Source organism: Flavobacterium aestuarii, from assembly GCF_040049115.1.
Lineage (GTDB): Bacteria > Bacteroidota > Bacteroidia > Flavobacteriales > Flavobacteriaceae > Flavobacterium > Flavobacterium aestuarii.
In genome coordinates this window covers 57672-173014 of record NZ_JBDLZZ010000008.1, presented here as the reverse complement: position 1 = coordinate 173014, position 115343 = coordinate 57672, and the positions used below count along the sequence as shown (strand labels likewise).

Below are 115343 nucleotides of genomic sequence, written 5' to 3'. Positions count from 1 at the left end.
TAATGATCTAACAAACCAAACAAATCCATTAAGACAAAAATCACTTTGTCACCATAATCTACTTTAAGCGGTATTTTAGTTTTAATCTGAAAATATTCTATATAATCTTTCCTGATATTTTCGTTTTTCATCAACATCATATCCGAACATCTTAACCCATTACTAAACATCGAAAACAAAAACATCCTACTTTCTGTAAAATACAAATCACCTTTTTTGATGTCTAATAATTTAACTATATCTAAATCTGTCAAAATCTTTTTTGGCTTTGAACTAACTTTAACTTTATGTTCGTTAAAAGGATTCTTACCTATATGTACATTATTTTTTATTGCATTATTAAAAACAGTAGAATAGTTGTTAAAATAAAATCTAATTGTTGAAGACTGTAAACCCTCGCTACTGAAATAATTATCCATCTCTGTGATAAAATCATTATCTATTTCAGCAAAATCAATATCCGTAATTTTATGTTTGTAGAACAAAAATTTCTTAAACATATTTGAACTACTTTCATAAGTGTTCTGAGTCGAATAGTTATTTTTTAGATTTTTCCGTGTTTGCATATAAGACAGAAACTGAAAATACACTTTATCCACTTTTTTTACAAATGGATTCTCACTCAATTTTTTCTTAATCTTATTATTAATCTCTTCAAAGTCAATTTTCTTATTTGGCCTAAATTGGTTGAAACTCTTATTAAAGTAGTCATCAAATTGTTCTCTAGTTAAACTATAATTTAAACTAATTTTCTTTTTTTCAATAATTTCTCCTCTCCTCTCTACATAGGTTACAAAAAGATATCCTTTTTCATCTCCTTTCTTTTTTTCTGAAAATACAATACTTGACTTCATACTATACTAGTTTTTTATAATAAACAAATATAAGAAGTGGGAAAGAAGTGGGAAAATTTTTTATGAAAATATTTCAAAAAACAAGAAATATTAAAATTTAAATAATTGACTTACAGCAACATAATGAAAACAAATAAATACGTTGTGTTGCATGCGCAAAAATACTTTATATATTCGGAATTGAAAAATGGTATTTTGATTTTTTTTTTGAAGGAGTTTATGAGACGTTAAGTTTCTAAAACCTAAAGGTAAAAAAAGGAAAATAAAAACTCAAGAAATCAGCGGCTTAAACTTTCCAGCTAAAAACAAGAAACACAGTTATCTTAGAAACTCAGCATTTATCAAAAAACTATTCTTTTACAATAATAATAGAAGCTTTAAAACCAGTACCAAGATTCCATTCGCTAGCCGAAATCAGATTTTTTTTATCATCATAAACCTTAAATTCAGCAGTATTGGGACCAGAATCTCCTTGATTTAATGCTTCAAATTCAATCTTATTGAAACCTTTTTTGAGGGTAATTTCAAAACCTTTAAAATTACTATCCAAATATACCTGAGATTGGATAATGACTCCGTTGAGATATACCCGGATCAAATCGCCATCAACATATTGTGCATCTCTATACAATACATTAGCAGCATCGGCTGAAGATTTATAAGTTCCTAAATCTTGATTGCGCCGATAAGCGAGTCCTTCTTGTCGATCAGTTTTTTTATTCAATCGATCTCTCACTTCGTCTCCAGGATTAATAAACTCACTCTCCTTTTGAATCATAGACATTTCGGTCTTTGTCTTAACTTTATAATCATCAACAGGATTTGGAGGCGACTGGATTATATTTGGACTTTTATAAACATTTGGCGGAATAATTACCGGTACGTTGGGATCTGTTGGAGGAATATCTTTTTTTTCGGGTTTAGATTTAGTATTTGCAGGAGGAATACCCTTAAACTTATTACTAAACTCAACCTGAGCATGAGAATAAGTTATAAAACCTATTAGAAAGATAAATAAATAAATTCGTTTCATCATATTAAAAGCAGGTTTTTTGCCTTAAAAATATATTTCAAAAATAAAAAATCAATACTTATAGAATCACAAAACTAACATAATTTATTTTCACAGACTTGTTAAGAAATTCTAAATTCATAAAAAAACAACAGCCTGGCAGCTTTATGATAAGCATTATTAGAAAGATAAATTAAAGATATCTTATCATTTTGTTACAAAAAAACCTAATCGATAACAATAAAGCATGTGCGCTCATACTGATGCTTTTTTTTAATTCTAATTTTTATAAATTCGCACCTTAATCGAAATTCATCAATGATTTGAATAACGCATTAATATGGTAATTAACTAATCTAAAAAACTAAATAATGAAAAGAGAAAACATCTTGACTGGATCACCTTGGGAGGACAAAATGGGATATTGCCGTGCAGTCCGCATTGGGAACATAATCGAAGTATCGGGAACTGTTGCCATAGTTGATGGTGAAAAAGTAAAAGCTGATGACGCTCACGCACAAACTTTAAACATTCTTGAAAGAGTTGAAAAAGTATTAGAGGATCTAAATGTGGGTATGAAAGACGTAATCCGCACCCGAATTTTTACGACTGATGTTTCAACATTTGAAGCAGTAGCTACGGCTCACGCTGCTTTCTTTAAAGACATAAAGCCAACAACAGGGTTTTACGGTATCAATCAATTAGTTGCTCCAGAATATTTAGTCGAAATCGAATTTACTGCAGTTGTATCAGAATAATTCTAAAAAATACTATAAATTGCAATACTTATCAGCTTAAAAAAAGTGTTCCAATTAATGGATTTTCAAAAAATAAAACAAATAATGCTTATCATGCCCAAATGGATCTTCATTTGTTGTCTGATAGGCATTTTTTCTGGATCGGCATCTGCGTTATTTTTAATTTTGTTAGAATATGTTACCCATATCAGGATTCAGAATAGCTGGATTATCTGGCTATTGCCTTTTGGCGGTTTACTTATTGGATATCTCTATTTAATATCAGATCCTAAAATTGCAAAGGGAAACAATCTCCTTTTAGAAGAATATAACAAACCCGAAAAAAGAGTTCCTTTTATGATGGCGCCGTTAGTACTTCTGGGTACATTGATTACCCACCTTTTTGGAGGATCGGCAGGAAGAGAGGGAACGGCAGTACAAATGGGCGGTGCAATTGCCGATGTCTGTTCCTTAATTTTCAAACTCACAGACCCAGACCGGAGAATCCTTATCATTTTAGGAATCAGTGCTGGTTTTGCCTCTGTTTTTGGAACGCCATTGGCTGGGGCAGTTTTTGCCTTAGAAATTGTTTTTTTCAGCAGGATCAATTTCAAAAGTATTTTGTTATCATTTTTAACTGCCTATATTGCTTATTTTACAGTCGAATTCTGGCAGATAAAACACACTCATTATAGTATTCCAGCCGTGCCTGATTTAAATTTCACGGCTTTCTTTTGGATAATTATTGTTAGTGTTTTTTTTGGAATTGCAGCGTTGCTTTTTTCCAGAAGCACTCATTTTTGGGGAAAACTATTTTCAAAAAATATAAAATATCCACCATTACGACCTTTCATTGGCGGTATCATTCTAGCTGTTTCAATATACTTTATTGGTACTGCAAAATATATTGGACTGGGAGTCCCTATGATTGTAGATGCTTTTACTGTTCAAAATGCGCCTTATGATTTTCTTTTAAAAATACTTTTTACTGGTTTTACACTGGGAGCAGGATTTAAGGGAGGCGAAGTTACTCCACTTTTTTTTGTAGGTGCCACTTTGGGAAGTGCTCTTTCTGTTTTTGTTCCTCTGCCAATTGCTTTATTAGCTGGAATGGGATTTGTTGCAGTTTTTTCGGGAGCTACCCATACTCCTATTGCCTGCACTGTAATGGGAATGGAGCTTTTTGGGATTAATTGTGGCATTTATATGGGAATTGCCTGTGTCGTTGCCTATTTTTTCTCAGGTTCAATTGGTATTTATAAGTCTCAGATTGTAAAAGGACCTAAATCCATTTTGTACCAGACAATCAGGAAAAAAGGACTGAAATACCTATAATCTATATTTCTTTATAATTTCTTAAAAGCTTTCAACTTTAAACTTAAAAAATGTAATTTCGCAGACTATGAATATACAAGACATACAAGCGATACAGTTGTTATTATCAACACCAAAAAAGATTGCCATAATTCCGCATAGAGGTCCAGACGGAGACGCCATGGGTTCCACATTAGCATTATACCATTTCCTGCTAAAAAACAGCCACTTTCCAACAGTGATTTCTCCAAATGATTTTCCAGATTTCCTAGCCTGGATGCCAGGTTCGGATACGGTTAAAATATACGAAAAAGACAAAGAAAACTGTACTGAAATCCTTGAGGATTCAGAACTGATTTTTACTCTGGATTTTAATGCTCTCCATAGAACGGGCGAAATGGAGCAGGTTTTAGAAAAACTTACAGCTCCGTTTATTATGATTGATCATCATCAAAAACCCGATGATTATGCCGCCTATACATACTCGGACGTAGCTTTTGGATCTACCTGCGAAATGGTTTACAATTTTATTTCTCTTCTGGATAAAAAACAAGATATAGACAAAACCATTGCCACTTGCATTTATACAGGAATATTGACCGATTCAGGTTCTTTCCGCTTTCCCAAAACAACTGGAACAACTCATAGAATTGTAGCCGAACTAATTGACCTTGGCGTAGAAAACACATTGATTCCTGCCTTGTTATTTGACAACAGCTCTTATAACCGCCTGCAATTATTAGGGCGTGCCTTGCAGAATATGAAAGTTATGATGGATTACAAAACATCATACACTGCATTGACACAAGAAGAATTAAATAGTTTTGATTACATAAAAGGCGATACCGAAGGCATTGTCAATTATGGCTTGAGTATAAAAGGCATTGTATTCACAGCTATTTTTATCGAAAACAAAGAGGAAGGAATTATTAAAATCTCTTTCCGCTCTCAAGGGGATTTCGATGTAAATCAATTTGCCAGAGATTATTTTCATGGTGGCGGACACAGTAATGCTGCTGGAGGAAAATCCGAGGTTTCTATGGAAGAAACTATAAGCAGATTTGAAAATTTAGTGCAAAATTTAAAAATATAACCCCTATGAATTATTTTAAAGTATTACTAATTGTATTTTTCTCCGCTATTTTAGCAACAAGCTGCAAACAGCCTCAGGAAGCGCGAAAACCTGTTTCGCATTCATCAGGAAGTTTTATGAAGCAGTCTATTGCCCGAAATAAAAAAATGATAGCAGGCGAAGAAGACCAAATTAAAGCTGTTATCAAGAGTGATGCTGCCAAAAAATATATCGCTTCTAAAAAAGGATACTGGTATTATTATGAATCCAGAAACCTGACCGACACCCTTACTCCTAAAAAAGGTGACATTGCGCTTTTTGACTATGAAATAAAAGACTTGGATGGCAAAATTATTTATTCGCAGGAAGAATTAGAAAGGCAGATTTATAAAGTAGACAAGCAAGACATCATGATGGGATTGCGGGACGGAATAAAACTAATGCGCAAAAAAGAAAAAGTCCGCTTCCTTTTTACCTCGCATATGGGGTATGGGTATCATGGAGACAATAATAAAATTGGAACCAATCAGCCATTATTCTGTACTGTAACGCTGCATGATTTTATGCCAGAAACAGAATATAACAGGCAAAATCAGCCTGCAATTGCTGTAAAAACTAATACAGCTGCAAAACCTAAAGCCGTTATCAAAGACACACTAACAAATTAAAAAAGAATAAAGAATGAAAAAAACCACCTTATTTACATTACTGCTCTTTATCACCTCTTTAATTTCCTGCAAAAAAGAACACGCTAATTTACCCGATGGCTTATATGCGGATATAGAAACTAACAAAGGAAACATTATAGTAGAATTAGATTATAAAAAATCCCCAGTAACTGTTGCCAATTTTGTCACACTAGCCGAAGGTGAAAATGAATATATTATCAACGACACCTTAAAAGGAAAACCTTTTTACAATGGACTAAAATTTCATAGGGTAATTAAAGACTTTATGATACAGACTGGAGATCCTCTTGGAACTGGATCAGGAGACACTGGCTATAAATTCAAAGATGAATTTTCGGATGCAAGATTTGACAAAGGAGGCATCTTGGCAATGGCTAATAACGGTCCAGGAACTAACAGCAGCCAATTTTTCATCACACATTTAGAGACACCTTGGCTAGATGGCAAACACACTATATTTGGTCATGTTATAAATTATAACCTTGAAGTCGTTAATAAAATAGAACAGGATGATTTTATTAAAAGTGTAACGATTGTCAGAAATGGAGAAGATGCAAAAAAATTTAATGCAATAAAAATTTTTCATGATTATTTCCAAATAGAATCAGAAAGCCAAAGACAGAAAGTAGCCGCCGAAGCTGCAGCAAAAAAGGAATACCTAGCCAAATACAAAGCCGTATGCGATAAGAAATCAGCTGATTTTTCAGCATTGAAAAGCAAATCAACTAAAACTTCCACTGGGCTTCAATATGTAATTACCCACAAAAATAATGGCAAAAAACCTGCTATAGGATCAACTGTTTATATTCATTATGCAGGATTTCTGGAAGATGGCACTTTATTTGACACAAGCCTTGAAGATGTTTCCAAGACTTTTGGAAAATTCGACCCCGCAAGAGCTGCAGCTAATCAATACATACCTATTCCTTTCCAAGCTGGAAGAAAAGATGGATTAATCCCTGGTTTTATCGAAGGAATCGAAAAGATGGCAATTGGAGACAAAGCTGTATTATTTATTCCATCGCATCTTGCCTATGGTGAAGCAGGAGCAGGAGATGTAATTCCACCAAATACGAGCATTATTTTTGAAATTGAATTAATGGATAAAATGCCTAAATAATAAAAATATAGAACACTGATATTCCAACAACCAAAGTTTAAATGCATTCTATAAATACAAAAAAAAGTTTTTTACATTTAAACAATTGATTTTTAAACATTATTATCTAAAGCAAAACACTATCAAAGTAATTATTTAAAACTAATAAACATTCAAAAAAATGAAGTCTAAAATCATATTATTGCTCTTTTTGGGAATAATCAATTTAAATGCGCAAAGCACCAAAAAAAAGGCTGCGCCAAAAAAAACTGTTACAGCTGCAAAACCAGCAGTCGCAGCTGAAGGCATTTTTGCAACTATAGCGACGAATAAAGGAAATATTACAATCCAATTGTTTTATAAAAAAACACCAGTCACTGCAGCAAACTTCATAAGTCTTTCCGAAGGAAAAAACCCATTCGTAACTGTTGAAAGATTAAAAGGGAAACCTTTTTTTGACGGCCTGAAATTCCATAGAGTTATCAATGATTTCATGATTCAGGGCGGCGATCCAGATGGTAATGGCTCTGGCGGGCCAGGTTACTCTTTCAAGGATGAATTTAACGACTCTAAATTTGATAAGGCCGGAATATTAGCTATGGCAAATTCAGGACCAGCAACTAATGGCAGCCAATTTTTTATTACACATAAAGACACACCATGGCTGACAGGAAAACACACTATTTTTGGACAGGTAACTCAAGGCATGAATATTGTAAATTCCATCGTACAAGATGATGTTATTACAAAAATCACCATAACCCGAAAAGGTGAAGCTGCTAAAAACTTTGATGCAGTAAAAGTTTTCTCTGATTATTTTAACAACAAAGCTGAAGATCAAAAAAAGCAGGCAGCAATAGATGCTGAAAACAAAAAAAAGCAAGCCGAATTGGACGCTGCCGCAAAAAAAGCATATCTCGAAAAGTACGCCCCTGTAATTAAAGCAAAAGCAGCCTATTTTGCAGCTGAAAAAGCAAAAGCAGCTGCTACTCCATCTGGATTAGCATATACTGTGATTACAAAAGGAAACGGAATTAAACCTGCTGACGGATCTACGTTCTACTTTCACTATGCTGGTTATTTTGAAGACGGAACGCTTTTTGACAGCAGCTACGAAGAAGTAAGTAAAGCTTATGGAAAATTTGATGCCAATAGAGCCGCTCAAAATGGTTATAAGGCATTTCCATTTACAGCCGGAAAAAAAGACGGCTTAATCCCTGGTTTTTTAGAAGGTATAGGAACCATGTCTTATGGTGAAAAAATCCTTTTATTTATTCCATCTAATCTTGCATATGGCGAACGAGGTGCTGGAGGAGTAATTCCGCCAAATGCCAATTTGATTTTTGAATTGGAAATGTTCGAAAAACAGCAATAATATAAATTGATGTACATCAAAAAGCCACGATAAGATTTATTTATCGTGGCTTTTTTTATTGGAAAATGGTAAATCTATTTTTTAAACTTCCATTCGAATTCGTCTTTATTGTTGATGATTGCTCCAATTTCAAATTTAACAACCTCATCAAATTCGGTTTGAAAGATAATCCAGTTCTCTTCATTAAAGTAATTTTCAAATGTATCAAATTCTTCCTGGGTGAATTTTGAAATTCCTTTTTGAGCTAAATCCTTTTTTACGTCCTTGATCTTTTTTGTAATTATTTTATTTCCAAACAGCTCTAAGTCTGGACTTGAAGCTACTAAATATCCTAACTTAAAATCTTCATCTTTATAAAAAGTCATTCGGATTTTCAGATTATTATAAACCAAAATCAAGTTATCATCTTCGTCATTATAATTTTTTGTGGGTTTGCCATAAATAGCAGTAACATCATTTTGTTTCATTCCGAAAATGAGTTTATCAATTCCGTTCTTCAGATTTATTTTCATGATTTTATTTTATTTCTATGATTGCAAAGGTATCCATTTTTGAATGAATTGCATTTTTTTGCTTCAAACAAAATACAATTAAACGATAAACTGATTTTTTAATTAAAAAGTCTTTAGTACATTATTATTGATAATTTATTATGTTTTTTAAAAAAATAACAGGATTAATAATACAGCTGTATTATTACGGAGATAACTCAGGATTAATTCTTTACAAAAAACTATTTAAAAACAAATAAGCAGAATTTGATTAGCGCAAAATAGGATTAGAGATCCCCGCTTTTTATTTTATTTTCAACATCCTATTAGATAAATTAGTGTATTTTTGAAAAAAAATTCATTATAAATGTCTCAAAAAGGCGCCATCTTTTTATTTGTTTTTCTATTTTTCTGCACCTGGAAAACACAGGCGCAAAATGATGAACATAAAACAATTGATTCATTAAAAACAGCATTAAAACAAGCACAAGACATAACTAAAGAAACGGAAACATTAATAAAGCTTTCTTCTTATTCAGAATATATTGGCCCAGACAATGCCATAAAATATGCAAGACAAGGGCTATCTTATGCAAAAAAGACAAATAATAATGAACAGCTGGGTTTGGCTTATACCAATCTAGGCATTGCTTATGAAATAAAATCTGATTATCCGCATGCTTTAAATAATTTTTATAAAGCTCTGGAAATAAGCGAAAAATCGAACAATCCAAAAGAACTTACCACTTTATATAATAATATTGGCTTAATATATATTGACCTTAAAAATTACAAACAAGGTCTTATTTTTTACAAGAAAGCATTGCAATTAAGCTATAAAACAAATAAAGAAAGAAATATTTCTCTTTTATTGAATAATATAGGTGACGTTTATCTGCAAAAAAAAGAATATACCAAAGCTCTGACATACTTCTACAAAGCCCTTATAATCAACAAAAAAAATGAAGAACCCACAGGTATTGGAATAAACCTGACCAACATTGGCATTTGCTATATCAACATAAAAAACTATGACAAAGGTATTGAAATGCTAAATAAATCGATAAATACCTATAATGACACTACCAATTTATATAACACATTCAACAATTACGAACTTGGCCGCGCCTATTACTTAATGTCCCAAGATGAAAAGTATGCGGCTAATAAAATGGAATATCTTGATAAATCCATGAGCCTGCTTGAGAATGTTTTACAAAATTTTTCAAAATACAATTCCCTGAAAGATATGCAGGACACCTACTACTACTTATCCAAAGGAAATAAAGTAAAAGGGAATTATGAAGTGGCATTAGGATACTTTGAAAAATACGCAAAAATCAAAGACTCTATTTTTTCTGAAGAGAGCGAAAAAAAAATGGCTAATCTTGAATTTCAAAGAGAAATTGATTTAAGAGATAAGCAGATAGAGATTCAGACACTTAGAATATACAGTGACTCCCGAAAAGTATATTTTTTAATTATAATAGCAACAGCAGTAGCAGCATTATTGGGCTTGTTTCTGTTCTTATATATTTCCAAAAGAAAAAACCACGAACTGCTTCGAGAAAAAAACACTATAATCTCAAACATCAACTTACAAAAAGATAAATTTTATTCCATTATAGCCCATGATTTAAGAGGACCTTTTAATGGCTTTCTTGGCCTGACAGAGCTGATGGCTGAAGATATCGATGACATGAGCAATGAAGAAATAAAATTTGCTGCAGCTAACATGAGAAGCTCTGCAAAAAATCTCTTCAACCTTTTGGAAAACCTGCTCGAATGGACACGTATGGAACAAAATTTGGTACCATTTGAGCCAAAACAACTTCCATTAGAAACAACCTTTTTAGACAGTATTGTGACATTTCAACATGTTGCAGAAAAAAAAGAGATCAGCATTCATAACAAAATTCCGAGTGACCTGATGGTGTTTTGTGATAAAAATATGTTTCAAGCGATAATTCGGAATATTGTCTTGAATGCAATAAAATTTACTCCTAAAAAAGGAAAAATACATATTGAAGCATCAGAAAATGAAACCGATATAATTATAACAATCAAAGATTCAGGAATTGGAATGCATCAGGATTTGATTGATGGATTATTTAAAATAGACACAAAAAACAACCGAAACGGAACCGAAAATGAGCCAAGTACTGGTTTAGGGCTCATTCTATGCAAAGAATTTATCGAGAAACACAAAGGTCAAATCTGGGTAGAGAGCGAAGTAGGAAACGGCAGCACTTTCTACATCAGTTTCCCCAAAAAACAAAACATATAAAATCCAACCCTGATTCTACAGTTTTTTACTCAAATTTTCCTTTACCTCATCAAACCATTCGTCTTTCAGAATACTCAATATAATACTATCCCGGCGGATATCACTTTTATACGTTGGCATATTGCTGCGCAAAACACCCTCGACTCTGCATCCAATGCTTTTCATCGCTTCAATACTCCGCTGATTATTATTATCCGCACGGAATTCCACTCGTTCCATACCAAGAGTTTCAAAAGCAAACTGCAGTAAAAGAAATTTGCAGTGCTTGTTAAGACCCGTTCCCCTAAAATCTTTTCCATACCAAGTATAGCCTAACTGCAATGTCTTGAACGGAAAATTAATATCATAAAAACGAGTGCTTCCGGCATATTTACTGGATTTTTTATCGAAAACTGCAAAAGGATATTCGGTTTTATTTTCTCTCCCTTTTATTGCTGATTGGATATAGTTCAGCAGGTTTTCTTTTCCGTCAGCAGGGACTAACGAGTATTTCCAGGTTTCAGGTTCATTGAGGGAAATATCTAAAAAATTATCAACATCTGTTAATTCTAAAGGCCTAAGTAAAACGAAGTCATCTTCAAGAATTGTATTTTGGGGGAATTGTGAAGCAGTCATTATTTTTTGGAGCTAATTTACAAAAACCACAACAGCTTTTCTTTTAAAATTCAAGCAATATAAACGCAAAACCCGAAGTATAAATTTTTATACTTCGGGATACAAATATTTAAATACATAGCTTTAGAAAAACTATTCATTCATTTCATCATAACGTACTGGAACCTGTGGATCATACAGCGGACATTTGAATTCTTCCAAAGTATCAGCCAGAAGATTCATGGTTTTGCCTTCGGTTCCATAGCAATCTATCTGAATGCTCTGCGGAGTGGTTTTAACTTGAAAAGCACCTTTGCCTTTGGTATTTTTCCAGCTGTTTTCATCCACTTTTTCCCAGCTTGAAAATACTGAATTAATTCGATTCAGGATTACCTGAACAGGCAGTATTTCAAGACCTTCTACTTCCTGCTGCTCTGCCAAAGCTTCATAAACCAAATGATGGTTGAGATAGATTCCTTCCTGATATTGCCAAAAAAACAGTTCGTACATTATAAAAAAGTTTAATTGTTTAATTGATGATTTGCTAAACGAATAAACGAATAAACGTTTAAACAACCTCTTAATACTCGAAAGTCCCGTGTTCGCTTGTAATTGTTAATTTCTTAGCGTCAGAAGCTTCTACCCTTCCGACAATCTGAGCATCAACATTGAAAGATTTTGAAATATCGATAATATCCTGTGCAATAGCTTCGGGAACATAAATTTCCATTCTGTGACCGCAGTTGAACACTTGATACATTTCTTTCCAATCGGTTTTTGACTGTTCCTGTATCAATTGAAACAAAGGTGGAACCGGAAATAAATTATCTTTTATAATATGCAGATTTTGTACAAAATGCAAAATTTTTGTCTGAGCTCCCCCACTGCAGTGTACCATTCCATGAACGTCTGCAGCAGTATATTTATCTAAAATTTTCTTGATGATTGGTGCATACGTTCTTGTTGGCGAAAGCACTAACTGACCGGCATCGATTGGTGAATTTTCAACAGCATCTGTCAATTGTACCTGTCCTGAATAGATAAGTTCGCTTGGGACTGCTGCATCATAGCTCTCTGGATATTTAGCTGCCAGATACTTCCCGAAAACATCATGGCGTGCAGAAGTCAAACCGTTACTTCCCATTCCACCGTTATAGCTTTTTTCGTAAGTCGCCTGTCCAAAAGAAGCCAATCCAACGATAACATCACCCGCTTTTATATTGGCGTTATCAATAACTTTGGATCGTTTCATTCTTGCCGTCACGGTAGAATCTACGATTATCGTTCTTACCAAATCACCAACATCAGCAGTTTCACCGCCGGTTGAATGAATGGTTACACCAAAAGAGTCCAATTCTTTTATCAGTTCTTCGGTTCCATTGATTATTGCTGATAAAACCTCGGCCGGAATAACATTTTTATTTCTTCCGATAGTGGAAGATAGCAGAATATTATCGGTAGCGCCTACACACAATAAATCGTCAATATTCATGATTAACGCATCCTGAGCGATACCTTTCCAAACCGAAATATCTCCGGTTTCTTTCCAATACATATAAGCCAATGAGGATTTTGTACCCGCACCATCGGCATGCATAATCAGACAATAGTCCTCGTCCTGAGTTAAATAATCTGGGACGATTTTACAAAATGCCTGTGGAAATAAACCTTTGTCAATATTTTTAATGGCGTTATGCACATCTTCCTTTGATGCCGAAACACCGCGCTGTGCATATCTTTTTGAAGTATCTGAACTCATTTTCTAGTTGTGTATATGTGGCGCAAAGATAATTTTAATGTGACAATTATACAATTAAATTTCAATTGCAATATCAATTGCAATGGCAATGGCAAAAATCAAATTTAAAATCTGAAATTCTAATTCTGTTTTCTGAAATCTGAAATCTTGATTCTTATACTAATTGGCAATAATCTCAATTTCTACACGGCGGTTTGCTTCTCTTTCTGCTTCGTTTTTTTCGGGTAAAGGATAGAGCGGTTTTGTACTGGAAAAACCGACAAAAGTCATTCTGCTTTTTTCAATCCCGTTAAATTCCAAAAATTTGTAAATGGCTTTAGCTCTTTGAGTGCTAAGATCCCGATAATCTTTTTGGACACAGCAGATGTGGCCTTGAATCTGTATTTTAAGATCGGGAACACTTTTCATTACCGTCAGCAGTTCATACATTATCGATCTGGATTGAGGCATTATTGCAAAAGTATCCACAAAAAAATTCAGATTTTCCAGCTTCAGTTTTTCGCCAACATTGGCAACACTTACCTTTTTCATAAAAACGGTATCCACCTTTATATTAATAGTTGATCCATCTGGATTTTCATAGCTATATGTATCTGAGAATTTAATTTTCGGTTTTACTTTCTCAACTGCTGCCTCCTTCTTTTCGGCAAATATTATTTCTTCATTTACAAAATCTTTGGGCAGAATATAATACAGTGTCACTTTTCTGTTTTCAGCTTTAATAAGAGATAAGGAATGTAACTTTCCAAAATTTCTCGTTTTAAAATCCTCCCTGATTTTTACTTTGTTCTTAATGCAATTAAATACATAATCAATCCGTTTTTTTGCCAAGGTATCATTATAACCAACTGATCCTTCCTCGTCACAAAATCCATAAACTCCAACGACCTTTACTTCCTTATTGACTGATAGCCATTGGGTTAATTTCAAAGATTCTGATTTTTGCAATACAAATTTATCACTATCAAAAAAGAAGGAAACCTGCTCTTGGGCCATGGCACAAAAAGACATAAGGCACAATATCAGTGAAGCAAAATATTTCATGATTGGTAATTTATTTTCTCAAATTTACAAAAATAACATTGGTGTGCTTTCCATTTTGGAAATGAAAAAACGCTTACACTTTTCTAGTATTTTACTAAAAAAGAATAAACGTTTTTCTAAACCTTACAGTCTTATTATTTTGTCAAAAGCAATTCACGGTATTTAGTCAAAGTCCATAACTCATTGTCAACTAAAAGTTCCAGCTTATCACAATGATTTCTGATGATTTCAAAATATGGCTTCACATTATTGCAATAGGCTTCAGCCATTGCCTGCGCATCAGTCAAATTGTTGGCTTTTTTTCTTTCTTCGGTCATCTCTTCTACTTTAGAATTGATTCCTTCAATATGCCCAGAGATTTCTTTGATCAAAATAATCTGCTCCCTGGCTATAGATTCAAATTCTGAGCCAAAAATATTTTTCAGCCCTTTTACATTTTCAATTAATGTATTTTGATACTTAATAGCAGTTGGAATTACATGATTTTTAGAAATATCGCCCAATACTCTTCCTTCAATCTGGATTTTTTTAGTGTATTCTTCCAATTCAATTTCATAACGGGCTTCCAATTCTACATGATTCATGATATTCATTTCTCCAAACAGATCCACAGCCTGTTTCGAAGCTCTGGCTTTCAAGGCTTCGGGAGTAGTCTTAAAATTGCTCAAGCCTCTTTTTGTTGCTTCTTTTTGCCAAGCTTCACTGTAACCATCTCCTTCAAAAAGGATTTTTTTGGATTGCTTAATGTATTCTCTCAATACGTTAAAGATAGCATCATCTTTCTTCATATCTTTAGATTCAATCAAGACATCTACAGCCACTTTAAAATCTTTAAGCTGTTTTGCAACAATAGCGTTTAATGTTGTCATTGCATTAGAACAATTTGCAGATGAACCCACAGCCCTGAACTCGAATTTATTTCCTGTAAAAGCAAATGGTGAAGTTCTATTTCTATCTGTATTATCTAAAAGGACATCTGGAATTTTGCCCACAACATTAAGCTTTAAATCTGTTTTTTCCTCAGGAGATAATTTCCCAGTAGAAACACCTTCCAATTCGGCCAAAACTTTTGTCAGCTGTTCTCCGATAAAAACAGAAATAATTGCCGGAGGTGCCTCATTGGCTCCCAATCGATGATCGTTGCTAGCCGTAGCGATAGATGCTCTTAATAAAGCTTCATAATCATTTACCGCTTTTATGGTATTGATAAAAAATGTTAAAAACTGCAGATTAGTCATCGGAGTTTTACTTGGACTCAGCAAGTTTACACCGGTATCTGTAGACAATGACCAGTTATTATGTTTTCCAGAACCATTAACGCCTTTAAATGGTTTTTCATGAAATAATACTTTAAAGTCATGACGTTCTGCAACTTTATGCATTATATCCATCAATAAGCAATTATGATCTACTGCTAGATTAGCCTCTTCAAAAATAGGTGCAAATTCAAATTGATTTGGTGCCACCTCATTATGGCGGGTCTTTACAGGTATTCCCAGCAGCATACATTCCTGCTCTAGATCTCTCATATATGTTAAGGCACGAGTTGGTATCGAACCAAAATAATGATCATCAAGCTGCTGCCCTTTGGCCGAAGTATGGCCTAAGAGCGTTCTGCCAGTCATAATAAGATCGGGACGGGAATTAGCTAATGATTTGTCTATTAAAAAATATTCCTGCTCCCAGCCTAATGTTGCTGTGACTTTTTTCACGTTTTTATCAAAATATTTACAAATTTCAGTAGCAGCTTCATCCATAGCCGATAAAGCTCTCAGCAGCGGAATCTTATTATCCAAAGCTTCGCCTGTATAAGAAATAAAAATAGTTGGAATACACAGAGTTGTACCAAATATAAAAGCTGGAGATGTTGGATCCCAGGCAGTATAACCTCGTGCCTCGAATGTATTCCTGATACCGCCATTTGGAAAACTGGATGCATCTGGTTCCTGCTGTACCAATTGGGCTCCGCCAAATTTTTCTAACGGATCGCTTCCGTCATAAGATGTTTCAAAAAAAGCATCATGCTTCTCTGCCGTTGTGCCTGTAAGCGGCTGAAACCAATGTGTATAATGTGTAACTCCCTTACCCAAAGCCCACTCCTTCATTCCCATGGCAATATAATCTGCCAATTTTCTATCTATTTTGGTTCCATATTGAACCGCTCCCTGTACTGCCTTAAAAGCATCCGAAGTCAAATATTGCTTCATTGCTTTATCATTAAATACATTAGACCCGAAAAGTTCAGATTTTCTTCCTGATTCCTGAAAATCTATTAACTTTCTGTTTGAAGCTTCTTTTAAAGCCTGAAAACGAATTGACGACATATTCTATATCTTAAAAAATTAATATTGTACTGAATTAAAACACATACAAATATAAATTATTCTGCTCAACAAATAATTAAAGCGTTAATGAATAAATGAACTGTTAAATTGAACGGATATTATACAAAAAAAATGCTGAAAAAGCAGTGATTATTTATTTGAGTAATAAAATTCTTAATTAAAATTTAATATCAAAAAAACATACATTACGAATTTAATCATTATACCCCTCTAAAATTATTATTTTTCAAATATACCCCTCCTAAAATGCAGTAATATCAAAAATTAAAAACACTTAAATAAAAACCACCCCCCAATTTTATGACATAACCAAATTATTTTATATTTGCATCTGAAAAAAAACAAAAAAAAATAAATTATATTATTATGGCTAAAATAAAATTAGAGTATATCTGGCTAGACGGATATGAACCGACCCAAAACTTGAGAAGCAAAACTAAAGTTGAAGAACACGAAAACTTCAAAGGTACATTAGAAGAACTTGGAAACTGGTCTTTTGACGGGTCATCTACTAAACAGGCTGAAGGTGGATCTTCTGACTGTCTTCTTGTACCAGTTGCTATTTATCCAGATCCAACTCGTATTAACGGATACTTAGTAATGTCTGAAGTTATGTATGCTGATGGTACTCCACACCCTTCAAACGGAAGAGCTACTATTGACGATGAAGATGATGATTTCTGGTTTGGATTCGAACAGGAGTACTTTATCATGGATACTAAAACGCAGCTTCCTCTTGGATTCCCTGTTGGAGGTTACCCTGCTCCGCAAGGAATGTACTACTGTTCAGTAGGTGGAAAAAATACTCACGGAAGAAAATTAGTTGAAGAGCATGCAGATTTATGTATTGCTGCTGGAATCAACTTTGAAGGAATAAATCAAGAAGTTGCTTGTGGACAATGGGAATTCCAATTGTTTGCTAAAGGAGCTAAAAAAGCGGGAGATGAAATCTGGGTTGCTAGATATTTATTAGACCGTTTGACTGAAAAATATGGTTACTATATTGAGTATCACCCAAAACCACTTGGTGATACAGACTGGAATGGTTCTGGTATGCATGCTAACTTCTCTAACAATGTTCTTAGAACATGTGGTTCTCAAGAAGTTTACGAAAAAATCTGTGAGGCTTTCCGTCCTGTAACTGCTGAGCACATCGCTGTTTACGGAGCTTACAACGATCAGCGTTTGACTGGTAAGCACGAAACTGCTTCTATCCATGATTTCTCTTACGGTGTTTCTGACAGAGGATGTTCAATCCGTATTCCATTAATGACTGTTCAAAAAGGATGGAAAGGATGGCTGGAAGACAGAAGACCAGCTTCTAACGGTGACCCATACAAAATCGCTGCAAGAATTATCAAAACTGTTAAATCGGCTTTGTAATATTACATACATCAAAATGAAAAGTGCCTTCGTAATGGAGGCACTTTTTTTATTAAAACAAATTGCCATAACTTTAACAATTATCAACTGGAGTTTAGCAAATCAAATTTTACATTTGCAATACATTAAAAAAAACTATTATGACAACAGTCTGGATATTATTTATTGCTTTGATTTTTTTCATTCTCGCACTTGATCTGGGTGTTTTTAATAAAACTCCTCATGTTATCAGCACCAAAGAAGCCAGTAAATGGACAGCAATCTGGTTTACCTTATCTATGCTTTTCTCCGGAGTTGTCTATTGGCTTTACACCACCGAGTATGTTTCAAACCCAACTCAATTGAAGCCATCAATTGCAGCAATGAAATTTATTACGGGTTATCTGATAGAATTATCTTTGAGTATCGATAACATTTTTGTGATTGCATTAGTATTTGCTTCTTTCAAAATACCTAAAAAATACCAGCATCGCGTTTTATTCTGGGGAATCTTAGGAGCTGTTGTGTTTAGAGGCCTGATGATTTATTTTGGCGTTTTGATAATTAATAAATTTACATGGGCAACCTACATCTTTGGAGCATTCTTGATATTTACTGCCTTAAAAATGTTATTTACTTCCGACGAAAATGAATTTAATCCAAAGAAATCTATCATTTATAAAATACTTGGAAAAATAATTCCTATAACCCATCATACTGAAAAAGAACATTTTTTTATAAAAACCGAAAAAGGAAATACCGCCACCCCTTTATTTGTAGCATTAATTGTTATCGAAGTTATGGACGTGGTTTTTGCAGTAGATAGCGTTCCAGCCATCTTAGCCATCACTGCCGATCCTTTCTTAGTTTTCAGCTCCAATATTTTTGCTATTTTAGGCCTTCGTTCGTTATATTTTTTCCTTGCCAATATGCTGGAAAAATTCAGCCATCTGGAGTACAGCCTGATTGCTATTTTGAGTTTTGTTGGACTTAAAATGCTGCTTCACGATTATATTGAAGTTCCTGAATGGGCGTCACTTGGATTTATCGCATTGGCTCTTCTTATTGGAGTATTGGTTTCTTTACAAATAAGCAAAAAGGAGGAGACAGCATCAAGGAAAGATAATTCATAAATCTATATTGAAAAACTATTAGACATAAAAAAAGGAAATCGAAAGATTTCCTTTTTTACTTACTAAAAAATTAAAAAAATTGACAATGAAATAATAAGAAATTATTTAATTAAAAATATAAGAAAAAACATTAATATTAATTACTTTTGTTATACAAAAATTCTAAATTAATTATTATGAAAAAAAAATATCTCTATGTAGTTCTTTTATTACTTTCCAATTTATTAGCCGTAGGACAAACAGTTACTCTAACGCCAACAACAGTAAATGGGGCAAGTGTAAGTACTGGACCAATCAATTTGGGCTCTGTTAATAGCTCGACTATCTTATTATCTGCTAAAGTAGCATTAAAAACTGCACCCAGTGATAGCAAGCCTGGCACCATTACTATATATTCTCAAAAAAGTGCCTCATCTTCTCCTATTGCTCCGACGGGAGGTAAAGGCGGAGAGCTACTTTTTTTAGGAACTACATCAGCAGAAAGAACTTTTACAATTTCACTAGAATTTTCAAATTTCGATCCAAGTGGCGGTGTTATTTATGCAGAGTATAAAACGTATTCTGGTACAATATATAAAAGTGATCCTATTTCAGTTATAAGACAAGCTAGCAGTACTGGGGGAGGAATACCCGCTAATGCTCCAAATCCAGCAAACATCGCAAATACTATTTGTTGTAACCAAACAGTAAGACTTGGTGACAAACCAGATCCAATAGTTGGTTCACAATATGCAAATCCATATGAAAATTATAGTTACGGTATTTCCTCTTCATACAGCATCAATAGTAGTCTACCATTTGAAATAGATAAAATTAATAAAACCTTAAATTTCGACTATACAACTGCGCTTAAAAATATTACAATTACAAGAGGTTTAGGTTATAGTTCCACTGTTAACCACACAAATAAAAGTAATACTGTAACAATTACTGTGGTTCCTTCTCCAATACTTTTAAATGAAATTTCAGTGAACGCTTCGGTTGATCCAAATGGATTTTTCGAAATCTCAAACACAAACCCAAAAACTATAACTGGAATAACTAAAACGAGACAGCAACAAGGAGAAGTGAATTTAAATATTTTACAAGATCCTTCACATATTTCACAATCAGGTGACACTTTTACAGCAATTGAAAGATTTGAATGGGAATATATAAAAACTGACGAAAGAGGCTTTATTTACAACGGTAGTTGGACTACAATTGAAAATGAAAACTCCGCCATATTAAATTATTTTTCACCAGAAAATATTCCAAACACGGGAGATAATTTTTTTCTTCTTAGAAGAATTGCAATTTATAAAAATATAAGAAGGGCTAGTAATTTATTAAAAATAATACTCAGAAAAGTTAGTGATAACAATATAATTTGTTGTGATCAAATTCTAGCCGAGGACACAACTTTAAAACAGATTGAAAAAACTTCCATAATCACTGGTTCCACACCATCTATTGATAAATTAAGCCCAGATATCACAGATTTTCAACTTGCAAGTATTACATATCAATGGCAAAGTCAATCAATAACAAATGGTAGACCAAATATATATGGAACTTGGTCAAATATACAGGGAGCAACATCAAAAGATTATCTTCCATTGCCTCTACAATATATTATAGTTACGACCAGATATGGAGAAAGTTTACAGGTTCAAACTACCTATAACTATAGAAGAATTACTACGATAAACTATTATTATACAATTAACAATACGGGTAGTTATAAATTAGGCAACAAAGTATCTTATAGTAATGAAATAAACATAAAATCAGAAATACTATATGCTTCCCCAACATTAATTGTCTATCCAAATCCTGCAACTTCAATCATATATGTTGAAAACAAAAGAACCGATTATATATTAGCCACCTCTAAAATAAACATTGTTAATATTATGGGAACATTAGTAAATTCAAATAATTTTTCAATAATAAATCCAAACTTAATAAGTATTGATGTTTCAAATTTAATAATTGGAACATATTTCATCAACATCCAAACTGATCGACCGAGAATAGGAAGAAATAATCAAATAGGTTTTATAAAAACTAATTAAACAATAAAAAAAATAAGTATAAAAAAAGGAAATCTTTCGATTTCCTTTTTGTGTTTTAAAACTAATTACTAATTTAATCTTATAACTTTACTATCATCAATATTATATTTTTTGATAACAGCATTATAATCTGAAAAATCATTTTTATTTGCTGATTTACTTGTAAAACTTCCTGGCACAATAACAACTCTAAATGTTTGATTATCTAAAAATTCCGGAGTGGTTTCTAAATCATAATTTGCTCTAACATAGATCTTAAAATCTTTTCTACTGAAATCATAATCATAATCTAATTCACGATCATTTTCTAAATATATAGTCCTAGGAATCAATTGCCAAACAGGTGTATTAGCATCAAGTGAGCCAACCAATCTATAAATCAGTACTGTACTAGCATCACTTATAAAAGGATTAAATGTTCCAGAAATATTAAAACCATCATCATTATTGTATCCAAAATCTTTATTAAAAATTTCAAAAACTGCACTAGTAAATCCCGGATCTCCTTTTGGCCCTTGCTCTCCATCATAACCATCAAATCCAGGAGGCCCTTCTGGTCCAGTGCACCCTTGAAAACCAAACATTCCTATAACCGCTAAAAGTGTAATTATTTTTTTCATCTTATTTATATTTTAAAGTTCGATAAAGGTATTTCAAAAATCAAGCCAAAAAATTATTTATTTAGATTTCAGTCAAAATAAATTAAAGCTCAAAGCTACTAAACTAAAAAACTTCAAGAATATTTTATAAAAAATTGAACTTTAATCCACACAAAAAATATGATACATGTACTCTATTGGTTTTTACAAATAACCCCGCTCACGGGGTTGTAGACGCCACGAACGGGGTTAGGAACGCCGTCAATGGCGTTCTGGACGCCATGAATGGGGTTGTACAACCCCGCCGACGGGGTTCCTAACGCCACTGGCGGGGTTAAAGATGCTATTGGCGGGGTTCGGAACCCCGTCATCGGGGTTAAAGTCAACAAATACGGTGGCTATCATTAGTAAAATCTTTCTAGATTTTGCCAATAACCTGAACTCGATTATTAATTATATATAAACATTTCGCTCCTCTGGAGCTGTAGCAAACTTAATACTTGTTGGTTTCTATAAATATTCTGCCACTCTGTGGCTAAACTTTGGTTATTTCTAACAAAATCCAAGCTCCGTAGGAGTGTCATGTTTATAGAAAAACAGATTTTTATAGTATCTGAGCTCCAGAGGAGCGAAATATAGTATTAATCGAGCTCAGGTCAATATGTACAGCTTTATCAATTTGTCACCAAAAAAAAAATACCCTTTTGAAAACCAATCTCCAAAAGGGCATATTTATAATATTTTTAGTTCATCGATTTTAAAATACAGCTAAATCTTAGAAGCTTCCATCTGATTATCCATTTTGCAATTGCAGGAATATTACATATTGCTTACAACTGCTAAAACTATTTTTCTACGGATTAATCAAGACACCATTGCTTTTTAAAACTTTACTAAAAAAAAGTACCTGATAAGGCAATGCATTCTCCCAGTATTCCCAAGTATGTGCGCCTGGTCTTTCGGTATAATCATGCGCCACTTTATTGTATACTAATCTTCTATGCAATTCTCTGTTGGGTTCAATAAGAAAATCATCGACACCACAATCGATAATCAGTGCCAGTTTATTAGCTTTGATTTTATCAATCATTCCCATTACTGCATTTTGATCATATAAATTCTGATTAGTACTTTGATCCCCAAAAACAGGCTGTATTAATTTTAGTATCTGATCATTAGGCTCCCTGCCTAACATTGTTCCCATATCAACCGCTCCGCTCATGCTTCCTGCTGCACAAAACAGCTCCGGGTGTTTAGCCGAAAGATACAAAGCACCGTGACCTCCCATAGAAAGTCCTGCAATGACACGGCCTTTTTTATCATTAATGGTTCTATAGGTTTTATCAATCTTCTGGATTACTTCTGAGGTGATGTAGGTTTCAAACTGACTGCCTTTATTCACAGGGCTGTCTAGATAAAAGCTGAATGTTTCGCCTTCCGGCATTACAATTATAATATTATATTGATCTGCTAAATTCTTAACAGTCGTTTTATTGGGAGTACTGGAAAGCCAATCTGAAAAATGTCCGTAAGCTCCGTGCAAAAGATAAAGTACTGGATAAGCAGCCTTTCCTTTGGTGTATGAGTTGGGCAAAACTACAGCTGCTTTATAAGTTTTATTCATTGCAGCACTAGGAATCTGCAAAGTATCTACCGTTGAGGCGAAAGACGAAATAGTATTGCCTAATAAAAAAGCAATACCTATTACAAGTAATTTTTTCATATTATTTTTTTATGATGTTGAATCGTAAATATACGATTTCCTAAGACAAAAAAATAACTTACATTACTGAAAACATTACTCAATAAGAGATTTTAATTCTTGCCTGTACTGCGAAGCGCTTTTGCCTGTAAAGGCTTTAAAAGATTTATTAAAATGGCTAAAATTGTTAAAACCGCTTTCAAAACATATTTCAGTAATACTTTTGGTATTCTCAGATAAGAGTTTTGAAGCGTGAACCAGACGATAATCGTTTACAAAATTAGTAAAGGTCTTGTTGGTTATTTTTTTAAAATACCTGCAGAAAGAGGGGGTTGTCATACTCACCATGTTTGAAACAGTTTCCAGCTGGATGGGTTCCTGAAAATTATCTTTTACATAATTAAAAACGACATTAATCCTATCATTGTCCTGCACCTGCAATTCTAGGGCAAAACCATCTGCATTTAAAATAGTGTATTCGTTACTTACTCCAAGATCATTCAAGATTCTGATCATTCGCAACAATCGGTCAAAATTAGACCGCCTTTCCATCTCTTCAATAATTGGAGCAATTTTTTTTAAGGTTTCTTTACCAAAAGCGATTCCTCCTTTTGCTTTCTGAAAAAGCTGTTGAATATTTTTGAGTTCTGGCACATTCAAAAACTCGCTTCCTAAAAAATCAGCAGGCATTTGGATAACAATTTCATTTTTATTACCTGTTTTTTCATCGGTAAAACCACAATGAGGCAGATTACTTCCAATTAATACCAGATCTCCATCTGAATAATAAGAGATATGGCTTCCTATCTGTCTTTTTCCTGAGCCCCCGTTTACAAAAACCAATTCAATTTCGGGATGGTAATGCCATAAATCGGATTTACAATTAGCGTTTTCGACATATTTTGTAAAAGTAAAAGAACTTCCAAAAGCTGGCGTAATAATTTCTAGCGTCGGACTTATTTTTTTCATGTGTATCTATTTTGAAAAGTCACTCAAATTTACCACAAAAGAGTTCTATATTACCTAATTTTAACATATATCGTTTTCGTAAAGTTAAAATAGCACACATATTGGAAAATTCCGTTGCGTTGTGCAATCCATTAACCTATTACATTTGTAAAAGAAATTTAAACTAATAATTTAAAAAAACAGAATATATGAAAACGATCTTAAAACTTAGCCTAGCAGTATTAGTTGCAATGACAACAATGAATACGTATGCAATCAATGGTGATATATTATTGAATGTAAAAACTGTTAACGGTAAAGAAATCAGCTTTGCAATAAATCAGCTTCAAAAAGCAAATGTTACGATTACTGATAGATTCCATAACGTAATTTATACAGAAATGGTAACTGGAAAAGCGGGTATTGCAAAAACTTATAGCTTAGAAGAATTTCCAGCTGGTACTTACTTTTTGGAAATAGAAACTAACACTAAAAAAGTAACTCATGAAATTACTGTTACAAGAGAAGCATCAATTTTATCAAGAAGATCAATCCAAGATCAAAATATAGCTGCAAACTAAGCAGATTACCTTTTAGGTCTTACTAATTCAAACAAAAAACAGCTCCATTTCAGAGCTGTTTTTTGTTTTGAAAATATTTCAGAATATTTTAAAACTACATATTCCTTCTATACTGCCCTCCTACTTCAAACAAAGCTTCGGTAATCTGTCCTAGAGAACACACTTTTGCAGCTTCCATTAAATGCTCAAATAAATTATCTCCTTTTATTGCAGCTTCCTGAAGAATATTCAAATGTTCTTTTACCAAATCGGCATGGCATAGATGCAGATTATTGAGCATTGTAATCTGATACTGCTTTTCTTCTTCGGTGGCACGGATTACTTCTGCAGGAATTACCGTTGGAGAACCTTTTGAACTTAAGAATGTGTTTACACCCACAATTGGAAATTCGCCAGTATGTTTCAAGGTTTCATAATACAGGCTTTCCTCTTGAATTTTAGAACGCTGATACATCGTTTCCATGGCACCAAGTACTCCGCCACGCTCTGTAATCCGGTCGAATTCTTTTAAAACCGCTTCTTCGACCAAGTCCGTAAGTTCTTCAATAATGAATGACCCCTGGATTGGATTTTCATTTTTTGCCAGACCCAATTCTTTATTAATAATCAGCTGGATTGCCATTGCTCTTCGCACAGATTCCTCTGTTGGTGTTGTAATTGCTTCATCATAAGCATTGGTATGCAATGAGTTGCAATTGTCATATATCGCATACAAAGCCTGCAAAGTGGTGCGGATATCGTTAAAATCAATTTCCTGTGCATGTAAAGAACGACCCGATGTCTGAATATGGTATTTCAGCATCTGGGCTCTTTCATTGGCACCGTATTTATTTTTCATGGCTTTCGCCCAAATTTTACGAGCTACACGACCTATTACTGCATACTCTGGATCGACACCATTGGAAAAAAAGAACGATAAATTTGGCCCAAAATCGTTAATATCCATGCCACGGCTCAAATAATATTCTACGTAGGTGAATCCGTTGGCAAGAGTAAAAGCCAGCTGAGTGATAGGGTTGGCACCTGCCTCGGCAATATGGTAACCTGAAATAGATACTGAGTAAAAGTTTCTGACATTTTGTGCAATAAAATATTCCTGAACATCACCCATCAGACGCAGTGCAAATTCTGTAGAGAAAATACAGGTATTCTGGGCCTGATCTTCTTTTAAAATATCAGCCTGAACGGTTCCTCTTACTTTTTTAAGCGTTTTGGCTTTAATTTTTTCATAAACCTCCAAAGGCAAAACCTGATCTCCCGTCACTCCCAAAAGAAACAGTCCTAAACCATTGTTTCCTTCAGGTAAATCTCCCTGGTAATGTGGACGCTCAATGCCTTTTGCCTCATAAATTTTATTGATTTTATCTACAGCCTCATCCTCAAGATTATTTTCCTTAATATAATGCTCACACTGCTGATCGATAGCTGCATTCATAAAAAATGCAAGAAGCATCGGTGCTGGCCCATTAATCGTCATACTTACCGATGTCATTGCATGAACTAAATCAAATCCTGAATACAGTTTTTTAGCATCATCCAGACAGCAGATTGAAACTCCCGCATTTCCTATTTTACCATAAATGTCAGGCCGTAAATGCGGATCATTTCCATATAAAGTAACACTGTCAAAAGCAGTAGAAAGCCTCTTGGCTGGCAACCCTGCGCTTACATAGTGAAAACGTTTATTGGTTCTTTCAGGCCCGCCTTCGCCGGCAAACATGCGTGACGGATCTTCGCCTTCCCGCTTAAACGGATATAAACCAGAAGCAAATGGAAATTCTCCAGGTACGTTTTCCTGCAGGCACCAGCGCAGAATATCGCCCCATGCCTTGTACTTAGGCATCGCAACTTTTGGAATCTGAGAATGTGACAGCGACTCGGTATGTGTATCCATTTTTATTTCCTTGTCACGGACTTTAAAAGTATAAACCGGATTTTTATACTGGCTCACTTTTTCGTCCCAATTAAGAATCATTTCCCAATTATAGGGATCGAGATCCATTTTTACTATATCAAATTGGTTCAGCAGAAGATTGATAAAAATTTTATTATCATCATGTTCTTTTAAAGCACTTGGGAGTACCGATTCTTCCTCAATTCCAGCTTTGTTAATCACAGGAACTTTTCCGGAAACACTTTCCAGCGTTTTAAAAATCCCGTATAATTTCTGGGCCACCTGCTCCTGACTCAAAGCAATGGCATCGTATTTCCTGTTATTTTCGGCAATTTCAGATAAATAACGCGTTCTGTGAGGGGGAATCACGAAGATTTTCTCGCTCATTTCGCGGGTAATTTCAAAAGCTGATTTTAGATCCGAACCTGTTTTTTCAACAATTTTATCCATGATGGATTTATACAAAGTATTCATCCCCGGATCATTGAATTGTGAAGCAATCGTTCCAAAAACCGGCATTGCATCTGGATTGACATCCCAAAGATTATGATTGCGCTGGTATTGTTTTTTCACATCGCGAATAGCATCCAAAGCACCGCGTTTATCAAACTTATTCAAAGCCACCAGATCAGCAAAATCAAGCATGTCGATTTTTTCCAATTGAGTTGCTGCGCCAAATTCGGGTGTCATTACATATAAAGAAACATCTGAATGATCCATTATCTCGGTATCAGATTGGCCAATTCCCGAAGTTTCCAGAATTATGATATCATATTTAGCTGCTTTCAAAACTTCAATAGCTTCTGCAACATATTTGGACAAAGCCAAATTGGATTGGCGCGTAGCCAGCGAACGCATATATACACGAGGATTATTTATCGCATTCATACGGATTCTGTCTCCCAATAATGCACCGCCAGTTTTACGTTTCGAAGGATCTACAGAAATTAACCCAATTGTTTTTTCGGGAAAATCGATTAAAAATCGGCGGACTAATTCGTCAACCAATGATGATTTTCCTGCACCGCCAGTTCCTGTAATACCAAGAACTGGAATTTTTGATGTTTTATTTTTTTCATGAATAACATCAAAGAAAGGTTTTGCAATTTCTGGAAAATTCTCGGCGGCCGAAATTAACCGTGCAATAGCCGTTGGCGTTTTGCTTTCAATTAAATCCAGTTCATTGGATAATTTATCTCCGATAGGAAAATCAGAACGTTCAACTAAATCATTGATCATTCCCTGCAGTCCCATCGCACGCCCATCATCGGGAGCATATATTCTGGTAATTCCGTAAGCTTGCAATTCTTCTATTTCAGATGGCAGGATTACACCTCCGCCTCCGCCAAAAATTTTAATATGCCCAGCGCCTTTTTCTTGAAGCAGATCATACATGTATTTAAAATATTCATTATGTCCTCCTTGGTAGGAAGTCATTGCAATAGCATTAGCATCTTCCTGAATAGCGGTACCGACCACTTCCTCTACACTTCGGTCATGACCAAGGTGAATTACCTCAACTCCTGTGGACTGAATAATCCTTCTCATTATGTTTATTGCTGCATCGTGACCGTCAAAAAGTGATGCGGCAGTTACAATTCGGACTTTATTTACGGGCACATAAGGTTTTACTAATTCCATTTTATGAATATGATAATTTAATAGCGCAATTTACATAAATTTTAAAATAAAAATTAAAAAAATAGACATAAAACACAAAATATGACAACAATGTTTTTTATTGAGAAAACTAGGCTGTTTTCACAAAAAATTGGTATTTTCGAGTTCTAGCCCAATAAAAATGATTTAAGATTTTTAATTAACGATATTCGATTTTTGAACTTATAAAAGTTGTAAAAAGCAGCTGCCTTCGAGTCTGGCAGTATAAAATCTAGAATCAGAAAATCGTTCATCATCTTTCAAAAATCCATAAAAATTGCTCCTAATTATTTTAGAAATTTAAAGAAATGCAAAAAATTACTATACTTATCCATTGTGAAGACAAAAAGGCGATTATTGCGTCGGTTACCAATTATATAGCATCGATTGATGGAAATATCATTTATCTTGACCAGCATGTTGATGCCGATGAAAATGTGTTTTTTATGCGGTTAGAGTGCGAGTTTAGCAGAACCAATTGGAATATTGAATCTATTAAAAGTCACTTTCAAGAGAATCTCGCCACTCCTTTTAACATGACCTGGGCGATGTACCCTCAGGATCAAAAACCAAAAATGGCATTGTTTATATCTAAATACGATCATTGCTTATATGACATATTGGGACGTTACTGTGCTGGTGAACTGCCTCTCGAAATTCCATTAATTATTAGCAATCACGAAGATTTAAAACCTGTTGCCGAACGTTTTAATATTCCGTTTTACCATGTTCCTTTCACTAAAGACAGTAAAGAAGAAGGCGAAAAAACACAGATCGAATTATTAAAAAAGTTTGATATTGATTTTATTGTCCTTGCCCGTTATATGCAGATTATTACTCCAAATCTGATTTCTCTTTACAAAAACAGGATTATTAATATACATCATTCATTTCTTCCTGCGTTTCCAGGCGCAAAACCGTATCACTCGGCATTCAAGCGCGGAGTAAAAATTATTGGTGCCACAAGCCATTATGTTACCGAAGAACTGGACGAAGGCCCGATTATAGAACAGGATATTTCGAGAGTTTCTCATAGCCACTCCATTGAAGATTTTATTATGAAAGGACGTGATTTGGAACGCATAGTACTCGCTAGAGCTATAAAATTACATGCCGAAAGAAAAACGATGGTGTATAATAATAAGACGGTTGTGTTTTCCTGATTATTTTTCAGTTTTATTTTAATGAAAAACTGATTTAAAAAAACATTTGCCTTTTTTTAGGAAAATTTCAAACTCATAAAACTGTTGTTTTATCTACATTTGGAAAAAAATAAAAACAAAAATGAAAAAAGCCCTGCTCCTGCTCTTATTCCTGCCTGCAATCTGTAATGCACAATTAAAAGATATATTAAAAAAAGCAACCGATAAAGCGGCTGCAATTACAAAATCAAACAGCAGTCTGGATATTGCTGCCGGTTTAAAAGAAGCTCTTAATAAAGGTATAACTGAACAAGTATCGAAACTCACCGCAATTGATGGTTTTTATAAAAACGAAGCTGTAAAAATTTTAATGCCCGAAGAATTAGCCAAACTTGACAAGACTTTGCGAAAAATGGGAATGTCCAAATTAGCTGATGAAGGTATTTTAGCATTAAACAGAGCCGCAGAAGATGCTGTAAAAGAAGCAACTCCAATATTTGTATCAGCAATTAAAAACATAACCATAACAGACGCCAAAGGTATTCTGCTTGGAAATGATAATGCTGCAACGGTATATCTGCAATCGGCTACGACAACTTCGCTCTATGCAAAATTTAACCCAGTAGTGCAGCAATCGATTGGCAAAGTGGGCGCCGATGTTATATGGACAAAGATTATAAAACAATACAACACGATTCCGTTTGTTGCCAAAGTAAATCCTGATCTTACTGATTATGTAACAAATAAAGCATTAGACGGCGTTTTTAAAATGATTACCGTTGAAGAAAAAAACATCAGAACCAATCTCAACGCCAGAACTTCGGAAGTTTTGAAAAAGGTATTTGCCATGCAGGATACAAATAAAAGCGTTCAGGCCAACTAATTTTTCTTCAAAAAAATATCAGAATTTTAATATGTTAAAATTAATTTGAAAACTTAACTTTTGCAGATTAACTAATAACAATTCCTTAACAGCGATACATAAACATTATACTGATCTTTGCAATGTAATAAACTGGTTATTTATTATTTTGGTTTTGGTTAGTTATAAAATTGCCTGCATCTATATGGTGCAGGCATTTTTTATTTATGAGTATTCTAAATTTATTTAGCTGTATGTATAAAAGACAAAACTGCAGTATTAAAAGCATTGGGCTGTTCTACATTTACTACATGCCCGCAATTTTCGATTACAAATAACTGGGATGATTTATAATGACTTTCTACTACTTTACGAACTGCCGGCAGAAACATATAATCTTCTTCCCCCATCACATAAAGAGTTGGTATATTTAGTTCTACTTGCCGAAACCACTTTAGGACAGGATTTATCTCAGCAGTCAGCTTAAACCATTTAATAAATTCTTTCTGGTATAATTTTTTTGCTTCGGTAATAAATAGCGATCGGGATTGCTTATGGCTTTTTTTGGGCATTATCACAAAAGCGAAAAACCTGTATAAAACCAAGTAAGGCAAAACATATTTAAATGTATTTCCTAGGCGCATTAATACTTGAGAACGAAAATTCATTTTCAAAATCGCACCTCCCATAATCATGCTTTGCACTCTCTCAGGATACATTTCGGCCAATTGACGAATAAGAATCGTTCCTAAAGATATTCCAACAAAATGTGATTTCTCTATTTTCAGATAATCCAGAACTTCGAGAATATCGTGAGCCAGAGCTGAAAAAGTATATTTTTGTCTGAAAGCGGTTTTCAAGGTTGTTTTGGATTCTCCATGACCTCTTAAATCCAATAACAGAATATTGTAGCTTTTTTTAAAATCTCTGATTTGTTTGAACCAAATAGAGGAACTTCCCCCAGCCCCATGGACAAATGTCACCCATTGGTCACTGCTGTTGTTCTTATATACCGTATAATTAATCACTTAGTTTTCTTTTGCTGAAGCAAAGATATATTTTTTTTTAATAGTTCTCCACATCGTGATGCGCCACTTGATAACTATCACAATCTGAAACAATCTTGTTTTTTTTATCAGATGCTTTTGTGCAGGTATTTAAAATAATTCAAAGCTCTAATCAATCGGCTTCCATACCACGAAAACATTTCACCATCTACCAAAATAACTTTGGCATTAACAGCTTCTTTTATAATTTCGAATCCATCCTCTGCCTTAAATGGAAACGGTTCTGATGAGAGCAGAACCAAATCCAGGTTTCCATCCTTATCGATTTGATCAAGTGCAATTTCAGGATACCGTTCCTGCGAAGCATAATAATTCCGAAAGTGATTCAGCTTCAATAACTCATCGATAAAAGTTCCTGAACCAGCAGCCATATAAGGATTTTTCCAAATAAAATAAGCCACATTCCTGATTGGAAAATCTTGAATAAAATTTTTAAAATCGCTCAAGGCAAAAGTCAATTTATCGTTCCATTTCCGGGCTTCGGTTCTTCGGTTAAAGAGCTGTCCAAAGTCGGTTATCATTTGAAAATTATCTTCGACAGTAAAAATATCAGTTACCCATACTGGGCATATTTTTTTTAACTCGTCCACAATTTCCTTAGTATTCTCTTCTTTATTGCAAATGATAATATCGGGATTGAGCAAACGGATTTTCTCGTAATTCACTTTCTTAGTGCCTCCGACTATTTTTTTTGTAGATTTCAAATGATAGGGATGTACACAAAACTTAGTGATACCTACGATATTTTCCTCCAAACCCAAATCATAAAGCAATTCGGTTTGGGAAGGTACGAGTGAAATAATCCGCTCAGGTGAAGATCCAAATGTATGAGTTTCTCCGAGCTGGTCTATGAATTGTTTCATTTTTAAATATTGGCTCAAAAGCCTGATATTGCTTAAAGCTGTTTAACAATAACCATTAAACAGCTTTCAACTTTTAAACAATTTAAACTTTTAAACCCTTTAAGATTTCCTCCATTTCCTGCTGCATTTTCAATGCTTCCGCTCTTGCTGCTTCGGCAAAATCAGTTCCATTGGATGCATAAATAATGGCGCGCGAAGAGTTAATCAGCAATCCCACATTGTCATTGATTCCGTATTTGCAAACTTCTGAAAGGCTGCCACCCTGTGCGCCAACGCCTGGAACTAATAAAAAACTATCTGGAACAATTTTACGGATTTCGGTAAAATATTCTGCTTTGGTAGCACCAACTACATACATTAAGTTTTCGGAATTCTTCCAGGTTTTGGATGTTTCCAGCACATGTTTGTAAACTTCTTTTCCATTTACTTGCAAAGTCTGAAAATCAAAAGCGCCCTCATTAGATGTCAGAGCCAGCATTATGGTATGCTTATTTTCAAACGCTAAAAAAGGTTCAACTGAATCTTTCCCCATATATGGAGCGACAGTTACGCTGTCAAAATTCAAATCCTCAAAAAAGGCTTTGGCATACATAGAAGATGTATTCCCAATGTCACCTCTTTTTGCATCGGCGATTGTAAAAATTTCCGGGTAGTTTTCGTTGATATAATTTATGATTTTCTGCAAAGAGGCCCAGCCCTTTAGTCCATAAGCTTCAAAAAAAGCAATATTAGGCTTGTAAGCTGCCGTTAAATCGTGTGTTGCATCGATAATCGCTTTATTGAATTCGAAAATCGGGTCTTCGGTTTCTAATAAATGCTTGGGAATTTTATTCAAATCAACATCTAAACCTACGCATAGAAATGATTTTTTGATTTTGATCTGATCGGAAAGCTGTCGTGTTGTCATGGCAAATTTAGTTGTGTGGCAAATTTACAAACTAGAATCTAAAAATACTTGAAATTTTGCAACATTCCTGAGCAATTATATAAGCCTAAAGATTATGAAGCAGCATAGATTTGTAAAAACAATCATGGGGATGATTCTAAAAGTTGTAAAACAGGTTACTAATTTTTAAAACAAAAACATTATGAACACTACAGAAATTAAAGGAAACTGGAATGAAATAAAAGGAAAACTTAAGCAAGAATATGCTGATCTGACTGATGACGATTTGTTGTATGAAGAAGGAAAAGAAGACGAAATGTATGGAAAAATCCAAAAAAGAATCGGCAAATCGAAAGATGAAATTACAAAATGGATTGCTGATTTGTAATTAACTGTTTTTCAGTCAATAAAATTGAACTGTCTATACTTTTTTACTAATTTCTAATTTTTTTTAGGGGTTATTAATTTTTTATAGGCAGTTCTCTATTCACAACATGACAGGCTTTATTTACATTAATGATCCAAAATTATTTTAATGAACCTAGATTTTACCTGAACATTCTATTCTGCCCGCATTGCCATAATTATTATGGCTTTTTGTATTTTATAACATATAAAAATCATAAGTTCATATGATTTATTAATTCAAAACAAAAATGATTTATATACTAGTCAATACTGGTTCTTCAAGTTATCAGACAAAAATGAAGCTATTAAAGACTTGCTAATCAGATAAAATATTAAATACAAAAAACAGCTGAATAAATTAACGAACAAAAGTCTACAATTTATTACAATATTTTTAATTACTTTAGTAACAAATAATTTTGATTATGAGAATATTTATTAAATTCGATTTTAACAATATCTGCAAGAAGATTCTCGAGGAAAAACTTGAAGAATGCCAAATAAAACATAGGATTCTGGGTTTTGGAGAAGTTGAATTTTTAGAAAAAATAACAGCATCAAAAATGGATCAGTTTAGTGAATCATTAGGCAGGTATGGAATTGAAATAGTCGAAAACCAAAAAACCATATTGATACAAAAAATCAAGGATACAATAGTAGACATGGTTTTTAATGAGGATGCTAATGTAAATGTAAAAAGTTCGGTCTATCTGGCCGATAAGCTCAATCATTCCTATGGCTACTTATCCAATATTTTTTCGGAAGTAACATATACGTCGATAGAGAATTTTATAATTCTGCAGAAAATAGAATATACAAAACAATTAATTATTAACAATCAGTTATCGTTAACAGAGATAGCATTTAAGCTCAATTATTCCAGTGTTGCACATTTAAGTTCACAGTTTAAAAACACTACTGGTATAACACCTTCGGCCTTTCAAAGAATTATAAACAAACGAAGGGAAATTGCCTCTAACAAATAAAACAAATAAAAATATGCAGCACGATTCTATACTTATTACACTAGCAGATGACGATGAGGATGACAGATTATTTTTTATTGATGCTTTCGAAGAATTAAAAATCAATACAATTGTCAACACCGTCAACAATGGCAGAGAGCTGATGAATTACATTAATAATCCAGAAACAATCTTGCCCAACATCATTTTTTTAGATTTAAATATGCCAATTTTAAACGGAATTGAATCTTTGAAAGAAATAAAAGCAAATGACCGGTTCAAAGACATTGTAATAGCTATTTATTCTACCTCGTCATCGGATCAGGATGTAGAAGATACATTTATTTTGGGAGCAAATATATATATTAAAAAACCCAACAATTTTGACAATCTAAAAAAAGTATTATCAGAGATAGTTACAATCAATTGGCAATATCATACTAGCGGCTTAAACAAAGATACCTTTTTGCTCAGAATATAATTCCAACTAATAATTTTATGAAATACAATAGACATCAATCTTCAATTTATCATAAAATTATATTTACAGTAAGCTTATTTATATTATTTTTTATTAGTGTGCTGACTGTAAAGCACATTAATAATATTTCTAATTCTACCAAACTGCTCATATACACTTATGAAGTAAATCTGGAATTGGAACATTTATTCTCCAATATAAAGGATTCTGAAAACAACATGAGAGGCTATATTATCTCAAGAGACAACCTTTATTTAATACTTTACAAAAATGACATAAAAAGCATAAACAGCTCTTTTTCAATACTTAGAAAACTAACTAGGAACAATGCCGTACAGCAAAAAAATTTAGAGTCATTGTACAAAATGATAAATAAAAGGCATGAACATATTGCCAAATATTACAATCTGAATCAAAATGCTGATTTTTTAAAAAATTATGATTTCAAAAAGGATTTCAGGGAAAGCAGCAAGCTTTTGATTGACATTAGAATTAAATTAAATGAGATGGTTCATAATGAAAAATCAAGTTTAAGTGTACAGAATTCTATATATGACAGGCAGATATATTTTACCCCAATTATAACTTTAGGTATATTATTCATAACTCTTTTACTGCTTATTTTTGCATATTATCAAACCACAAAAGATATTGAAAAACTTCAGACCGCAAATGTCAAATTAAATAAATCCCAGTTTTTAAGCAATAAAGCAGAAATTCTTTCTGAATTTGGAACCTGGGAATGGAACTTAAGCAATAATGAAATCATTTATTCTGACAACTCCTATCGTATATTTGGCATTGAACCTCAGTCTATTGAATCATACCAAGAAAAATTCAAAAAATTTGTGCATCCTGAAGATGTAACAGCTGTAGATACCCTTTTTGAAAAATTTGCAGCAGGCGAAGACTTGCCACACACTTCTTTCAGAATTATTAAACCTAATGGAGAAACACGTATTTTGAGATCTGTGGGGAAATTATTTACTGATGAATTGGGTAACAAAACAGTATTAGGAGTAACTGCAGATATTACTGATGAGCACAATAAAAACGAATTATTAAAAAGCAATTACGAAGATTTACTCAAAGTAAACAACCAATTGGAAATCTTCGAAGAGTCAAGCAAACAGGCTGAAATCATAGGAAAGTATGGCAGCTGGATTTTAAATTTTGATACTTCAACCGTCAAATATTCAGACAATAGATACAGATTACTGGGATACGAACCTCAATCTTTTGAAGCATCCATTGATAACTTATTTGAATTTGTCCATCCAGAAGACAAAAAAAATGTTGACAAAGCATTTAAAAAAGCTTTAAACACAATGGAGCTTCCATCTATAAATTACAGAGTAATTACTAAAGATGGAAAGATCAGGCACTTTAGAACCATAGCAAAATCATTTACTGATTTGAGAGGCACTCAAAGCATGATTGGAACCACAAGAGATGTTACCGAAGATTATAATAAGAGCTTGCAATTAAAACAGCGTAACAAAGAATTAGAAAAACACATCAAAGAACTGGACGAATTTAATCAGGTTGCCAGCCATGATTTACAAGAGCCTTTGAGGAAAATCCAGACTTTTATTTCGCGGATTAATGAGAAAGAAAAAGAAAACCTTACTGATCTTGGCAAGGAATATTTATCAAAAATGGAAATTGCATCCAATAGAATGCGTGTGTTAATTGACGATCTGCTGCAATATTCCAAGGCAAATAGATCAGAAAAAAACTTAGTAAAAACTGATCTAAATGAAATATTGCGCGAAAGTTTAGCCGAAGTATCACAAAGCATAGAAGATAAAAAAGCAATTATTCATTATACACAATTACCAACAATTGATGGTATCTCTTTCCAGATGCAGCAGCTTTTTTCTAATTTATTAAGTAATTCATTAAAATACTCAAAAGCTGATGTACCTCCTGTCATTACAATTGACTGCACAGAAGTTACTGCAAAAACCGAAGTTATATTAAATGACAAAAGCGCAAAAAAATACTACAGAATAAATTTCACTGACAATGGAATAGGTTTTGAACAAGAACATGCCAAAAAAATATTTCTGCTATTTAACCGCCTTCATGGCAAAACCGAATACCACGGAACAGGTGTTGGACTGGCTATCTGCGAGAAAATTGTAGAAAATCATAAAGGATATATTTTTGCAAACGGCCAGCCTAATGAAGGGGCAACCTTCTCCATTTACTTCCCTATCCCAATACCATAAAGGCTTATATGGAAATAATATAAGACATAAAATAAATTATATAATGCATTTTATCTGCCTCACAATGAACTTTGTACAAAAAGAAAAGGCGATGAAAAACCTGCATATTTCACAATACATCCGCTACAATTTAATCCTGTCTGTTGTAATATTTTGTATTTTATCCTGTTCACATCAAGAAAAAGATTATAATTATTCGATTTATAAAATAGAATCTGCCAAAGAAGATCCAATAATCGATTTCCGCACAATTGACTGCCTCAATGAATCCAATCAGAAAGCAATTGAACTCTCAAGTGCATCCTTACGATTAACGAAAGACCTGCCTACGCTTCAGCTTCTATTAAAAATAAAAAGAGACAATAAAAAAATTAATTCGGATTTTGAGAGATTGGCAAATGATAATTTAATAATAATTCCAAAACTTATATATCGAACGGATATTGATGATTCGATCAGCCACGAAAGCCGCGAATATTATATGCTTAAAAAATTAGAAACCGAGATTAAAAATCAAATTACAACATTTGACAGTATTGAAAAAAAAACTAAAAATACTGATTTCAAAGTTTTTGCTATGCAGTCAAAAAAAATATTAGCAGACAATAATAGCGCGTTAAAAACACTTTTTAAATAATCTAATGAGCTCTTTCAAACCATATATTATTTCTCTTTTCAAAGTTATCAAAAATGCGATAAATAATTTTTCGGAACATAAAGTTCTAAAAATGAGTGCAGCCTTATCCTATACAACCATGTTTTCGATGGGGCCATTGCTATTGGTAATTTTATTTTTATCAGATCTGTTTTGGGGACGAGAAGCTACAGAGGGAACAATATATAACCAAATTAAAAACTTTGTAGGACCGTCGAGCGCAGCCCAGATTCAGACAATAATAGAAAATCTGAGCATATCAGACAAAGGAAATCTAGCTGGGATTATAGGCATAATCACTTTGTTAATAGGTGCAACATCAGTATTTGCTGAAATTCAGGATTCTATCAATACCATTTGGGGCATCAAACCCAAAAAACAATCTGGATTCTGGCTGTATCTAAAATCACGATTGCTTTCCTTTGGAGTAATAGGAAGCTTCGGATTTATTTTACTCGTATCGCTGGGAATTTCAACCATAATGGATACATTGGGCGACCGGTTTTTATCCAGGTTCTCAGACTCGCTATTTTATCTAATCTATATAATCAATGCCTTGATGACTTTTATTGTTATTTCACTTTTGTTTGGAGCTATATTCACGATCTTGCCAGATGCCGAAATAAAATGGAAACAAGTCCGGTTAGCCTCTTTCACAACGGCAATATTATTTATGATCGGGAAATTTTTAATTTCTTTTTACATTGCCAGCTCAGATATTCAAAACATATATGGCACTGCAGGCTCGTTCGTAGTATTGATGATTTGGGTATACTATTCATCTGTCATACTTTATTTTGGTGCAGAGTTTGCCAAGAGTTATGCAATACAGTTCTCAAGCGCGATTGTTCCGTCAGAATTTGCCGATTTAGTGCATTCGGTTGAAATTGTTTCTGAAGAGCCAACCCTTCAAAAAGCACAAAAAGAGCTGCAGGCAATTAAATTACAAAATCCGCAGAAATAAAATCTTTTTCTTTCAATAACACAAACCTTCCCAATATTCGGAAGGTTTTTTTATGTTTTTAATACAGTTTTAGTGTTAATGGAAATTATATAAAACAACAAAAATATCATATAACAGGAGAAACTCCCTAGTTATGCAACTTTGTATCATTAGAAATCAATAAATAAAAACTTTATGAAAAGCCAAATAAAATTATTAGCCGCAATTGCTTTTACAGGATTAACAATTACTAGTATGAAAGCACAAAATTCAGATGGAGCACAATTTGGAATTAAAGGGGGAGTTAATTTTTCTAACATCTACGATACAGAAGTAGATGATAATAATGTGTTGACAAGTTTTAATGCCGGTGTTTACGCATCTTTTCCTGTTGGAGATATTCTTTCTATTCAACCGGAAATTTTATACAGCCGAAAAGGAGGTGAATTAAATTATGACAATGCAATTACCACGGGAACGGCTCAGTTTAAACTCAATTATATTGAGGTTCCAGTATTGTTTAAAGTTAACATAACTGACAACCTGAATGTTCATGCAGGTCCCTATTTTGCCTATTTAATCGATGCCCAAGTTAGTAATGATGCTAACGGTGATGCAATAGACTTTGAAGATTCGTATGATAATGACGATTTCAACAAATTCGATGTTGGTATTTCAGCAGGTGTAGGGTTTGATTTTAATTCGTTCGGAATTGGAGCCCGTTATAACTACGGATTATCAACAATTGGCAAGGAAAGAGATTTTGCAGGCACTACTTACACTATCCCTGATGGAAAAAACAGCAGTGTAAGCTTATATTTATCTTATAAATTGAATTAAAAAAACTAATCGTTAAAAGGTAGAAATCATGTCAAATTTGTTGTACTTAATAGCAGTTGTATTGGTGATTGCATGGGCACTGGGCTTTTTCGTGTACAATGCAGGATCTATTATTCATCTTTTATTAGCAATCGCCATAATCGCTTTTTTACTACGGGTAATAGACGGAAGAGGAAGAATTTCAAAATAATTAAAAACAAGAAACTATGAGAACTGACAAAACAATAATCGGGATTTTAGGAGGAATTGCAGCAGGTGCAGTATTGGGAATATTATTTGCTCCTGATAAAGGTGCCAATACAAGAGATAAAATCGCTAAGAAAAGCTGCTCAGTAACTGATGATTTAAAAGCAAAGCTAGACAATATTACCAGCTCAATATCTAAAAAATACAATTCATTAAAAAGCAAAGGCGAAGCTTTTGCCGAAAATGCAAAAGATAAAAATCAAAGTCTGGAATACTAAGATTGCTGCATATAATGGGAAGCTTTTTTAAATCTAAAACAGCAAGAAAATTAATAACTAAAATTTGTAAAAAATGAGAAATTTAAAAATAACATTTGCCTTGGCAGCAGCCGTAATAGCTTTTTCATCCTGTAAAGACGAAAAACAAGAAAAAGCACAAAAATCATTAGAAGCTTATAGTGATTATATTGATTCTATCAGTGACGTTCAACAAGATAAAGCAATCGAAAACTGGGCAGCTATAGAAAGCGATTATGCCAGACTAAAATCAGAAGCCGAAACTTCATTGGCAAACGCAACTGATAAAACAAAATTACAAGACAGTCTGAATACCGCGACACTAAGATATGAAGAATACAAAACCAATATTGTATCGGCAAAAGAAAAAGCAGAAGAAACCGATTCAAAAACAATAATATATAAAACTTTATTTGGACCCGACTATGTAAGTGATGATTTAAAATTCAATTGGGTCAATAAAGATAACATTTTGAGTGTATATGATAACTTCGTTACTACCGTTCAAAAAAATAAAGATTCTTATTCACGTGAAGACTGGGACGAAATCAAAATTGTCTATGAAGCATTAGATTCCAGAAAAAATACTGTTGAAAAAGAAGGCTTAAGCAGCCACGACAATAATAAGATTGCTGGGCTAAAACTTAAATTTGCCCCTATGTATACCCTAAATAGAATGGGTGCTAAATCTGAGGAAAACGCAGAAGCAAAAAAATAATGCAGGCTGCGCTAAGTCTAAAGATTTAAGCAAAAGTCAAATCTTTTGGCAATAAAAAAAAGAGGCCAAACGGCCTCTTTTTTGATTTTATAAAAACAGAATTATAGTTTTCCTTCGTAGATAGTACCAACATGGATTACCTCGGTTCTGCGGTTTTGCGCTCTGCCTTCAGCGGTTTTATTGCTGGCAACTGGTTTAGTCGCACCATATCCAATATAAGTCAGATTATCAGGATTAACACCTTTTGCTATTAATGCATCCATAACAGCTTTGGCTCTAGCTTCTGAAAGTTTTTGATTAGACACAGCATTTCCTACGTTATCTGTATGACCTTCAATAGAGAATTTTGCATTTGGATAATTTTTGATAATTTCTTTAATAGCATCTAATCTTCCATCGGTCTCTCCTTTATCTGCATTTTGCAAAACAGCTTTACCTGTTACAAAGAATACTGCTCTTGCCTGAACCTTAAGCTCTTTTAGTGCCTCTTGAGTTACTTCAGGGCATCCTTTATTGCCAGCAGGACCAGGAACAGTTGGACAAGAATCTTCTTTATCCAGAACTCCATCTTTATCGGCATCTAGTTCAGGACATCCAGCATTAGCTGCTAAGCCTTTTTCGTTAGGACATTTATCATCTTTATCAAGAATCGAATCCCCATCAGTATCTGCCCATGGACAACCTTTGTTTTCTACTGGCCCGGCAGCAGCTGGACAAGCATCTACATTATCCATTACGGTATCGTTATCAGAATCCCCCCAAGGGCATCCTTTATTTTCTGCTGGACCTGCAGCTTTTGGACAAGCATCATCTTTATCAAAAACTGTATCCCCATCGCCATCAGGCCAAGGACAGCCTTTATTCTCAGCCGGACCTGCCTCCTTTGGACATTTGTCATCTTTATCTAAAATCTCATCTTCGTCTGAGTCTTTAAATTTCTTTTGATATACTGGAATTTTTAATCCAAAATAAACATCGGCTCCTTTTGACTCTTTTGAAAATATATTTGTAATCACAGAACTTGAACCAACAAACAGCGGTCCAAAACGCAATCCTGACCCTACTTGCATCCCAGTATATTCCATATAATTTATTGGCAATGAAAAAGTAAACCATCTGGTCTCATAACGAGGCGTAAGCATCCATGTGTTTTGAGTATATGTCTGATTCAAAGTCTGTTTATCTACTAAACTTAAATTTCCAGTCATGTTAAGATAAAATTTCTTGTACATGTTCCAATCAGCATCGACATGCAGCATGGTTGGGAGATTAGATTTTGAATCTTTATATGTAGTAACAGGAGTGCCATAATGATCTTCTAAAAAATCACCAAAATTATCAAAATCAGAATCCTCAATATCCTGTGCAGAAACTACACCAGCGACATTATATACATCTTGTCTCAGATTTTTATAATTGATATAGCCTATATCAGTTACAGACACGCCAAAACGCAATTTGTATTTATTTAAATCTCTAAAATTATTATCACTTGCTTTAGCTTTACTCAAATCATAAGATTCATAATCGGGTCTCCATTCGTATACTAAACCGAAATCAGCGCCTAAACCATTTGAATCAGGATTAAATTTCACATCCTCATCTCCTACGATAAAATCAGGATTACTCCCTATAGTTACCGATCCTGTAGTTACCAATTGACTTGTTGCAAGATTCCCGGTCTGAAAAAAAGCAGCCGATAAATTTTCTCCATCAACATAGGAATTAACTCCTCCTACCAAATACTTGGCAGTCAATCCTCCTTTTAAGAAATGCTGTTTATTCTGCCACAAAACAGCTGCGTACGAAACTCCAATTTCGCCCCATGTTTGCCCAACAACTTGCGGATTCCCAACAGAAATAGGAGCAAAAGACTCAGCTCCATCAAAACCATCAGAAAAGCGGGTAATCAATTCTCCATTTATATTATCCAGATTTACTACTGCTCTTGCTCTCGTATAAACTGCAACAGTGTGCTTTGGAGCGATATTGAACATAAACGATGGCCCCATAATATCCGAATAGACAATCCCTCCATTGTTCTTCGTAGGAGTTTTAACACCATCCTTATCAAAATCATATGAACTGCTTGTCAAATCAAATAGACTCGCTCCGTAGTAATCATTGTTTAATGAACTGCTGGTCGAGAATATATTAATATCAGTCTTGAAACGCGAATCCGCTATAAAGGCAGGGTTAAAAAGCACGCCTTGAATTCCAGCGTAATTATCTGGAATATAACCCATATAAGATTGAGCGTTAGCCTTTACAATTGAGAACAGAACAATCAAAAAAAGTAATGATTTTTTCATAAATTGATTTTAGATTAATATTTAAACGGCAAGTATATTGCTTTATTAATTTTGCTGCAAATAATGTTAATTAAAAGCCACGGTTTTTTAATAATTTATATATTCAGAAACATATTTGTCTTATTTTAATAATGCTTCTATGTTTGCTATAAACATTCAAAACTACAAATTAAAGCCCAAAAAAAAATACCTACAAATGGGTATTCTTTTTAATTTTCTGCAATTCAGATGCAATTAGGTATAAATTGCAATTTAACTGCTGGTAATCAGTATATAATTAAATGAACTAAGATTCTGTATGGAATCTCAGTCCATTTTTAATGTTTTTTTCGGCTAAATTAAAAAACTTCGCTAGCTTCTTTTAGTTTCTCCATATTGTTAACCAATTGCAATTCGTCAACAATTTTCTGAATATCACCATTCATGATGTTGCCTAAATCATACAACGTCAAGCCTACGCGGTGATCAGTCACACGGCCCTGCGCATAATTATAGGTTCTGATTTTTGCCGAACGGTCACCCGAACTCACCTGAGACGTACGTTTTGAAGCGTCTTCGGCTTGTTTTTTGGCTAATTCCATCTCGTATAAACGGGAACGCAAAACTATCAAAGCTTTGTCTTTATTTTTATGCTGTGATTTCTGATCCTGGCATTGAGCCACCAATCCTGTTGGAATGTGAGTTAAACGAACTGCTGATTTCGTAGTATTTACCGATTGTCCTCCAGGTCCAGATGAACAGAAAAAATCTACACGAACATCATTCATATCTATCTGTACATCAAACTCTTCAGCCTCTGGAAGCACCATAACTGTTGCTGCCGATGTATGCACACGGCCTTGAGTTTCCGTTTGTGGAACACGCTGTACACGATGAACACCTGCTTCAAACTTCAAAGTTCCATACACATCTTCACCAGTAACCTCAAAAATAATTTCCTTGAAACCTCCCGAAGTCCCTTCGTTCATATCTACAACTGATGTTCTCCAGCCTTGACTTTCGCAATATTTAGTGTACATTCTGAACAAATCACCAGCAAAGATACTCGCTTCATCACCACCTGTTCCTGCACGAATCTCCACCATTACGTTTTTCGCATCTTCAGGATCTTTTGGAATCAGCATGAACTTAATTTCCTCTTCAAGCTGTGGCAAACGCTCTTTTGCTTCATCGAGCTGCATTTTGGCCATTTCTACCATATCGGCATCACTTCCATCAGCAATAATCTCATTGGCTTCGTCAATATTGGCCAAAACCAGAATATATTCTTCACGCTTCTCAACCAAAGCTTTGATACTTTTGTACTCTTGGTTCAGCAGCACATATCGTTTTTGATCAGCAATAACATCCGGCTGGATAATCAAATCCGAAATCTCGTCAAAACGCTGTTTTACATATTGAAGTCTATCTAACATTTTATAATCCCTTTTTATTTGGACGGCAAAATTACAAAAAATAGTTGATAGTTAAAAGCAGCGGAAAACTGGTTTTAATTTGGACGTAATTGAATATAAAAAATAGGTGATTAGATCAATAAAAAGTGAATTTTGAAAATTTCGTTTCTAATTCTATAACGCCATTAAATTGATCTATAACTATTTTTAAATAAACTTAAAATGATATAATTATGAGCACAAATAAACAACCATCTGGAAACAATCAGCACAAAGGAGCTGACAAAAGAAGCAACATGAGGAAACACCAATACAAAGAGCACGATGAAGTGTTAACTAATGATAAAAATTATGATCCTGATACTCATAAATTTAAAGGCAAAAATCCTGACTTCGAGGACAAACTCGATAATCAGCAAAAAAAATAATTTCACCTCAAAAAGTCTCCACACCAATGGAGATTTTTTTTATCTCCATTTTTACAAAATATACTAACTGTGATTCATGTAACTTAAAAAATGAATTATGTAAAATTTTAACTAATTAATTGCTGAAATTTATAAATCAAAGCCTCAATTCAGCAATACTCTAAAACAAAGAATATCAATACAGTAAACAGGGCTTTGCGTAAATTCTCCTCAGATCATAAAAATATAACCCAATGTCAAAAAAAACGTTTCAGAATCAAATTCTTATAGTTGGTGACATTCTCCATGAAGTAAGTCAAATAAAACAGCTTCTTCATGAAAGAATCTTTTCTCCGGCTATAACTATCATTGATCTGCTTAAAGCAGAAAGTGAAGTTTCATTTTCTAAATTTGACATAATAATTTTGTGTATTGAAACATTAGATAGAAAAACCAAAACATTTATTTGTTCCTCAAATAATCCAAAAAATATCCCTGTAATTATTATAACTGATAATGAATCAATTGCCGATTATCAAAATAATAAAAGAGTTCAGACCAAAAATATAATAATAGATTGCCTGCCAAAAGATGGATTGAATTCGTTATTATTATTCAAAAGCATTTCTTATTGTATTGAATTAAGCAAACAATATAATAAACACAAAACATTGCAGCAGCGATACCGTGATCTTTTTTATATGAACCCTTTGCCGATGTGGGTTTATGATTTAGAATCGTTGCGATTTTATGAAATTAATGATGCTGCAATAAACAAATATGGCTTTAGCCGAAAAGAATATATGCAGATGACACTGAGAGATATCCGCCCTCCTGAAGATGTGATTGAACTAAAAAAAGCAATCAAGTTTCTTAGAAAAAATAAAGAAATATTTTCAAATCGAATCTATCGTCATCAAAAAAAAGACGGATCCATAATCTATGTTGAACTGGTGAGCAACATAATCTATGTTGATAAAGCAAAATATGGACTGGTAATGGCCAATGACATAACCGAAAGCCTCAATTACATGGAAGCTATAGAAAACCAGAATTCCAGGTTACAGGAAATTGCTTTTAATTACTCCCATATTATCAGAGCGCCTCTTGCCAATATAATGGGGGTTTCCAATCTTTTGAAAGAAACAGATATAAATTCTCCGGAATATTCTGAGCTGTTGGAACATCTTTTTACTTCCTGTATCCAGCTGGATGAAAAAATCGCCGAAGTGGTTCAAAAAAGTGCTACTTATCCCTTAACATCTCAACGAAAAATTCAGACTTAAACAATCAATCATCATAAAACAAATAAAATCAATATATTAACCAAAAACATCATTACAGAACATTCCCATAAGAACATTCATAACAAAGAATTAATTCATTAAGAAATGGTAGAAAGTAAAAAATTTCAATACCAATTTCAAAATCCCTAATTTCGCCTTCAAATTAAGAAGAGAAAAATGAAGGTCTGTATTGCCGAGAAACCAAGTGTCGCACGTGAAATTGCATCCGTTTTGGGTGCCAATACCAAGCACGACGGCTATTTCGAAGGCAACGGTTATGCCGTGACTTACACTTTTGGTCATTTATGCACCTTAAAAGAACCGCATGATTACAAACCCAATTGGAAAAGCTGGGACCTGAACAACCTTCCGATGCTTCCCGAAAAATTCGAAACCAAAGTGGTGCAGAATTCGGGAATTCAAAAACAGTTCAAAATCATAAAAAGTCTGTTCGACAAAGCCGAAGTGGTCATCAACTGCGGGGATGCCGGACAGGAAGGTGAACTCATTCAGCGCTGGGTGATGAACGAAGCACAATACAAAGGCGAAATTCAGCGTCTTTGGATTTCATCACTAACCACCGAAGCCATCAAAGAAGGTTTTGAAAACCTGAAACCATCCGCCAATTACGACAACCTATATTACGCTGGATTCTCCAGAGCCATTGGCGACTGGTTATTGGGAATGAATGCCACTCGTTTGTACACCGTAAAACACGGCGGGTACAAACAAGTTTTATCTATCGGTCGGGTGCAAACGCCTACACTGGCAATGGTTGTGGATCGTTTTAAGGAAATCGAAAATTTTAAACCACAGCCCTACTGGGAACTTCAGACATTATACAGAGAAACACTTTTCAGTTATGAAGAAGGGCGTTTTCTAAAAAAGGAAGACGGTGAAATCCTGGCCGAAAAAGTCAAGGAAAGTGATTTCGAAATTGTTTCTGTTGAAAAAAAGAACGGTAACGAATATGCCCCGAAGCTTTTTGACCTAACGGGTTTACAGGTGTACTGCAATCAGAAATTTGGTTTTTCGGCAGAAGAAACACTCAAGATTGCGCAGACTTTATATGAACAAAAAGTAATCACGTATCCAAGAGTTGACACGACTTTTCTGCCGAATGACATTTACCCAAAAGTACCAGGAATTCTAAAAAATCTGACGAATTACAGTCAATTGACCCAGCCTATTTTAGAAAAAAAAATAAAAAAATCTCCGAAGGTTTTCAACGACAAAAAAGTAACAGACCACCACGCAATTATTCCAACAGGTGTGCAAAACAATCTGCCGTATAATCAGCAGCAGGTTTATGATATTATTGTGAAGCGCTTTATCGCTGTGTTTTATGACGATTGCTTGGTTGCTAATACAACAGTAATCGGAAAAGCTGCCAATGTTACTTTTAAAGCCACCGGAAAAGAAATCTTGAAAAAAGGGTTTAGAGTTGTCTTTGAAGACCCGAATGCCAAAGAAAAAGAAGCTGATATACTGCCAAGTTTTACTGTGGGTGAAAAAGGTCCGCATCAGCCATCCTTTTTACAGAAAGAAACCAAACCACCCAATCAGTTTACCGAAGCTACTTTGCTTCGTGCGATGGAAACTGCCGGTAAACAAGTGGATGATGAAGATTTACGCGAACTGATGAAAGAAAACGGAATAGGGCGTCCGTCAACTAGGGCGAACATTATCGAAACACTTTTCAAACGCCAATATATTGTCCGCAACAAAAAACAGGTATTGCCTACCCCAACCGGAATTCAGCTGATTGAAACTATTCAGAATGAATTAATAAAATCGGCAGAACTTACCGGTTCTTGGGAAAAACAGTTGAAAGACATTGAAAAAGGCGAATTTACCGCTGGTGCATTTATCAAAAACATGAAAAACATGGTCGAAGCTCTGATCTATGAAGTGCGGAGCGAGACGAGACGCGCCAATATTTCACACGCTGCAGCGATTCAGAAACCAATGGTAAAAACAGAAAAAAAGCAGACAGATGGAATTTTGGCGGAAGCCTGTCCAAAATGCCAGAAAGGAAATATCCTAAAAGGAAAATCAGCCTACGGGTGCAGTGAATACAAATCGGGCTGTGATTTTGTGCTACCATATGTTTTTGAAGGTAAAAAAATCACCGAAAGCCAATATCTGCGACTGCTTCAAAAAGGATCAACCGTAAATATAAAAGGCTTCAAATTGGATTCAGAAACCGTTGAAGGCTTAATCCGTTTTGAAGAAAATTATAAACTTAAATTAGAACCAAAGAAAACGGAACCAAAAGCGAAACCAGCATCCAATTTAGATTCATTGACCTGCCCAAAATGTAAAAAAGGAACTATTCTGAAAGGAAAAACCGCTTATGGCTGTGGTGAATACAAATCCGGCTGCGATTTTAAAGTAACTTTTGACGAAGTCAGAGCAAAACTTGGAGATCAAAAACCGACAAAAGAATTAGTTTATTCTATTTTGAATGAGAATTTTTAAGAATTTCTTGCTTCTTTTTTTCTAAATCAATGTCTCGCAAAGACGCTGAGACGCAAAGCCAAGTATTTTCTTTGCGCCTTTGCGTCTTTGCGAGAAATAGTCATTAACATTCCAAACTAAAAAGAGACACTATTTTATTTTTTCATAATTTAGCATTACAAAACAAAACACTCCTATTATGTTTCAAAAAGCAACTCTTTCACTCCTTTTATTGGTTATTATTTCCTGCAAAGACAAAACAGCAACCGAAAAAGACCAAATAAAATCGGCCAACTGGTTATTGGGTAATTGGGCAAGTAAAATCGATGACGGTATTCTTCTGGAAAACTGGAAACAAATCAATGACAGTACTTTTCAAGGGGAATCATTTTTCATCAAAGGAAAAGACACCTTGCATTTTGAATCTATAACACTGCAGCAAAAAGGAGAAGAATTATTTTATAACGCCACTGTAAAGGGACAGAACGAAAACAAAGCGGTTCCTTTTAGACTAACTTCCAAAACTGAAAAACAGCTGGTTTTTGAAAATCCAAAACACGATTATCCTCAAAAAATCACTTATACGCAAATAAGCAAAGACAGCCTTGTCGCATCTATTTCGGGAGTACAGCTCGGGAAAGCAAGCGCAGAAAAATTCGGAATGAAAAAGGCTGAACCTCAAAAATAACAGTCTTTAATTTACAAAAAAAGAGCCTTGCTTAAAAAGAGCAAGGTTTTTTTTATACACTAAAACTAGCCAAATCACTGAGTTATATTTTTTATTTATATTTAATCTAAATAAATATTGTTAAACAAAGTTTAATTTTTACATTTGCGATATTATTTTAAATTAATCTAAATAAAATGAAGAAAGCAATTTTACTCTCTACCGCTGTGTTGTTTTCATTAGCCGGTTATTCCCAGCAAACTGCTAAAGACAGTATAAGTAACTTAAATGAAGTGCATGTCACCAACAAATACAAATACAAAAGAGAAAAAAGCACTACTGTTTCCAAAATGCCTCTAAAAGATATTGAAAACCCACAGGTGTACAATACTGTTACGAGTGAATTATTAAAAGAACAAGTGGTTACAAACCTTAATGACGCTCTTAAAAATGCAACAGGTATTACCCGTCTTTGGGAATCTACAGGACGTGGCACAGATGGAGCAGAATATTTCAGTATGAGAGGTTTTGCGGTACAGCCGACAATGACTAACGGCTTGCCAGCAGTAACAAATGCAACAGTAGATCCTATCAATGTTGATAATATTGAAGTAATGAAAGGGCCGTCTGGAACTTTATACGGAAGCAGCTTAATCTCTTATGGCGGGCTGATTAATATTGTAACTAAAAAACCATACGATTTTTTTGGAGGTGAAATAAATTACACTTCAGGAACTTATGGCCTCGATAGAGTTACTGCTGATGTAAACGTACCAATAAATAAAGAAATTTCTGTGCGTTTTAATGGAGCTTTTCAAAATGAGAATTCATTCCAGGATGCAGGATTCAGTAAATCTTTTTTCTTTGCTCCATCTTTGAGTTATAAAGTAAGTGACAGATTATCATTCTTAGTAAACACTGAATTTTCAAGTAGAAATTCAGCAAATGCTCCGATGGTTTTCTTAAACAGATATGTTCCGCTGTCATTCCATTCTATGGATTTGTTCGAACAAAATTATAAAAAATCATATACTTCAAATGATTTAACGATTAGCAACCCTTCATTTAATATGCAGACTCAGATGTTTTATAAAATATCTGACCAATGGACTTCTCAAACAGCTTTATCCAGAAGTACTACTAAATCTGAAGGTTACGGTTCTTATCTTTGGGATGGTGGAGATGGCGATCATTTTGGCAGATTCGTTAATGAAGCAAACAGCCAAACCAATACTACCGACATTCAGCAAAACTTTATTGGTGATTTCAAAATTGGTTCTCTAAGAAATCGACTAGTAGTTGGACTGGATTATTTTGGTTCAAAAATCCAAAGTGGCGGTTCTGGCTGGTTAGCCAATGGAGTGGTATCACTTAAAGACCAAACGGACACCGGAGATTTAACTCAAGGCGGTATTGATGAAATACTAAAAGGATCTTTTCAAGGAAATTCAACAGCCGAAACACAAGTTTTAAGTGCTTATGCTTCAGATGTTCTTAATATAACAGATCGTCTTTCAGCAATGGTAAGTTTAAGAATTGATAATTTTAAATCTACTACTGGAGACGAATCAAATGACCAAACAGCATTATCTCCTAAATTTGGAATAGTGTATCAGGTAATTGAAGATAAGGTTTCATTATTTGGAAACTATATGAATGGTTTTACTAATGTATTGCCAAAACAGATTACAATTGGCAGTGAAACAAGTGTGAGATCATTTGATCCTGAACATGCCAATCAATTTGAATTTGGATTAAAAACGAATTTATACAAAGACATCATTTCGGCAACAATAAGCTATTATGATATTGATGTGAAAGACAAAGTAATAACAGACCCTGTCACCTTTACTAACTTTATACAAGGCGGAGCAGTATATAGCAGAGGTTTTGAAGTTAGTCTTACTGCAAACCCAACCAAAGGTTTAAACTTAATTGCAGGTTTTAGCAATAACAAAAGTGAGATGACAAATGAAGTGTTTGAAAACTCAGGATACTTAGGCATGAGACCAGAAGAAGCAGGTCCGGAAACATTGATAAATTTTTGGGCAAATTATGCATTCCCTGAAGGCAGTTTAAAAGGTTTTGCTCTTGGGTTTGGAGGAAACTATGCTAGTGAATATGCAACTCTAAACAGATCTAATATTGGGACATTTGAATTGCCAAGCTACACCGTTTTAAATTCTGTTCTTTCATACAACACCAGTAAATTTGGTATCTCTTTAAAAGCTAATAATCTTTTAAATGAAAAATATTATTCAGGCTGGTCAACAGTAACACCTCAACGTTTAAGAAGTGTATATGCTGGTTTAACTTATAAATTCTAGTATTAGAAATTATCATTGATTTTTAATCAAACTCCTCATTTCGATGGGGAGTTTTTTAACGTTATTGCGAATGAAAAGTAAGTTCAAAAAAGCAATCGGAAAACTACATTTATGGCTCGGATTATCAACGGGTCTATTGGTATTTATCATTGCAATCACTGGCTGTCTGTATGTGTTTCAGGAAGAAATCACAAATTATCTTCGAAAAGATGCTATTTTTCATAAAGAACAAAATATAGTTTCAAAGAAAACACTTCCATTAAAAGTTCTGGAAGATAAAGTAAATGCATTTACCAAGGAAAAATATCCTGTGCATTGGGCAAATATCCCAATGGATAAAAGCAGAAGCTATATTTTTTATTACTACGAACACAATCCCGAAGCATGGAATTTCTTTGATGAATATGTAGTCTATAAATCTGTTTATATAAATCCTTTCACAGGTCAAATTCTGGGTGTTTACGATGAAACTGCCGATTTTTTTAGCATTATTAAATCGTTACATTACAGCTTTTTGCTAAAAAGCGAATGGGGAGCCTATGTTACAGGAATTCCAACATTGATATTCGTCTTTATGCTTATTTCTGGCATAATTCTTTGGTGGCCAAAAAATAAAAATGCCCGAAAACAGCGATTTTCTTTTCAATGGAGTAAAGTAAAAAACTGGAAAAGAAAGAATTATGATCTGCACAATATTTTAGGATTTTATGCTTCCGCATTAGCCTTTGTCATAGCATTTACGGGGTTGTTTTATTCCTTCTTTTTTATCCAAGCCATTCTGTATATAACATTTTCCGGCGGAAGTCTAGCGTATCCTGATTTCTCGCATATTAAAACCAAAGCTCCAATTTCAGAAAGAAATGACTACACTTTAGACAAAATCGGCAAAAAAGTAGAAGAGTTATATCCAGATGCTTTTGCTTATAGTTTAGATTTTGGCCACAAACATATTGATGACCACGAGCATCCGAATTATTCCGTTTTTGTCAAACAATTGCCTTATTCATATCACGTTAATCACAATCTGATATTCGATGAGAATTCAGGTGAACTGCTGCATGTTCATTCTCATAAAGATAAAAATTTAGGAGAGAAAGCAGTAGCTGCAAATTATGATATTCATGTGGGAGCCATTTTTGGAATTCCAGGGAAAATTATAGCATTTATTCTCAGTTTAATCTGCGCTTCACTTCCCATAACTGGATTTTTAATCTGGTGGGGACGAAAGAAAAAGAAGAAAGAAACAAATCTGTAATTGAATAGTAATTAATAATTCTGAAATAAATCTCAGCATCAAAAAACACAGTAGAGACTTGAACAATCCAGTTATTACAGACTGGATTTTTTTAGGGCTAATTTAATTATTTTTATTAATTCTAAATAAAAATAATATTGAATTTTGATTTACTAAACACAATTTATGTGGCGACTTTATGATAAATAACTTTTAATTCTATACATCATGTTTGATTATACCATATTAATATTAGAGAAAGTAAGTTTTGATACGCTGCTCTTTTCAAAAGAATTACAAAAGGCAATTCACACTTTGACACCTTCAGATATTCAGAAATTAGAAAAATGGTTTATCGATTATTCTCAGTTACATACAGAATTAGACCAATTCAAAACTTATTTTTTGAACTAAAATTTTTCACCTAAAAAAATAAATCAAATAAAATCTAAATAATAATGAACAAATTTAAACTTCGAATACAGCATTTAATTCTTACAGCCTGCTTATTTCTCTTTTCAGCAGTTAATCTTTTTGCCCAGCAGCAGCATGGAAAATTAAAAGGAAACATAACCACATCAGACGGACAGCCTGCCAGTGATGTAAACGTGGTTCTTAAAAACTCAAAATACTTTACAATTACCGGTGAAAATGGTAATTTCGAATTTAACCGAATAAAAGCTGATACCTACACGCTGCTAGTCTCATTAGCGGGTTACGAAACCATTGAAAAAGAAGTAACCATTACAGAACACGAAACAGCTGCACTTAATTTACAGCTGAAAGTTTCCAACAAAGAACTGCAGGAAGTTACTATCAACAGCAGAAAAAGCAGAGTTTCTAAAAAAACCGATTATGTGGCTAGAATGCCTCTGAAAAATCTGGAAAATCCACAGGTTTATAATATAATTCCCAAAGAACTTTTTCAAGAGCAGATAGCTGTTGATATTGCCGGCGCTATGCGAAATGCTCCTGGTGTAGTACCGCTTAATTACCCTTCTGGCGGATTTGCTCTTATTTTTAGAGGTTTTACTGTTGGTATCAATTCCCGAAATGGTATGGAAACATTATCAGGGCGCTCTTCTGTAGGCATTGCCAATGTTGAACGCATTGAAGTTCTAAAAGGCCCTTCTGGAACTTTATTCGGGTCTTCAGCCTCTTCTTTTGGAGGTGTTGTCAATCTGGTTACCAAAAAACCATTTGAAACAGCATCAACAGAAATTGCATACACTGGAGGAAGTTTTGGTCTAAACCAGCTTACTGCTGATATAAACACACCGCTTACAAAAGAAAAAAATGTACTATTCAGACTAAATGTCGGGGTTAATAAAGAAAAAAGCTTTTTGGATTATGGGTTTAATAACAGCCTGTCCTTCACTCCCAGCCTTACTTTTAAAGCAACAGAAAAACTTACTTTTAATGTAGATGCCGAATTATACAATGTAAAAAGCACTAAGCCGTTATATCCTAGCGCAACTACAACATCTGGCATAACTAATCCGAGCGATATAAAATTGGATTACAAAAAATCACTGGCACATGAAGATGCTGATGCCAAATCATCTGCTTCAAAAGCTTTTGTTCAGGCAGAATATCAGATAGCCGACCATTGGAAATCGACAACTTTATTTTCTTATGTAAGCGAAAACGTAGAATACAGTTATCAGGTTCTGCCAACATGGACTTCACCGACAGTTGTTACTGCACGTGCAACAGTTTTTGGACCAATATCAAGTAATTATACCAATATTCAGGAAAATATTAACGGCGAATTCGAAACCGGCATCTTTAAACATAAATTTTTAGCCGGTTTCAATTACAGATACTATAGCGATACTTTTTCGTCAACACCAACTTCGGCAGTTATCAGAACGATTGATGTAACTACGAATTTTGCTCCAATCAGAAAAAAAGAAATCGATGCTTTGTTAGGAACTCCGGTTATAAGAGCAGGGAGAAACGAATATACTGCGAGCGGCTATATATCGGATGTAATAAGCTATGCCGACAGAGTTTCGGTAATGCTGAGTCTTCGTTTAGATAATTTTGACCGAAAAGAAAGCGGTACTACACCAGCTTACAATCAAAATTCATTATCTCCAAAATTAGGAGTAGTTTATCAGGTTATTAAAAATCAGCTTTCAATATTCGGAAATTATATGAACGGTTTCCAAAACTTAGCACCAGTAAATCAGCCAAACGGTGAGCAGTTAATATTAGATCCTCTTTATGCAAATCAATACGAAGGAGGTGTAAAAGCCGAACTTTTCAATAGAAAATTAAGCACCACCGTTAGTTATTATAATATTACCAATGACAATGCTGTAATGAGATATGCCGATTTATCATACGAACAAGGCGGAAAGCAGGTAAGCAAAGGATATGAATTTGAACTGATCGCTAATCCCATTCCCGGTTTAGATATTACGGCTGGATATGGGTATAATGATAACCGCATCGTAAAATCCACTGCTTTTGAAGGCAATAAAGTAGCAGACGCTCCGGAAAATATTGTAAACTTTTGGGCTTCCTATAAATCACAAAGCATTTTAAAAGGTTTAGGCATTGGTTTTGGAGCCAATTATGTGGATGAAAGCTTCATGGCAACCAGCAATACTTTTTACATTCCGTCATATACGCTTCTTAACAGCACTATATTCTATGAGCAGCAGGGCTGGAGAATCGGAATTAAGCTGAATAACATGACGAATGAAAAATATTGGAGTACTTGGGGAGCACCGCAGGCACCTACAAACTTTTTAGCAAACTTAACATTCAAGTTTTAAACCGATTAAATTTTATAAAACACCTCAATCTATTAAGCTATGAGGTGTTTTTACTTTTAAAATAAGACTATCTGTGACTAATACCAAATCGATAAAATTGGCCACAGATTATAAAAATTAACACAGATTTCTAAAAAATGCATGCAAAATCTGTAAGAATCTGTGTAATCAGTGGCAAAAAAACATTAGTATGCTTTGCGGATAGTCATAAAATAAAAAGCTATTCATATAAACAATGAAAATTAAAAAAAACATAGGAAAAATACATTTATGGCTGGGTCTGGCTTCAGGTTTTATTGTAATTATTTTGGGAATCACAGGCTGTCTGTATGTTTTTGAAGAAGAATTACGGCCTCTTGTTCACAAACATTATCATGTAGATGAAGTAAAAAAAACACCACTTCCCTTCAGTAAACTGTTAGCAATAGCAGAAACCCAATCTGAAAATCCAATTTCCGGATGCAAAATCTTTAACAGCAAAGACCGCACAGCAGCATTTTGGAGTTTCAAAAAATTAGAGAACAACAGCATTTGGTATTGGGACGATTACGACAGACTGTACATTTACTTAGACCCATACACCGGTAATGTCAAAAAAACCGAAGACTATAATTTTGAGTTTTTTTTCGTGGTCAGAATGCTGCACCAGACTCTGTTCCTAAAGCATGATATTGGTGATATAATTGTAGGCACAGCTACTATCCTATTTATCATTTCACTTATAACAGGTTTTATTCTTTGGTGGCCAAAAAACAAAAGTGCTGCCAGACAGCGTTTTTGGTTTCGATGGAAAGATACTACCAAATGGAAACGGAAAAATTATGACCTGCATAATATATTGGGGTATTATATGATGATTTTTGCCTTGATAATTGCACTTACCGGTTTGGTCTGGGCGTTTGAATGGTATGATTCTGGTCTGCAATGGGCGCTTAACGGAGGCCAAACAATTGAGAAAAGTGAAAAATCAGTATCTGATACAACAAAAATCAATTCAAAAAATGGTTTTGATAAAATTTATAATATTACACTGCGCCAGCATCCAAAAGCACTAACCTACATTTTCATAATGCCAAAAGATTCAGCTTCCTCATTTAATACTTTCATCAAATATAAAAACAGCCTGAATGATATATCAGCCGAATATGATCAATACACTGGCAAGATCCTTAAAACATCCTCTTTTGATAATAAAAATACAGGAGAAAAATTTCGATCCATAAACTATGACTTACATGCAGGAGGCATATTAGGATTTCCAGGAAAAGTACTTGCCTTCTTTGCAAGTTTTGTAACAGCAGGACTGCCGGTTACTGGTTTTTTAATATGGCTGGGACGCAATAGGAAAAAGAGAAAAGAAACTGCTTAAACTGGTGTTTAAATTGTATAAAGCAATTAAGTCTTAAAACAGTACTTTCGCTGAAAGCTGAATAAATAAACCATTATAGATTTTCAGCTTGACAGACAAAAACCTTTACAATTGCCTCTGATTCACAGATTAAAATGATTTCAGAATCAGTAGCAAAAGAATCATAATTTCATCTGGATCTTGATTTTTTTATATCAATATTAAAATATAGAGCCATCATAAATTTAAAATCAAAATAAATTTTAGTACCAGTTTAAACCTTTCGTTATTTTTTGAATCAAAATATAATCACATTTTAAAAGTAAATAATAATTGTTATTGCAGTAATATTTTTTACATTTGCGTTATTTTTATTTATTCTAAATAGGTTTTAAAAGCCATCTATAACTACATTGCTAAATAAACATTCCTCAGCATTATGAACAAAAAACTTCTCATTTCATTTGCACTTGCAGCAACACTATTGGTTAATGCACAACAAAAAAATACACTTTTGGAACAGTCTTTCTGGAAAACAAATCCAGATGTAACCACTGTTAAAGCTGAAATAGCCAAAGGAAGCAATCCATCAGAATCTAATGACAGAGCATTTGACCCTGTAGTTTTAGCCATAAATAATGATGCACCAGATGCCGTTATAAAATTTTTATTAGAACAAGCTGGAAACCCCGTTACCAAAAGCACCCACGATAACAGACGATACCTGCACTGGGCAGCAAATAAAGGAAATATCGAAATCGTAAATTACCTTATCTCAAAAGGTGCCGACATTAATTATGAAGACAGTCTTGGCACAACTGCACTTGTCCTTGCAGCAAGCGGAGGACAAAAAAATACTGCTGTTTATGATGCTTTTTTCAAAGCGGGTATAGATCCAAAGAAAAAATACAAAGACGATGCTACTTTATTATTGATGGCAATACCTTATGACAAAGATCTTACGCTGACCAATTATTTTATAACAAAAGGATTATCATTAAAAGACACTGATAAAGATGGCAATACCGCTTTCAATTATGCAGCAAAAACTGGCGATTTGAACCTGTTGAAAGCATTAGTAGAAAAAGGCATAAAATACAACGATAATGCTCTTATAATTGCTGCGCAAGGAAATCGACGCGAGTCGAATCCTATTGAAGTCTATCAGTATTTGGTAGAAACATTGAAATTGAAACCAGCAGCCGTTTCTGCAGATGGTGAAAGCGTACTTCATTTCCTGGTTACGAAACCAAAACAGACCGAAATCATCAACTACTTTTTAGCCAAAGGTGTAGACATAAACAAAACTGACAAACAAGGAAATACTGTTTTGATGAAAGCAGCATCAGCCCGTGAAAATACAGAAGCCTTAGAATTAGTTCTTCCTAAAGTAAAAAATATCAATATTCAAAACACCAGGGGAGAATCTGCCTTGACATTTGCCATACAATATGGAACTCCAAAAGCAGTTGAAATTTTACTAAACAACGGAGCCGATGCAAAGATTGTTAATAAAGATGGAAACAATTTAGGAACTGCTTTGATCCAGTCATACCGTCCGCAAATGAATCGTGGCCCAGAAGCAGCAAATGCTTCTAAGCAAGATCCGTTTGCTTTAAAAATGAAATTACTGCAGGACAAAGGTTTAAATTTAGCATCAGCACAAAAAGATGGAAGCACCTTATATCATTTTGCATTGCTGAAAAATGATTTAAATTTGCTGAAAAAATTAGCCGATTTAAACATAGATGTCAATGCCAAAAATAAAGAAGGCTTAACTGCTCTGCATAAGGCAGCAATGATTGCAAAAGATGATGTCATATTAAAATATCTGATCTCGATCGGAGCAAAAAATGACATCAAAACCGAATTTGATGAAACTGCTTATGCTTTAGCCAAAGAAAATGAAACATTAACCAAAAACAACGTGTCTGTTGAATTTTTAAAATAATAAAATGAAGTCAATATTTAAAACAGTCCTTGCATTCTCACTATTTGTACTTATATCTTTTCAATCAAATGCACAGACAAGCAAATACAAATGCATGCTCCAAATGTCTAACTATACAGGTGAAGGTGCATATATAGCAGTATCTCTTATCAATGCCAAAGGCGAATACGAAAAAACCCTTTATGTAATGGGCGACGACAAAAAATGGTACAAAAGCTTGAAAGAATGGCATAAATTTTATTCTAAAAAACCAACCGATATCAGCGCTACAACTGGAGCTTCTGTAACAGGAGGCGATCGCAGCATTACCACTTTTGAAATTGAAGATTCTAAAATCAACAAAGGTTATAAATTGCGTTTTGAATCATCTGTTGAAGATCAAAAATATTACACAGCCGATTTGGAATTAGCTTTAACAACAGCCGCAATGGCCGATAAAACTGAAGGAAAAGGTTATATCCGCTACGTAAGACTGAATAAAATCTAAAATCAACAGCTTATTTATTAGATCTAACAGGTTTTAAAAACCTGTTAGATCTTCGTTCAGCATTTAATTCATTATTCACAATTATTCAATGACTCTTTCTTTTTGGCGTTACTCCCACTTGGCCTTGGCGGTGTTTTCTTCTTTGTTTTTACTCTTAGCATCCGTAACCGGAACCATACTTGCGGTTGATGCCATTCAGGAAAAAACAGTTTCTTACCGAGCCGAAAACTTTGATGCAATAACACTTGGAGAAACCTTACCGATTCTGCGCAAAACCTATCCAGAAATAACCGAAGTAACGGTTGACCACAATCAGTTTGTATCTTTAGAAGGACTAGATCAAAAAGACAACAATATCAACGCCTATATTGACCCGCGAACAGGAAAAATATTAGGAGAACCCATCAAAAAAAGCGAATTCATTCAGTGGATTACAGGACTACACCGCTCGCTGTTTCTTCATGAAACGGGGCGTTTTTTTGTGGGACTTATTTCATTTATTTTAGTATTAATTTCCATTTCAGGTTTTATTCTTATCCTAAAAAGACAAAGAGGACTGCGCAACTTTTTTTCCAAAATTGTAAAAGAATATTTTGCGCAATATTACCATGTCGTACTAGGCCGATTGGCACTCATTCCGATATTGATTATTGCAGTTACAGGAACCTATCTGACATTGGAAAAATTCAACTTTTTCATTCCAAAAACAGATTCGAAAGAGCAAATTGAAAGCGTAAAATCTGCACCAATTGCCGATAAAACTTCGATATTTAAGAGTACTCTTTTGGCTGATGTTGAAAAAATAGAGTTCCCTTTTTCAGACGATCCCGAAGAATATTACATCATTACCTTAAAAGACCGAGAGATTGAAGTCAACCAATTTACCGGTGCTGTTGTAAGCGAAAAAGTTTCCCCGACAACGACACTTCTGTCAAATCTAAGTCTTGACTTGCATACCGGAAGAACCAATGCCATTTGGGCTTTCATCCTTGGACTTGCCAGTTTAAACATACTATTCTTTATCTATTCCGGTTTTGCGATGACTTTCAAAAGAAGAGCAAGCCGAATCAAGAATAAATTCAAGGCCGAAGAAAGCAAATTCATTCTGCTCGTTGGTTCCGAAAACGGAAGCTCCCTACGCTTTGCCAATGCAATCCTGAAGCAGTTAACCGATAGCGGAGAAAAAGCACATATTGCACAGCTTAATAATTACACTGTTTATCCAAAAGCCGAGCATTTATTGATTTTCACCTCAACTTATGGCTTGGGCGATGCTCCTTCAAATGCCGATAAGTTTGAATCTCTTTTGATCAAATACAATCAACAGCAAAAAATTAATTATACCGTAATTGGTTTTGGCTCCAAATCATATCCCGATTTTTGCGGTTACGCCAAACAAATTGATTTATTGCTTTCCAATCAGGATTGGGCACACCGACTTATTGATCTGCAGACAGTAAACGACAAATCGGCCGAAGAATTTGTCGAATGGGTAAAACAATGGAATCACAAAACCGGTTTCCAATTGGCCACTACCCCATCACTGTACAATCATATTCCGAAAGATTTAGAAAAATTAATGGTACTGGAAAAAACCACGGTTTCCGAAAATGAACAAACCTTTTTACTGACATTGCGTGCTGGAATGCGAAGCAAATTTACCTCTGGTGACTTATTGGCGATTTATCCCGCCAATGACAATCGGGAGCGTTTGTACTCCATTGGAAACAGTAATGGAAACATCCAATTGGCGGTAAAATTACATCCTTCGGGTTTAGGTTCTGGATTTTTATATAATCTATCCGTTGGCGATGCCATCAAAGCTCGAATTATCAATAATCATGCTTTTCATTTTCCCAGAAAAGCTAAAAAAATTGCACTTATTTCGAATGGAACTGGAATTGCCCCATTTTTGGGAATGATTGAACAAAACAAGAAAAAATCCGAAATCCATTTATATAGCGGTTTCCGTCAAAAAACCGAAATTACTTCCCGTTACGAAGCATTTGCTTCCGAAATGATTCAAAAACAGCAATTAAGAAACATCAGCTTGGCGTTTTCCCGTGAACAGAATCATCACTATGTAATGGATTTAATCAAAAGAGACGAAGATTTTTTTGCTGATTTATTGGCCAGCGGAGGTACTATAATGATTTGCGGAGCACTAAAAATGCAGTTTGATGTAGAAAATGTTCTTGACGCAATTTGTCTGGCAAAAAATAATGCAACCCTTTCCAATTATACAAGCAAAGGTCAGATTTTGACAGATTGTTATTAATTTTTGGAGCAGAAAGATAGGGCATTTTTAGAGAGATGGGTCCCGCTCTTCGTTACAATCTTTTGTAGAGACGGGTTTCAAACCCGCCTCTACAAAAGGATTTCCACTGCGATCGGGGCTAAAGGCAGGCATTTTTGCTTTTTTGGAATTAATTTTTATTCAGTATTCCAGACCTAACAGGTTTTAAAAATCTGTTAGGTCTAAAATTCAGAATTCTAAAAAAGTTGAAGCCTATATTCGCCCAACTTTTTAAATAGTATTGTCATTCCGTAGGAATCTCAAGTTGTTTACTTGCGCCGTATTAGATTCCTACGGAATGACAAACTTTATGGATAATTACATAGGGGAATGGCAAATTAAACAAATAGGATACAAAACCATTATGACACCAAAATATTTCATAACAATACTATCACTGCTTTTCCTAATCCAAACAGGCAACAGCCAAGTCCTCCGCAAGAGAGCCACAATGCTTATGGGCGGGCGTTTTGACATTACAATCGTTGCCAAAGATTCTCTTTCGGCAGAGCAAAGTATTGATGAAGTTATCGCCGAAATTTCGAGAATCGAATACCTAATCTCCGACTGGAAACCCAATACCCAAATATCCGAAGTAAACCGAAACGCCGGAATTCAGCCTGTAAAAGTCGACAAAGAGGTTTTTGAACTAACTCAAAGAGCCATTCATTTCTCGGAACTAACCAATGGGGGTTTTGACATCAGCTTTGCTGCTATGGACAGAATCTGGAAATTTGACGGCTCCATGACCGAAATGCCTTCGGCGGAAGCCATAAAAAAATCAGTCGAAAAAGTAGGTTACAAAAACATTATTCTGGACAGTATAAACTCAACCATTTTCTTAAAATTAAAAGGAATGAAAATTGGATTTGGCGCTTTAGGCGAAGGTTATGCAACCAACAAATGCAAGGAAATGATGCTCGCCAAAGGAATCAAAGCCGGAATTGTAAACGGTACTGGCGACATGAGCACTTGGGGGAAACAGCCTAACGGAAAACCTTGGAAAATAGGCATTACCAATCCTTTCCATCCAGAGGACTTATTAGGCGCAATTCCTCTCACACAAGGCGCAGTTACAACCTCCGGCTCCTATGAAAAATTTGTAGTTTTTGACGGCAAACGGTATTCCCACATTATAAATCCATCAACTGGTTATCCTGTAACCGGTCTCTGCAGTGTAACTGTCGTAGGTCCAAATGCAGAAACCGCCAATGGATTGAGTACTTCACTGATGATTTTAGGACAAAAGGAAGGTCTGCTTTTACTCAAAAAATTCCCCGATTACAGCTGTCTGATGATTACAGATAATGGCAAAGTGATAAAGTCTAAGAACTTTCAGATTAAAAAAATCAAGGCTAAACTTTAGTTACAATAATTTCACGAAAATGTAATTCTTAAAAAATTAGTGTCAATTTGTGCAATTCGTGTTTATTAATTTTTAATGTTCCATTTTTAATTTACTTGGCAAATACCCAAAAACCTTTTTGAAAGCCACTGTAAAATGCTGTGGATTTTTGTATCCCAATTCTTCAGAAACTAAAGCAACAGAATAATCCTTCTCCATAATTAATTGTTTGGCATATTCCATTCGAAGCTCCGCCAGATAATGAAAAACCGTGGTATTATAAACAATTTTAAAATATTTCTTCAGCTTAAAATCATTCAAGCCCACTTGCGCAGCAATACTCGCAAGCGTGTGCTTTTCCTTGAACTGCTCTTTAAGAATTCTCTCTACAGCGACAATTTTCAGATAATCCTGCGAACTTAAATCTTCGCTTATTTTCGTATTTTCTTCTTCATTAATAATATTGAATAAGTACGAAAGAATCTCAACAACCTTTGATTCCAAAAAAGCTTTTTTGATCGCTCCGGTATAATTGCATTGAATAATATCTTCAATCAGGATATACAATTTTGGCGAAATGCTTTTACTGGAATCCCACATAGTGTAGGCTGTTTTATTCGTTATGGCATCGGCCAATAAAGGAATCGCAGTTTTTAAATTGGGATAAAACAATTGTTCCAGATAGTCTTCGGTAAAAGTAATTTCTAAAGTTTTTCTTTTTTTAGCCCGATAATTCAAAACACCTTTTATCACCGGCAGATAAAATAGATTGTAATGTCCATGCGGGATATAAATTCCTCTTTCGGATGGATTTTCAGGGCAGTATTCATTATCTCCTTCTATTTCGATATGCAGTTTAATAAAGGAAAAATCATGCTGTATTTCAATGGAATAGGATTCTGTCTCCACTGTTATTTCCCGAATCGTCAAATGAATTCCGTTGAGCATAATATCAGTAATAATTCCGCTGACTCCTTTGTGATTGTAATCAATTTTCTTCTCGACGAGATGCTCTTTATTGAATTGAATCGGGTCGTTAATAACAACAGAATTCCCTTCAAATATTTCACTTCTCATCTCTGTTTTCATAAAATCCGTTTTGCGTTACTATTAATACTGATTGCGTTAATCAGGTCTTTCTTTACAAACTACTTTTGCGTAAAATTATCAATTTTTAATTAATCTAAATAATAATAACCATGATTATTATCAAAAAATCATTCTTGCCCCTATTCAAAATAATTGTTCTATTTCTTACACTTACCTCAACAAATATTTTTGCACAGCAAAATACCGGAACAATCAAAGGAACTGTAACTACATCAGACGATAAGGCTGGAGAAGCAGTTACGATTACAATACAGGAATTAAAAAAATCAACAACTTCTGATGCAAATGGAAATTATTTTTTTAACAAGATTCCAACAGGAAAATATCAGATCCAGATAAACACAGTGGAGCATCAGCCATCAACAAAGGAAGTTATTGTAAATACCAATGAAACAACAACCGCTGACTTTCAGCTGCAATCTTCATTAAAACAATTGAATGAAGTTGTCATAGTTTCGGGCGCAAAGAAATTTGCCGAAAAAAAAAGTGAATATGTTTCAAGACTTCCTATCAGTAATCTTGAAAATCCACAGGTTTACACGGTTGTTCCAAAAGAACTTTTTCAGGAACAAATCGCAGTTGATTTTAGAAGCGCATTGAATACTGCACCTGGATTGAGCAACGTTACCCAAAGTGTAGGTTCTGGCGGCGTTGGATTAAGCTTAAGAATGCGCGGTTTTAGTGGTGCATCTGCGGCTGGTTCTATCCGAAACGGAATGAATACCAACTGGGTAACGATGAGTGATCCGGTAAATCTGGAAAATATTGAAGTGATAAAAGGTCCATCGGCTACCTTGTTTGGATCGGCATTGACCACTTATGGCGGACTTGTAAACAGAGTTACCAAAAAACCTTTTGAAGCCACCAAAGGAGAAGTAAGCTACACCACGGGAAGCTGGGCTTTGAGCCGAACCACTGTTGATTACAATACCGCACTTAACGATGACAAAACAATGCTCTTTAGAATCAATGCCGCTTTGGACAACCAAAAAACATGGCAGGATTACGGAAAAAGCAAAGCCTTTATTATTGCTCCTTCGTTTACTTATCATATCAATGACAGATTAACTTTTGACCTGGATGTAGAAATGTATAGCGGAAGCCGTAATGCTACTTACATAGGTTTGGGAAATTTTACTCCAACGCCATCTGCCAAAAGTTATAATGATTTGAATTTTGACTTCAAAAAATCATACTCAACAGATGATTTGCAATCGGAAGCCAAGAATACAAACGTTTTTGCAAGAGCAACTTACAAATTGTCTGATCAATGGATTTCGCAAACCAATTTTTCGAATGCATACACAGATAACAAGGCCAATTATTTGTTCTTATTAATAAATACACCGGCTGCTGGAACTACTCAGCCTTTATTGCAACGCAGGTTAATGAATATCAACAGTGTTTTCAAAACCAGTCAGCTGCAGCAAAATTTCATTGGAAACTTCCATATCGGAAGTATAAAAAACCGATTGCTAGTCGGGCTGGATTACACCTATATCGGTACAAACGATAACAGATGGACTATTAATTCCTATGATGCTTCAGCAGGCAATCCATTAACGCCTATAAACGGAAATGCGCCATTTATCAATTTGGAAAAATACAAACAAATGGTTGCGGCAATGCCAGCCCCATCCGTAATTAACAACAGGGATTTAAGGACTACAAGTGCCTATGTATCGGATGTAATCAATTTTACCGACAAATTAATTGGAATGGCAAGTGTGAGATGGGATCACAACGAAAATAAAATTTCGAATTACAATCAAAATGCCGTTTCACCAAAAATGGGTATAATATACCAAATCATAAAGGACAAGGTTTCTGTTTTTGGAAACTACATGAACGGATTCAGCAATGTAGCACCTGGAATTACTGCTTCCAATCCAACGGAATTAACCGAATTTGATCCTGAAAAAGCCAATCAATTGGAAGGCGGGGTAAAAGTGGAATTGCTAGGTGGCAAATTAAATGGAACGCTAAGCTATTACAATATAGAAGTAAAAGATAAAGTTCGTGTAGATCCAACAAACAGCCTTTACTCTATTCAAGATGGTACCCAAAAAAGCAGTGGTTTTGAAGCGGACCTGATTGCCAACCCTTTTAGAGGTTTCCACATTATTATGGGATATGGATACAACGATAGCGAAATCACAAAAGCAACCGTTAATGAAGGCAATAGGCCTTATGCTACACCAAAAAACGTAGCCAATCTCTGGATGAGCTATAAAATATTGGACGGAAAAGCAAAAGGAATTGGTTTTGGTTTTGGAGGAAATACACAAAGCGACAGTTTTGCCAATGATACCAATACATTTACCGTAAACGGATATACAGTAATGGACGCAACGGTATTTTATGAAAAACCAAAATTCCGAATCGGTTTGAAACTAAACAATATTGCGAATAAGGAATATTGGACATCCGATTTCTGGTCGAATATGATGCCAACAAGACAATTAGTAGCCAATATCGCCTTCAAATTTTAATTACTTCAAATCAGTTGAGTTATTTTTCCCAAGTTAACAGTGCTAATACCGCTGTTGGCTTGGTTTTTATGATTAATACATTATGACAAAGAATCCACAAAAAACAGCAATTCCCAAGAAAACAAAACAAAAAAACAAGTGGAGCAAAATAAACCATTGGCTGCACTTGTGGCTCGGTCTCAGTTCTGGAATAATAGTTTTTATAATTGCACTCACTGGAGTACTGTTTATTTATTGTGATGATATTATTGATGGCTTGGCGTATGATTCTTTATACGTTCAAGAAGTCAAGCAGCAAAAACTCACTCCCGAAGAAATATTAAAATCGTTCAAACAGCAATTGCCGGAAAGAAAAGCAAGCTATTATATCAATTACCGCGATCCGAAACGAACCATAAAATTAGCTTCCTCTACCAAAGAAAGAGATCTGCAGTTTTCATGGATCGATCCATATACGGGCAAAATTTTGGAATCGGGCAAGGCATATGATTTTTTTTACATCGTAGCTCATATTCATAGTGGCGAGATGCCTTTTGGCAAAACTGGCAACTTGATTGTAGAAATCTCCGTTTGGATATTCTTGATTGAACTTATTACAGGTCTTATTCTCTGGTGGCCAAAAAAATGGAATAAGTCAACAAAAAAACAAAGCTTTAGCATAAAATGGAATTCCAGCTTCAAAAGATTGAATTATGATTTGCACAACGTTCCTGGCTTTTACAATCTATTGCCAGCTTTACTAATAACCATAACAGGTTTGATAATTGTCAACAAACCATTGGGCAATGCCACCCATAAAATATTTGGAGGAACTCCAAAAGCATATTCAAAGCTGCGTGACATCAAGCCTGAATACGATAGCACCAAAACATTTGCCCCTTTAAATCCTATCATTCAAAAACTATTTTCGAAAGACAAATCCATAGAGCAAGTCAAACTATCGGTTGCTTCGAAAGACAGTATTACAACCTTGTATGCCGTTACCGGCGAAAATATAGGATTAAAAGGAGTCGAAAACGGAAAAACCTATGCCATAAACCGCTATACAGGTCAGGAAATGGAAATTCCCATAAAAGTAATGAACGGGCTTGAAATTGATGATTGGACAATGAATCTTCATATTGGTTTTTGGGCAGGCTGGATTGGCAAAACTTTGACTTTAATCACGGGATTGATCTGCATGTTTCTGCCGATAACAGGATTTATTATTTGGTACGGACGTAATAATAAGTCGAAAGCTGTAAAGTCATAAGGTCGAAAATCAATTATAGTACTAAAAAACACCTGACAACCAATTAAAAATCACAATGAAAAAAACATTCTCCTTTCTATTCCTTCTATTTTATTTAACTAATTCGTTTTCTCAGGACAGTATTGTTATTGGCAGTAAACATCATATTTTTTCAAAAGCTTTGAATGAAGAAAGAAACTTTTGGATCTATCTCCCACCAGATTACAACAACAAGAAATTCGCGCCTGCAAAATATCCAGTTGTTTATTTATTGGATGCCGAAAATAATTTCCATTCCTATACCGGAATCCAGCAATCATTAGCCAAAGGACCTTATGCAATGATTCCGCAGATGATTGTTGTGGGGATTACAAATACCAACCGTACTAGGGATTTAACTCCAACGGAAGCCAATCGGCAGGCATTTTTTGATAAAGACAAAAAGTTTTTCAATCAAAGTGGCGGTAACAAAAACTTCATCACATTTTTGGAAACCGAGCTCCGTCCTTTCATCGATTCCAATTATCGGACTTCGGGGTATAACATATTAAATGGTCATTCCTTTGGCGGGCTGACAGCGGTAAATATTTTATTGCACCACACCCAATTATTTAACGCATACACTATTATAGATCCCAGTTTGTGGTGGGACAATGAAATCATGATCAAAAAAGCAGATTCTATTTTTAACAAAAAAGACTTTGAAAACCGCAGTATTTATGTGGCTATGGCCAATAAAATAAGTATTCCGCAAGACACTACAACCGACATGGCAAGAGGAATCCGAAAATTTGAAAAATTATTAGTTTCTAAAAATCCCAAAAAACTGCGCTGGTCTTTTAAATACTATGAAAATGAAGACCACGGAACCGTTCCTATTCCGGCAGAATATGACGGTTTACGGTTTATTTTCAAGGAACATTTAGTACAAGTGAAAGAAGCTGTGCAAAATCCTGCATTGGCAGAACAGCAATTCGCAAAACTTTCAAAAAATATTGGCTATACTTTTCTTCCAACAGAAAGCTACCTGGATTGGATGGGAAAGTTTTGTCTGGAAAAAGAAAAAACGGATAGTGCCATTGCATTTTTTCTGCTGGCAAAAAGATATTTTCCCAACAGTTCAAATGTATATTTAAGTTTAGGAAAAGGATTTTTAAAAAAAGAAGAAAAACTTCATGCCAAATTAGCTTTTGAAAAAGCGGTACAGCTTGCTCCAGATAATATAGAGGCAAAAATCAGTTTAGAAAATTTACAGCACTGAGCATGGCTCAAAAGCCTTTTGCTGAACGAACAAAAAAGTGAATTTGAAACTCACCTGCAGGAATAACTGACGTTTTAATTCTGTTAATTTTTTCATTAATCCATCGTAATCTTATTAAAAGAAAGACTTAATAAATAATAACAAACTACAAATCAACAACTTAAATACTACAAAATTATTATTAATATTTAGTCTAAATAAGTTGCAGTATCAAAAATGAGGTTTTATATTTGCACTGTTATTTTTAATTATTCCAAATAAACAACATGAAATATATTTTCCTCCCCCTAACGCTTTTTGCTTTCTGTCTAAACAGTCAAGCCCAAGACGTTGCAAGTAATTCAAACAGCACAAAAGATAACAGCCCTTACTATTTTGCTTCCGACAGTATAAAATCTGTGAATGATACTGTAAAGAAAAAAGGCCAGCAATTAAAAGAAGTTATTGTAACTGGTAATAAATTGCCAAAAGTTACCGCCTTACGTTCCGGTTTAAAACCAATGGATACCCCACAAAGCGTACAAGTAATAGGCTCTGAAGTAATCGAACAGCAGCAGGCTATCCGTTTGAGCGATGTAATCAAAAACGCCAATGGTGTTTATGTAGGATCTGCCCGAGGCGGTGCTAATGAATCTATGTGGTCTAGAGGATATTCCATGGATGCAAACAATATGTTTAAAAATGGTTTTCGTTATAATGCAGGTTCCATTCCTGATGTTGCATCATTAGAAAGAGTAGAATTCCTTAAAGGAGGTTCTGCTTTACTATATGGCAATGTGGCTCCAGGAGGAATTTTAAATTTGGTTACCAAAACACCAAAATTTACAGAAGGCGGTCAACTATCAATGCAAATGGGAAGTTATGCATTTTACAAACCATCCATTGATTTTTATGGTCCAATAAATAAATCTATAGCTTATCGATTCAATGCTTCTTATGAAAATTCAGAAAGTTTTAGAGATTTTGTAAAAAATGACCGTATTTATCTTAACCCTTCCTTCCTGTTTAACATTTCAGATAAAACTCAAATTACAGCACAAGGAGATTATTTAAGCGCTGACTGGGTTCCTGATTTTGGTACTGGAATTGTAGGTAAAGAAATATTAGATATTCCGCGTAATGTATATTATGGAGCACTCTGGTCAACAGGAAATACTAAATCCGCCAGTGCTTCTATATTTGTAAATCATGACTTTAATGATAATTGGAAATTAGGATTCAATACCTCTTATCAATCTTATCATAGAACACAAAAATCCACAGCTCAATTATCAAATTTAGCTTACACAGATAACAATGGCGTACAAGAGGTTAATTGGAAACGTGGTTTAACTCAAGCAGATGCTGCCGAAAAAATATTTGCCGATCAATTGTCTTTACAAGGAACTTTCAATACCGGAAGTATAAAGCACCAAATATTTACAGGAGCTGACTATGAAAATTCTTCCGCTCCAAGTTATACTTTTGGCTTTTATGATGCTGAGGCAAACCCTGCAGATCTCATAACAACAGAAGCTAAACCTATTAATTTATTTAACTATGACTACAGTACCCAAAGTCGTGATGTACCATATAGTAGCAGAATAACACAATTGATTACAACAGATACACAGCGTTTTGGGGTATTTGCCCAAGATTTACTTTCAATTAACAAATATATCAAAGTTTTGGCAGGACTACGCTGGTCTTGGCAAGAAGCTGAAGCTACAACAACTAAAGAGGAAATAGAAAAAGACAAAATCACAAATAAAAATGTTCTTAAAACTACTTATGAAAATGCTAAACCTGTAACAGCAGATAAAACTTTTAATAGAGCTTTTTCTCCAAAAGCAGGTCTGGTAATTCAGCCTAACAAAGATATATCTTTATTTGCTAGTTATTCGAACTCATTCTCTCCAAATACAGGAACAACTGTTTATGGAGAAACATTAGACCCATCTATTATAGACCAATACGAAGCGGGTATTAAAACCGATTTCTTGAAAGGACTTTTTAGCACTAATATAACTGTATATCAAATATCTAACAGTAATTTAGCACAAACTGCACAATTCCAGGCTGATGGAATTACGCAAAATGTAAACAACAATTTAAAAGAATTAGTAGGTGCTACAAAAGGAAAAGGAGTTGAAATAGACATCACTGCAAGACCAATTGAAGGTTTAAATATTATCGCTGGTTATAGCTTTAACGAAACGAAAGTCACTGAATCTTCAGGCACAAATGGAAGTCTTGTTGTAGGAGATGTTCTTGCCAGAACACCTAAACATACAGCTAACTTAAGTTTTTTCTATAAATTACCTAGCGGTGTATTAAAAGGATTATCTTTTGGAGCTATAGGAAATTATATTGGAGACCGCACAGGAGGCTGGAATGATGACTATTTATGGACAGCTCTTGTAGAGAAACCTAAAACTGTAAACGATTATAAAATAACCATCAGAGACCGTGACATTCCATTAGAAGGATATGCTACTGTTGACGCATCAGTTGGTTATGATTGGAAAAAAGTTTCTATTCTATGCAAAGTATCCAACATTACTGATGAATTAAATTACACAGTACACGAAAATTACAGTGTAAACCCAATTGCTCCACGTCAGGTAATGGTAAGTTTAAAATACAAATTATAAAAACTGTCAGTTAAAAAGCTTTTTATTTTTTTTCCAAAACTTTTTCTGTCACTTTCATCTTTTTGAAATACAGAAAAAGTTTTTGGTTTTTTTGTCGCTTTTTTAATTTTCAAAAAAAATATTGATTATGGATAAAAAAAATCCCAATTCCGAAAAAATTTCAGAATTGGGATTTTTTATCTTCTGGATTTAAAATAGTCAGCTAAATTTTCACAACCCGACAAATCACCACTATATTCGGGAAATTGTGTGGCAACCCTTTTCGAATCACTATATTTATTCTCTTTGGCATAATCCATCATCCGCAGACAAAGTGCTTTGAATTTTGCTGTTTTGGCATTTTGAAAAGCCAATTTGTAATAGGCGACAGCCTTAAGTTTGTTTCGGTATTCTATTTCGTCTATATATGATTCATTTTCATAGTTTTGATCAAAATAAGAAGTACTGCTGGAATAACGGCGCATCATCCATGAATTACCATAATCTGACATATTGTAATAGCAGTTTGCCAGAAGAAAATAGTAATAATCTCTATCTTTGGTTTTCGGATTATTGGCTAAATTGGTGTATTTTATCAAATGCTCCGTAATGGAAAGTTTGGTAACCAAAAACCTTTCTTTATGTTCAATAAAGTTTTCCGTATGTTTAAAATCATAAAATGGATTTTCATCAAAAGTATAATCGTCGCCATAATTCCCTCTTTCCCATGCATTATAATTGTCTTCCCAGTATCTTTCATCTATCGATTTAAAAGTTATTAAAGCATTACTCAATTGATTTTCCCGAATGTATTTTGTTCCCAACAAATCCTTCAAATAATCTTTATCTTTAAGCAATTTGGCATAAATGGCTTTCTCGAATTGGCTTAAATTTCCTGCTTTCAATTTATTGACAATAGTCTGCAGATCCTTGGCCGAATACACAAAATCCAAATAGTCGAAATAAGTATAAAACACTTCCAAATTCCCCGACGTTTGGATGCGGTTGCCTTGCCATTCTACATCGTCATCTGAATCATAAACTTCTGAAAAACTATTTTCCAATAACGAAATCAATGCCATTCCATCGATAATATTTCCTTTGAATTCCAATTCTCTACCCAATGCAAAAATAAATCGTTGGTCATTTTTGTATTTCAAAATTACATTTTGGATATCAGGCTTGATAATAGCTTTTCCATTTTCTTGATTCGCCGTAATACAAAGTGCTTTTATTTTCTCAATCTCTTCTAAAGATTTATCGTTTTTAAACTTTTTTTCAAACGAAGCAATTTGCTGTAAACAATCAGCATATTTTCGGGTCATAAACAGCAGATTGATTTGAGATGCTTCCCAAACCAAAGGACCCTGTATCGCTTTCAGATCAATTGATTTTACAAAATTCAAAACTTCCAGAGCATACAATCGGTCTTTTTCAGAACGGTCTCTTAATGTTTGAGTAGTAATTTTGTCATTATCTTCACTCCAATAATCAAATTGTGTCGACGGAGAATAATTGGAATAATAAGGTGTATAAACCCAATCTTCAATTTTATTAATTTCACGCAAAAGCAAAAACCCCAGAATCTCTGATTTTGAATTATTTTTATAAATTTCTTTTAGATAATCTAGGTTCTTATCTACTTTTTGAACAGAAGCATACGCATAAACATTAGCAATTTCCTCTTTGCTTCTAGCATGCATTAAAGCTTCTGAAATTTTAAATCCATCGTGAAAATAATAATAACTGGCGTATGTTTTTTCAGGGCAGTCTGCCATTAAATTGGCTGTATTCAGCATAGATTCACCACCTGATTTTGTAAAATTATAGAAAAACAAACTCCAATAATACAGATAATCTTTTTTGCTTCCATTGAAATTATTCTCAAAAACAGTTTTTATAATATTATTTTTTCCAGCATAATACGCAAATCGAGTCGTCAAAAAAGCATATTTACGTTTAAAATAGGAATTGCGTTCTTGCTGGGTAATTTTAACTAATTTATTCAAGAAATCACCTCTCTTATTTGTGTTCACAGCCTCATCTCTTTCCCAAACATCCTGCTCGAAAAAACCATTAATCATTTCACAGTTCTTTGCTGTCTTCAAGTAGGTAATCGCATCTTTTTTATTGTTTTTATAAAGATATTGGATAAAATCATTATTGCTTTTTGGACTAATATCCGTAAGCGTCAAATTATTATTAAAGTCTTCAATAGATTGAATACTTACCTTTCTATTGGTAAAATTATACCAATCCAAGATATTGGCTTCCACACTGGTTTTGTAACTATTTGGATTTAGATCATAATCAAATCCCCATAAATTGGCATTATAGTAAAATGCCTTATAGTGGGAGTATCTGAAATATTCGGGTCTTAATAAACAATACCGAATATCCTCCCCATAAGGAGAATAACCACATGCAGTACCCTTGTAAAAACTACTTACTAAAAGAACTGTAAAAACTAGAAATTTCTTCATTACTGTATTTTTTAAAAGTACTGTCGTCTAAATGGAATAAGGAAATAGTTGCATTGGAATCTAATTCTACATTCTTTTTTATTATCGAAATTGCCTTGCTGATTGTTTCAGCACTCACTTCTTCGCATTTAATTTGATCACCTTTTTTGAAAAAAGTGTCATATTGATAAGTGCTGTCTTTTGTCACCTCATACCACAATGGCTTTACAGGTTTTGTAAATCCGGCAATATCTGACGAATTCAGATTTAACAAACCCGAAAAACGATTATTTTCATACCATTGCGTCCAATAAAATACGGGTAAAGCCACATCTAAATGCATAGGATAACTGCGTCTTTCATCCAAATAGGATTCCAATTCGGCAATGTCCAAAATGGAATTTTTATCTTTTTGAGACAAGGGTTTTATCAGATTATAACACATCAGCATTGCTTTGTCCACGGGCGGAACTCCCATAATATCTGGATATTTATACGGATAAAGCCGAAGAGTACAGCTAATTTCCTTGTTGGATAATTCTTTTATTTTTTTCAGCAAATAGAAATACTTCTCTTTGGTCGATTTAGTCCAATCGCAGTCTATCTGAATTTCCGAATACTCAAAAATGTTTTTATCACTGTAATCTTTATGGTATTTGTCAATCAGAAAAACAATATTATCTGCTAATTTGTCCAGCGATTTTTCAGTATTGTATTGAAAGATTTCGTTTTTAATAAAAACTGCTGGTACAATAGCCAACGAATCTAACTTGCGGAATTCATATTCTCTTGGCCTATTTTTTTCATACGGAAAATTGCCCATCGTTTCATTATAATCTACTTCAAAAAATTTGACATAGACTTTTTTGACCTGCAATTTGTTAATTTTCTCAATGGATACATCGTCAAAAGAAGTATTGCTTTTCCAGTAATAAAAAGCTCTTTCGACATTTTCTACTTTATTTTCCTTTTTTGAACAAGACAAAAACAAAGCAGAAACAAAGACAAACAAAACGATTTTTTTCATTAGGAATAGGGATTTTATTAAAGTGTAAAATCGTACTAAAATTATATAATTTCAAAGCACAAAATCAAGAAATAAAACCATTTTTTTTGCTTTTAAAATGGAAAAAAAATGTTCTAATTTTGGACAAACCTTTTTTGTATCTTTGTGTATTATCAAAAAATAAAACCATGACAACCATAACCATTAATGAGCGTACAAAGGCAGGCAAAGCATTGCTTGAACTGGCAAAATTATTATCGCTTACCAATAAGGGTGTGGAAATAAATGAGGAAAGTCCATACAAGCCTGAATTTGTTGAAAAAATACTAAAGGCTGAAAAAAACATAAAAGAGGGAAAAACCAAAACTATTGATCCGAATGATGTATGGGGAAGTTTAGGATTGAAATAACCCAAGAAGCCGAAAAAGATTTAGCGAAACATTTCAAATCCGGCAATAAATCAAACATAAACACTATTCGAAAAATAATACTTGAACTCGAAAGTACACCCTATCAAGGAATTGGTAAACCCGAAAAACTAAAACATCAACTCAGTGGATATTGGTCAAGAAGAATAAACCAAAAAGACCGACTCATTTATAAAGTAGATGAAGATATCGTTACCGTTTATATAGTTTCAGCAATAGGACATTATTCAGATAAATAAAAAACCCCAATTCCAAAAATTTTCAGAATTGGGGTTGCTATTTTAATCAGGAATTAGACTATTTCAATCCAGCCAAACTTTGCTCGATTGTAGCAATTTTAGAAAGCGCATCTGCTTCTTTTTTGCGTTCGTTTTCTATGATTTCAGGTTTGGCATTGGCTACAAACTTTTCATTTGATAATTTCACCTGCACTGATTTCAAGAAGCCTTTGATGTAATTTAATTCTTCGTTCAATTTGGTGATTTCAGCTTCAACATCAATATTTCCGGTAATCGGGATGAAATATTCATTCGATTTTACACGGAAAGACAAAGCGCCATCCACTTTATCCGAAACATATTCTAATGAAGTAATATTCCCTAATTTGGTTATAACCGAATCAAAATAAGTCGAAGCTTTGTCATTGTTCACCACCTTCAATTCAATCGTATCTTTAAACGGAATATTCTTGTCCTTACGAATGGTTCTGATTCCAGAAATCACTTCAATGGAATTCTCAAAATCAGCAATTAATTTGGCATCAAATGATTTTAATTCTGGCCAAGTGGAGACTATTAAAGCTTCTTCTGCTGTTCTTTCTGCAATATGCTGCCAAATTTCCTCTGTCAGAAAAGGCATAAACGGATGTAATAATTTCAAATTGTTTTCCAGCATTTCTATCGCTTTCGCAAAAGTTACGCTGTCAATCGGCTGTTGGTATGCCGGTTTAATCATTTCCAAGAACCAAGAACAAAAATCGTCCCAAACCAATTTATAAATTCCCATCAAAGCATCGGAAATTCTGTATTTTTCGAAATTATCTTCGATTTCAGCTAAAGTCTGCTGTAATTTAGCTTCATACCATTCAATCGCCACTTTTGAAGATTCTGGTTGCGGAATTGAATCTGAAACTTCCCAGCCTTTTATCAGTTTGAAAGCATTCCAGATTTTATTCGTGAATCCTTTTCCTTGGTTGCATAATTCTTCATCAAACATAATGTCGTTTCCGGCAGAAGCACTCAAAAGCAATCCCACACGAACTCCATCAGCACCAAATTTTTCAATCAATTCCAAAGGCTCTGGAGAATTCCCCAACGATTTAGACATTTTACGTCTTTGCTTATCGCGAACCAAACCTGTTAAATACACATTTGAAAATGGTTTTTCTCCTGTATATTCATATCCAGCAATAATCATTCTCGCAACCCAGAAAAACAAAATATCTGGACCAGTCACTAAATCATTAGTCGGATAATAGTATTTAAAATCTTCATTTTCAGGATCCATAATTCCGCCAAAAACGGACATTGGCCACAGCCATGAAGAAAACCAGGTATCGAGTGCATCGGCATCTTGAGTTAGTTTGTCGGTTGTCAGTTGTTGGTTGTTGGTTCTTTCTTTAGCTAAAGCTAAAGCCTCTTCAATAGTTTCGGCAACTACAAAATCTTCTTTGCCATCACCATAATAATAAGCCGGAATCTGCTGTCCCCACCACAATTGACGGGAAATATTCCAATCGCGGATATTATTTAACCAATGCGCATAAGTGTTGTCAAAACGTTTTGGGTGTAATTTAATATCTCCTGTTTCCAAAACCGATTTAATAGCCGGTTTTACCAATTCATCCATTTTCAAAAACCACTGATCAGACAAACGAGGCTCGATCACTGCTTTGGTTCTTTCAGAAGTTCCTACTTTATTTAAGTGAATTTCAGTTTTAACCAAATCACCGTTTGCTTCCAATTCTTTCGCAATCTCGGCACGAACTACAAAACGGTCTTTTCCTTGATAGTGTAAACCAAAACTATTCAGCGTAGCATCTTCATTGAAAATATCAACTATCTCCAGATTGTGTTTTTCTCCTAATGTCTTATCGTTTACATCGTGAGCCGGAGTTACTTTCAAACAGCCCGTTCCAAATTCTACATCTACATATTCATCTTCGATAATTGGAACCACACGACCGCAAATTGGTACAATCGCTTTTTTCCCTTTCAAATGAATGAAACGCTCATCATTTGGATTGATGCAAATTGCTGTATCTCCAAAAATTGTTTCCGGACGTGTCGTTGCCACAGTCAGAAAATCTTCGCTTCCTTCGATTTTATATTTTAAGAAAAACAATTTTCCTTGTTGTTCTTCATAAATAACTTCTTCGTCAGACAAAGTTGTTTTGGCTTCCGGATCCCAGTTTACCATTCGGTATCCACGATAAATCATGCCTTTGTTGTATAAATCCACGAAAGATTTAATTACCGAAGCCGACATATCTGGATCCATCGTGAATTTGGTTCTTTCCCAATCGCAGGAACATCCCAGTTGTTTTAATTGTTCCAGAATTGTCCCTCCGTATTTATCTGTCCAGTCGTAAGCGTGTTTTAAAAACTCTTCGCGAGTCAAATCAGATTTATTGATTCCTTCCGATTTCAGTTTGGCAACTACTTTCGCCTCTGTTGCAATCGAAGCATGATCCGTTCCAGGAACCCAGCAGGCATTGAAACCTTTCAAACGGGCACGACGAATTAAAACATCCTGAATGGTATTGTTAAGCATGTGTCCCATGTGCAACACACCAGTCACATTGGGTGGCGGAATTACAATAGAATAAGGTGTTCTATGGTCTGGCTCCGAATGAAAATAATTATTCTTCATCCAGTAATCATACCATTTGTTTTCAATGGTTTTAGCGTCAAATTGTGCAGGAATTGTCATTTTATGTGGATTTGTTTAATCGTTGAATTGCTGATTCGTTTAATCGTACTTAAATCAAATTAACGATTAAACGGTTAAACAAATCAACAGCAAACGCTTTGGTCTGATTTTTGTTATTTTAAATTGGTGACAAAAGTAAAAAATTTAAATACAGTATAAAAAGCAAAATAAAAAATTGTGCATTAATTAAAAGGTAGTACATTTACTATACCTACTAAAAAATAAAATAAATGAAAAATATAAAATCCCTTTTAGCATTATTATTTTTAAGCACTATAGGTTTTGCCCAAAGCGGGCCTAAGATTGAAATTCAGCAGCCTAACAATACCATTGACTATGGAAAAGTAAGCAAGTCTGCTGATAATGGTGTCCGAAGCGTCACTTTCGTTAATAATGGCGATGCTCCTCTAAGTATAACTGGCATTCAGACTACAGCAAGTTTTACTATATTGTATAAACCAGCCCAGCCAATTGCCCCAGGGAAATCAGAAAAAATTGAAATAAAATACAATATGGTTCCTGGTCCAATCCGAAAAACAATCACTCTCGAGACCAATGCTGTAAATTATGAAGAAGGCAGAGTACCTCTTAAAATAAAAGGAGAAGTCTTAACAAATTAAATTAAAAAAACGCTTTAAAGCGTTTTTTTTGTTACAATTCATCAATTAATTGAAAAGCAAATTTCAATGTTTTACTTTCTCTTTCAACTTCCAGATAAATCCATTTATCATCATCAGATTTAAACAATTCATTTAGTTTTTCTAATGAATATTTATACGCTGGCAATTTATTAATCGAAATAATTATGTCTCCCACTCTCAAACCGCATTTGGATGCAGCTGAATTTTTGCGGACATTGGCAATTTCATAAATTGGCTTAAGTTCAAATTTATATCTAAAATCATTTGTAACATTATTACCATTTTTATCAAATGAAATTCCTCCAGACAAAGGCACCGTTTCCATTCTCACTGTCTCTTTTACCCATTGTATTCCATTATGTTTTATTTCGATACCGCTTTTATTATAACCAAATGGCTCATTAAATCTAGAGTTTCTTTTTAAATAAAGCAGTTCATTTTTATAATCAAAAACTATTGAAAACCGTTTTAAAATTTCACCTCCAACTGAACCGATCCTGTCTTTGACCATTCGGACATTTCTTATAGAAGCCGAATCTGGGAATGCAACAATGGGCTTTCTAAAATTGTACTTATCAAATGAAAAATTAGCAATACGCGCTCTTCTTCCCTCGATATCGCCACTAAAGCCTTTTCCTAAAAAATCTTCAAAATTTTTAGCTGGAACTTTAATCTGGCTTGATAAATTTTGGAAAAGCCACACAGAGTCGCTATTTCCTGTATCTATTAACAATTTTACTCCTATATCTAAATTATCAAATTCTGTAATTCCCATCAGATAAGGCTTAAACCTGTCAATTGTGATAGCAGTTTTATCAAATTTTTTTTCTACTTTTTTTCTATTGCTGTCATTATTTTTATAAACAATAACTTTTTTACTGGCATAGTCAATTCGAACTAAATTCTCTTTGAAAAAATTATATCCAATAATGCCATTTACAGGAATTCCAATTTGTGAAGAAAGATTAAAACTCTGATCCAGAATAACATAAATAAGCTGTCTGCTGGCTTTAACCCCATCTAATTCAAGAATATTATTAGTAGTTTTCAATCCTTCAATAGCTTCTTCACTGCCCAAACCTCGCAAACTGATTTTTTCAGAATTATAAAAATTTATCTCGGGATTATCTTCTAAACTAAAAAGAATTGTTTCCTCTACACCAGTATCCAAAAGGAAATTCAACTCTACTCCATTTACTTTAATAGGAATAAAAACTAAATTATTAATCAGTACTATTGGCACTGTAACTTTTTCGACTCCTTTATCAAACACAAAATCGTCCTGAGCAAAAACAGGCATTATTGTCAGTAATAAAAGAAAAAATATACATTTTTTTTTCATTTAGTTATATTTCTATAATGTTACCCAATTATACGATAATAATGAACAAAAAACAACAAAATAGGCATATAGTTTACTGTATTTTTGGAAAATAAATCGCAAATTTGCACCTCAAATTTATAATCATGCCTGAAATTTCAATCAGAGGTCGAAGAATGCCGGAATCACCAATCCGTAAATTGGCTCCATACGCAGATATAGCTAAAAAAAAAGGACATAAAGTTTATCATTTAAATATTGGCCAGCCTGATATAAAAAGCCCCGAAATTGCAATCAATGCGATAAAAAATATTGATTTAGCAATTATTGAATACGGCCCATCAGCTGGATATGAAAGCTACCGAAAAAAACTAGCCCAATTTTACACCAAACAAAATGTAAAAGTAGGCTTTGAAGATATTATGATTACCACAGGTGGTTCTGAAGCACTATTATTTGCCTTGGGAAGCATCATGGACCCAGGAGATGAAGTTATCATTCCGGAACCTTTTTACGCCAATTACAGCGCTTTTTCGGAAGAATCAAGCGCAACAGTTGTTCCTGTAATTTCTAACATTGAAAGCGGATTTACACTCCCCACAATCGAAGAATTTGAAAAAGCAATCACGCCAAAATCAAAAGCGATCTTAATCTGTAATCCAAATAACCCGACAGGCTATTTATATTCGGAATCCGAAATCAAACAGCTGGGAGAATTGGTTAAAAAACATGATTTGTTTTTAATCGCTGACGAAGTGTACCGTGAATTCATTTACGATGAAAGAGACAAGCATTTTTCTGTCATGAATCTAACAGGAATCGAGCAGAATGTAATCATGATTGATTCGGTTTCTAAAAGATACAGTATGTGCGGTGCACGTATTGGCTGTATGGTAACTAAAAACAGAGAAGTTATAGCGGCTGCAATGAAATTTGCACAAGCCCGTCTATGCCCACCAACAATTGAACAGATTGCCTGCGAAGCTGCAATTGACACACCTCAAAGCTATTTTGATGAAGTTATTACCGAATACAAAGAACGAAGAGATATTTTAATAAGCGAATTAAACAAAATAGACGGTGTAATTGTAAAGACTCCCAAAGCAGCTTTTTATTGTATTGCTCAGCTCCCAATTGACAATGCAGATGTTTTTGCACAATGGCTTTTGGAAAAATACGAACTGAACGGTGAAACGGTTATGATTGCTCCTGCTGCGGGTTTCTACTCGACTCCAGGCGTAGGCTTGAATCAGGTTCGTATTGCTTATGTTTTGAAAAAAGAAGATTTAATTAATGCAGTTCGCATTTTGAAAGAGGCGATTGCTGTTTATAATTCGAAATAGAAAAAACATTCTAAATATTTAAAAAGCAATATCGGTAACGGTATTGCTTTTTTGTTTTGTATCAAAATCAGTTTTACGGCATTTTCCTCGCAATTTTGTCATTCCGACGGAGGAGGAATCTCCACTAAAAGCTCTACAAAGATTGGTGCTTTGATTGCGGAATTACTTATGGAGATTCCTACGGAATGACAAATTTGTGGAGTTTTGAAATGATAAAAAAGTCATTGATTGATTTATAAGATTTATTCTTTCACCAGAGATCTAACAGCAGTTTTCAACACCGTGTTTTGTGTTTCTGATGAAACAAAAATGTTGATCTTTAGCCCCGATTGCAACGGAAATCCTTGTGGGCTGGGGTTCAGCCCACAAGATTACTTCGTCAGTTCGCTATCGCTCGTGTGTAACAGAAAGCAGGAGGAATTGCTGTTATAACATCAAATGTTCTGCTCCTAAAAACAATAATAGATGCCTATTTATTGATAGAATTAAAAAGCCAAAACGATAGAAAATGTTTCCTTTTTATTAATTATCTTTACCCCTCAAAAATAGACAATCATAATAACAGTAGCTTTTAATGATAAACAACGAAGAATTTCAGGACGAAATAGGAAACAATCATATTAGTACAAATGCTCAAAATCCAGTACGTAAAGATGCTTTTGACATTACAGATGAAGAAAAGATCGAAAAAATAAAAAAAGATGTCGAAAACATTCTCTTAACACTAGGAATGGATTTGACAGATGACAGCATGAAAGGCACTCCTAATCGTGTTGCAAAAATGTTTGTAAAAGAAATTTTTGGAGGTTTGAATCCTGACAAAAAACCAAAAGCATCCACTTTTGAAAACAATTACAAATACGGCGAAATGCTGGTTGAAAAAAACATTACGCTTTACTCTACCTGCGAACATCATTTATTGCCAATCATAGGAAGAGCGCATGTGGCGTACATTTCGAGCGGCAGGGTTATTGGCCTTTCGAAAATGAACCGTATTGTTGAACATTTTGCCAAAAGACCTCAAGTACAAGAACGTTTAACAATGCAGATTGTTCAGGAACTTCAACAAGCCCTTGGTACCGAAGATGTTGCCTGCGTAATTGACGCTAAACACCTTTGCGTGAATTCAAGAGGAATCAAAGATATCGAAAGCAGTACGGTAACTTCTGAATTTGGCGGAAAATTCAAAGACGCCCAAATCAAAAGAGAATTTTTGGATTACATTAAACTGGAGACTAAATTTTAAAAGTTTATAGTTTTTTGTTAATTGTTTATAGTTCGTGATGGGGAAAATACTGAAATTCGAAGATTTGGAAATTTGGAGATTGGCTCGAGAAATTTGCCAACAAGTTGAACTTCTAATCCAAATGACAAACTTAAAAACTAACTATTCCTTAAAAGACCAAATCGACAGAAGTTCTGGTTCTATTATGGATAATATTGCTGAAGGCTTTGAAAGAAATGGCAATAGAGAATTCATCCAATTTTTAAGTATTGCAAAGGGTTCTGCTGGTGAAGTAAAATCACAATCGTATAGAGCATTTGATAAAAAATTGATTTCTGAAGAACAACATTTAAAATTAAACGAAAATGTTGAACACGTAAAAAATAAAATTGGAGCAATGATGAATTACTTAAACAATTGTGAAATTAAAGGTCTCAAATTCAAGTAAAAGTTTCCACATCCAAAACAATAACAATAAACCAAAAACAACAAACAATAAACATCACAATGCCATTATATAAAAACCAAACCTTAAAAATATACAATTCTCTTTCGGGAGAAAAAGAAACATTTACGCCAATCAACGAAGGAAATGTGGGCATGTATGTATGCGGACCAACGGTTTACAGCAATGTGCATCTTGGGAATGTGAGAACTTTTATGTCGTTTGACGTAATCTTTAGATACTTACAGCACTTAGATTACAAAGTTCGTTACGTTCGAAACATTACCGATGTTGGTCATATTGTGGACGATGTAGACGAAGGTGAAGATAAAATTGCAAAAAAAGCACGTTTGGAGCAATTGGAACCTATGGAAGTGGTTCAGAGGTACACAGTGGATTTTCACGATATCCTAAATGCTTTCAACTTTTTGCCACCAAGCATTGAACCAACTGCAACTGGACATATTATTGAGCAGATCGAAATCATAAAAACCATTATCGACAAAGGAATTGGTTATGTAGCCAATGGATCAGTTTATTTTGATGTGGTTAAATTCAACGAAACTAACAATTATGGTGTATTGAGCGGTCGAAATATTGAAGACATGCTTGCCAACACCCGTGATCTTGACGGACAGTCGGACAAAAGAAATCCGCAGGATTTTGCGCTTTGGAAAAAAGCCGAACCACAGCACATCATGCGCTGGCCTTCGCCTTGGAGTGACGGTTTTCCAGGCTGGCACTTGGAATGTACTGCCATGAGCACTAAATATTTAGGTAATCATTTTGATATTCATGGTGGCGGAATGGATTTAAAATTCCCGCACCACGAATGTGAAATTGCTCAAAACGAAGCCTGTACAGGACACACGCCGGTCAATTATTGGATGCATGCCAATATGCTTACCCTAAACGGTAAAAAAATGGCAAAATCCACCGGAAATAATATCCTGCCAGGAGAGATTTTAACAGGAGAAAATCAGTTTTTAAGCAAGGCTTTTTCGGCTTCGGTTACCCGATTTTTTATGATGCAAGCTCACTACAGAAGCATTCTTGATTTCTCTGATGAAGCAATTATTGCTGCAGAAAAAGGATATAAAAGGCTGATGGAAGCAATGGAAGCTTTGAAAGGTATTTCGGCAAAAGAAACCAGCTCATTAGACATTGCAAGCTGGAAACAATTGTGTTATGATGCGATGAATGACGATTTCAATACTCCAATCCTTATTGCTCAATTATTCGAAGGAGTTCGTTTTATCAATTTATTGAAAGACGAAAAAGAAACTTTGAATGCTGTCGATTTAAAATTATTCACTACTGCCATGCAGGCTTTTGTATTCGATGTTTTGGGATTGGAAGAAGAAAAAACCAATGGCAATACCGATAAATTAGAAGGTGTAGTTAATATGCTTATTGGCATGCGCAAACAGGCAAGAGACAATAAAGATTTTGCGATGTCTGACCAGATCCGTGACCAGTTAATAGCTTTAGGCATTCAATTAAAAGATGGGAAGGAAGGAACTACTTTTAGTATAAATTGATTTTAGATTGTTGATTAACGCCTTTTGACTTCAGATTTCTCTGCAAAGGAAATCTTAAAACGTTAATCCTAAATCGTTAATCTTAAATCACAAGAATCATGAAATTTCTAACGGCTCCTTTTATTTTACTCGTTCGCTTTTATCAGGGAGCTATTTCGCCTTTTACACCTGCTTCTTGTCGATTTGAGCCTACTTGTTCCACTTATATGATACAGGCATTGCAAATTCATGGACTATTTTATGGAGGCTATCTGGGAATAAAAAGAATTTTAAGCTGTCATCCTTGGGGCAAAAAAGGATACGATCCTGTTCCATCCTCTCCCCAGCCCTCTCCAAAGGAAAGGGAGAAAGAAAACAAAAGATGTAAGCATAATAATCATTAAAAAAGAAAAATTATTCCCTTTTAGTTAACACAATTACTCAATTCAAAATAGTATTTTCACAAAAAAATAAAATAAATGACACACGCTTTAAACATTGTTTGGAATCCCTCTGAAGGTATTGATTTAGGTTTTTTCATTATCCGCTATTACAGTTTGATGTTCGTAATCGCTTTTGGATTGGGCTGGTACATCATGAAGCATATTTTTGACAGAGAAAACATTTCAATCGACAAATTGGATTCTTTGTTTGTATGGACAGTATTAGCTACTTTGGTCGGTGCGCGTTTGGGACACGTTTTCTTTTACGACTGGGAATATTACCGCAACAATCTGCCCGAAATTATACTGCCTTTCCGTTTTAATCCAAAATTTGAGTTTACCGGATACCAAGGTTTAGCTAGCCATGGAGCGGCAATTTCAATTATCATTGCTATGTATTTTTTTTCAAAAAAAGTGCTTCACAAGCCAATTTTATGGATTTTAGACCGTGTAGTCATTCCTGTTGCAAGTGGTGCGATTTTTGTGCGATTAGGTAATTTTTTCAATTCTGAAATTGTAGGCAAAGAGACTACATCTTCATTTGGGATCCGTTTTGTAAGAGATCAATTCAGCCCAAGAGAAGCTGTAAACGCAACTCAGCTTGCAACACCAAAAGAAGCATATGATGCTATTGCAGCTAATCCTCAATATGTTAATCTATTAGAGCAGGTTCCTGCTAAACATCCTGCCCAATTATATGAAGCTTTTTGTTATATTTTTGTTTTTGCTGTTCTGTTTTTCTTGTATTGGAAAACAGATGCCCGTAAAAAATCCGGCTATTTATTTGGCTTATTCTTAGTCCTTTTATTTACGGTACGTATAGTAGTAGAATCTGTAAAAGAGAGCCAAGGCGGGTTTGAAAGTGATTTAGGAAATGTATTATCGACTGGACAATGGCTGAGTATCCCTTTCATACTTGCAGGACTGTATTTTGTATTTACTGCAAAAAAAGAAGCAGAGTTATAAATCACAAAAACCTATTACCAAAATGCCACTGAAAATTCAGTGGCATTTTTTTTAATTTAAAAACAATCGAGTTAAATGATTTCTATACATTTCTAAGTCACTATCTACATTTGCTCCTTTCATAACATCGTGAAAATGCAAACTTTCTAAAGGCTGCATTCCAGTAAAAGCATTCATACGATGAAAACCAAACATAGGGCCATTATCTACACTAGTTTCATTGAAAAATTCACCAGGCAATGTAAAAGCCTCTTTCGGAGCATTCCATGAAGTCGTTACCATATATTTCCTCCCGTGCAGCATTCCCCCAGTACCATAGTTAATAGCAGGATTTTTAGAAGAACGGCCGTCACTTTTGTAAATGCCATTATCATGACCTTCGGTAAAAACTACGTCAATATATTTTTTAAAAGCATGCGGCAGCTGAAACCACCAAATCGGCGTATGGTATATTACAACATCTGCCCAAGCGAATTTTTCAACCTCTTCAGCTGGATCGTATTCATCGTTTACATCAGTGCTTTTTACTTCATAACCTTTGTTATTTAAAAAAAGTCTGCTGTTTCTTTAGCAATTGTTTCATTGAATTTTCCTCCTGAATGGCCAAATTTTTGACCCCCGTTTATTATAAATATCTTTTTCATTTTTATTAGCTTTAATTTGATGAAGCAAATTTACGTCACTAATAAGTATTATTAAAATAACTTAATTTATACATTTGTATTATAATTATAATAGTTAAAAAATGGTCAATTTAGAATGGTATCGTACATTTAAATATATATACAAAGCAGGAACTTTAACTGGCGCGGCAGAAGCATTATTTATTTCACAGCCGGGAGTCAGTCTGCATTTAAGTTCACTTGAAAATTATGTTGGATATAAACTATTCGACAGAACCAGCAGGAAAATGATTCCCACTGAAAAAGGGAAAGTTCTTTATAATTTTATAACTGAAGCTGTAGGAAAATTAGAAGAAGCTGAAAAAAACTTCCAGCGAAGCACTGAAAAAGACACGCCAACAATTAGTATCGGGATGTGTTTCGAGACTTTCCAGATTACATTAGAACCTTATCTATCTACCTTTCCCTTTAATGTAATTATTCAGTTTGGTGAGTACCCTGAAATGATTGAAAACCTTGAGAAAGGAATTTTAGATTTAATCATAACCCCACAAATGATTACGAAAAACACAATTGATTACGAAGCGTTTTCTTCAGAAACCATAGTGCTTATTGCCGGTAATAAAACGGATCTCGATGCATTTAAAAACATTAAAAAGCAAAATGATTTTAAAGCAGTCGAAAAATGGCTGAAACAGCAAAAATGGTTTGGAACCACTGGAGACATGGAACATCTGAGAAACTTCTGGCAACTGAATTTTAATAAAAATGCCGATTTCAGACCTAATTATATTGTCCCGAATTTAAACTCTATAGTGCGATGTTTAAGCAACAGCAATGGCTTAGCTGTTATTCCAGATTTTTTATGCAAAACAGAGCTAGACAGTGGCACAATAAAGCTTTTATGGAAAGGGAAAACACCTTTAAAGAACACTCTCTATTTTGCTGTCAAAAAGAAAACAATTTATAGAGATCAAATACAATTAATAAAAGATACTTTTAAGAAAATAATGTAATCACACTTCGGTATCAAAGAAGACTTTCTTCGACAAAACCCGAAAGGCACAACTCAATTATTTAAAGCAAAAAAAAAGGATTCAACTTTCATTGAATCCTTTTTTTATAGATAACTATCTACTAGCTCTCTTGATGTTTAACTTCTACGTCATGTTTCTCTGCAGAAGAAATAGTATCAACTAATACTGGAGTAGCAATAAATAATGAAGAATAAGTACCTACAACAATACCTATCAACATTGCAAAGATGAAACCTCTGATTGATTCTCCACCAAAGATAAACATCGTTAACAATACAATAATCATCATTAATGAAGTATTCAATGTTCTTGACAATGTAGTATTAATAGATGCATTCACAATATCTTCAAAAGAACCTTTGCGTTTTCCTAAAATAAACTCTCTGATTCTATCAAATACAATTACGGTATCATTCATTGAATAACCAATAACGGTAAGAATCGCTGCGATAAAGTGCTGATCCATTTCCATGTGGAAAGGCATAAATTTATAACATAAAGAGTAAATACCCAATACAAAGATTACGTCATGCGCAACAGCTGCAATCGCACCTAATGAATACTGCCACTTACGGAAAGAAATCATTAAATACAAGAAAATAACCGCCATTGCTCCAAGAACTGCCCAGTAAGAATTAGTTTTAATATCTTCAGAAATCGAAGCTCCCACTTTAGAAGCCTGCAATACACCTATTTTTTTACCATCAAAGGTGTTCGTGAATTTATCATAAGAAACGTTAGGGAAATATTTAGCCAACGCATTGTATAATTTTTGATTCACTTCTTCGTCAACGGCAACACCGTCTTCTTTGATTTTGTATTTAGTTGTGATTTTCAGCTGATCATCATCACCCAAAATCTTAGCTTCAACTGGTGTACCAAAAGCTGCAGACAGTTCATCTGAGACTACTGTAGCGTCGATTGGCTTTTCAAATTTAACCTGAAAAGTTCTACCCCCCACAAAATCTACACCTTCATCTAAACCATTAACAAAGAAAATAGAAATCAAACTTACTACAACAACAATTGATGAGAAGATATATGTAAATTTCTTGATTTTAATAAAATCATAATGAAAATTAGTAAACCAGTTTTTAGTAATACTTGTACAGAAAGACAGATCCCCTTTTCCAGCGATATTTTTATCAATAAAAATTCTAGCAATAAAGATAGAAGTAAACAATGAAGTTACGATACCGATAAGCAATGTTAAAGCAAAACCTTTAATAGGACCAGTTCCAAAAATAAACAAGATTGCTCCAGTTAAAACGTGAGTAACGTTTGCATCAATAATAGAACGCATTGCACCATGCCATCCGTAAGAAGCTACAACAGCCTCAGACAAAGATTTACCTTCGCGTAATTCCTCTTTTGCTCTTTCAAATATAATAATGTTCGCATCTACAGCCGTTCCTAATGTTAATACGATACCAGCAATACCAGGCAATGTTAACACAAAACCAAAACTTGCCATAATTCCGAATAAGAATAGTAAATTCAATAATAAAGCAAGATTAGCATACCAGCCTGCTTTACCATAGTAGAATACCATCCATAAGCAAACTAATAAAAACCCTAATACTGCAGAAATTGTTCCTGCATCAATTGCCGCTTGACCCAAAGATGGCCCAACAACTGTTGACTGAATAATATCAGCAGAAGCTGGCAGTTTACCTGCATTTAATACGTTAGCTAAATCTTTAGTTTCAGCCACATCAAAAGAACCTGTAATTTCAGATCTTCCTCCAGCGATAGGACCGCTCGTTACACCAGGTGCTGAGTAAACAATATCATCTAAAACAATAGCAATAAAACCTTTTTGAGTAAAAGCTCTGCCTGTCAATTCTTCCCATCCTTTAGCTCCTTGATTGTTCATCTGCATAGAAACAGCAGGTTTGCCCATTTGGTCAAATGTATCTTTAGCATCGGTAACAACACCACCACTCATTGCAGGTACGTTATCTCTGTTTCCTTTTAAAGCATATAATTCAACTGCTTCAGTTTCTTTCCCTTTGTCATCCTTTAACGTAGTAGGCTTGCTCCATACAAATTTGGCATTACGCTGGTCACCTGCTAATAAAACTCTAATGTCTGCTCTTTTAAAATATGCATTAACAGCAGCTGTATCTTTAGGCGCAAAATATCCTAAAATAGGTCCACCGCCTTGACCAATCATTTTATCAAATAATGGATTGTTTCCTTTTTTTGCAGTTACAGAGTCTTTTGCATCCGTCAACAAAGCACTTAATGAATCTTTAACAGCAGTTTTAGTTTCTGTTTTTTTGATTTCAGTCTTTTTTAAAGCATCGTTAGCAGCCATTAAAAAACTTCCAACTTCTTCGATTTTATAAGTTTCCCAAAACTCTAATTGAGCTTTTCCTCCTAACAATTTTTTGATACGGTCAACATCTTTTGCTCCTGGAAGCTCCACTAAAATCCTTCCAGTCTCTCCTAATTTTTGAATGTTTGGCTGTGTTACACCAAATTTATCGATACGCTCTCTTATTACTTTAAAAGCACTCTCAACAGACTCATCAACTTTTCTTTTGATAACTTTTTGAACTTGAGCATCAGACATTTGAAAATCCACACCACCTTCTCCTTGTAAACTTCTGTTTGCAAAGATATCAGGAGATGCTAGTTTTACAACCCCTTTAGAGTTTGCTTCAAAGGCTTCAAAAAACTTATTTAAATAGGTCTTATTTCCTTCTAAATTTGCGCTTGCATCTGCTAATGATTTATTAAATACAGCATTTTTAGAATTGTTAGACAATCCTTTTAAAACGTCTTTGATAGAAATCTGAAGAATAACATTAATTCCTCCTTCTAAGTCAAGACCTTTGTTTAATTGCTTATTTTTTACTTCATTATATGTAAAATCAACAAAACCAAGATTAAACACTTTTTCTTTACCAATAGAATCTAAATACTTTAACTCTTTATCAGGATTTTCTCCTGCAAAAGCTTTAGCTTCATTTTTGACATTATTTGCCACAAAAGTGAAAGAAAGTTGGTAAATACTTACCAATGCAAATAGAATTGCGAAAAATTTAATAAGTCCTTTATTCTGCATTATTACTAAAAATTAATTATTTTTTATTTATTATTTTTTGTTTTAAACCCTATAAAATAAGCCATTACGTCATTTTTGAAAAACAAAAAAGAGCTGCACGGTTTATGTCATTTTTTTTAAACCGAGCAAATATATAATTAACGGAAAGATTAACCAATTAATTTATTAATTAAAATGAAAAAAAAGACTGCAAAATTGCAGTCTTCTTTTTTTCTTATGAGAATTATTATACTAAAACCGATTTTAAATCAGCATTCATGTTTCTTACTGCATCAGCACTCTTAGCAAAAGCAGCTTTTTCAGCATCATTCAAGGCAATATCTACAATTTGCTCCACACCATTTTTACCTATAATACAAGGTACTCCAATGCAAATGTCATTTTGACCATATTCTCCCTCAACAAAAACTGAGCACGCAATCATTTTCTTTTGATCATTCAATATACTATCTACCAGATAAGCAACAGAAGCTCCAGGAGCATACCATGCTGAAGTACCTAATAAACCTGTAAGAGTTGCTCCGCCAACCATTGTAGCCGCTGCAACTTTTTCCAATTCTTCTTGAGATAAAAACTGAGATACAGGTATACCATTATAAGCAGCCAATCTTGTAAGAGGAATCATTGTAGTATCTCCATGTCCACCAATTACCATTGCCGATATATCATTTGAAGGCTTATCTAAAGCCTTAGATAAATAATATCTAAAACGGGAACTATCTAATGCCCCACCCATACCGATAATTCTGTTTTTTGGCAATCCAGTAGCTTTTAATGTCAAATAGGTCATTGTATCCATTGGATTAGACACTACTACAACAATACAATTTGGTGAATGAGCTAGTACGTTTTCTGCAACTGTTTTAACAATTCCGGCGTTGATTCCAATTAATTCTTCTCTTGTCATTCCTGGTTTTCTTGGAATTCCTGAAGTTATAACAACCACATCACTGTTTGCTGTTTTAGAATAATCATTGGTAACACCTGAAACATTAGTATTAAAACCTGTATTCGTAGCACATTGCATAATATCCATAGCTTTACCTTCGGCAAAACCTTCTCTGATATCTAATAATACTACTTCACTAGCAATTCCTCTATAAGAAATTGAATCTGCACAGGATGCTCCCACATTCCCTGCTCCTACAATGGTAACTTTCATTTTTATTTGTTTTTATTAATTTCAAATCAAAAACGAAAAATGCAGCCGATTCTAAAAACTACGCATCGATATTTGCGTAAACTGCATTTTTCTCGATAAACTCTCTTCTTGGAGGTACCTCATCACCCATTAACATTGAAAAAACCCTGTCAGCCTCAGCAAGACTATCTATATTTACCTGACGCAAAGTCCTAAATTCCGGATCCATTGTAGTTTCCCACAACTGCTCAGCGTTCATTTCTCCAAGACCTTTATAACGCTGAATAGAAGCACTGCCTCCCATTCTTGCATTTGCCTGGTCACGTTGATCATCATTCCAGGCATATTCTTTTTTATTTCCTTTTTTCACTAAATACAAAGGCGGCGCTGCTATATATACGTGCCCTTCTTCGATTAATTCTTTCATAAACCGGAAGAAGAATGTCAAAATCAAAGTCGAAATGTGGCTTCCATCGACATCGGCATCACACATGATAATTACTTTATGATAACGTAATTTTGAAATATTCAATGCCTTGCTGTCTTCATCAGTTCCAACAGTTACCCCAAGAGCAGTAAAAATATTCCTGATCTCTTCATTTTCAAAAACCTTATGATGCATGGCTTTTTCTACATTCAAAATCTTACCACGCAAAGGCAGAATGGCCTGAAACGCACGATCACGCCCCTGTTTCGCTGTTCCACCTGCGGAATCTCCCTCGACAAGATAGACTTCACATTTTGCAGGATCCTGCTCGGAACAGTCTGATAATTTTCCTGGTAATCCGCCACCGCCCATTACGGTTTTGCGCTGTACCATTTCACGCGCTTTTTTAGCCGCATGACGAGCTTGAGCTGCCAAAATTACTTTCTGGACAATGATTCGGGCATCATTTGGATTTTCTTCCAGATAATTTTCAATCATTTCGCTCACAGCCTGGCTCACTGGCGAAACAACTTCTCTGTTACCAAGTTTGGTTTTAGTCTGTCCTTCAAATTGAGGCTCAGAGACTTTTACCGAAATAATTGCTGTAAGCCCCTCACGGAAATCATCTCCAGAAATATCAAACTTCAATTTATCCAGCATCCCAGAAGCATCTGCATATTTTTTCAATGAACGGGTAAGACCTGTTCTAAAACCTTGCAAATGTGTTCCTCCTTCGTGTGTATTGATATTATTTACGTAAGAAAAAATATTCTCAGAATAACTTGTATTATAAATTAAAGCCACTTCGACAGGAATTTCTCCTTTTTCGTGATCCATCGAAATTACGTGTGCAATTATCGGCTCACGGTTTCCATCCAGATAACGGATGTATTCTTTTAGCCCTTCAGTTGAATAAAATACTTCACCTAGGAAATTACCATCTTTATCTTTTTCTCTTTTATCTGTAAACGTAATAGAAATTCCTTTATTCAAAAAAGCCAGCTCACGCATACGAGCCGACAAAGTATCATAAGAATACTCTGTTGTCTGCGTAAAAATTGTTGGATCCGGATAAAAAGTAACAATTGTACCTCTTTTTGAAGTATCTCCGATTTGTTTTACCGGATATAATGCTTTTCCTCTTTCATATTCCTGCTGATAAATTTTCCCATCACTGCTGTGAACTGTAGCCGTCAAATGAGAGGACAGTGCATTCACGCATGAAACCCCCACACCGTGAAGACCTCCAGAAACTTTGTACGAATCTTTATCAAATTTACCTCCTGCACCAATTTTAGTCATTACAACCTCTAATGCAGAAACACCTTCTTTTTTATGAATCCCAACTGGAATACCACGCCCATTATCTTCCACAGATATTGATCCGTCCTCATTGATACTAACTAATATCGTATCGCAATGACCTCCCATTGCCTCATCGATAGAGTTATCAACTACTTCATAAACTAAATGATGCAACCCTCTTACACCTACATCTCCAATATACATCGATGGACGCATCCTCACGTGTTCCATTCCCTCTAAAGCCTGGATACTGTCTGCTGAATAATTGTCCTTCTTAATTTCTTCGCTCATAAAATTAAATCTAAAAATGTGTTTTTCGTCTAACAAGCAAATATATAAAAATGCAATCTATTTAAGTGTTTTATTCCAATTATAAGCAACGAAGTTATTAACAAAAGCCATCAATTTCAATGATATAAATCAGTTTTTGTGATATTCTTGAAATTAAATTATCACCTGAAAAATCAACAGCATTAATAATCTGATAACTCAATACCTAATATAATAACCAATCGAATCTCAATCAACTAATTACAGATAAATAATACATTTTAAAAAAAATCAGGACACTATACATTGCAAGAATATTTTTTAAAAAACAGCCATAAAAAAAAATCCAAAACAAACACCGAGATGCCTGTTTTGGAAATTTAAAGATGGAACAATTTCAAATTTTTCTAATTCTACATTGAAATTGTTTTTAAGTTTTGTAATTGATATTGATTTACTTTCTCATAATTCTCACATTCATTTCTTCTACTTTTTTATCAGATAAAAGTGATGGCGCACCAAATAATAAATCTTCGCTGGTTCCTGTTTTCGGGAAAGCCATTACTTCTCTGATGGATGTTTTTTTCTCCAAAATCATCATCAAACGGTCAATTCCCCAAGCAATCCCTCCGTGTGGCGGGGCTCCATATTGGAAAGCCTTATACATTGTTCCTACGCTCTTAATCATCTCCTCTTTGTTGTAACCCATATTTCTATAAGTCGCTTCCAGAATTTCCGATTTATGCGCACGAACTGATCCTCCTCCAATTTCGTAACCATTTAAGATAATATCGTATTGCTGCGCGATAATAGTTCCAATCTCATCATCATCGCCTTTCATATGTTTTTCTAAATCATAGATTGCAGGCATTGAGAATGGATTGTGAGTAAATGTCCATCTTCCTTCATCTGTTCTTTCGAACATTGGAAAATCAACTACCCAAGCCGGACGCAACTCCTTAGAATTAATCAAATGTAACATTCTGCCCATTTCCTGACGGACAGCATCCAAAGCTTTATTAGCCGTTGCATAATCTGCCGCCGAGAAGAATACAATATCTCCAACCTGAGCTTTTGTCGCTTTTATAATTCCTGCTGCAATTTCTTCGCCTAAAAACTTAATAATCGGTGACTGCAGCTCCTCTTCATTTACAATAATATAAGCCAATCCGCCTAAACCGTGCTGTTGTGCAATAGCCGTCAGTGTTTCTATCTGGCCTTTGGACATACGCTTGTTTCCTTGCTCCTTAGCCGAAACTTTGATACATTTTACAATTCCGCCATCGTCAATTGGTTTGCTGAATACCTGAAACGTGGTTTCTTTTACAATTTCGGTAATGTCCTGCATTTTCAATCCATAACGCAAATCAGGCCGGTCACAGCCGTAGAAATCCATTGCGTCTTTATAAGTAATCACTTCAAACGGATGCAAAATCCATTTTTTTCCGTATATTTTTGTAACTACTTCATTAAACATTCTGGTGTTCAAATCGATAATCTGCTGCATACTTGCGTACGCCATTTCCATGTCCAATTGTGTAAATTCCGGCTGACGGTCTCCACGGGAATCTTCGTCTCTGAAACAGCGTGCTACTTGGAAATATTTCTCATAACCGCTCACCATCAGCATCTGTTTGAACTGCTGTGGTGCCTGTGGCAATGTATAGAAAAATCCAGCCTGCTTACGTGTTGGAACAATAAATTCGCGCGCTCCTTCATCGGTTCCTGCACTTAAAATTGGTGTTTCTATTTCTAAGAATTCTTCTTCATCCAGAATATCACGCAATAACTTAATTACTTTATGACGGTTTACGATGGCTCTTCTTACCTCCTCATTTCTGTGATCTAAAAACTTGTATTGAAAACGAATCGCTTCATTCGTTTTTGCCGCTCTTTTGATTTCAAAAGGCAGTGTTTTAGATAAATTCAGAATTTCTAAAACTGAAGTCTCCAATTCAATTTTACCAGTTCGCAGTCCTGCATTATAATCATCTTCATTACGCCCAACAACAATCCCTTTTACTGCAATAACTGATTCTGATTTTATCTTAACCAGCTCATCTATATTTGGGAAAGATTCCCTGCTGATACGAACCTGGAAAATTTCATAACTAGAATCACGCAAATCAATAAACATCAATTCACCGTGATCACGAACACTTGCCACCCAGCCGGATAACATCACTTCTTCGCTGATGTTTTCTTCTGATAATTGCGAGATTTTATGTGTTCTATAAGTATCTTTTATTATAATTGGAATTTCAGGCAATACCTCTTCCTGAATTCCTTTCGATTCTGAATTTGATATGGATGATGATTCGGACAAGTCGCGACTTGTCCCTGCTGTATCCGCGGACAAATCGCGATTTGTCCCTACAGATAATTTATCTAAAATAATCTGGCGGATTACTTTTCCATTCGCCCCTTTTCCGATAATTCCTAAAACTTTACCAACCAGAATACCTGCTTTCCCTTGGTCTCCGGCAGCAATATCATTGGCAACAGCTTCATTTTCTGAAATTACCTTAGCAATAACTTCCTGTATTTTGTCTTCAGAAATGGTGTTTTCTTCAAAATATTTGTTATAATCGAAAGTTCTGTCTTTCAAATAGCCAATAATTGCATTTTGAACCAAAACAGCCGTGATTTTTTCAGCTTTGAATAATTGGAAAATCTCAATTAGATGATCAATACTGTGAATTTCAGCATAATCATCAACTTTCAAATTATTCGCCAGAGTTTTGGCCACAAACAAAGGATCATTAATTACCGTATTGATAGCCACAAATGTTTTGGAACGTATGGCATCTGCTGTGAAAAATTTAGCATCCTGTGGCAGTACGCCTCCATTAATCAGAATAGATTCAACTGCAAAAGGCAAAGCACTTGTATCTACTTTAATCGCTTCAATTTCAGCTTTAATATTTACAAAAGGCAGATCCGGCTCAGAAATAAAACGGTAATCTGCTTCAAATTCTTTCTTACGCATTGTTTTGGTCTGCTTTAAATCAGCATCCCATAATACAGTCGTTTGATCTGGTCTAAACTGTTTGTTTTCAATAAAATAATTAAACTGTTTCTCCACCTCTTCTTTCAAAGCTTCCACCATAAACTTAAACGAGTTCAAGTTTTTGATTTCCGTTCTTGGGTTCAAATCGTAACTGTGTTTTTTGCGCAAAGACACAGAAACATCCGACTTGAATTCCCCTTTTTCAAGGTTCGCTTCAGAGATTCCCAAGTTTTGAACAATACGCTGAATGTACTGCGCATAAGTCGAAGCATCCTCAATATTTCTGATACAAGGTTCTGTTACAATTTCAATCAGTGGCACTCCCGCTTTATTAAAATCAACTAACGAAATCTTCTTTTCGTGCATCAATTTGGCTGCATCTTCCTCGATATGAACTTGAGTTAAATTTACCGTAAACTGCGTACCGTCATTTCGGTAGCAGGAAACGTGTCCGTCAGGGATTATTGGGTTGTGAAATTGCGTAATCTGAATGTTTTTTGGGTTATCCGGATACTCGTAATGTTTTCTGTCCCAAGAAATAATTTCATTACTAAAAGACGAATCAACCGCTTTTCCAAAATAAATGGCTTTTGTAACCGCTTCTTTATTTACGGCAGGCAGAACGCCCATTTGTCCGGTACAAACGGAACATATATTTTGGTTAGGTGTTTCAATTTCTTGATTTGGACAAGAACAAAACAACTTGGTTTTGGTATTCAATCGAACGTGAGTTTCCAGTCCGATTACCAATTCTAAATCGTGGGCTTTTAAAGCCGATGTTAATTGTTCCAATTCCATTATATTGTATCTTTTAAGAAGTTAGCAAACTGCATCACTAATTCGTCATTATTTTTTGCTCCAGTCACCTGAAGTCCTGTGCTCGTTCCTTGTGGCACGGTTAACGTTGGCAATTGTCCTAAACTAAAACCAACCGTATAAGCATCCGACAAATACATCGCGTGCGGATCTTTTAAACTATCACCAATTTTTGGAGGTGTACTTGGCGTAACCGGCGATAGAATAATATCAACCTCCTCGAAATCTTTACTGAAATTCTCCGAAATCTGATCTCTCAAAGCCAATCCTTTCAAATAAATTTCATCTGAAAAACCTTGAGACAATACTTGGTTTCCACCAACAATTCTGCGTTTTGTTTCTTCTGAAAAATTCTCAGAACGAGTTACAGCATAGGTTTCAATTAAGTTTTCAGCTTCGATACGGTTTCCGTAATTTGTTCCGTCAAGGCGGGATAAATTCGAAGCTGTTTCAGCCATTGCCAAAGTATAGTAAGTCGAAACCAAAATGTCAGATTTAAAGAAATCCAATTCTTTTACAGCAATTCCTTTTGCTTTTATCTTTTCAATACTTGCTAAAAAATCAGCTTTTATTTCAGGATTAATTGCTTCGCTTTCGATAAAGTTTTTGAAATACCCAACCGTTTTTACAGTTGAAACTGCGATTGCTTCTTCACTGATTTCAGATGAAGCGATTGAAGTTTGATCTTTCGGATCTTTTCCGCTCATTACATTCAAAACAATTCGGATATCTTCAATTGATTTTGCCAAAGGCCCAACACAATCTGTAGAAGACGCATAAGCCATCAAACCATATCTTGAAATTCTTCCGTAAGTTGGTTTTAAACCATAAATATGATTGTAACCTGCAGGCTGACGAACAGATCCTCCAGTATCTCCACCGATAGAAAAAACAGTATATTCTTTGGCAACATTCACCGCAGAACCTCCGCTTGAACCTCCCGCTACTAATTCTGGATTAACAGCGTTTTTCACAGCACCAAAAATCGTATTCTCACTAGAAGATCCGTGACCAAAACTATCACAGTTTTCTTTCACCAATGGAATCGCACCGGCATCTAGCAATTTTTGAATCGCTGTCGCAGTATAAGGCGATTTATAATTTTTCAGCAAATCGGAACTTGCAGTGGTATAAGTTCCCTGTACCATATAAACATCTTTAATTCCGAAAGGAATTCCTTCCAAAAGACCGATTTCCTCGCCTTTTGCAATTTTAGCATCAACTTTAGAAGCTAATTCCAGCGCCAAAGTATCCAGCAAAGAATTTACCGAGTTATATGTATTTTGTTTAAGTAAGTCTAATTTTTCCTGTACAAGAGCCGTACAGCTTATTTGTTTTGACACCAATTGCTGGTGTATCTTTTTTATCTGAGAATCCATTTTATCCTTCTATAACTTTTGCAACCACTAAAAAACCATTTTTCTTGTTCGGGAAATTTTCTAAAATAAGCTGTTTTTCAATAGCCGAACTCTCTATCACAACATCTTCTCTTAAATTATTCACTGACACACAATTACGATTGACATTATTTAAGGAATTATCATTTGATGAATTTGCATTTTTAATTACATCAAATAATTTGTTCACACTCTCTGAAGGCTGTGCTCCTTTAATACTCGACAAGATGTCGACTGTCATTATTTTACTCATAATTTTACGTAGTTTTAAAGTCAAACTTTTAAGCTCGCGAAATTACAAAAAGTTTTTTTAGGGATTTCTATTTTTTAATGAATTGAACGGTTTTCAGCGAAAGAATACACCGATTTAACATTATGTTTAATTTTGTTATAATATGTAGCGGTGTTGTGAAATATTTCAAGCAAAAAAGCAAAATATAAAAGAACAGATAAAAAAATTTGCGAATTCGCAGTTATTATAAACTCTCTATATCATCTTTTTTAAAATATTTTTATGATTTCATATAAACAATTTTGTTTACATTTGTACAATGAAAGACATTCTTAAAATAATCAAAGGAGTACATCCAGGTAAGTTTGTAGAGCGAGAAATACTTAAAAAAGGCATTAACAAGCGACAATTTGCCATTGCTATTGATGAACATCCGCAGACTTTGGGTGCTATTATCAAAGGAAAACGCAGGATGAATGTTCCTATTTCTTTAAAAATTGAAGAAAAATTAGAATTAGAAGAAGGTTTTTTAATGACTTTACAAAATCATTATGACATCAAAGTTTTTAAGAAAAAAAATCAACGAAAACCCGATATTTCTAAATTAAGCAAAGTATTGTTTTGGGATACTACAATAGATAAAATTGACTGGGAACAGATGAAAGTTGCCGTCGTAAAACGTGTTTTTTCGAGGGGAACCGAGGAAGAAAAAGAAGAAATAACCCGTTTTTATGGCGCCGACACTGTTGAAAAAATTAAATTAATGAAACATCAATTGTAACCATTTTGGAAGATTTATATTGGGATACTGTTTCACCTTTACTCAAAGAAATTTTGATCGATTTGATGCAAGAAGAATTGTTTTCGCCTTTTCGGTTGGTGGGTGGCACGGCTTTGAGTTTGCAAATTGGACACAGAATGTCGGTTGACATTGATTTGTTTACTGATGCTGATTATGGTTCTATTGATTTTGAAAAAATTAAAATATTCCTGAAAAACAAATATGATTTTTACAGTACAAGTCCTGTAGAAATTATTGCTTTTGGTACGTATTTCAAAATAGGATATTCAAAAGCAGAATGCATAAAATTAGATTTGTACTATACGGATCCCTACATAGATACTATTCAAGAAGTTTCAACTATTAGAATGGCAAGCATCCACGAAATTATTGCAATGAAATTGGATGTGATTTTACGAGGCGGACGAAAAAAAGATTTTTGGGATTTACATTATTTCTTGGACAAAATTTCGATAGACGAAATGATTTCTTTTTTCGAAAAACGATATCCTTACACCGATGACTCTGCAAGAATCAAAGAGATGCTTGTCAATTTTGATGATGCTGATTTAGATTTTGATCCCAATTGTTTGCTTGATAAAAATTGGGAAATGATAAAAATAGACTTTGCAGAAAAATTACACTTGCTTTGAAAGTGATTTTTTTATACACTACTCAACACTCTCAATCAAATACTTCGTCCCATTAATTTCAAAAGTAAAACCAACGGTATTTCCCATCAGTTTATTTCCAAGCGGAGATTGTGGAGAAAGTGCAATGACATTAATCCCATCTATATTGATTTTTGGCAAAGCCAAAGACAAGTACAAATAAATCCCATTCGCTTTGACCAAACTCCCAACGATAATTGTTTTGGCAATTGTAGCTGGATCAATTTTGTCCAAAACGTTTTTTTGAACCAAAACTTCTTTCAGTTTGTGATTGATTTTTTCCTGCTCGATATGCATCATTGACAAAGCGGTTTCGTGCTTATCACCTGCTGAACCTTTGGCATCGTTCTTGGAATCTTCAGTTAAACCTGCAATCATATCACGGAAAGCATCGATTCTGTCCTGAACTAATTGAGAATAATATTGATGTGTTTTTTGTTTGAAAGTCATTTTTTAGACTATTTAGATTTTTAGACTAATTTAGATTCTTAGATATTCATTTTATGTTTTTAAAATAAAAAGACTTCTTAGATTTATATTTTCTAAAAAGTCTAAAATAGTCTAAAAATCTAAGCTAGTCTAGAAATCGAATTTATAATTTCCTCCAACCATTACCTGAAAGCCCTGAACTTGATAATTCAGCCATTTTTGATAGTCATTATTCAAAATGTTATTGGCTTTCAAAAAGGCGGTAAACCTGTCGTTGTGTTTGTATCGCACATTGGCATTCAAATCAAAATAACCGTCTAAAGTGATTGGCGATGGGGCCGTAACATTAAAAATATCTGTATTCAGCTGATAATCTTTACGTTCTCCTACATAAAACAAATTCACACCTGCAAACCATTTATTGGTAATCATAAAATCTGCTTTTCCATTCAATTTAAGTTCTGGTAAATTCCATGCTTCCTGTTCTGATTTTTTGGTATAACTGCTCACTGTTACATCAGCTTCAACAGTTACACCTTTGGCTAAATCGGCTTTTATTTCGCCATAAAAACGCATTGTAGTCAAATCGTCATACACTACCTGAAATGAATTCCCGAATCCATAATTAGCATTCGTATCCTTTTCAGTATAATCATTAGCTCTAAACAACGCTTTATTTTCATCATGGATATAAGACGCTTTTACATCATAACTCACAGTGCTTGCCAATTTCCCTTTTAACCCCGCCTGAATATCAAACAGCTCATTTGTTGGCTTAATATTCAATGTCGGTGAGACAAATGGATTATCATCAACAAAAGTCTTATAAGTGTTCTGTTGTAAATTACCAATGGCACTTGTATAAAATATCATCAAATCTCCGACAACTTTATAGGAAGCACTAATCGACGGATATACATAAAACTTGTTGGTATCATTTTCTTTTCCCATGCTATACACTAATCCAGCACCAACATTAATCGTCCAATCCTCTCTATTCATTACAAAACTTGGCACAATTCCCAAGTTTATAAATCCATAATTTATTGGAGAAGTATTGGTTCGCGCATAATTATCCTTAAAACTGCCGTCCACATAATCAACGAAAACTTTGGTTTTTATTGCTTCATCCAGCACATCAAATTTAAAAGTCGGAGCCAGCAAAAAACTATTTTCAGCCGAACTAAAATCATCTGTAAAATGCGCAAAATCAAGAATTACATCATTCAGAATTCCATTTTCAAAAGCCATCGAAGCACCGGCAGTTAAAGTATTATAGGACTGTTGCGGTTTAATTCCATAAATCAAAGCCATATCAGCTGGCGGTGTCAAAGTACTTCCAAAATTAACAGGCAATCCATACCAGTTATAAATTTGATTTTGATAGCCCGCTTTTATATTCCAAGTCAAATCTTGTTCATTAGAACCGTATTGCAAATCAATTTTGGTATCATAATAGAAATTATCCAAAAGCACATCCTTAATATCTCCCTGCGAAGAATTATGACGAAACATTCCGCTTACATATTCATTATTATTAAGATCTTCGTTCACATATAATTCAGCATTCAATCGCCCATAATTTCCGAGGCCAAGTGATGCATAATTCTTAAACAAACGTTCCTGTTTTCCTTTTTCTACACCTTGTGCATTTCCTTTGGCAGGAGCAAATGTCGAAGCAACCGGAAAAGGCAGAATCGAATAATTTACATTTTCTTTTTTGGCATTTTCATCAGTATTAATGCTGGCTGGAACTTCTTTTACCTTGAAAGCATCCGAAATTGTAGGCGTATATGGTTTTACAACATTCACAACTTCGGTGCCAATATTATCTTTTTTATCCTGAGCAAATGAAAATTGGGTAAGCAGTAAAAGAATTAACCCCACCCCAGCCCTCCCCGAAGGGGAGGGAGTTAAGGACGCTGATAATTTATTTATGAATGTTTTTATGTTTATGATTTTCATCTTTTGTATTTTCTAATTTCTAACTTCTGATTTCTAAAATCTAACCTTTAATGGATGAATTCGTTTTGGATTCCTCTGCTTTTATTTTATTCAATTCTGTTTTTGCTTCTTCAACCACATCCGAATAATCAGTAAAATTTTCGATTACATTATCCAAAACATAAGTTGCCTGATAACTGTCTTTTAAACCATAATAATTTTTTGCCATCAGAATCAAACCTTTTGCACCATAATAACGGTAACTAGAATAATTTTTGGCCAATTTTTGAATCGCAGTATTCGAAAGCTCAAATTTTCCGTCCTTGTTTTTGAAATAAGCGTCATAGTATAAAGCTTCGGCAGACAATTCGCCTTTGCTTACGGTCATTAATTTTGCATAAGCGGTTTTAGCTTTAGCTTCATCACCTGTTTGCATGGCAGAGCGTGCCACGATAATCTGCGCATCGCTTTTTACATTTTCTTCCGCTTTTGCATTCGCTAAAACCTTATCTGCATAGACAACTGAATTTGAATAATCCTTTGTTTCATAATAGCATTTCATCAAATTTGCCTGCGCAAAAGTTTTATTTTGGACAAAATCGGCTTCATTTTCTAAACGAACTAAAACCGGAATTGATTTAGTGCAATTTTTATCTTTCAAAAATATTTGAGCCAAACGAACCAAAGACTGCTCTGTATATTCGGAACGCGACTGATTGACCACATACTCATAATTAGCAACTGATTTGCTTTCCGAACCTTCAGCATAATACAGTTGTGCCAATTGAAAATTAGCCTGCAGAATATGAACTCCATTTGGGAACTTAGCCACATAATTGCTAAAACCTGAAATAGCCTGTTTAGAATTTCCTTGTTCCAATTGTTTTTGTGAAGCCTCGAAAGAATCATTATCCAACTCTAAATCTGTCACCGCAACAAAATCCAAAGTTCGTACCCAAGTAGCATATTCGTCCACTTTTCCGTTATCAACATAAATTAGTCGGGCTGTAGCAACCGCTTCATACGCTTCGGGAGTTTTTGGAAATTCAGAAGCTACTTTTTTAAATTTGGCAATAGCCAGATCATCTTTATCTGAATTATAATAAATCAATCCCTGACGCAGAATAGATTTTGACGTATACGAACTGCTTTTGTAATTAGCAATTAATTTATCATAAGCTTTGATCGCCAAGTCTTGTTTGTTCTCGGCTACATACGTATTTCCAAGTTCAAACAAAACATCATCCTGATAATCTGATTTTGGATATAATGTCAAAAATGCATTCAGCTCTTCGATTTTTTTACTGTTTTTCGAAAGGAATCCATAGCAAAGTGCTTTTTGAAAATACGCATAATCAGCATCTACACCTTTGGATTCAATTACCTTACTATAAGCATCTAAAGCCACCTGATATTTAGTCGTTACAAATCGGCAGTCGGCCAAACGCAGATACGAATCATTCAGACGAAATTTATCTGCCTTGTTGCTGTCTATTTGTTTTTGGAAAAAATCACCTGCAGTATCATATTCCTTCAATTTGAAATTGGCGTAGGCAATATTGTAATTAATATTTTTCGATTCAGCCGTTTCTTTCGCTTTTGGCAAATCCACAAACTGCTGATAACTTGCCAATGCGTCTTTGAAATTTTCTAAATTATATTCGGATTCGGCTTTCCAAAAAGTGGTGCGGGCAGTAATTACAGCGTCTTTTTGTTCTTTCAAGCCTTTTTCGAACATTGCTATAGAACCAAAATAATCACTGCTAGTATACAATTCCAAACCTCTGTAGAAAGCTACTTTCTGATACACTTCCCTATTTTCAGAAGTTTTATTTTTCTCTAATAAAACCAATGCTTCCTTGTAGTTTTTGGACGAAATATAAGAGTCAATCAATAATCTTTCGATTAAACTATTATTGGGATTCGTTGGGTATTTAGTCATAAAAGCCAACAAAACTTCGGGAACAGTCTGGTACGAATTACCAATTTCATAGCTCAATTTGGCATAATTAAAACTCGCATCTTCCTGCAGTTTCAGGTTAAAATTCATTTCGGAAGCATTTTTGAAAGCATTCAAAGCCTGTTGTTTTTTACCCGATTCCAAATAACTTTCTCCCAAATGATAATAGGCATTCTGTGCTATGAAATCATTTCCATCAATGATTTTATTGAACTGCGAAACGGCATTTTCATAGTCTTTCTGAACATAATACGCATATCCCAACTGATAGAAATCGGTGTTGTTCCATTTTCCATTTTTACCTTTATAACCTACCAAATATGGAATGGCTTTATCGTATTGTTTTAGATTGAAATAGCTTTCACCGATGATTTTATTCAGTTCCGATTTTTCCTCAGGAGTTGATTTTGGCATTGCCTTAACTCCCAAATCAATGGCTTTCTGAAATTCCCCAGCCTTGAAACTCATATCCGATTTGTAATAGGACAATTTTTCGGCATATTTTTCATTTCCGGAAACTTGGTCAAATTGTTTGTTGGCTTCGGCATAATCATCAGATTCATACGCCATGAAACCCATATAATATTTGCTTTGCGTACCATATTCATCGGAATCTGTTACTCTGCTGAAATAACTTTTTGCTTTTTTTGGATTTTTGGCATCAAAATAAGTATATCCTTTTTCGAAATTGAATTTGTTTTTCTCACTGTCTTTCAAAACACTTTCATCCACTCTTTCAAACCAATGCATGGCTTCTTTATACTCTTTATGGTCAAAATAGTAATACGCCACATCAATAAAAGCCTGATTTTGTTTTCGGCTTGACGGGTATTCTTCCACAAAACGATTAATAAGTTCCTCCGCATTATCCTGATCGGTACGAATGGCACAATTGGCAATATAATAGGCGCAATCCGACTCTAAACCTTCGGTTGTTGCCTTCTCTTTTACCTGTTTAAAAATAATTTGTGCCGACGCATATTGCTGATCCTCATACAAGGAAACCGCCTTGTCGAAGTCTTTTAAAGGGTATGTATAAATGGTCGATTGCTGAGAAAACAGGGAGGTTATTGGAACAAAAAAAAGGAATAAAAAAAGCCTGATAGGTATACGCATTGTTGTTTTTATTTAGTCAATCAAAGATATTTAATTCTGATTTTATAACGGAAGCCGAGACGTTTTTATTATAAATTATTTTTCCTCACCCCAGCCCCTCTCCAAAGGAGAAGGGAGCTAATCCCAAATCTGAATTTGCTTTCATTGAAATTTGTTTTTTGAGTTTTGAGTTTTGAGTTTTGTCATTTGATTTTTGTTTTTTGAAATTTGATTTTTTACTTTTACCCAATAAACAAATTCTATCATGGCTCAATCGGTACTGTCTTTAAAAAACGTAAACATATATCAAGAAGGAAAAACTATTTTATCTGATGTTAATTTGGAAGTCACTCACGGTGAATTCATCTACATCATCGGGAAAACAGGTTCCGGAAAGAGCAGTTTATTGAAAACATTATATGCTGATTTGCCTTTAACTGAAGGTGAAGCCAAGATTTTAGATTTTGATTTGACAACTTTAAAAGAAGATGACATTCCGTTTTTGAGAAGAAAGTTTGGAATTGTTTTTCAGGATTTTAAGTTATTGCCAGACCGTACCGTTAAAGAAAACATGCTTTTTGTTTTGAAAGCTACCGGATGGACTGACCTTACAGAAATGGAAGCAAAAATCGAAGAAGTATTGGCAAAAGTAAACATGAAAGACTTTGCAAATCAGATGCCACATCAATTGTCTGGTGGAGAACAACAGCGTGTTGCCATTGCAAGAGCCTTATTGAATGATCCTGAATTCATTCTTGCCGATGAGCCAACAGGAAATCTTGACCCGCAAACCAGTACTGAAGTGCTTGAAGTTTTAAGACAGATCAATGTACTTGGAAAAACAGTTATCATGGCAACTCACGATTATGCCTTGCTGATGAAATATCCATACAAAACATTGAAATGTGAGGATGCATCTATTTTTGAAGTAGTACAGAGAACCGTGTAATGTTATCGATTCTTATTCCGGTTTACAATTACAATGTTTACCCGCTAGTTTGCGAGCTTAAACATCAAGCTGATGAATTAGGAATTAAATATGAAATCATTGTTAATGATGATCTAAGCCAAAAATTCGTAACGGAAAATTCAAAAATAAATTCCTTACTAAAGTGCAGTTTTTCTATCAATCCGCAAAATGCCGGGAGAGGAAAAAACATCAATTTGTTATGTGCCAAAGCCAAAGAGAATTACGTTTTAATAATGGAATCAGATTCTTTTCCTGAGAGTAAAAATTACCTCAAAAATTACCTGGACATAATTTCAAACGATACTCCTGTAATTTTTGGAGGTGTTCATTATCCTAAAACTCCCCCCGGAAAAGACAAATTGCTTCGTTGGAAATATGGTATAAACAGAGAAACAAAATCTATAAGCTGCAGACTCCGAAATAATTACGATTTTGTCTTCACTTGGAATTTACTTTTAAAAAAAGACATTCTTTTAAAACATCCTTTCCCAGAATTTATTAATGAATATGGTTACGAAGACACCGTCTTCATAAAAATGCTACGTTTAAGTTCTATTTCTGTCACTCATATTGAGAATCCATTAATTCATTATAACGAAGAATACAGCATTGATTTTATAAAAAAATCGGAAACGGCAGTAAAGACTTTATACAGTTTAATCGCTTTACAAAAAATAGAATTAAAAGACATTAAGTTAAGTTATGTTTACTTAATTCTAAAAAAACTCTATTTAACTGGGGTTGTAAAAGCAATTTTTACTAAAAACAAAGAGCATATAGTAAACAACTTGACTTCTGAAAATCCCAGCCTTTATTTATTGGATTTTTATAAATTAGGATATTTATGCACTTTTAATCCGTTGAAAAATGTATAATAGTCTAAAAAAAATCATTCAGACTGTTTTACCCAAAAAAGCTATATTCAAAATCGAACCTCATTTACGAACTTTATGGTCATTCTATTACAGAGGTTCAAAATACGAATGTACCATTTGCCAGACAAAATTGAGAAAATGGATTATTTTGCCCAATAATGATAAACTCTGCCCTAACTGCGGGAGTTTGTCCAGAGACCGGAGATTATGGCAATTGATAGAAAATAATTATTTGGGAGATGATATAAATGTTCTAGACTTTTCACCATCCAGAAGTTTGTATCGAAAATGGAAAAAGCAAAACGTAGCCTACAAAGCGACAGATCTCTCAGGAGATTTTATTTCGGACAATCAATATGATATTACTTCAATCCCTGAAAAAGACAACACCTTTGATTTAATCTTGTGCTATCATGTTTTAGAACATGTTATTGACGATTTATCAGCGATGAAAGAACTTAACAGAACATTGAAATCAACAGGGATTTTGTTTGTTCAAACGCCTTTCAGACAAGGAGAAATATACGAAGATTATACTATTACTTCTGATGAAGATCGATTACAACATTTTGGACAGGAAGATCACGTAAGGATATATTCGGTTAATGGATTAAAAAACAGACTGACACAATCTGGTTTTGAAGTAAAAGTAAATCAATACAGCAAGGATATAATTCATGGTTTAGCCGAGAATGAAATTATATTGATAATGAAAAAACAAAAAAAATCAGAAGGCTAGTTCACTACCTCCAGAAACAGCTTATCCCATTTTTTCATTATGCCTTCGATTTCATATTTTTTTACACTCTCTTGGGCAGCTTTACCCATTTGAAATCTTAAATTCTCATCTTCAATAAGCAATTCCAGTTTTTGAACAAAAGAGTCTGTATTTCCATCTTCAATCAAAAAGCCATTTACCTCATCGTCAATAATAGTTCTCGGACCAGAAGGGCAATCATAAGCTATACAGGGAACACCTGAAGCCATTGCTTCAATAAGCACCATCCCAAAAGCTTCTGTTCTTGATGTCATTAAAAAAACAGAAGACTGATTGTAACTTTGCTGTATATCTTTGACAGGTGAAAGAAAATTTATATTATTTGAAATATTCAATTTATCAGCCATTTCTTGATATTCAGAATCAGCGTCCCATTGCCCATAAATATCCAGCTGCCAATCAAGATGCTTTTCAGTTATCCTGCTCCAGATTAATAACAATCTATCCAGCCCTTTGATGTGAGTAATAACACAGACCGCCATAGCTCTTTTATTGACCAAATTAGCTTTTTCCGTAATCTTGAAGCTAACAGGATTAGGAATAACTATTCTCTTTTTAGCATTCCACTCCTTACTTCCTTCATCAGTTACAGAAACAAAACAGCTAAATTTATTTATTGTGTTCTGCTTAAAAAAATGCACCAATTTGGATCTTAACTTCGTGTATAAATTTCTGTTTTTTACTTTTTCGAACGAAACTGAAAAATGGGTTTCAAAAATTATTGGAATTTTAGGTTTTACAAACCATGGAATAAACAACCATAATACTGCATCGCAAATGACTATTACATCTGGATTTTCTCTGGAAATTGTTTCATTTATTAATCGAATATAATTTCTAAAAAAAGGAAAAAAATATTTAGATTTTTTAATGTTAAGCCATTTTATATCTGAATTAAAATCATAAAACCGATTAGAAGTACAATCATTTACAGATAGTATGACAACTTTATAATTAAAACTGGAAACAAAATAATTGGTTTTCAAAGAAATAACCCTCGCAATTCCGCCAGAGTCAGTTATATCAGGTGCGATGTATAGAATCTTCATTTTTTTGATTTTAAAAAATCATCAAAATTCCTGATATAATCATCTTCATTATATACTGTTGATGCCAAAACTAAACAAACAGCGCCTGATGAAAAATTTTCTATTTCACGCCAAGTATTTTTTTTTATAAGCAGTCCTTTATCAGGCTTATTTAAAGTCACTGTTTTAATAGAATTACCATCTTTTAAAATAACATCAAAACTTCCTGAAATTGCTATCAAGACCTGCTCAAGATTTTTGTGCGAATGCCCGCCTCGTACTGACGAACTTGGAATATCATATAAATAATAAACTCTTTTAATATCAAATGGAATTACATCATTTTCAATAACAGCTATGTTACCTAAGCTGTTTTCAATCTTAGGAATTTCAATAATTTCTATTTCCATAATTCTTTATTCGATTCATCACTAAAACTTGCAATTTTCATCAAATCTAACCATTGTTTCCCAATACTTTCTAAGGAAAATTGCTGAATACTTGCTAATGCGTTTTTTTTGCAGTGACTGTATAATTGTTCATTACCAACAAATATATTCATTGCCTCTATTAATTTTTGAATATTTTGATTTTCAACTAATAGCCCGTTCTCTTTATCAACAATCATTTCTCTTGGACCCGTGGGACAGTCAAAAGCTATGACAGGCGTTTCACATGCCAGTGATTCTAAAATCACATTGGGCATTCCTTCATTTAAACTGCTTAATACTAAAAATTTAGCTTTTTTTAAATATTTGTATGGATTGTCTTCAAATCCCATCAAATGGATGTATTTTGAAACATTGTTATCTGCAGCCATTTTTTCTAACGGAATAATATCTCCTTTACCTAAAATAACAAGATGAATATGTCTTTCTGGCAGATTAGAATGTGCATAACTCCAAATCAATTTATCAAACTGCTTTAAATTATCGTGATACTGACCAATCGCAATAACGTAATCAAAAGTAATATCAATCTCTTCATTTGATCTTTCAAAGACTTCTTCTAAATTTATCGGATTAAAAATAGTAGTTACATTTGTCAAATTATACTTAGATTCAACTAATTCTTTAATTTTATCTACAATTGTTACCGTTGCATATATGTGATTAAAAATTAATCTTCCTATCCAAACTTTTTTTGGCATATAATACTCTAACAAAAAATTATGCACCGTCAAAATTGTCTTGGTGTTATAAACAAATCTGGCTATTAATAATTCCTGAAAAGATTTTGTCCGTGGCCGGAAATCTATTATAAAATCAAAATTATTCGTTTTTAAATACCTTCTAATAAAAAATAACCGCTTTAACTTATTGTTAAAATCATTACTTTTATTTTTCATTAAACCCATATTAACAAGTTTGCCTGCATAGGAATAAGTTACACCATCCAAAACAATTATGTTATGGACTTCAATTCCAGCTTTGTCAAAAAAAATTGATAAATTAGCCATCACTTTTTCCCCTCCGCCTTCGGTAAAACGATAACCAATTAATGCTATCTTATATTTTTTTTTTTGCAATATCATCTTCGAATTATTATTTTAGCTCAAATATAAACATATATAAATATAATGTCCCACAATCCGTTAGTTACTGTTGTCTGTTTATGCTACAATCAGCAACCATACGTTTCTGAAAGTTTGGACTCTGTAATAAACCAGTTATATTCACCAATACAGCTTATTATCGTAGACGATCATAGCACTGATAATTCAAAAGCCACGATAGATATCTGGCAGCAAAAACATCCTGACATTCAATTTCTCGCCAATGGAACTAATTTAGGAATTACCAAATCATTCAATAAAGCACTAAAACTTGCTAAAGGAGAATACATTATCGATTTAGCTGCTGATGATGTACTGCTTCCACATTGCGTGATGACACAAATCCGTGCGTTTCAAAATAGTCCTTATAAAAATCTAGGCGTCGTTTATGGCAATGCCGAATTAATTTTGGAAAACGGCTCGTTTGACTCCTATTATTTTGCAGTAAATACTCAGAAAAAAGTAGTCAAAAAAAGAATTACAGGTGACATTTACAAAAATGTGCTTTCTGATTTTCATAGTATGTGTTCCGTTTCTGCAATGATAAAAAAAAGTGTATTTGATCATCTTGAAGGTTATGATGAGTCTCTTGCTTATGAAGATCTGGATTTTTGGATTAGGGCTTCCCGAATTTATGAATTCGATTTTATCGATGAACCCATTATGCAAAAAAGAATTGTTTCAAATTCTTTAGCCACAAATTTTTATAAAAAAAATAATGATCAGACAAAAAGAATAGACCATTCAACATACTTTATATTAAAAAAAGCAATACAACTAAATCAAAGCAAACAAGAAGATTTGGCCATTCAAAAAAGAGTTCATAACGGTATTATGCATTGCATCAAAAATAGAAACTTTTGGCTGGTTTTAAAAAATGCAGAGTTAAGAATTATTTTGGCCTGGAGAAAAAATTTTAAGAATTATGATTTATAGCTTAACAAAAATTTATTTTTTGTAATAATATTAATTGATGCTGCATACAGATTAAATCTGATTCTTCTTTTTTATCATATAAACCTTTATTACAAAATCAAACAAAAATGGTACATTAAAAATAATCAACAACAAAATGTATTTTAACTTTAATGACATTATTGCATAACTAAAATTTAAAAAATAAAAAGAATTGATTAAATGTTGTTTTTTAAAATCAGATAAAAACAATGCTGTATTTTCTTTTTCAATTTCAGTTTCAAAATCATACAGATGAAATTTAGCAGATAATTGTAAGTACTTGCTGAGCAATGAAAATTGACTATTTAAAACAAAACTCTTTTCAAAATTGTTTTCTTTAAGCAAGCTGAAAATCCTAAATAGTGTATTTAAAGTGTAAAAGTTTTTAGCAGAAAAAGTTTTAGTTATTGCATTCGGATTATCCTGTCTGTAATAAAATATTCCATCGCTAAAAACAACTTTATTACTTTTTAAAAACAACTTTCTGGTAATAAACTCATCACTATCAAAAGCATCTTCAGGAAAAACTTCATCATCTAACAAACTTGTTTTAGTTAATGGAAAACCATGAATAGACCAATTTAGTGATGCTTCACAGGCTTTTCTTCCACTTAAAACAAGCTCTCTATTGCCATTTAAACCAATAATTTTTTTATTATTAGATGTGTTTTCAAAATAAAACTCCATATCAGGAAGTATACTATCTGCATTGGTTTCTTTCTGTTTTTCGACCATTTTTTCGAGAAGATCGATTGAAAAAACATCATCCTGTGAGGAATAAAAAACATAATCTCCTTTAATTTCAGACTTTATGAAGTTCCAAGAAACGGAGACCATTCCTCCTTTTCTTTTTACAAAAATTTTAAATCTATCATCTTTACTTGCAAATTCATCCAGAATAATTTTGCTCCCATCAGTCGAAGAGTCATCCACCAATAATACCTCAATATTTTTATACGTTTGATTTTGTATTGATGCTAAAGTATTCCGAAGGTACTTTTCACCATTATATACAGGTACAAAAACAGTTACTAATAAATCTTGAACCATAAAGCAGTATTGCTTATGTTTTTAAAATAATTCCTTTCTAAAATAAAATCCTAACACCAATAAATACGCTAAATTCTCAAGAGCTTGTGCTATTACAACTCCCTCTAAACCATAATATTGTATAAAAAACAAACTTGTAAAATACAGAAATATAAGAGCCATTATTTCTATGAAAATATAATGCTTGACATTTCTCCGCGCTATTAATAAGATTCCTAAAATCATGCCTGAGACCTTGAAAACATCTCCAACTAACTGCCAAAGAAACAATTCTGAAACAGGTAAAAATTCATTTGTAAACAGTGTTTTTATGATAAAAAATCTAAGAAAATAAATAAATATTGTGCCTGCAATAAATATAGGCAGTATAAATCTATAAAAACTCCAAATCACTTCTTTTGTTTGAATTACTCCATTCGCTTTTACGAGTTTTGGATAAAAATAAATACTCAATATTGTGCCTATAAACAATAAGTAAAAATTAGAAATTCTAGTTATTGCTTCCCAGAATCCTGAATCCTCTAATCCTACATTAACAATCAAAAAATTTCTAATCTGTAAATTAAATATGGGACTCAATATTGCTGATGGCAAAATCATTAAAGAAAATATCCCTAAATTCTTTAAAATTTTGAAATCATATTCACGGAAATTTAACCTTCTAAAAATTTGTATTTCGCTTGGTAAATAAAATGACGCTACAAAAAATAAAACAACTGGTACAATAATAATTGAGATAAACGCTCCAAATGTTTTAAAATAATATAACAATGGCAATGAAAGCAAAGCACCTATTATAGTACTAATAATATTGGCTAAAATTACTTTATTATATCTGCCCAATCCATTTATTATTGACACAAATAGTACAGAAATAACATTCCAAGGCAAGGCGATTGCTGCTGCTTTAAAAATGATTGAATATTGAAAATTATTTCCAAAGACTTTATGACAAAAATAATCTGAAAATGTAAAAACCAATGTACTTAGAAAAAATGCTGCTGTTAAAAAACTAATTAATGTTGTAGA

The 115343-nt window shown here is 34.1% G+C and carries 92 protein-coding genes and 1 pseudogene (2 of these 93 cut by a window edge); 56 read left to right on the top strand and 37 right to left on the bottom strand.

Annotated elements, in window-relative coordinates:
• Together ABEG11_RS11015 and ABEG11_RS11010 are read right to left on the bottom strand one after the other, a co-directional pair.
• A protein-coding gene (locus ABEG11_RS11015; RefSeq protein WP_348824219.1) for a phage integrase SAM-like domain-containing protein crosses the window boundary here: on the bottom strand, positions 1–854 show its 5' portion. 610 nt of this gene lie to the left of the window's left edge; 854 of the gene's 1464 nt are visible here — the first part of the coding sequence; it begins with the start codon at positions 852–854; the stop codon falls past the left edge of the window.
• Positions 855–1203: 349 nt separating this feature from the next.
• Complete coding sequence (locus ABEG11_RS11010; protein WP_348824218.1) at positions 1204–1890, bottom strand: PH domain-containing protein; 687 nt, start codon at positions 1888–1890, stop codon at positions 1204–1206.
• Between the two features lie 347 nt (positions 1891–2237).
• Here ABEG11_RS11010 and ABEG11_RS11005 point away from each other — a divergent pair, with 347 nt between their 5' ends.
• The 6 genes from ABEG11_RS11005 (at position 2238) to ABEG11_RS10980 (ending at position 8152) form a co-directional block, all read left to right on the top strand.
• Positions 2238–2624: a RidA family protein gene (locus ABEG11_RS11005; protein WP_115809958.1), complete on the top strand. Its 387-nt coding sequence runs from the start codon at positions 2238–2240 to the stop codon at positions 2622–2624.
• A 57-nt stretch (positions 2625–2681) separates the two neighbouring features.
• On the top strand, positions 2682–3938 hold the full coding sequence (locus ABEG11_RS11000) for a voltage-gated chloride channel family protein (RefSeq protein WP_348824217.1): 1257 nt from the start codon (positions 2682–2684) through the stop codon (positions 3936–3938).
• 67 nt (positions 3939–4005) lie between these two features.
• A complete protein-coding gene (locus ABEG11_RS10995) occupies positions 4006–5010 on the top strand; it encodes a DHH family phosphoesterase (RefSeq protein WP_348824216.1) in 1005 nt (334 codons plus the stop codon).
• A 5-nt stretch (positions 5011–5015) separates the two neighbouring features.
• Positions 5016–5657: a gliding motility-associated peptidyl-prolyl isomerase GldI gene (gldI, locus tag ABEG11_RS10990; protein WP_348824215.1), complete on the top strand. Its 642-nt coding sequence runs from the start codon at positions 5016–5018 to the stop codon at positions 5655–5657.
• Between the two features lie 13 nt (positions 5658–5670).
• The gene (locus tag ABEG11_RS10985) at positions 5671–6798 is read left to right on the top strand and encodes a peptidylprolyl isomerase (RefSeq protein WP_348824214.1); all 1128 of its coding nucleotides are present in this window, start codon (positions 5671–5673) and stop codon (positions 6796–6798) included.
• Positions 6799–6958: 160 nt separating this feature from the next.
• Positions 6959–8152 carry a peptidylprolyl isomerase gene (locus ABEG11_RS10980; protein ID WP_348824213.1) on the top strand — a complete coding sequence of 398 codons (1194 nt, stop codon included), beginning with the start codon at positions 6959–6961 and terminating at the stop codon, positions 8150–8152.
• Positions 8153–8226: 74 nt separating this feature from the next.
• Here the strand turns inward: ABEG11_RS10980 and ABEG11_RS10975 are convergent, their stop codons facing one another.
• A complete protein-coding gene (locus tag ABEG11_RS10975) occupies positions 8227–8664 on the bottom strand; it encodes a hypothetical protein (RefSeq protein ID WP_348824212.1) in 438 nt (145 codons plus the stop codon).
• A gap of 346 nt (positions 8665–9010) precedes the next feature.
• Between ABEG11_RS10975 and ABEG11_RS10970 the strand changes: the two genes are divergently transcribed.
• Entirely contained in the window at positions 9011–10930 is a 1920-nt protein-coding gene (locus tag ABEG11_RS10970) for a tetratricopeptide repeat-containing sensor histidine kinase (protein WP_348824211.1), read from the top strand.
• A 15-nt stretch (positions 10931–10945) separates the two neighbouring features.
• Here the strand turns inward: ABEG11_RS10970 and ABEG11_RS10965 are convergent, their stop codons facing one another.
• From ABEG11_RS10965 to ABEG11_RS10945, 5 genes are all read right to left on the bottom strand, one after another.
• A complete protein-coding gene (locus ABEG11_RS10965) occupies positions 10946–11545 on the bottom strand; it encodes a GNAT family N-acetyltransferase (RefSeq protein WP_348824210.1) in 600 nt (199 codons plus the stop codon).
• 132 nt (positions 11546–11677) lie between these two features.
• On the bottom strand, positions 11678–12034 hold the full coding sequence (locus ABEG11_RS10960) for a hypothetical protein (protein WP_348824209.1): 357 nt from the start codon (positions 12032–12034) through the stop codon (positions 11678–11680).
• A gap of 70 nt (positions 12035–12104) precedes the next feature.
• Positions 12105–13283 (bottom strand): AIR synthase related protein, encoded by a 1179-nt coding sequence (locus ABEG11_RS10955; RefSeq protein WP_348824208.1) that lies wholly within the window; start codon positions 13281–13283, stop codon positions 12105–12107.
• A 159-nt stretch (positions 13284–13442) separates the two neighbouring features.
• A complete protein-coding gene (locus tag ABEG11_RS10950; protein WP_348824207.1) occupies positions 13443–14327 on the bottom strand; it encodes an OmpA family protein in 885 nt (294 codons plus the stop codon).
• 134 nt (positions 14328–14461) lie between these two features.
• The gene (locus ABEG11_RS10945; RefSeq protein ID WP_348824206.1) at positions 14462–16651 is read right to left on the bottom strand and encodes a glutamine synthetase III family protein; all 2190 of its coding nucleotides are present in this window, start codon (positions 16649–16651) and stop codon (positions 14462–14464) included.
• A 387-nt stretch (positions 16652–17038) separates the two neighbouring features.
• Between ABEG11_RS10945 and ABEG11_RS10940 the strand changes: the two genes are divergently transcribed.
• The 3 genes from ABEG11_RS10940 to ABEG11_RS10930 all read left to right on the top strand — a co-directional run bounded on the left by ABEG11_RS10940 (position 17039) and on the right by ABEG11_RS10930 (position 21224).
• Positions 17039–18055, top strand: a complete 1017-nt coding sequence (locus ABEG11_RS10940; protein WP_348824205.1) for a glutamine synthetase beta-grasp domain-containing protein — start codon at positions 17039–17041, stop codon at positions 18053–18055.
• 140 nt (positions 18056–18195) lie between these two features.
• On the top strand, positions 18196–19167 hold the full coding sequence (locus ABEG11_RS10935; protein ID WP_348824204.1) for a TerC family protein: 972 nt from the start codon (positions 18196–18198) through the stop codon (positions 19165–19167).
• Between the two features lie 176 nt (positions 19168–19343).
• On the top strand, positions 19344–21224 hold the full coding sequence (locus ABEG11_RS10930; RefSeq protein WP_348824203.1) for a T9SS type A sorting domain-containing protein: 1881 nt from the start codon (positions 19344–19346) through the stop codon (positions 21222–21224).
• A gap of 68 nt (positions 21225–21292) precedes the next feature.
• On the opposite strand, the gene ABEG11_RS10925 is transcribed toward ABEG11_RS10930, so the two are convergent.
• The 3 genes from ABEG11_RS10925 to ABEG11_RS10915 form a co-directional block, all read right to left on the bottom strand.
• On the bottom strand, positions 21293–21844 hold the full coding sequence (locus ABEG11_RS10925; protein ID WP_348824202.1) for a collagen-like triple helix repeat-containing protein: 552 nt from the start codon (positions 21842–21844) through the stop codon (positions 21293–21295).
• A gap of 832 nt (positions 21845–22676) precedes the next feature.
• Entirely contained in the window at positions 22677–23546 is an 870-nt protein-coding gene (locus tag ABEG11_RS10920; protein WP_348824201.1) for an alpha/beta hydrolase, read from the bottom strand.
• A 75-nt stretch (positions 23547–23621) separates the two neighbouring features.
• Positions 23622–24494 (bottom strand): AraC family transcriptional regulator, encoded by an 873-nt coding sequence (locus ABEG11_RS10915; protein WP_348824200.1) that lies wholly within the window; start codon positions 24492–24494, stop codon positions 23622–23624.
• 188 nt (positions 24495–24682) lie between these two features.
• Between ABEG11_RS10915 and ABEG11_RS10910 the strand changes: the two genes are divergently transcribed.
• Positions 24683–25054 (top strand): T9SS type A sorting domain-containing protein, encoded by a 372-nt coding sequence (locus ABEG11_RS10910; RefSeq protein WP_348824199.1) that lies wholly within the window; start codon positions 24683–24685, stop codon positions 25052–25054.
• 94 nt (positions 25055–25148) lie between these two features.
• On the opposite strand, the gene ABEG11_RS10905 is transcribed toward ABEG11_RS10910, so the two are convergent.
• Positions 25149–28589 (bottom strand): methylmalonyl-CoA mutase family protein, encoded by a 3441-nt coding sequence (locus ABEG11_RS10905; protein ID WP_348824198.1) that lies wholly within the window; start codon positions 28587–28589, stop codon positions 25149–25151.
• Between the two features lie 326 nt (positions 28590–28915).
• On the opposite strand from ABEG11_RS10905, the gene purU reads away from it, so the two are divergent.
• Both purU and ABEG11_RS10895 read left to right on the top strand, forming a co-directional pair.
• A complete protein-coding gene (purU, locus tag ABEG11_RS10900) occupies positions 28916–29770 on the top strand; it encodes a formyltetrahydrofolate deformylase (protein ID WP_348824197.1) in 855 nt (284 codons plus the stop codon).
• Between the two features lie 121 nt (positions 29771–29891).
• Positions 29892–30632 carry a DUF4197 domain-containing protein gene (locus tag ABEG11_RS10895; RefSeq protein ID WP_348824196.1) on the top strand — a complete coding sequence of 247 codons (741 nt, stop codon included), beginning with the start codon at positions 29892–29894 and terminating at the stop codon, positions 30630–30632.
• A 221-nt stretch (positions 30633–30853) separates the two neighbouring features.
• Here the strand turns inward: ABEG11_RS10895 and ABEG11_RS10890 are convergent, their stop codons facing one another.
• The 3 genes from ABEG11_RS10890 to pyrF form a co-directional block, all read right to left on the bottom strand.
• Positions 30854–31639 (bottom strand): alpha/beta fold hydrolase, encoded by a 786-nt coding sequence (locus ABEG11_RS10890; RefSeq protein ID WP_348824195.1) that lies wholly within the window; start codon positions 31637–31639, stop codon positions 30854–30856.
• A 107-nt stretch (positions 31640–31746) separates the two neighbouring features.
• A complete protein-coding gene (locus ABEG11_RS10885; RefSeq protein WP_348824194.1) occupies positions 31747–32541 on the bottom strand; it encodes an ABC transporter substrate-binding protein in 795 nt (264 codons plus the stop codon).
• Positions 32542–32623: 82 nt separating this feature from the next.
• Positions 32624–33448: an orotidine-5'-phosphate decarboxylase gene (pyrF, locus tag ABEG11_RS10880; protein ID WP_348824193.1), complete on the bottom strand. Its 825-nt coding sequence runs from the start codon at positions 33446–33448 to the stop codon at positions 32624–32626.
• A 181-nt stretch (positions 33449–33629) separates the two neighbouring features.
• Here pyrF and ABEG11_RS10875 point away from each other — a divergent pair, with 181 nt between their 5' ends.
• The 10 genes from ABEG11_RS10875 (at position 33630) to ABEG11_RS10830 (ending at position 41153) form a co-directional block, all read left to right on the top strand.
• Positions 33630–33815 (top strand): CsbD family protein, encoded by a 186-nt coding sequence (locus ABEG11_RS10875; protein WP_348824192.1) that lies wholly within the window; start codon positions 33630–33632, stop codon positions 33813–33815.
• A 445-nt stretch (positions 33816–34260) separates the two neighbouring features.
• Positions 34261–34821 (top strand): helix-turn-helix domain-containing protein, encoded by a 561-nt coding sequence (locus tag ABEG11_RS10870; RefSeq protein WP_348824191.1) that lies wholly within the window; start codon positions 34261–34263, stop codon positions 34819–34821.
• 13 nt (positions 34822–34834) lie between these two features.
• Complete coding sequence (locus ABEG11_RS10865) at positions 34835–35281, top strand: response regulator (protein WP_348824190.1); 447 nt, start codon at positions 34835–34837, stop codon at positions 35279–35281.
• Between the two features lie 17 nt (positions 35282–35298).
• Positions 35299–37515, top strand: coding sequence for a PAS domain-containing protein (locus ABEG11_RS10860; protein ID WP_348824189.1), 2217 nt, complete (start codon positions 35299–35301; stop codon positions 37513–37515).
• 91 nt (positions 37516–37606) lie between these two features.
• The gene (locus ABEG11_RS10855) at positions 37607–38152 is read left to right on the top strand and encodes a hypothetical protein (protein ID WP_348824188.1); all 546 of its coding nucleotides are present in this window, start codon (positions 37607–37609) and stop codon (positions 38150–38152) included.
• A gap of 4 nt (positions 38153–38156) precedes the next feature.
• The gene (locus ABEG11_RS10850) at positions 38157–39134 is read left to right on the top strand and encodes a YihY/virulence factor BrkB family protein (RefSeq protein WP_348824187.1); all 978 of its coding nucleotides are present in this window, start codon (positions 38157–38159) and stop codon (positions 39132–39134) included.
• A 174-nt stretch (positions 39135–39308) separates the two neighbouring features.
• On the top strand, positions 39309–39953 hold the full coding sequence (locus tag ABEG11_RS10845) for a porin family protein (protein WP_348824186.1): 645 nt from the start codon (positions 39309–39311) through the stop codon (positions 39951–39953).
• A 28-nt stretch (positions 39954–39981) separates the two neighbouring features.
• Positions 39982–40143, top strand: a complete 162-nt coding sequence (locus ABEG11_RS10840) for a lmo0937 family membrane protein (RefSeq protein ID WP_348824185.1) — start codon at positions 39982–39984, stop codon at positions 40141–40143.
• A gap of 16 nt (positions 40144–40159) precedes the next feature.
• Positions 40160–40417 carry a YtxH domain-containing protein gene (locus ABEG11_RS10835; RefSeq protein WP_348824184.1) on the top strand — a complete coding sequence of 86 codons (258 nt, stop codon included), beginning with the start codon at positions 40160–40162 and terminating at the stop codon, positions 40415–40417.
• A gap of 73 nt (positions 40418–40490) precedes the next feature.
• A complete protein-coding gene (locus ABEG11_RS10830) occupies positions 40491–41153 on the top strand; it encodes a DUF6565 domain-containing protein (RefSeq protein WP_348824183.1) in 663 nt (220 codons plus the stop codon).
• Positions 41154–41254: 101 nt separating this feature from the next.
• Here the strand turns inward: ABEG11_RS10830 and ABEG11_RS10825 are convergent, their stop codons facing one another.
• On the bottom strand, positions 41255–43465 hold the full coding sequence (locus ABEG11_RS10825) for a DUF5723 family protein (RefSeq protein WP_348824182.1): 2211 nt from the start codon (positions 43463–43465) through the stop codon (positions 41255–41257).
• Positions 43466–43803: 338 nt separating this feature from the next.
• Positions 43804–44880 (bottom strand): peptide chain release factor 1, encoded by a 1077-nt coding sequence (gene prfA, locus ABEG11_RS10820; RefSeq protein ID WP_348824181.1) that lies wholly within the window; start codon positions 44878–44880, stop codon positions 43804–43806.
• A 212-nt stretch (positions 44881–45092) separates the two neighbouring features.
• Between prfA and ABEG11_RS10815 the strand changes: the two genes are divergently transcribed.
• The 13 genes from ABEG11_RS10815 (at position 45093) to ABEG11_RS10755 (ending at position 63474) form a co-directional block, all read left to right on the top strand.
• The gene (locus tag ABEG11_RS10815) at positions 45093–45287 is read left to right on the top strand and encodes a hypothetical protein (protein ID WP_348824180.1); all 195 of its coding nucleotides are present in this window, start codon (positions 45093–45095) and stop codon (positions 45285–45287) included.
• A gap of 233 nt (positions 45288–45520) precedes the next feature.
• Positions 45521–46552 carry a PAS domain S-box protein gene (locus ABEG11_RS10810; protein ID WP_348824179.1) on the top strand — a complete coding sequence of 344 codons (1032 nt, stop codon included), beginning with the start codon at positions 45521–45523 and terminating at the stop codon, positions 46550–46552.
• Between the two features lie 177 nt (positions 46553–46729).
• On the top strand, positions 46730–49033 hold the full coding sequence (locus ABEG11_RS10805; protein WP_348824178.1) for a type IA DNA topoisomerase: 2304 nt from the start codon (positions 46730–46732) through the stop codon (positions 49031–49033).
• A gap of 178 nt (positions 49034–49211) precedes the next feature.
• Positions 49212–49700 (top strand): DUF6265 family protein, encoded by a 489-nt coding sequence (locus ABEG11_RS10800; protein ID WP_348824177.1) that lies wholly within the window; start codon positions 49212–49214, stop codon positions 49698–49700.
• Between the two features lie 176 nt (positions 49701–49876).
• A complete protein-coding gene (locus ABEG11_RS10795; RefSeq protein ID WP_348824176.1) occupies positions 49877–52006 on the top strand; it encodes a TonB-dependent siderophore receptor in 2130 nt (709 codons plus the stop codon).
• 70 nt (positions 52007–52076) lie between these two features.
• Positions 52077–53261 (top strand): PepSY-associated TM helix domain-containing protein, encoded by a 1185-nt coding sequence (locus tag ABEG11_RS10790; RefSeq protein WP_348824175.1) that lies wholly within the window; start codon positions 52077–52079, stop codon positions 53259–53261.
• A gap of 207 nt (positions 53262–53468) precedes the next feature.
• Positions 53469–53654, top strand: coding sequence for a hypothetical protein (locus ABEG11_RS10785; RefSeq protein ID WP_348824174.1), 186 nt, complete (start codon positions 53469–53471; stop codon positions 53652–53654).
• 44 nt (positions 53655–53698) lie between these two features.
• Entirely contained in the window at positions 53699–56026 is a 2328-nt protein-coding gene (locus tag ABEG11_RS10780) for a TonB-dependent siderophore receptor (RefSeq protein WP_348824173.1), read from the top strand.
• Positions 56027–56261: 235 nt separating this feature from the next.
• Entirely contained in the window at positions 56262–57395 is a 1134-nt protein-coding gene (locus tag ABEG11_RS10775; protein ID WP_348824172.1) for a PepSY-associated TM helix domain-containing protein, read from the top strand.
• A 418-nt stretch (positions 57396–57813) separates the two neighbouring features.
• Complete coding sequence (locus tag ABEG11_RS10770) at positions 57814–59325, top strand: ankyrin repeat domain-containing protein (RefSeq protein WP_348824171.1); 1512 nt, start codon at positions 57814–57816, stop codon at positions 59323–59325.
• Positions 59326–59329: 4 nt separating this feature from the next.
• On the top strand, positions 59330–59812 hold the full coding sequence (locus tag ABEG11_RS10765; RefSeq protein ID WP_348824170.1) for a DUF2271 domain-containing protein: 483 nt from the start codon (positions 59330–59332) through the stop codon (positions 59810–59812).
• 88 nt (positions 59813–59900) lie between these two features.
• A complete protein-coding gene (locus ABEG11_RS10760; protein ID WP_348824169.1) occupies positions 59901–62090 on the top strand; it encodes a PepSY domain-containing protein in 2190 nt (729 codons plus the stop codon).
• Positions 62091–62472: 382 nt separating this feature from the next.
• Positions 62473–63474: an FAD:protein FMN transferase gene (locus ABEG11_RS10755; protein ID WP_348824234.1), complete on the top strand. Its 1002-nt coding sequence runs from the start codon at positions 62473–62475 to the stop codon at positions 63472–63474.
• Between the two features lie 72 nt (positions 63475–63546).
• Here the strand turns inward: ABEG11_RS10755 and ABEG11_RS10750 are convergent, their stop codons facing one another.
• Positions 63547–64542 (bottom strand): helix-turn-helix domain-containing protein, encoded by a 996-nt coding sequence (locus ABEG11_RS10750; RefSeq protein ID WP_348824168.1) that lies wholly within the window; start codon positions 64540–64542, stop codon positions 63547–63549.
• A gap of 110 nt (positions 64543–64652) precedes the next feature.
• Here ABEG11_RS10750 and ABEG11_RS10745 point away from each other — a divergent pair, with 110 nt between their 5' ends.
• The 4 genes from ABEG11_RS10745 to ABEG11_RS10730 all read left to right on the top strand — a co-directional run bounded on the left by ABEG11_RS10745 (position 64653) and on the right by ABEG11_RS10730 (position 72180).
• Entirely contained in the window at positions 64653–67055 is a 2403-nt protein-coding gene (locus ABEG11_RS10745; RefSeq protein ID WP_348824167.1) for a TonB-dependent siderophore receptor, read from the top strand.
• 82 nt (positions 67056–67137) lie between these two features.
• A complete protein-coding gene (locus tag ABEG11_RS10740; RefSeq protein WP_348824166.1) occupies positions 67138–68307 on the top strand; it encodes a PepSY-associated TM helix domain-containing protein in 1170 nt (389 codons plus the stop codon).
• Positions 68308–68362: 55 nt separating this feature from the next.
• The gene (locus ABEG11_RS10735) at positions 68363–69547 is read left to right on the top strand and encodes an alpha/beta hydrolase-fold protein (protein ID WP_348824165.1); all 1185 of its coding nucleotides are present in this window, start codon (positions 68363–68365) and stop codon (positions 69545–69547) included.
• Positions 69548–69813: 266 nt separating this feature from the next.
• Entirely contained in the window at positions 69814–72180 is a 2367-nt protein-coding gene (locus tag ABEG11_RS10730) for a TonB-dependent siderophore receptor (RefSeq protein ID WP_348824164.1), read from the top strand.
• Between the two features lie 176 nt (positions 72181–72356).
• Here the strand turns inward: ABEG11_RS10730 and ABEG11_RS10725 are convergent, their stop codons facing one another.
• Together ABEG11_RS10725 and ABEG11_RS10720 are read right to left on the bottom strand one after the other, a co-directional pair.
• Positions 72357–74642 (bottom strand): hypothetical protein, encoded by a 2286-nt coding sequence (locus ABEG11_RS10725; protein WP_348824163.1) that lies wholly within the window; start codon positions 74640–74642, stop codon positions 72357–72359.
• Positions 74602–75648, bottom strand: a complete 1047-nt coding sequence (locus ABEG11_RS10720) for a hypothetical protein (RefSeq protein ID WP_348824162.1) — start codon at positions 75646–75648, stop codon at positions 74602–74604. Before ABEG11_RS10720 ends, ABEG11_RS10725 begins: the two co-directional genes overlap by 41 nt.
• Positions 75649–75815: 167 nt before the next feature.
• Here ABEG11_RS10720 and ABEG11_RS10715 point away from each other — a divergent pair, with 167 nt between their 5' ends.
• Both ABEG11_RS10715 and ABEG11_RS10710 read left to right on the top strand, forming a co-directional pair.
• Positions 75816–76037, top strand: coding sequence for a DUF2683 family protein (locus tag ABEG11_RS10715; protein WP_348824161.1), 222 nt, complete (start codon positions 75816–75818; stop codon positions 76035–76037).
• Positions 76013–76294 (top strand): Txe/YoeB family addiction module toxin, encoded by a 282-nt coding sequence (locus ABEG11_RS10710; RefSeq protein WP_348824160.1) that lies wholly within the window; start codon positions 76013–76015, stop codon positions 76292–76294. The genes ABEG11_RS10715 and ABEG11_RS10710 overlap by 25 nt, the downstream gene beginning before the upstream one ends.
• 58 nt (positions 76295–76352) lie before the next feature.
• Here the strand turns inward: ABEG11_RS10710 and ABEG11_RS10705 are convergent, their stop codons facing one another.
• Complete coding sequence (locus ABEG11_RS10705; protein WP_348824159.1) at positions 76353–78986, bottom strand: valine--tRNA ligase; 2634 nt, start codon at positions 78984–78986, stop codon at positions 76353–76355.
• A 230-nt stretch (positions 78987–79216) separates the two neighbouring features.
• Between ABEG11_RS10705 and ABEG11_RS10700 the strand changes: the two genes are divergently transcribed.
• Positions 79217–79606 (top strand): DUF1573 domain-containing protein, encoded by a 390-nt coding sequence (locus ABEG11_RS10700; RefSeq protein WP_348824158.1) that lies wholly within the window; start codon positions 79217–79219, stop codon positions 79604–79606.
• A gap of 31 nt (positions 79607–79637) precedes the next feature.
• Here ABEG11_RS10700 and ABEG11_RS10695 read toward each other — a convergent pair whose 3' ends face one another.
• The gene (locus tag ABEG11_RS10695; RefSeq protein WP_348824157.1) at positions 79638–80969 is read right to left on the bottom strand and encodes a PDZ domain-containing protein; all 1332 of its coding nucleotides are present in this window, start codon (positions 80967–80969) and stop codon (positions 79638–79640) included.
• A gap of 125 nt (positions 80970–81094) precedes the next feature.
• Between ABEG11_RS10695 and ABEG11_RS10690 the strand changes: the two genes are divergently transcribed.
• The 6 genes from ABEG11_RS10690 (at position 81095) to lgt (ending at position 86890) form a co-directional block, all read left to right on the top strand.
• Positions 81095–82291 (top strand): pyridoxal phosphate-dependent aminotransferase, encoded by a 1197-nt coding sequence (locus tag ABEG11_RS10690; protein ID WP_348824156.1) that lies wholly within the window; start codon positions 81095–81097, stop codon positions 82289–82291.
• A gap of 574 nt (positions 82292–82865) precedes the next feature.
• Positions 82866–83537 carry a GTP cyclohydrolase I FolE gene (gene folE, locus ABEG11_RS10685; RefSeq protein ID WP_348824155.1) on the top strand — a complete coding sequence of 224 codons (672 nt, stop codon included), beginning with the start codon at positions 82866–82868 and terminating at the stop codon, positions 83535–83537.
• 37 nt (positions 83538–83574) lie between these two features.
• Entirely contained in the window at positions 83575–83964 is a 390-nt protein-coding gene (locus ABEG11_RS10680; RefSeq protein WP_348824154.1) for a four helix bundle protein, read from the top strand.
• A 59-nt stretch (positions 83965–84023) separates the two neighbouring features.
• On the top strand, positions 84024–85502 hold the full coding sequence (cysS, locus tag ABEG11_RS10675; protein ID WP_348824153.1) for a cysteine--tRNA ligase: 1479 nt from the start codon (positions 84024–84026) through the stop codon (positions 85500–85502).
• Positions 85503–85600: 98 nt separating this feature from the next.
• Positions 85601–85885, top strand: coding sequence for a membrane protein insertion efficiency factor YidD (gene yidD / locus ABEG11_RS10670; RefSeq protein WP_348824152.1), 285 nt, complete (start codon positions 85601–85603; stop codon positions 85883–85885).
• Between the two features lie 75 nt (positions 85886–85960).
• Positions 85961–86890 (top strand): prolipoprotein diacylglyceryl transferase, encoded by a 930-nt coding sequence (gene lgt, locus ABEG11_RS10665; protein ID WP_348824151.1) that lies wholly within the window; start codon positions 85961–85963, stop codon positions 86888–86890.
• A 51-nt stretch (positions 86891–86941) separates the two neighbouring features.
• On the opposite strand, the pseudogene ABEG11_RS10660 reads toward lgt, so the two are convergent.
• Positions 86942–87534, bottom strand: a pseudogene (locus ABEG11_RS10660) (NAD(P)H-dependent oxidoreductase).
• Between the two features lie 101 nt (positions 87535–87635).
• On the opposite strand from ABEG11_RS10660, the gene ABEG11_RS10655 reads away from it, so the two are divergent.
• Positions 87636–88529, top strand: coding sequence for a LysR family transcriptional regulator (locus tag ABEG11_RS10655; protein ID WP_348824150.1), 894 nt, complete (start codon positions 87636–87638; stop codon positions 88527–88529).
• A 121-nt stretch (positions 88530–88650) separates the two neighbouring features.
• Here ABEG11_RS10655 and secDF read toward each other — a convergent pair whose 3' ends face one another.
• From secDF to ABEG11_RS10625, 6 genes are all read right to left on the bottom strand, one after another.
• A complete protein-coding gene (secDF, locus tag ABEG11_RS10650) occupies positions 88651–91623 on the bottom strand; it encodes a protein translocase subunit SecDF (RefSeq protein ID WP_348824149.1) in 2973 nt (990 codons plus the stop codon).
• A 226-nt stretch (positions 91624–91849) separates the two neighbouring features.
• Complete coding sequence (locus ABEG11_RS10645) at positions 91850–92785, bottom strand: malate dehydrogenase (RefSeq protein ID WP_348824148.1); 936 nt, start codon at positions 92783–92785, stop codon at positions 91850–91852.
• Positions 92786–92843: 58 nt separating this feature from the next.
• The gene (gene gyrB, locus ABEG11_RS10640; protein WP_348824147.1) at positions 92844–94787 is read right to left on the bottom strand and encodes a DNA topoisomerase (ATP-hydrolyzing) subunit B; all 1944 of its coding nucleotides are present in this window, start codon (positions 94785–94787) and stop codon (positions 92844–92846) included.
• Positions 94788–95220: 433 nt separating this feature from the next.
• Entirely contained in the window at positions 95221–98574 is a 3354-nt protein-coding gene (gene gatB/aspS / locus ABEG11_RS10635; RefSeq protein ID WP_348824146.1) for a bifunctional amidotransferase subunit GatB/aspartate--tRNA ligase AspS, read from the bottom strand.
• Entirely contained in the window at positions 98574–99971 is a 1398-nt protein-coding gene (locus ABEG11_RS10630) for an amidase (protein ID WP_348824145.1), read from the bottom strand. The genes gatB/aspS and ABEG11_RS10630 overlap by 1 nt, the downstream gene beginning before the upstream one ends.
• 1 nt (position 99972) lies before the next feature.
• Positions 99973–100242 (bottom strand): Asp-tRNA(Asn)/Glu-tRNA(Gln) amidotransferase subunit GatC, encoded by a 270-nt coding sequence (locus ABEG11_RS10625; RefSeq protein ID WP_348824144.1) that lies wholly within the window; start codon positions 100240–100242, stop codon positions 99973–99975.
• 298 nt (positions 100243–100540) lie between these two features.
• Here ABEG11_RS10625 and ABEG11_RS10620 point away from each other — a divergent pair, with 298 nt between their 5' ends.
• Positions 100541–101002 carry a helix-turn-helix transcriptional regulator gene (locus ABEG11_RS10620; protein WP_348824143.1) on the top strand — a complete coding sequence of 154 codons (462 nt, stop codon included), beginning with the start codon at positions 100541–100543 and terminating at the stop codon, positions 101000–101002.
• 5 nt (positions 101003–101007) lie between these two features.
• Entirely contained in the window at positions 101008–101655 is a 648-nt protein-coding gene (locus ABEG11_RS10615; protein WP_348824142.1) for a nucleotidyl transferase AbiEii/AbiGii toxin family protein, read from the top strand.
• Positions 101656–101673: 18 nt separating this feature from the next.
• On the opposite strand, the gene ABEG11_RS10610 is transcribed toward ABEG11_RS10615, so the two are convergent.
• From ABEG11_RS10610 to ABEG11_RS10600, 3 genes are all read right to left on the bottom strand, one after another.
• On the bottom strand, positions 101674–102123 hold the full coding sequence (locus ABEG11_RS10610) for a hypothetical protein (protein ID WP_348824141.1): 450 nt from the start codon (positions 102121–102123) through the stop codon (positions 101674–101676).
• A gap of 129 nt (positions 102124–102252) precedes the next feature.
• Entirely contained in the window at positions 102253–104067 is a 1815-nt protein-coding gene (locus tag ABEG11_RS10605; RefSeq protein ID WP_348824140.1) for a TonB-dependent receptor, read from the bottom strand.
• Between the two features lie 40 nt (positions 104068–104107).
• A complete protein-coding gene (locus ABEG11_RS10600) occupies positions 104108–107122 on the bottom strand; it encodes a tetratricopeptide repeat protein (RefSeq protein ID WP_348824139.1) in 3015 nt (1004 codons plus the stop codon).
• A 244-nt stretch (positions 107123–107366) separates the two neighbouring features.
• Between ABEG11_RS10600 and ABEG11_RS10595 the strand changes: the two genes are divergently transcribed.
• Genes ABEG11_RS10595 through ABEG11_RS10585 form a run of 3 tightly spaced genes read left to right on the top strand, consistent with a single transcriptional unit; the run spans position 107367 to position 109685 of the window.
• Positions 107367–108050 carry a cell division ATP-binding protein FtsE gene (locus ABEG11_RS10595; protein WP_348824138.1) on the top strand — a complete coding sequence of 228 codons (684 nt, stop codon included), beginning with the start codon at positions 107367–107369 and terminating at the stop codon, positions 108048–108050.
• Complete coding sequence (locus ABEG11_RS10590; RefSeq protein ID WP_348824137.1) at positions 108050–108946, top strand: glycosyltransferase; 897 nt, start codon at positions 108050–108052, stop codon at positions 108944–108946. Before ABEG11_RS10595 ends, ABEG11_RS10590 begins: the two co-directional genes overlap by 1 nt.
• Positions 108939–109685, top strand: a complete 747-nt coding sequence (locus tag ABEG11_RS10585; protein WP_348824136.1) for a class I SAM-dependent methyltransferase — start codon at positions 108939–108941, stop codon at positions 109683–109685. Before ABEG11_RS10590 ends, ABEG11_RS10585 begins: the two co-directional genes overlap by 8 nt.
• Here ABEG11_RS10585 and ABEG11_RS10580 read toward each other — a convergent pair.
• From ABEG11_RS10580 to ABEG11_RS10570, 3 genes are read right to left on the bottom strand one after another with little or no spacing between them, the layout of a single operon-like run.
• Positions 109682–110773 (bottom strand): glycosyltransferase family 4 protein, encoded by a 1092-nt coding sequence (locus ABEG11_RS10580; protein ID WP_348824135.1) that lies wholly within the window; start codon positions 110771–110773, stop codon positions 109682–109684. The two genes, ABEG11_RS10585 and ABEG11_RS10580, sit on opposite strands and share 4 nt — an antisense overlap.
• The gene (locus tag ABEG11_RS10575; protein WP_348824134.1) at positions 110770–111162 is read right to left on the bottom strand and encodes a sugar 3,4-ketoisomerase; all 393 of its coding nucleotides are present in this window, start codon (positions 111160–111162) and stop codon (positions 110770–110772) included. Before ABEG11_RS10575 ends, ABEG11_RS10580 begins: the two co-directional genes overlap by 4 nt.
• Positions 111153–112286: a glycosyltransferase gene (locus tag ABEG11_RS10570; protein WP_348824133.1), complete on the bottom strand. Its 1134-nt coding sequence runs from the start codon at positions 112284–112286 to the stop codon at positions 111153–111155. The genes ABEG11_RS10575 and ABEG11_RS10570 overlap by 10 nt, the downstream gene beginning before the upstream one ends.
• 45 nt (positions 112287–112331) lie before the next feature.
• On the opposite strand from ABEG11_RS10570, the gene ABEG11_RS10565 reads away from it, so the two are divergent.
• On the top strand, positions 112332–113243 hold the full coding sequence (locus tag ABEG11_RS10565) for a glycosyltransferase family 2 protein (protein ID WP_348824132.1): 912 nt from the start codon (positions 112332–112334) through the stop codon (positions 113241–113243).
• Positions 113244–113294: 51 nt separating this feature from the next.
• On the opposite strand, the gene ABEG11_RS10560 is transcribed toward ABEG11_RS10565, so the two are convergent.
• Positions 113295–114314: a glycosyltransferase family 2 protein gene (locus tag ABEG11_RS10560; RefSeq protein ID WP_348824131.1), complete on the bottom strand. Its 1020-nt coding sequence runs from the start codon at positions 114312–114314 to the stop codon at positions 113295–113297.
• 21 nt (positions 114315–114335) lie between these two features.
• Positions 114336–115343, bottom strand: partial view of an O-antigen translocase gene (locus ABEG11_RS10555; protein WP_348824130.1) — the 3' portion only. Its footprint extends 207 nt past the window's final position; only the last 1008 of its 1215 coding nucleotides appear in the window; its start codon lies off the right edge, out of view; it ends in the stop codon at positions 114336–114338.

Bases quoted from the DNA above. Each gene is read 5' to 3' on its own strand.
- ABEG11_RS11010 (WP_348824218.1), bottom strand. From the start codon at position 1,890: ATGATGAAACGAATTTATTTATTTATCTTTCTAATAGGTTTTATAACT.
- ABEG11_RS11005 (WP_115809958.1), top strand. From the start codon at position 2,238: ATGAAAAGAGAAAACATCTTGACTGGATCACCTTGGGAGGACAAAATG.
- ABEG11_RS11000 (WP_348824217.1), top strand. From the start codon at position 2,682: ATGGATTTTCAAAAAATAAAACAAATAATGCTTATCATGCCCAAATGG.
- ABEG11_RS10995 (WP_348824216.1), top strand. From the start codon at position 4,006: ATGAATATACAAGACATACAAGCGATACAGTTGTTATTATCAACACCA.
- gldI (WP_348824215.1), top strand. From the start codon at position 5,016: ATGAATTATTTTAAAGTATTACTAATTGTATTTTTCTCCGCTATTTTA.
- ABEG11_RS10985 (WP_348824214.1), top strand. From the start codon at position 5,671: ATGAAAAAAACCACCTTATTTACATTACTGCTCTTTATCACCTCTTTA.
- ABEG11_RS10980 (WP_348824213.1), top strand. From the start codon at position 6,959: ATGAAGTCTAAAATCATATTATTGCTCTTTTTGGGAATAATCAATTTA.
- ABEG11_RS10975 (WP_348824212.1), bottom strand. From the start codon at position 8,664: ATGAAAATAAATCTGAAGAACGGAATTGATAAACTCATTTTCGGAATG.
- ABEG11_RS10970 (WP_348824211.1), top strand. From the start codon at position 9,011: ATGTCTCAAAAAGGCGCCATCTTTTTATTTGTTTTTCTATTTTTCTGC.
- ABEG11_RS10965 (WP_348824210.1), bottom strand. From the start codon at position 11,545: ATGACTGCTTCACAATTCCCCCAAAATACAATTCTTGAAGATGACTTC.
- ABEG11_RS10960 (WP_348824209.1), bottom strand. From the start codon at position 12,034: ATGTACGAACTGTTTTTTTGGCAATATCAGGAAGGAATCTATCTCAAC.
- ABEG11_RS10955 (WP_348824208.1), bottom strand. From the start codon at position 13,283: ATGAGTTCAGATACTTCAAAAAGATATGCACAGCGCGGTGTTTCGGCA.
- ABEG11_RS10950 (WP_348824207.1), bottom strand. From the start codon at position 14,327: ATGAAATATTTTGCTTCACTGATATTGTGCCTTATGTCTTTTTGTGCC.
- ABEG11_RS10945 (WP_348824206.1), bottom strand. From the start codon at position 16,651: ATGTCGTCAATTCGTTTTCAGGCTTTAAAAGAAGCTTCAAACAGAAAG.
- ABEG11_RS10940 (WP_348824205.1), top strand. From the start codon at position 17,039: ATGGCTAAAATAAAATTAGAGTATATCTGGCTAGACGGATATGAACCG.
- ABEG11_RS10935 (WP_348824204.1), top strand. From the start codon at position 18,196: ATGACAACAGTCTGGATATTATTTATTGCTTTGATTTTTTTCATTCTC.
- ABEG11_RS10930 (WP_348824203.1), top strand. From the start codon at position 19,344: ATGAAAAAAAAATATCTCTATGTAGTTCTTTTATTACTTTCCAATTTA.
- ABEG11_RS10925 (WP_348824202.1), bottom strand. From the start codon at position 21,844: ATGAAAAAAATAATTACACTTTTAGCGGTTATAGGAATGTTTGGTTTT.
- ABEG11_RS10920 (WP_348824201.1), bottom strand. From the start codon at position 23,546: ATGAAAAAATTACTTGTAATAGGTATTGCTTTTTTATTAGGCAATACT.
- ABEG11_RS10915 (WP_348824200.1), bottom strand. From the start codon at position 24,494: ATGAAAAAAATAAGTCCGACGCTAGAAATTATTACGCCAGCTTTTGGA.
- ABEG11_RS10910 (WP_348824199.1), top strand. From the start codon at position 24,683: ATGAAAACGATCTTAAAACTTAGCCTAGCAGTATTAGTTGCAATGACA.
- ABEG11_RS10905 (WP_348824198.1), bottom strand. From the start codon at position 28,589: ATGGAATTAGTAAAACCTTATGTGCCCGTAAATAAAGTCCGAATTGTA.
- purU (WP_348824197.1), top strand. From the start codon at position 28,916: ATGCAAAAAATTACTATACTTATCCATTGTGAAGACAAAAAGGCGATT.
- ABEG11_RS10895 (WP_348824196.1), top strand. From the start codon at position 29,892: ATGAAAAAAGCCCTGCTCCTGCTCTTATTCCTGCCTGCAATCTGTAAT.
- ABEG11_RS10885 (WP_348824194.1), bottom strand. From the start codon at position 32,541: ATGAAACAATTCATAGACCAGCTCGGAGAAACTCATACATTTGGATCT.
- pyrF (WP_348824193.1), bottom strand. From the start codon at position 33,448: ATGACAACACGACAGCTTTCCGATCAGATCAAAATCAAAAAATCATTT.
- ABEG11_RS10875 (WP_348824192.1), top strand. From the start codon at position 33,630: ATGAACACTACAGAAATTAAAGGAAACTGGAATGAAATAAAAGGAAAA.
- ABEG11_RS10870 (WP_348824191.1), top strand. From the start codon at position 34,261: ATGAGAATATTTATTAAATTCGATTTTAACAATATCTGCAAGAAGATT.
- ABEG11_RS10865 (WP_348824190.1), top strand. From the start codon at position 34,835: ATGCAGCACGATTCTATACTTATTACACTAGCAGATGACGATGAGGAT.
- ABEG11_RS10860 (WP_348824189.1), top strand. From the start codon at position 35,299: ATGAAATACAATAGACATCAATCTTCAATTTATCATAAAATTATATTT.
- ABEG11_RS10855 (WP_348824188.1), top strand. From the start codon at position 37,607: ATGAAAAACCTGCATATTTCACAATACATCCGCTACAATTTAATCCTG.
- ABEG11_RS10850 (WP_348824187.1), top strand. From the start codon at position 38,157: ATGAGCTCTTTCAAACCATATATTATTTCTCTTTTCAAAGTTATCAAA.
- ABEG11_RS10845 (WP_348824186.1), top strand. From the start codon at position 39,309: ATGAAAAGCCAAATAAAATTATTAGCCGCAATTGCTTTTACAGGATTA.
- ABEG11_RS10840 (WP_348824185.1), top strand. From the start codon at position 39,982: ATGTCAAATTTGTTGTACTTAATAGCAGTTGTATTGGTGATTGCATGG.
- ABEG11_RS10835 (WP_348824184.1), top strand. From the start codon at position 40,160: ATGAGAACTGACAAAACAATAATCGGGATTTTAGGAGGAATTGCAGCA.
- ABEG11_RS10830 (WP_348824183.1), top strand. From the start codon at position 40,491: ATGAGAAATTTAAAAATAACATTTGCCTTGGCAGCAGCCGTAATAGCT.
- ABEG11_RS10825 (WP_348824182.1), bottom strand. From the start codon at position 43,465: ATGAAAAAATCATTACTTTTTTTGATTGTTCTGTTCTCAATTGTAAAG.
- prfA (WP_348824181.1), bottom strand. From the start codon at position 44,880: ATGTTAGATAGACTTCAATATGTAAAACAGCGTTTTGACGAGATTTCG.
- ABEG11_RS10815 (WP_348824180.1), top strand. From the start codon at position 45,093: ATGAGCACAAATAAACAACCATCTGGAAACAATCAGCACAAAGGAGCT.
- ABEG11_RS10810 (WP_348824179.1), top strand. From the start codon at position 45,521: ATGTCAAAAAAAACGTTTCAGAATCAAATTCTTATAGTTGGTGACATT.
- ABEG11_RS10805 (WP_348824178.1), top strand. From the start codon at position 46,730: ATGAAGGTCTGTATTGCCGAGAAACCAAGTGTCGCACGTGAAATTGCA.
- ABEG11_RS10800 (WP_348824177.1), top strand. From the start codon at position 49,212: ATGTTTCAAAAAGCAACTCTTTCACTCCTTTTATTGGTTATTATTTCC.
- ABEG11_RS10795 (WP_348824176.1), top strand. From the start codon at position 49,877: ATGAAGAAAGCAATTTTACTCTCTACCGCTGTGTTGTTTTCATTAGCC.
- ABEG11_RS10790 (WP_348824175.1), top strand. From the start codon at position 52,077: ATGAAAAGTAAGTTCAAAAAAGCAATCGGAAAACTACATTTATGGCTC.
- ABEG11_RS10785 (WP_348824174.1), top strand. From the start codon at position 53,469: ATGTTTGATTATACCATATTAATATTAGAGAAAGTAAGTTTTGATACG.
- ABEG11_RS10780 (WP_348824173.1), top strand. From the start codon at position 53,699: ATGAACAAATTTAAACTTCGAATACAGCATTTAATTCTTACAGCCTGC.
- ABEG11_RS10775 (WP_348824172.1), top strand. From the start codon at position 56,262: ATGAAAATTAAAAAAAACATAGGAAAAATACATTTATGGCTGGGTCTG.
- ABEG11_RS10770 (WP_348824171.1), top strand. From the start codon at position 57,814: ATGAACAAAAAACTTCTCATTTCATTTGCACTTGCAGCAACACTATTG.
- ABEG11_RS10765 (WP_348824170.1), top strand. From the start codon at position 59,330: ATGAAGTCAATATTTAAAACAGTCCTTGCATTCTCACTATTTGTACTT.
- ABEG11_RS10760 (WP_348824169.1), top strand. From the start codon at position 59,901: ATGACTCTTTCTTTTTGGCGTTACTCCCACTTGGCCTTGGCGGTGTTT.
- ABEG11_RS10755 (WP_348824234.1), top strand. From the start codon at position 62,473: ATGACACCAAAATATTTCATAACAATACTATCACTGCTTTTCCTAATC.
- ABEG11_RS10750 (WP_348824168.1), bottom strand. From the start codon at position 64,542: ATGAAAACAGAGATGAGAAGTGAAATATTTGAAGGGAATTCTGTTGTT.
- ABEG11_RS10745 (WP_348824167.1), top strand. From the start codon at position 64,653: ATGATTATTATCAAAAAATCATTCTTGCCCCTATTCAAAATAATTGTT.
- ABEG11_RS10740 (WP_348824166.1), top strand. From the start codon at position 67,138: ATGACAAAGAATCCACAAAAAACAGCAATTCCCAAGAAAACAAAACAA.
- ABEG11_RS10735 (WP_348824165.1), top strand. From the start codon at position 68,363: ATGAAAAAAACATTCTCCTTTCTATTCCTTCTATTTTATTTAACTAAT.
- ABEG11_RS10730 (WP_348824164.1), top strand. From the start codon at position 69,814: ATGAAATATATTTTCCTCCCCCTAACGCTTTTTGCTTTCTGTCTAAAC.
- ABEG11_RS10725 (WP_348824163.1), bottom strand. From the start codon at position 74,642: ATGAAGAAATTTCTAGTTTTTACAGTTCTTTTAGTAAGTAGTTTTTAC.
- ABEG11_RS10720 (WP_348824162.1), bottom strand. From the start codon at position 75,648: ATGAAAAAAATCGTTTTGTTTGTCTTTGTTTCTGCTTTGTTTTTGTCT.
- ABEG11_RS10715 (WP_348824161.1), top strand. From the start codon at position 75,816: ATGACAACCATAACCATTAATGAGCGTACAAAGGCAGGCAAAGCATTG.
- ABEG11_RS10710 (WP_348824160.1), top strand. From the start codon at position 76,013: ATGGGGAAGTTTAGGATTGAAATAACCCAAGAAGCCGAAAAAGATTTA.
- ABEG11_RS10705 (WP_348824159.1), bottom strand. From the start codon at position 78,986: ATGACAATTCCTGCACAATTTGACGCTAAAACCATTGAAAACAAATGG.
- ABEG11_RS10700 (WP_348824158.1), top strand. From the start codon at position 79,217: ATGAAAAATATAAAATCCCTTTTAGCATTATTATTTTTAAGCACTATA.
- ABEG11_RS10695 (WP_348824157.1), bottom strand. From the start codon at position 80,969: ATGAAAAAAAAATGTATATTTTTTCTTTTATTACTGACAATAATGCCT.
- ABEG11_RS10690 (WP_348824156.1), top strand. From the start codon at position 81,095: ATGCCTGAAATTTCAATCAGAGGTCGAAGAATGCCGGAATCACCAATC.
- folE (WP_348824155.1), top strand. From the start codon at position 82,866: ATGATAAACAACGAAGAATTTCAGGACGAAATAGGAAACAATCATATT.
- ABEG11_RS10680 (WP_348824154.1), top strand. From the start codon at position 83,575: ATGGGGAAAATACTGAAATTCGAAGATTTGGAAATTTGGAGATTGGCT.
- cysS (WP_348824153.1), top strand. From the start codon at position 84,024: ATGCCATTATATAAAAACCAAACCTTAAAAATATACAATTCTCTTTCG.
- yidD (WP_348824152.1), top strand. From the start codon at position 85,601: ATGAAATTTCTAACGGCTCCTTTTATTTTACTCGTTCGCTTTTATCAG.
- lgt (WP_348824151.1), top strand. From the start codon at position 85,961: ATGACACACGCTTTAAACATTGTTTGGAATCCCTCTGAAGGTATTGAT.
- ABEG11_RS10655 (WP_348824150.1), top strand. From the start codon at position 87,636: ATGGTCAATTTAGAATGGTATCGTACATTTAAATATATATACAAAGCA.
- secDF (WP_348824149.1), bottom strand. From the start codon at position 91,623: ATGCAGAATAAAGGACTTATTAAATTTTTCGCAATTCTATTTGCATTG.
- ABEG11_RS10645 (WP_348824148.1), bottom strand. From the start codon at position 92,785: ATGAAAGTTACCATTGTAGGAGCAGGGAATGTGGGAGCATCCTGTGCA.
- gyrB (WP_348824147.1), bottom strand. From the start codon at position 94,787: ATGAGCGAAGAAATTAAGAAGGACAATTATTCAGCAGACAGTATCCAG.
- gatB/aspS (WP_348824146.1), bottom strand. From the start codon at position 98,574: ATGGAATTGGAACAATTAACATCGGCTTTAAAAGCCCACGATTTAGAA.
- ABEG11_RS10630 (WP_348824145.1), bottom strand. From the start codon at position 99,971: ATGGATTCTCAGATAAAAAAGATACACCAGCAATTGGTGTCAAAACAA.
- ABEG11_RS10625 (WP_348824144.1), bottom strand. From the start codon at position 100,242: ATGAGTAAAATAATGACAGTCGACATCTTGTCGAGTATTAAAGGAGCA.
- ABEG11_RS10620 (WP_348824143.1), top strand. From the start codon at position 100,541: ATGAAAGACATTCTTAAAATAATCAAAGGAGTACATCCAGGTAAGTTT.
- ABEG11_RS10610 (WP_348824141.1), bottom strand. From the start codon at position 102,123: ATGACTTTCAAACAAAAAACACATCAATATTATTCTCAATTAGTTCAG.
- ABEG11_RS10605 (WP_348824140.1), bottom strand. From the start codon at position 104,067: ATGAAAATCATAAACATAAAAACATTCATAAATAAATTATCAGCGTCC.
- ABEG11_RS10600 (WP_348824139.1), bottom strand. From the start codon at position 107,122: ATGCGTATACCTATCAGGCTTTTTTTATTCCTTTTTTTTGTTCCAATA.
- ABEG11_RS10595 (WP_348824138.1), top strand. From the start codon at position 107,367: ATGGCTCAATCGGTACTGTCTTTAAAAAACGTAAACATATATCAAGAA.
- ABEG11_RS10590 (WP_348824137.1), top strand. From the start codon at position 108,050: ATGTTATCGATTCTTATTCCGGTTTACAATTACAATGTTTACCCGCTA.
- ABEG11_RS10585 (WP_348824136.1), top strand. From the start codon at position 108,939: ATGTATAATAGTCTAAAAAAAATCATTCAGACTGTTTTACCCAAAAAA.
- ABEG11_RS10580 (WP_348824135.1), bottom strand. From the start codon at position 110,773: ATGAAGATTCTATACATCGCACCTGATATAACTGACTCTGGCGGAATT.
- ABEG11_RS10575 (WP_348824134.1), bottom strand. From the start codon at position 111,162: ATGGAAATAGAAATTATTGAAATTCCTAAGATTGAAAACAGCTTAGGT.
- ABEG11_RS10570 (WP_348824133.1), bottom strand. From the start codon at position 112,286: ATGATATTGCAAAAAAAAAAATATAAGATAGCATTAATTGGTTATCGT.
- ABEG11_RS10565 (WP_348824132.1), top strand. From the start codon at position 112,332: ATGTCCCACAATCCGTTAGTTACTGTTGTCTGTTTATGCTACAATCAG.
- ABEG11_RS10560 (WP_348824131.1), bottom strand. From the start codon at position 114,314: ATGGTTCAAGATTTATTAGTAACTGTTTTTGTACCTGTATATAATGGT.